The sequence below is a fragment of the Acinetobacter nosocomialis genome (assembly GCF_041021905.1).
Classification (GTDB): domain Bacteria; phylum Pseudomonadota; class Gammaproteobacteria; order Pseudomonadales; family Moraxellaceae; genus Acinetobacter; species Acinetobacter nosocomialis.
In genome coordinates this window covers 519,043-634,385 of record NZ_CP157432.1, presented here as the reverse complement: position 1 = coordinate 634,385, position 115,343 = coordinate 519,043, and the positions used below count along the sequence as shown (strand labels likewise).

The 115,343-nt window shown below is 39.6% G+C and carries 107 protein-coding genes and 1 pseudogene (2 of these 108 only partly in view); 45 read left to right on the top strand and 63 right to left on the bottom strand.

The annotated features are described in order from the left end of the window. Positions 1–453, top strand: the 3' portion of a protein-coding gene (locus tag ABLC00_RS02985) for a hypothetical protein (RefSeq protein WP_002045463.1). Its footprint begins 204 nt before the window's first position; 453 of the gene's 657 nt are visible here — the last part of the coding sequence; its start codon lies beyond the left edge, outside the window; the stop codon is at positions 451–453. Between the two features lie 63 nt (positions 454–516). Here the strand turns inward: ABLC00_RS02985 and ABLC00_RS02980 are convergent, their stop codons facing one another. Both ABLC00_RS02980 and ABLC00_RS02975 read right to left on the bottom strand, forming a co-directional pair. Further along, the gene (locus tag ABLC00_RS02980; protein ID WP_002045352.1) at positions 517–1,476 is read right to left on the bottom strand and encodes an inovirus-type Gp2 protein; all 960 of its coding nucleotides are present in this window, start codon (positions 1,474–1,476) and stop codon (positions 517–519) included. 397 nt (positions 1,477–1,873) lie between these two features. Further along, positions 1,874–3,511, bottom strand: a complete 1,638-nt coding sequence (locus ABLC00_RS02975) for a helix-turn-helix domain-containing protein (protein ID WP_002045570.1) — start codon at positions 3,509–3,511, stop codon at positions 1,874–1,876. A 164-nt stretch (positions 3,512–3,675) separates the two neighbouring features. Here ABLC00_RS02975 and ABLC00_RS02970 point away from each other — a divergent pair, with 164 nt between their 5' ends. Then, positions 3,676–4,602, top strand: coding sequence for a hypothetical protein (locus tag ABLC00_RS02970; RefSeq protein WP_002061696.1), 927 nt, complete (start codon positions 3,676–3,678; stop codon positions 4,600–4,602). A gap of 2 nt (positions 4,603–4,604) precedes the next feature. Here ABLC00_RS02970 and ABLC00_RS02965 read toward each other — a convergent pair whose 3' ends face one another. Continuing rightward, entirely contained in the window at positions 4,605–5,501 is an 897-nt protein-coding gene (locus ABLC00_RS02965) for a hypothetical protein (RefSeq protein ID WP_002045528.1), read from the bottom strand. A gap of 221 nt (positions 5,502–5,722) precedes the next feature. On the opposite strand from ABLC00_RS02965, the gene ABLC00_RS02960 reads away from it, so the two are divergent. Beyond that, entirely contained in the window at positions 5,723–5,944 is a 222-nt protein-coding gene (locus ABLC00_RS02960; RefSeq protein WP_002045477.1) for a hypothetical protein, read from the top strand. On the opposite strand, the gene ABLC00_RS02955 is transcribed toward ABLC00_RS02960, so the two are convergent. After that, positions 5,937–7,136 (bottom strand): integrase arm-type DNA-binding domain-containing protein, encoded by a 1,200-nt coding sequence (locus tag ABLC00_RS02955; RefSeq protein WP_002045389.1) that lies wholly within the window; start codon positions 7,134–7,136, stop codon positions 5,937–5,939. The two genes, ABLC00_RS02960 and ABLC00_RS02955, sit on opposite strands and share 8 nt — an antisense overlap. Positions 7,137–7,654: 518 nt before the next feature. Further along, the gene (locus tag ABLC00_RS02950) at positions 7,655–8,518 is read right to left on the bottom strand and encodes a hypothetical protein (protein ID WP_004710645.1); all 864 of its coding nucleotides are present in this window, start codon (positions 8,516–8,518) and stop codon (positions 7,655–7,657) included. 330 nt (positions 8,519–8,848) lie between these two features. Between ABLC00_RS02950 and ABLC00_RS02945 the strand changes: the two genes are divergently transcribed. Continuing rightward, complete coding sequence (locus ABLC00_RS02945) at positions 8,849–9,421, top strand: TetR/AcrR family transcriptional regulator (RefSeq protein WP_016803720.1); 573 nt, start codon at positions 8,849–8,851, stop codon at positions 9,419–9,421. A gap of 235 nt (positions 9,422–9,656) precedes the next feature. On the opposite strand, the gene ABLC00_RS02940 is transcribed toward ABLC00_RS02945, so the two are convergent. From ABLC00_RS02940 to ABLC00_RS02920, 5 genes are all read right to left on the bottom strand, one after another. Continuing rightward, on the bottom strand, positions 9,657–10,220 hold the full coding sequence (locus ABLC00_RS02940) for a TetR/AcrR family transcriptional regulator (protein WP_002053434.1): 564 nt from the start codon (positions 10,218–10,220) through the stop codon (positions 9,657–9,659). Between the two features lie 603 nt (positions 10,221–10,823). Continuing rightward, positions 10,824–12,878, bottom strand: a complete 2,055-nt coding sequence (locus tag ABLC00_RS02935) for an EAL domain-containing protein (RefSeq protein WP_006582193.1) — start codon at positions 12,876–12,878, stop codon at positions 10,824–10,826. 327 nt (positions 12,879–13,205) lie between these two features. Next, positions 13,206–14,222, bottom strand: coding sequence for a ketol-acid reductoisomerase (ilvC, locus tag ABLC00_RS02930; RefSeq protein ID WP_002053209.1), 1,017 nt, complete (start codon positions 14,220–14,222; stop codon positions 13,206–13,208). 32 nt (positions 14,223–14,254) lie between these two features. Further along, positions 14,255–14,746 (bottom strand): acetolactate synthase small subunit, encoded by a 492-nt coding sequence (gene ilvN, locus ABLC00_RS02925; RefSeq protein ID WP_001215920.1) that lies wholly within the window; start codon positions 14,744–14,746, stop codon positions 14,255–14,257. Continuing rightward, positions 14,746–16,470: an acetolactate synthase 3 large subunit gene (locus ABLC00_RS02920; protein ID WP_002053493.1), complete on the bottom strand. Its 1,725-nt coding sequence runs from the start codon at positions 16,468–16,470 to the stop codon at positions 14,746–14,748. The genes ilvN and ABLC00_RS02920 overlap by 1 nt, the downstream gene beginning before the upstream one ends. A 503-nt stretch (positions 16,471–16,973) precedes the next feature. On the opposite strand from ABLC00_RS02920, the gene ABLC00_RS02915 reads away from it, so the two are divergent. The 7 genes from ABLC00_RS02915 (at position 16,974) to ABLC00_RS02885 (ending at position 26,548) form a co-directional block, all read left to right on the top strand. After that, entirely contained in the window at positions 16,974–17,327 is a 354-nt protein-coding gene (locus tag ABLC00_RS02915) for a DUF4124 domain-containing protein (RefSeq protein WP_033846467.1), read from the top strand. Positions 17,328–17,514: 187 nt separating this feature from the next. Beyond that, the gene (gene leuS, locus ABLC00_RS02910; protein WP_004883283.1) at positions 17,515–20,139 is read left to right on the top strand and encodes a leucine--tRNA ligase; all 2,625 of its coding nucleotides are present in this window, start codon (positions 17,515–17,517) and stop codon (positions 20,137–20,139) included. A 27-nt stretch (positions 20,140–20,166) separates the two neighbouring features. After that, the gene (gene lptE / locus ABLC00_RS02905) at positions 20,167–20,676 is read left to right on the top strand and encodes an LPS assembly lipoprotein LptE (RefSeq protein ID WP_002053498.1); all 510 of its coding nucleotides are present in this window, start codon (positions 20,167–20,169) and stop codon (positions 20,674–20,676) included. A gap of 20 nt (positions 20,677–20,696) precedes the next feature. Then, on the top strand, positions 20,697–21,686 hold the full coding sequence (holA, locus tag ABLC00_RS02900) for a DNA polymerase III subunit delta (RefSeq protein WP_002053357.1): 990 nt from the start codon (positions 20,697–20,699) through the stop codon (positions 21,684–21,686). Positions 21,687–21,793: 107 nt separating this feature from the next. Then, entirely contained in the window at positions 21,794–23,134 is a 1,341-nt protein-coding gene (locus ABLC00_RS02895) for a MacA family efflux pump subunit (protein WP_004710651.1), read from the top strand. A gap of 2 nt (positions 23,135–23,136) precedes the next feature. Then, positions 23,137–25,131, top strand: a complete 1,995-nt coding sequence (locus ABLC00_RS02890) for a MacB family efflux pump subunit (protein WP_004710652.1) — start codon at positions 23,137–23,139, stop codon at positions 25,129–25,131. A gap of 22 nt (positions 25,132–25,153) precedes the next feature. Then, positions 25,154–26,548, top strand: a complete 1,395-nt coding sequence (locus tag ABLC00_RS02885) for an efflux transporter outer membrane subunit (protein WP_080775583.1) — start codon at positions 25,154–25,156, stop codon at positions 26,546–26,548. A gap of 69 nt (positions 26,549–26,617) precedes the next feature. On the opposite strand, the gene ABLC00_RS02880 is transcribed toward ABLC00_RS02885, so the two are convergent. The 3 genes from ABLC00_RS02880 to orn all read right to left on the bottom strand — a co-directional run bounded on the left by ABLC00_RS02880 (position 26,618) and on the right by orn (position 29,010). Beyond that, the gene (locus ABLC00_RS02880; RefSeq protein WP_002027450.1) at positions 26,618–27,421 is read right to left on the bottom strand and encodes an enoyl-ACP reductase; all 804 of its coding nucleotides are present in this window, start codon (positions 27,419–27,421) and stop codon (positions 26,618–26,620) included. 136 nt (positions 27,422–27,557) lie between these two features. Beyond that, a complete protein-coding gene (locus tag ABLC00_RS02875; RefSeq protein WP_002053496.1) occupies positions 27,558–28,289 on the bottom strand; it encodes a Bax inhibitor-1/YccA family protein in 732 nt (243 codons plus the stop codon). 154 nt (positions 28,290–28,443) lie between these two features. Then, a complete protein-coding gene (orn, locus tag ABLC00_RS02870; protein ID WP_002053300.1) occupies positions 28,444–29,010 on the bottom strand; it encodes an oligoribonuclease in 567 nt (188 codons plus the stop codon). Positions 29,011–29,135: 125 nt separating this feature from the next. On the opposite strand from orn, the gene rsgA reads away from it, so the two are divergent. From rsgA to secB, 4 genes are all read left to right on the top strand, one after another. Continuing rightward, positions 29,136–30,194: a ribosome small subunit-dependent GTPase A gene (gene rsgA / locus ABLC00_RS02865; RefSeq protein WP_002053397.1), complete on the top strand. Its 1,059-nt coding sequence runs from the start codon at positions 29,136–29,138 to the stop codon at positions 30,192–30,194. Positions 30,195–30,291: 97 nt separating this feature from the next. Further along, positions 30,292–30,708 (top strand): rhodanese-like domain-containing protein, encoded by a 417-nt coding sequence (locus tag ABLC00_RS02860; RefSeq protein WP_000443006.1) that lies wholly within the window; start codon positions 30,292–30,294, stop codon positions 30,706–30,708. Between the two features lie 11 nt (positions 30,709–30,719). Continuing rightward, positions 30,720–30,977, top strand: coding sequence for a glutaredoxin 3 (grxC, locus tag ABLC00_RS02855; protein WP_000729828.1), 258 nt, complete (start codon positions 30,720–30,722; stop codon positions 30,975–30,977). A gap of 27 nt (positions 30,978–31,004) precedes the next feature. Then, complete coding sequence (gene secB, locus ABLC00_RS02850) at positions 31,005–31,463, top strand: protein-export chaperone SecB (RefSeq protein WP_002053511.1); 459 nt, start codon at positions 31,005–31,007, stop codon at positions 31,461–31,463. 71 nt (positions 31,464–31,534) lie between these two features. On the opposite strand, the gene ABLC00_RS02845 is transcribed toward secB, so the two are convergent. From ABLC00_RS02845 to ABLC00_RS02685, 33 genes and pseudogenes are all read right to left on the bottom strand, one after another. Then, the gene (locus tag ABLC00_RS02845; protein WP_033846463.1) at positions 31,535–32,191 is read right to left on the bottom strand and encodes a 4'-phosphopantetheinyl transferase superfamily protein; all 657 of its coding nucleotides are present in this window, start codon (positions 32,189–32,191) and stop codon (positions 31,535–31,537) included. A 26-nt stretch (positions 32,192–32,217) separates the two neighbouring features. Next, complete coding sequence (locus ABLC00_RS02840) at positions 32,218–32,652, bottom strand: hypothetical protein (protein ID WP_033846462.1); 435 nt, start codon at positions 32,650–32,652, stop codon at positions 32,218–32,220. A gap of 11 nt (positions 32,653–32,663) precedes the next feature. Further along, complete coding sequence (locus ABLC00_RS02835; protein WP_033846461.1) at positions 32,664–33,890, bottom strand: beta-ketoacyl-ACP synthase; 1,227 nt, start codon at positions 33,888–33,890, stop codon at positions 32,664–32,666. Further along, complete coding sequence (locus ABLC00_RS02830; RefSeq protein ID WP_080775579.1) at positions 33,890–34,615, bottom strand: 3-ketoacyl-ACP reductase FabG2; 726 nt, start codon at positions 34,613–34,615, stop codon at positions 33,890–33,892. Before ABLC00_RS02830 ends, ABLC00_RS02835 begins: the two co-directional genes overlap by 1 nt. 23 nt (positions 34,616–34,638) lie before the next feature. Next, on the bottom strand, positions 34,639–35,064 hold the full coding sequence (locus ABLC00_RS02825; protein WP_033846460.1) for a 3-hydroxylacyl-ACP dehydratase: 426 nt from the start codon (positions 35,062–35,064) through the stop codon (positions 34,639–34,641). Beyond that, the gene (locus ABLC00_RS02820; RefSeq protein WP_033846459.1) at positions 35,064–36,266 is read right to left on the bottom strand and encodes a beta-ketoacyl-[acyl-carrier-protein] synthase family protein; all 1,203 of its coding nucleotides are present in this window, start codon (positions 36,264–36,266) and stop codon (positions 35,064–35,066) included. Before ABLC00_RS02820 ends, ABLC00_RS02825 begins: the two co-directional genes overlap by 1 nt. After that, positions 36,263–36,808, bottom strand: a complete 546-nt coding sequence (locus tag ABLC00_RS02815; protein ID WP_033846458.1) for a DUF3261 domain-containing protein — start codon at positions 36,806–36,808, stop codon at positions 36,263–36,265. Before ABLC00_RS02815 ends, ABLC00_RS02820 begins: the two co-directional genes overlap by 4 nt. Positions 36,809–36,810: 2 nt before the next feature. Next, on the bottom strand, positions 36,811–38,106 hold the full coding sequence (locus ABLC00_RS02810) for an NAD(P)/FAD-dependent oxidoreductase (protein ID WP_033846457.1): 1,296 nt from the start codon (positions 38,104–38,106) through the stop codon (positions 36,811–36,813). A gap of 30 nt (positions 38,107–38,136) precedes the next feature. After that, the gene (locus ABLC00_RS02805; RefSeq protein WP_033846456.1) at positions 38,137–40,452 is read right to left on the bottom strand and encodes an MMPL family transporter; all 2,316 of its coding nucleotides are present in this window, start codon (positions 40,450–40,452) and stop codon (positions 38,137–38,139) included. After that, positions 40,427–41,056, bottom strand: coding sequence for an outer membrane lipoprotein carrier protein LolA (locus tag ABLC00_RS02800; RefSeq protein WP_033846455.1), 630 nt, complete (start codon positions 41,054–41,056; stop codon positions 40,427–40,429). Before ABLC00_RS02800 ends, ABLC00_RS02805 begins: the two co-directional genes overlap by 26 nt. Beyond that, a complete protein-coding gene (locus ABLC00_RS02795; protein WP_033846454.1) occupies positions 41,056–41,484 on the bottom strand; it encodes a thioesterase family protein in 429 nt (142 codons plus the stop codon). Before ABLC00_RS02795 ends, ABLC00_RS02800 begins: the two co-directional genes overlap by 1 nt. A gap of 9 nt (positions 41,485–41,493) precedes the next feature. Then, entirely contained in the window at positions 41,494–43,029 is a 1,536-nt protein-coding gene (gene hutH / locus ABLC00_RS02790) for a histidine ammonia-lyase (protein WP_033846453.1), read from the bottom strand. A 1-nt stretch (position 43,030) separates the two neighbouring features. After that, the gene (locus ABLC00_RS02785) at positions 43,031–43,957 is read right to left on the bottom strand and encodes an acyltransferase (RefSeq protein ID WP_033846452.1); all 927 of its coding nucleotides are present in this window, start codon (positions 43,955–43,957) and stop codon (positions 43,031–43,033) included. A gap of 2 nt (positions 43,958–43,959) precedes the next feature. Then, complete coding sequence (locus tag ABLC00_RS02780; RefSeq protein ID WP_033846451.1) at positions 43,960–44,700, bottom strand: glycosyltransferase family 2 protein; 741 nt, start codon at positions 44,698–44,700, stop codon at positions 43,960–43,962. Positions 44,701–44,702: 2 nt separating this feature from the next. Further along, positions 44,703–46,361, bottom strand: coding sequence for an AMP-binding protein (locus tag ABLC00_RS02775; protein ID WP_033846450.1), 1,659 nt, complete (start codon positions 46,359–46,361; stop codon positions 44,703–44,705). Positions 46,362–46,370: 9 nt separating this feature from the next. After that, positions 46,371–46,925 carry a septation protein IspZ gene (locus ABLC00_RS02770; protein WP_033846449.1) on the bottom strand — a complete coding sequence of 185 codons (555 nt, stop codon included), beginning with the start codon at positions 46,923–46,925 and terminating at the stop codon, positions 46,371–46,373. Then, on the bottom strand, positions 46,922–47,176 hold the full coding sequence (locus ABLC00_RS02765; RefSeq protein ID WP_170318151.1) for an acyl carrier protein: 255 nt from the start codon (positions 47,174–47,176) through the stop codon (positions 46,922–46,924). Before ABLC00_RS02765 ends, ABLC00_RS02770 begins: the two co-directional genes overlap by 4 nt. 5 nt (positions 47,177–47,181) lie before the next feature. Further along, positions 47,182–47,442 carry a phosphopantetheine-binding protein gene (locus ABLC00_RS02760; RefSeq protein WP_033846447.1) on the bottom strand — a complete coding sequence of 87 codons (261 nt, stop codon included), beginning with the start codon at positions 47,440–47,442 and terminating at the stop codon, positions 47,182–47,184. Between the two features lies 1 nt (position 47,443). After that, positions 47,444–48,247 carry a 1-acyl-sn-glycerol-3-phosphate acyltransferase gene (locus ABLC00_RS02755; RefSeq protein WP_080775580.1) on the bottom strand — a complete coding sequence of 268 codons (804 nt, stop codon included), beginning with the start codon at positions 48,245–48,247 and terminating at the stop codon, positions 47,444–47,446. After that, positions 48,232–48,846: a beta-ketoacyl synthase chain length factor gene (locus tag ABLC00_RS02750; RefSeq protein WP_348941097.1), complete on the bottom strand. Its 615-nt coding sequence runs from the start codon at positions 48,844–48,846 to the stop codon at positions 48,232–48,234. Before ABLC00_RS02750 ends, ABLC00_RS02755 begins: the two co-directional genes overlap by 16 nt. Before the next feature lie 196 nt (positions 48,847–49,042). After that, positions 49,043–50,452, bottom strand: coding sequence for a ribosome biogenesis GTPase Der (gene der, locus ABLC00_RS02745; RefSeq protein WP_002053398.1), 1,410 nt, complete (start codon positions 50,450–50,452; stop codon positions 49,043–49,045). Between the two features lie 188 nt (positions 50,453–50,640). Next, the gene (gene bamB, locus ABLC00_RS02740; protein ID WP_004883298.1) at positions 50,641–51,786 is read right to left on the bottom strand and encodes an outer membrane protein assembly factor BamB; all 1,146 of its coding nucleotides are present in this window, start codon (positions 51,784–51,786) and stop codon (positions 50,641–50,643) included. Then, entirely contained in the window at positions 51,786–52,484 is a 699-nt protein-coding gene (locus tag ABLC00_RS02735; RefSeq protein WP_002053293.1) for a tetratricopeptide repeat protein, read from the bottom strand. The genes bamB and ABLC00_RS02735 overlap by 1 nt, the downstream gene beginning before the upstream one ends. Positions 52,485–52,512: 28 nt before the next feature. Beyond that, the gene (hisS, locus tag ABLC00_RS02730; RefSeq protein WP_017393917.1) at positions 52,513–53,805 is read right to left on the bottom strand and encodes a histidine--tRNA ligase; all 1,293 of its coding nucleotides are present in this window, start codon (positions 53,803–53,805) and stop codon (positions 52,513–52,515) included. Beyond that, a complete protein-coding gene (gene ispG, locus ABLC00_RS02725; protein WP_000572095.1) occupies positions 53,802–54,917 on the bottom strand; it encodes a flavodoxin-dependent (E)-4-hydroxy-3-methylbut-2-enyl-diphosphate synthase in 1,116 nt (371 codons plus the stop codon). The genes hisS and ispG overlap by 4 nt, the downstream gene beginning before the upstream one ends. Positions 54,918–54,938: 21 nt before the next feature. Next, positions 54,939–55,730: a RodZ domain-containing protein gene (locus ABLC00_RS02720; protein WP_002053491.1), complete on the bottom strand. Its 792-nt coding sequence runs from the start codon at positions 55,728–55,730 to the stop codon at positions 54,939–54,941. Beyond that, positions 55,721–56,455 (bottom strand): annotated as a pseudogene (gene pilW, locus ABLC00_RS02715) (type IV pilus biogenesis/stability protein PilW); the annotation flags it as partial. The pseudogene pilW and the gene ABLC00_RS02720, both read right to left, overlap by 10 nt. An 81-nt stretch (positions 56,456–56,536) precedes the next feature. Continuing rightward, on the bottom strand, positions 56,537–57,769 hold the full coding sequence (rlmN, locus tag ABLC00_RS02710; RefSeq protein WP_002053401.1) for a 23S rRNA (adenine(2503)-C(2))-methyltransferase RlmN: 1,233 nt from the start codon (positions 57,767–57,769) through the stop codon (positions 56,537–56,539). 122 nt (positions 57,770–57,891) lie between these two features. After that, on the bottom strand, positions 57,892–58,323 hold the full coding sequence (ndk, locus tag ABLC00_RS02705) for a nucleoside-diphosphate kinase (RefSeq protein WP_000963851.1): 432 nt from the start codon (positions 58,321–58,323) through the stop codon (positions 57,892–57,894). A gap of 113 nt (positions 58,324–58,436) precedes the next feature. Next, positions 58,437–58,637, bottom strand: a complete 201-nt coding sequence (gene iscX, locus ABLC00_RS02700) for a Fe-S cluster assembly protein IscX (protein ID WP_000524329.1) — start codon at positions 58,635–58,637, stop codon at positions 58,437–58,439. Positions 58,638–58,736: 99 nt separating this feature from the next. Then, entirely contained in the window at positions 58,737–59,288 is a 552-nt protein-coding gene (locus ABLC00_RS02695; RefSeq protein WP_004710660.1) for a phosphatase PAP2 family protein, read from the bottom strand. 24 nt (positions 59,289–59,312) lie between these two features. Beyond that, positions 59,313–60,611, bottom strand: coding sequence for a glycosyltransferase family 1 protein (locus ABLC00_RS02690; RefSeq protein ID WP_080775581.1), 1,299 nt, complete (start codon positions 60,609–60,611; stop codon positions 59,313–59,315). A gap of 137 nt (positions 60,612–60,748) precedes the next feature. After that, positions 60,749–62,932, bottom strand: coding sequence for a carboxy terminal-processing peptidase (locus ABLC00_RS02685; RefSeq protein ID WP_004710662.1), 2,184 nt, complete (start codon positions 62,930–62,932; stop codon positions 60,749–60,751). 192 nt (positions 62,933–63,124) lie between these two features. On the opposite strand from ABLC00_RS02685, the gene nagZ reads away from it, so the two are divergent. Both nagZ and ABLC00_RS02675 read left to right on the top strand, forming a co-directional pair. After that, a complete protein-coding gene (gene nagZ, locus ABLC00_RS02680; protein ID WP_033846440.1) occupies positions 63,125–64,144 on the top strand; it encodes a beta-N-acetylhexosaminidase in 1,020 nt (339 codons plus the stop codon). 325 nt (positions 64,145–64,469) lie between these two features. After that, positions 64,470–65,312, top strand: a complete 843-nt coding sequence (locus tag ABLC00_RS02675) for a class I SAM-dependent methyltransferase (protein ID WP_033846439.1) — start codon at positions 64,470–64,472, stop codon at positions 65,310–65,312. A gap of 51 nt (positions 65,313–65,363) precedes the next feature. Here ABLC00_RS02675 and ABLC00_RS02670 read toward each other — a convergent pair whose 3' ends face one another. Continuing rightward, the gene (locus ABLC00_RS02670) at positions 65,364–66,677 is read right to left on the bottom strand and encodes an alpha/beta fold hydrolase (RefSeq protein ID WP_033846438.1); all 1,314 of its coding nucleotides are present in this window, start codon (positions 66,675–66,677) and stop codon (positions 65,364–65,366) included. 299 nt (positions 66,678–66,976) lie between these two features. On the opposite strand from ABLC00_RS02670, the gene ABLC00_RS02665 reads away from it, so the two are divergent. Continuing rightward, on the top strand, positions 66,977–68,242 hold the full coding sequence (locus ABLC00_RS02665; RefSeq protein ID WP_002053346.1) for a glutamate-5-semialdehyde dehydrogenase: 1,266 nt from the start codon (positions 66,977–66,979) through the stop codon (positions 68,240–68,242). A gap of 105 nt (positions 68,243–68,347) precedes the next feature. On the opposite strand, the gene ABLC00_RS02660 is transcribed toward ABLC00_RS02665, so the two are convergent. From ABLC00_RS02660 to edd, 5 genes are all read right to left on the bottom strand, one after another. After that, the gene (locus ABLC00_RS02660; protein ID WP_002053334.1) at positions 68,348–69,976 is read right to left on the bottom strand and encodes an NADP-dependent glyceraldehyde-3-phosphate dehydrogenase; all 1,629 of its coding nucleotides are present in this window, start codon (positions 69,974–69,976) and stop codon (positions 68,348–68,350) included. A 172-nt stretch (positions 69,977–70,148) separates the two neighbouring features. Continuing rightward, positions 70,149–70,661 (bottom strand): gluconokinase, encoded by a 513-nt coding sequence (locus ABLC00_RS02655; RefSeq protein ID WP_033846437.1) that lies wholly within the window; start codon positions 70,659–70,661, stop codon positions 70,149–70,151. A 17-nt stretch (positions 70,662–70,678) separates the two neighbouring features. After that, a complete protein-coding gene (locus ABLC00_RS02650; protein ID WP_002053229.1) occupies positions 70,679–72,037 on the bottom strand; it encodes a gluconate:H+ symporter in 1,359 nt (452 codons plus the stop codon). Between the two features lie 197 nt (positions 72,038–72,234). Further along, positions 72,235–72,855 carry a bifunctional 4-hydroxy-2-oxoglutarate aldolase/2-dehydro-3-deoxy-phosphogluconate aldolase gene (gene eda, locus ABLC00_RS02645; protein ID WP_002053427.1) on the bottom strand — a complete coding sequence of 207 codons (621 nt, stop codon included), beginning with the start codon at positions 72,853–72,855 and terminating at the stop codon, positions 72,235–72,237. 20 nt (positions 72,856–72,875) lie between these two features. Continuing rightward, positions 72,876–74,729 (bottom strand): phosphogluconate dehydratase, encoded by a 1,854-nt coding sequence (gene edd, locus ABLC00_RS02640; protein WP_006582211.1) that lies wholly within the window; start codon positions 74,727–74,729, stop codon positions 72,876–72,878. Positions 74,730–75,490: 761 nt separating this feature from the next. Between edd and ABLC00_RS02635 the strand changes: the two genes are divergently transcribed. The 4 genes from ABLC00_RS02635 (at position 75,491) to ABLC00_RS02620 (ending at position 81,329) form a co-directional block, all read left to right on the top strand. Next, entirely contained in the window at positions 75,491–76,693 is a 1,203-nt protein-coding gene (locus ABLC00_RS02635; protein ID WP_022575785.1) for an acetate/propionate family kinase, read from the top strand. A 42-nt stretch (positions 76,694–76,735) separates the two neighbouring features. Then, positions 76,736–78,880: a phosphate acetyltransferase gene (gene pta / locus ABLC00_RS02630; protein WP_033846436.1), complete on the top strand. Its 2,145-nt coding sequence runs from the start codon at positions 76,736–76,738 to the stop codon at positions 78,878–78,880. A 226-nt stretch (positions 78,881–79,106) separates the two neighbouring features. Beyond that, positions 79,107–80,633 carry a fumarate hydratase gene (locus tag ABLC00_RS02625; protein ID WP_002053445.1) on the top strand — a complete coding sequence of 509 codons (1,527 nt, stop codon included), beginning with the start codon at positions 79,107–79,109 and terminating at the stop codon, positions 80,631–80,633. A 141-nt stretch (positions 80,634–80,774) separates the two neighbouring features. Further along, complete coding sequence (locus tag ABLC00_RS02620) at positions 80,775–81,329, top strand: DUF2059 domain-containing protein (protein WP_033846434.1); 555 nt, start codon at positions 80,775–80,777, stop codon at positions 81,327–81,329. Between the two features lie 24 nt (positions 81,330–81,353). Here the strand turns inward: ABLC00_RS02620 and ABLC00_RS02615 are convergent, their stop codons facing one another. The 4 genes from ABLC00_RS02615 to tig all read right to left on the bottom strand — a co-directional run bounded on the left by ABLC00_RS02615 (position 81,354) and on the right by tig (position 85,767). After that, the gene (locus ABLC00_RS02615) at positions 81,354–82,070 is read right to left on the bottom strand and encodes a DUF2846 domain-containing protein (RefSeq protein ID WP_002053277.1); all 717 of its coding nucleotides are present in this window, start codon (positions 82,068–82,070) and stop codon (positions 81,354–81,356) included. Positions 82,071–82,217: 147 nt separating this feature from the next. Further along, positions 82,218–83,531, bottom strand: a complete 1,314-nt coding sequence (gene clpX / locus ABLC00_RS02610) for an ATP-dependent Clp protease ATP-binding subunit ClpX (protein ID WP_033846432.1) — start codon at positions 83,529–83,531, stop codon at positions 82,218–82,220. 101 nt (positions 83,532–83,632) lie between these two features. Continuing rightward, positions 83,633–84,238 (bottom strand): ATP-dependent Clp endopeptidase proteolytic subunit ClpP, encoded by a 606-nt coding sequence (gene clpP / locus ABLC00_RS02605; RefSeq protein ID WP_000289452.1) that lies wholly within the window; start codon positions 84,236–84,238, stop codon positions 83,633–83,635. Positions 84,239–84,432: 194 nt separating this feature from the next. Beyond that, positions 84,433–85,767 carry a trigger factor gene (gene tig, locus ABLC00_RS02600; RefSeq protein ID WP_002053278.1) on the bottom strand — a complete coding sequence of 445 codons (1,335 nt, stop codon included), beginning with the start codon at positions 85,765–85,767 and terminating at the stop codon, positions 84,433–84,435. A gap of 415 nt (positions 85,768–86,182) precedes the next feature. Between tig and ABLC00_RS02595 the strand changes: the two genes are divergently transcribed. From ABLC00_RS02595 to ABLC00_RS02560, 8 genes are all read left to right on the top strand, one after another. Beyond that, positions 86,183–88,477, top strand: a complete 2,295-nt coding sequence (locus ABLC00_RS02595) for a TonB-dependent siderophore receptor (protein ID WP_033846431.1) — start codon at positions 86,183–86,185, stop codon at positions 88,475–88,477. A gap of 105 nt (positions 88,478–88,582) precedes the next feature. After that, positions 88,583–89,266 carry a Fe2+-dependent dioxygenase gene (locus ABLC00_RS02590; RefSeq protein ID WP_001984475.1) on the top strand — a complete coding sequence of 228 codons (684 nt, stop codon included), beginning with the start codon at positions 88,583–88,585 and terminating at the stop codon, positions 89,264–89,266. Between the two features lie 459 nt (positions 89,267–89,725). Then, the gene (leuA, locus tag ABLC00_RS02585; protein ID WP_004883345.1) at positions 89,726–91,423 is read left to right on the top strand and encodes a 2-isopropylmalate synthase; all 1,698 of its coding nucleotides are present in this window, start codon (positions 89,726–89,728) and stop codon (positions 91,421–91,423) included. A gap of 83 nt (positions 91,424–91,506) precedes the next feature. Next, on the top strand, positions 91,507–92,667 hold the full coding sequence (locus ABLC00_RS02580) for a homoserine O-acetyltransferase (RefSeq protein WP_033846430.1): 1,161 nt from the start codon (positions 91,507–91,509) through the stop codon (positions 92,665–92,667). Beyond that, the gene (gene metW / locus ABLC00_RS02575; protein WP_001217230.1) at positions 92,667–93,260 is read left to right on the top strand and encodes a methionine biosynthesis protein MetW; all 594 of its coding nucleotides are present in this window, start codon (positions 92,667–92,669) and stop codon (positions 93,258–93,260) included. Before ABLC00_RS02580 ends, metW begins: the two co-directional genes overlap by 1 nt. After that, positions 93,257–93,844, top strand: coding sequence for a tetratricopeptide repeat protein (locus tag ABLC00_RS02570; protein WP_000751694.1), 588 nt, complete (start codon positions 93,257–93,259; stop codon positions 93,842–93,844). The genes metW and ABLC00_RS02570 overlap by 4 nt, the downstream gene beginning before the upstream one ends. A 167-nt stretch (positions 93,845–94,011) precedes the next feature. Continuing rightward, entirely contained in the window at positions 94,012–94,638 is a 627-nt protein-coding gene (rdgB, locus tag ABLC00_RS02565; RefSeq protein WP_033846429.1) for an RdgB/HAM1 family non-canonical purine NTP pyrophosphatase, read from the top strand. Between the two features lie 263 nt (positions 94,639–94,901). Continuing rightward, positions 94,902–96,034 (top strand): IS3 family transposase gene (locus tag ABLC00_RS02560; RefSeq protein ID WP_223235881.1). Its coding sequence is split into 2 segments (ribosomal slippage): positions 94,902–95,154 and positions 95,154–96,034, totalling 1,134 coding nucleotides; the frame shifts between segments, so codons are not numbered across the junction. A gap of 103 nt (positions 96,035–96,137) precedes the next feature. On the opposite strand, the gene ABLC00_RS02555 is transcribed toward ABLC00_RS02560, so the two are convergent. Beyond that, complete coding sequence (locus ABLC00_RS02555) at positions 96,138–97,013, bottom strand: AEC family transporter (protein WP_031982300.1); 876 nt, start codon at positions 97,011–97,013, stop codon at positions 96,138–96,140. Between the two features lie 252 nt (positions 97,014–97,265). Between ABLC00_RS02555 and ABLC00_RS02550 the strand changes: the two genes are divergently transcribed. The 5 genes from ABLC00_RS02550 (at position 97,266) to ABLC00_RS02530 (ending at position 103,261) form a co-directional block, all read left to right on the top strand. Continuing rightward, complete coding sequence (locus ABLC00_RS02550) at positions 97,266–97,484, top strand: Sec-independent protein translocase subunit TatA (RefSeq protein ID WP_002053267.1); 219 nt, start codon at positions 97,266–97,268, stop codon at positions 97,482–97,484. Between the two features lie 11 nt (positions 97,485–97,495). After that, a complete protein-coding gene (gene tatB / locus ABLC00_RS02545; RefSeq protein WP_002053452.1) occupies positions 97,496–97,933 on the top strand; it encodes a Sec-independent protein translocase protein TatB in 438 nt (145 codons plus the stop codon). Next, positions 97,930–98,700, top strand: a complete 771-nt coding sequence (gene tatC, locus ABLC00_RS02540) for a twin-arginine translocase subunit TatC (protein ID WP_002053474.1) — start codon at positions 97,930–97,932, stop codon at positions 98,698–98,700. Before tatB ends, tatC begins: the two co-directional genes overlap by 4 nt. 177 nt (positions 98,701–98,877) lie before the next feature. Then, a complete protein-coding gene (locus ABLC00_RS02535; protein WP_002053376.1) occupies positions 98,878–100,863 on the top strand; it encodes a PhoX family phosphatase in 1,986 nt (661 codons plus the stop codon). A gap of 205 nt (positions 100,864–101,068) precedes the next feature. Next, complete coding sequence (locus tag ABLC00_RS02530) at positions 101,069–103,261, top strand: PhoX family phosphatase (protein WP_033846428.1); 2,193 nt, start codon at positions 101,069–101,071, stop codon at positions 103,259–103,261. Positions 103,262–103,305: 44 nt separating this feature from the next. Here the strand turns inward: ABLC00_RS02530 and ABLC00_RS02525 are convergent, their stop codons facing one another. Further along, positions 103,306–104,085 (bottom strand): NRDE family protein, encoded by a 780-nt coding sequence (locus ABLC00_RS02525; RefSeq protein ID WP_033846427.1) that lies wholly within the window; start codon positions 104,083–104,085, stop codon positions 103,306–103,308. A 93-nt stretch (positions 104,086–104,178) separates the two neighbouring features. Here ABLC00_RS02525 and lgt point away from each other — a divergent pair, with 93 nt between their 5' ends. From lgt to msrA, 8 genes are all read left to right on the top strand, one after another. Next, on the top strand, positions 104,179–104,997 hold the full coding sequence (gene lgt / locus ABLC00_RS02520) for a prolipoprotein diacylglyceryl transferase (RefSeq protein WP_002053387.1): 819 nt from the start codon (positions 104,179–104,181) through the stop codon (positions 104,995–104,997). Positions 104,998–105,070: 73 nt separating this feature from the next. Beyond that, positions 105,071–105,430, top strand: a complete 360-nt coding sequence (locus tag ABLC00_RS02515) for a hypothetical protein (protein WP_004710678.1) — start codon at positions 105,071–105,073, stop codon at positions 105,428–105,430. Between the two features lie 11 nt (positions 105,431–105,441). Beyond that, entirely contained in the window at positions 105,442–105,804 is a 363-nt protein-coding gene (locus ABLC00_RS02510) for a hypothetical protein (RefSeq protein ID WP_032009856.1), read from the top strand. Between the two features lie 117 nt (positions 105,805–105,921). Continuing rightward, positions 105,922–106,764, top strand: coding sequence for a thymidylate synthase (gene thyA, locus ABLC00_RS02505; protein ID WP_032009858.1), 843 nt, complete (start codon positions 105,922–105,924; stop codon positions 106,762–106,764). 44 nt (positions 106,765–106,808) lie between these two features. Further along, entirely contained in the window at positions 106,809–107,318 is a 510-nt protein-coding gene (locus tag ABLC00_RS02500; protein ID WP_000312548.1) for a dihydrofolate reductase, read from the top strand. 14 nt (positions 107,319–107,332) lie between these two features. Next, entirely contained in the window at positions 107,333–108,388 is a 1,056-nt protein-coding gene (locus ABLC00_RS02495) for a DUF4105 domain-containing protein (RefSeq protein ID WP_033846426.1), read from the top strand. A 148-nt stretch (positions 108,389–108,536) separates the two neighbouring features. Beyond that, positions 108,537–109,034: an SRPBCC domain-containing protein gene (locus ABLC00_RS02490; RefSeq protein ID WP_033846425.1), complete on the top strand. Its 498-nt coding sequence runs from the start codon at positions 108,537–108,539 to the stop codon at positions 109,032–109,034. Between the two features lie 135 nt (positions 109,035–109,169). Beyond that, positions 109,170–109,694: a peptide-methionine (S)-S-oxide reductase MsrA gene (msrA, locus tag ABLC00_RS02485; RefSeq protein ID WP_002053439.1), complete on the top strand. Its 525-nt coding sequence runs from the start codon at positions 109,170–109,172 to the stop codon at positions 109,692–109,694. A 57-nt stretch (positions 109,695–109,751) separates the two neighbouring features. On the opposite strand, the gene ABLC00_RS02480 is transcribed toward msrA, so the two are convergent. The 5 genes from ABLC00_RS02480 to ABLC00_RS02460 all read right to left on the bottom strand — a co-directional run bounded on the left by ABLC00_RS02480 (position 109,752) and on the right by ABLC00_RS02460 (position 113,592). Further along, positions 109,752–110,156 carry a biopolymer transporter ExbD gene (locus tag ABLC00_RS02480; protein WP_002053449.1) on the bottom strand — a complete coding sequence of 135 codons (405 nt, stop codon included), beginning with the start codon at positions 110,154–110,156 and terminating at the stop codon, positions 109,752–109,754. After that, positions 110,156–110,776, bottom strand: coding sequence for a MotA/TolQ/ExbB proton channel family protein (locus ABLC00_RS02475; RefSeq protein WP_002053291.1), 621 nt, complete (start codon positions 110,774–110,776; stop codon positions 110,156–110,158). The genes ABLC00_RS02480 and ABLC00_RS02475 overlap by 1 nt, the downstream gene beginning before the upstream one ends. Before the next feature lie 44 nt (positions 110,777–110,820). Beyond that, a complete protein-coding gene (locus tag ABLC00_RS02470) occupies positions 110,821–111,576 on the bottom strand; it encodes an energy transducer TonB (protein WP_002053518.1) in 756 nt (251 codons plus the stop codon). A gap of 385 nt (positions 111,577–111,961) precedes the next feature. After that, the gene (purU, locus tag ABLC00_RS02465) at positions 111,962–112,825 is read right to left on the bottom strand and encodes a formyltetrahydrofolate deformylase (RefSeq protein ID WP_033846424.1); all 864 of its coding nucleotides are present in this window, start codon (positions 112,823–112,825) and stop codon (positions 111,962–111,964) included. Positions 112,826–112,899: 74 nt separating this feature from the next. Then, complete coding sequence (locus ABLC00_RS02460; protein ID WP_002053350.1) at positions 112,900–113,592, bottom strand: TetR/AcrR family transcriptional regulator; 693 nt, start codon at positions 113,590–113,592, stop codon at positions 112,900–112,902. Positions 113,593–113,704: 112 nt separating this feature from the next. Here ABLC00_RS02460 and ABLC00_RS02455 point away from each other — a divergent pair, with 112 nt between their 5' ends. Together ABLC00_RS02455 and rpmB are read left to right on the top strand one after the other, a co-directional pair. After that, positions 113,705–115,153 carry a coniferyl aldehyde dehydrogenase gene (locus ABLC00_RS02455; protein WP_004710683.1) on the top strand — a complete coding sequence of 483 codons (1,449 nt, stop codon included), beginning with the start codon at positions 113,705–113,707 and terminating at the stop codon, positions 115,151–115,153. Positions 115,154–115,320: 167 nt separating this feature from the next. Next, on the top strand, positions 115,321–115,343 hold the 5' portion of the coding sequence (gene rpmB, locus ABLC00_RS02450) for a 50S ribosomal protein L28 (protein ID WP_000048256.1). It continues 214 nt past the right edge of the window; the window shows 23 of its 237 coding nt (coding positions 1–23); the start codon lies at positions 115,321–115,323; its stop codon lies beyond the right edge, outside the window.

Genomic DNA, 115,343 nt, shown 5'->3' with positions numbered 1-115,343 from the left:
AATGATACCGAATATCTCCCTGCTGCGGTCAAACAAGCCCAATCATTTCTTGAGAGTTGGGATAAATATCCTGAAGCACTCAAATCCATGATGGAGTCTGATCTTGATCCCAACAATCCTGAATATAGCAATAATATTCCGATGGAGATGGAGCAACCTGCGTTATCTGTTCGTGCCCAAATTTCCAGTCGTGAGTCTCAATCTGCTTTTAATGTACAAGGGGCGATTGAATATATTCTAGAGATTCAGTCCACCAATGATCAACCTTTTGTTTTACAAGGTATGAGTATTAACCGTGGTCGTTGTGGTTATTACACCGCTGACTTTCATAGCAAGATGCCTGTACAAATGAGCTATAGTTCTACGGTATCGTACTTGTTGAAATGCCGTGGTGATCAGGTACTTGAAGCTGAATTAATGACCGACCAAGGCAATGTGAGTTTGTCTTTTTGAGGTTAGTAAATATGGAATAGAGAACACGGTATTAGCAGTGTTCTCTATTGAAAAGTCAATAATTTATAAACCTCTTCGGTTTTTCGAATCGATCACACCTTTACCAAAACTACGCATGTTTGACTTATCTTTTCCTCTCGGATGCTGCTGCTCTTTTTCACAATTCACTAGATAAGGCGCAGCATAATTAAGAAAGTTAAAAACTTCATGCTCAACATCACGATGAATCATACCAATGCCTAATGTTCCCATCGCTTTATATATATCCATATAGTCGGGATGGTTACAGTTAAAAATATAACCACAGCCATGTGTAATCTGCTCCCAACACTCACCTACCCACTGCCCCATTTCAAAACCACTTCGATGTACATTCCCATCGTACATAAGCAGAAGATGGCAGTGATAGCCTTTGCTTACACCATGCTCTAATGCCCATGCATAACCATGTAAACCACTAAAGCAAGTATCCTGATCTGCGATACGCCGAAGCAAGACCTCTAAGGCTTGGTTAAATGCCTGAATGTTGTATAAGGCTTGATATTCTTTCTTGATAGATAGATCCACTCGAACAACTAATGTTCTCGCATAATGATGAATGAGTGTGGATGCATATTCAAAAAGGCTCTGTTGATTCTTTAATTCACGTTGTTGAAAATCGATCAGTTGCTGTTTTACACAGCCTGATAATGATTGGATGTAAGTCAGAATATGCCAGACGGTCATCTCATCCAAACAGACTATACAATCATAGTCTGCCTGTGGCATTTGGCTCAATGTGTGATCAACGATGTTCACCACTTCAATGAATATCTGCACTGTATTGCAATAGAAAAAATTAGCGTTATAGATTGGCTTAAATGACTGAACTAATTTTTGTAGGTCTATCATAAAGTTTTGATGATATAGATCATAACTACCCAAGCATACCTCTTGAATGAAATGGTCTACTGCTGCCAATACTTCTGCTTCATGGTAAAGCTGATCATATGGATTATTTTGAAATTGAACATTTTGGTACATTTAGGTTCTCACTGAAACATAAGGTTCATATCTAAGTGAGCGATGTAAAATTTTACTAGTCCTTATTCTGTAGCAGGATGTTGTGGTCATCCTGCTTAGCTGAATATGCTTAAAGACTTTGGAACATACTATAGGGTTAGTTCTGCATATTTTTAGTGATTTGATATGGATACGTTATCTATAGCCCATTTGAGTATGGGCTATACTAAACTAAGCAACTCATTGTACTTACTCAACCAGATAAGATATTGTTTATGTTATCATTATATTACTTATAGATAATAATATAAGATACCTGTTAAGCATTCTGAGCGGTTGGTTCGATAAGATCATTCATCCATATCAAACTTATCAGCAATACATCGGGATTTGCATAGGCTAAAGTTACGCTATATTTTTAAATATCTGCGAAGCCATCTATCGCTCTACATTCGGTAGGAAGTAAGCCAAAATTTTGTAATTGTGGCAAGCAAAGTGAATTAAATGAACTGAAATCTGAATCATTATTTTTGTGTTGTTGACTCATGATAGAGTCATCATCTGTATTATCTATTAAATAAAATTCATTTGCTCGTATAGTAGGATCAAGCATAAAAATGCAGCTATATGTTTGTTGATGATAGGAACGAGGCATAATACTAAATGGTTTCAACTGCTTAATATCACCTTGCTTAGTAAGGAACGGGTAAAGCTTATTGTTTGTAATCATTGTCAGTAAAAAACGAATTAAATGTGCAATACTTTGAATTTCTAGTACGAAAAATTTACTCAAGTCACGATCAGCCATCTGAAGCAACGAGCTTAGCTTAAATTTATTTTCAAGTCGCTTGAAATCATCCACATCTATAGCATCAAAATTCAGTAATAATTGTTTTAGTCTATTTGAGGAAGAATACAGCTCTAAATTCCACTGTTCCAAATAACACTGAAATAATGCGCAAGCCATCGAAGTGTTAGCAAAATTATTCGGCTTGGTGTCCAACTCATTATAACTTATGACTTCTCCCAACAACTTCTTAGCTAAAGGGAACTTCTTTAATTCAAAATAACCACTCAATAAATTAAGAACTAGTTCTTTTTGTAAATCATCCTGAACTAGTCTAGATGAATTTTCAAAATTAAATACTGTTCGCTGGCATAAGCGATCACTCAATATTCTAGGCTCATGCTGCTTCAAACAAACCCATGCTGCATGTGGCTCTTGTTTATAATTTAAATGGTAGTCTAATTCTTTATCATAGGTTTCAAAAAACTTAAGAAAGCGACTTACGCTTTGCACTTCAAAAAGCTGAGTAGGTTTATTTTTCTCAATATAAAATCGACCATATCGAGCTTTATCACCCCAAAGTTCATGCGATAAGTTGAGTGCGTAAAATGGATTTATTTGGCTGATAATTTTACTTGATTGAGTACCATCGACTCGTGTACGTATGAGTCCCTGTTGCTTTAATTTTTTAACACATCGAAAAATCGCATCTTTAGACAGTCCAGTTTTATGCTTTAACTTATGAATTCCACATTTATTGGTGATACCAAATTGATTACTATGTCTAATCAATACCATTAACACTAATGCTGTTTTGAAATCGATTTTTCCAGATAATATCGGTTTAACATGTTGTAAGTGATGTACATAAAAGTCATGTAGTCTTGTATCAACAAGATGAAAAAATAATGCCTTAAGCGGAAGGTCATGATTCATCAACTTAGTAAACCATCGCTCAATATCAAAATGACTTGTGGTCTTTAAACTTCCCCTAACACTAAACATTTCAATATCTAATTTTACAAATGCTTTGCCAGATTTATCATCAGTTCTTTGAATGATAGTTTGATGCTCTTGTAATTCATTCAGCGTAGTCTGCAATTTTTTTTCATGAAATACAAATTCCTTTGCACTCATTGCAGTCGTTAAACAAAATTCTTGCTCTCCATACCTCTTAATTATTTGGAGTAACAACCATCGTGCTGTTGGGGTCAAAGTAATAGGAGAAAATTCATGAGCAAGCAAATAAAGTAAAAATTTATTTTCCATGAAGTTCTACAACTCATACAGCTTATAATTGGACAAATATGAATGATAATAATCAAATACGCAACTATTAAAATTTAGTAAATATTAATTTAATATTATGGTTAACATTTATTTATTAATAAGTTAATATTAACCATGTTATCTATTTAATAAAAATGAACACCATGTCAAGACCATACGAAAATTTTGAAAATTGGATGAAGAAAGACAATAAAACGAAGGAAGATTTCATTCAAAAAAATAAAGATACATGGAGCAAATCAATCCCCCAAAAGTTTAACGTATCTATATCCCAACCCCTTATCCTATTCGGTTATGATCAAGAACAAGCCACACTTTCAACAAAAGAAATTGTCACCGTATCTAAAGAGTTTTATGAAACTATTCGTAAGAAGTTTAGAGAGTACAAGTACCAACTCTCTAAACAACATAAAAGTCGTATTCAAGCGAGAATAAGTAAAAGCACTACATCTAAACTTGAACAAATCAAAAAAAAGCTTGAACATAGCAGTGCTTCAGGGACACTTGAACATGTCATTAATAGTTTTGACGAAGACAAATTAAAGCAACAAATTCAAATTAATAAATTACAGGAACAAATTCAAAAACTGAGGGATTATGAAGAATATATAAAGAGTAAGCACAAATTAGAGCTTGAGACAGCACATGCACTCAATCAGAAAATTCAGGATTACTTATTCAGCCAATGGGTTTCAACCCAGCAAAAATTGGAAGTCCTAGAAAACCAATTTCCGAATGAAGATGACCTTGACCAAATTTATGCTTCTCAAAGTGACGAAGGAAAGGAGAACTCTCGCAGGATAATAAAATCAAATTTACAATCTGATTTTAATAACAACCTTCTCCGCATAACAGCGACACTGGAACTCAAATCAGAAACCACAAATCCCCTTCATACAACTATTGCGCCTATTTCTGAAAACGATTACCCACCTATTTATCCACGACCTTCAGGATTTATTAAACAAGGGGAAATTAGTCATAATGACATAGAAGAAAAAATTAATAATAAACAAGAAGCTATGCCAAAGTATCTTACAAACCAAGTAAAACTATTTACCAACAAATAAGCTTAAATTGGATTTAATATTTCCTCCAATATTTCAGGCTGTCCCCTCAACCAATGGATGATCGTTTCATCTAAATAAGCAGTGTTGTTATATGGCATTTTATAATTCAAATCCTTCAGCTTAAGTGAAGGATTTTTAGAATGAAGAATACTTTCTAGTTTTTTAATTTCAACTTGGATTTTATTGATTTTTTTAGCTTTTACAGCAGATGATACTTTTTTACGTTTTACTGAGTTATCTGAGCGTGGTTCAGACATGAACTCATCACCTTTTTCAAGTTTTTGAAGCTCAGCATGCATGTGCGTAATTTCAGACTTGATCCAAATGACATCATATTTTTCAAATTCTTTGAGTAATATAGGTATGATTGAAGTGACGGCCTGATTCAGGTTATCCCATTTACGACCACGTTGAGCTAATTGCTCACGTAAAATTCTGTATATTATTTCTTGTCTTGGGTATAAATTTTTGGTATGGCTTGCCACCGCTGCTTGTGTTGCTTTAGCTTGCCTTTCAAGCTTCGTATCGCAGATTAAATAAAACCTTCCACTTAATGCATCTACATACGCCATTAAAATATTTGAGTAACGATTTTTTTGGAGCGTCTTTTTTAACTGCTCCATATCTTGTCTTAAGCTATTGATCTGCACTAGAAGTTCAAAAATTTGGACAGGCTTAAAAGGAATTGATTTAATGTCACTACTCACCTCTATCAGACTTAAGGCTTGCTCACTGAGTGAAAAATCATTATCTTTCATTCGAAGCATAATTTTTTCTTTCATAGCTGCATATAATGGATTCCCAAACTCTGCCACCAAATCACACTGATAGTAGTAACAGAAATTTTCAACAATGTTCTGTTCAAGTAATGCTAAATCTGAAGTTATTTTTGATTCCATAATTTTTTAATCCATTATTTAACAAAACATTATAACCTGATAATGCTAAAATTTTTTTATACATGAGTACTGATCTACTTTAATCCTTTTCTAAATTTTATAGTGACCTCATCAACAAACAGAACTAATGACTTAAAAATACGCGTTGCTCTCTGACCTGTATTTAAAGCTAGAAATTAGTTCTTTCATCTAATTGTTATGACTACAAAAGGATCAAAGGTATGGGCTACTTAACATCTAAAGAAATTCGCCACAAACTTAAAAATTGCTCTCCTTCAACATTATGGCGTTACCAACAACCCAATCAAAAAATGTTCGAACAACCGATGCCACAACCTATTAAGAAATGCGTTGGCTCTACTAGCCTTTGGGATGAAGAAACGTTTAACGAATGGCTAATCAAATATTTCAATAACAACCAAATGAGTAATCTGTCTAGCTAGACAGATTACTTAATTTTTTCCACCATTTTTTATAAGCCTTCGACATCTCTTTTTGATAATCATAATAGTCATATGTCCCCTGTTCCCCAGGCATCACATGACCAACCATCAGTTCCGCAACATCCCTACTTGTAAACGCACTGAAATTTGTCCTTGCTGTACGCCGTAAATCATGCATAGACCAATGATCCATTTCAATTTTATAATTCTTCCTTGCAAATTGCATGAAGTTATAAGGGGTATCTGTTGGCCCACTACGCCCCATTGGCTCTTTGCCATTTTCATGTGGGAAAATGTATTCAGAATTACTCAAATCAATTGCAGACTGAAGCCACGGTTTAATTTCATCAATAATAGGTCGGACAATGTCCCCTTTACTTTCTCCTGTCTTATGATTTTCATACGGTACTGTCCATGTATTTTTACTAAAATCAAAATCTGATTTCCGTGCAAGCCTCAACTCACTATATCGATTACCATAAAACAAACATAACTTGAGAAATAAAACATTCCTTAGGGATGTTCTCGATTCTTCACAAATTTTAAAAATTAAAGATAACTCATCATCTCTTAACACTCGATTCGTTTTATTCTTCTTAATATTTAAGTCACGCTTTCCAGTGATGTGTCGTATAGGGTTTTGCTCAATTAACTTTCGATTAACGCCCCAGTCCAAGCACTGCTTAGTATTTGTAAGAATACGATCAGTTATCGATGGTGACTGTTTAAATTGCTCTTCTAGTAAATCTAACCACATATGTAATGTGATTTGCTCAGCAGGTATGCTACCTAACTTTGGGAAAACATAAAGTTCAAATGATCTCAAATATTGATCTGCATTCTTTTTATTAGGAATACTATATTTCGCATGCCACTCACGAAATAACGCTTCAAAAGTTATAGCCTCTGTGATCTTGTGAAGTTCTACTTTTTTATGAATACGTGGGTCATGTCCCTTTTCTAAAATTGCTTTCATTTTCTGCAATTCAATACGAGCTTCTTTAAGGCTCATATTTGGATAGGTTCCCAAGTCTAAACGAGCTTGCTTATCGTTATATCGAAAACGCATCTGAAAAGTGAGCTTTCCTTTTTGTGATACACGAACGCTCAATCCATCTTGATCAGGCTCTGTATGTATAGCTGAACGTTCACGATCTAGATTCTTCTTAAGCCAAGTATCTGTTAAAGGCATTTTACTCCACCTGTGTACATATTTTTTTCAAGTAGCTAATTCTAGAAAATATGTACACACATATGTACACAAACATACTGACTAGACTTGAAATTCATTGAACGGGGTTGAAAGATATATCAGATAAAGAATAGCAATATTTTTATATTTTTACAGTACTTACAATGATTTTATTATTATATTTGAAATAGGTTGAATGGGCTTGAATAGATATCAAATATTTGGGTGGGAAATAATAGCAAATGTGCGTCGTTGAGCGACCTGTGCCGCTAACTCATCTTTAAAACTCATGAAATACACCTACTGCGGAGACTGCAGTGCCAAAGATCTAAAGTCGATCAAAATAAAAATTGGCGTAATTGTAGCAGATTTATAGGTACTGTTTAGAGATTGTTGAGTTGTTGGCCCGTGTTTTCATATTTGAAATAACTTTGGTGAAAATATAAAAATTCGGGTCCTCACACCAATAAAAAAGCCTGTCCAATATAAACAGGCTTTTACAAGTGAACTTAAAAAACTTATGCCAATTTCTTTTCTTCAATAAAATGAACATCGGCAATTTGTGCATCCCAAAACTCAGTCCACAATGCACAATAATCAAGACATAGTTTGGTCAAGCTTTCATAATCATCTTTGGTAATCGCTTGTGCTAATGCAAACCACAAGTCGTCTTGATGATCATCATCAGCAGCTTCTGCTGTTTCATCTGTTGAGACGCCGTGGACGTGATAATAACCACCACCCTCAACATCAATATTAACGAACTTGGTGGCTTGTCTTAATGGCGGGCTAAAAAGAATAACCTCTTCTTCTGCTACAGCCAATAAAGCCACTACATTCATATAGCTATCATAAGAAGCTTCTAAAAATGTTCTCACCTGATCTGCAATTTTTGAAGGTTTATAATTACGGCGGTCGTCCTCAGACAAACCGTAGTCATTTAATAAATCTTCATATAATGGATAATGTGCGTATTCAGGGTTTCCTAAATAATAATTATCTTTACCCAAACCCGGTCTAAAACCAAATTCATCTAATATATTTAGGCTTAATAACACACGTGGAAACATTTTGGCGCCAGAGTGAAGCTTTGGTTCCAATTGCTTTGTTAAAAACTGTGCCTGTAATAAAGCATCAGTAAAAATTTGTACGATGGCATGACGATATTCTAAATGAATACGTGTCAAGGTTTGTTTATCAAGATAACCGTTATTTAATATTTCAATGGCTGGATGATGACTTACTGGTAAATGTGCAATTCTATTCCTTAACTGTTTGAGAAATTGTAAGTTTTCTTCCCACTGTTGGGCAGAAATACTATTTTTCATACCTTGTAATGCTTTTTGTCTTGGATTATCAAAGTCTTCAAATTTTTTTGACATAATCATTCTCAATAAAAAGTTTTTCTTATAGTTAAGCTAAGGCTTATCCCCCTATTTCCATTTCGCACTCAATTGCTAAAAGGATAAATTCCATATACCCATACTTAACGAGTCGATATTATGTTTATTATCTCAACAAATCAATGGATTAATTAATATTATTTAAAAAAGTAAACTATTGCCAATAAAAAATATATATTATTGTTTTTTAAAATAAACCAAACTATTGAATAAATATAATTTTTTAAATATCATAAAATAAGTTTTATTTAAGCTTTCATACTTTACAATAGCAAAGTTAATCAAAAAATATCTATGACGGGGCAACCAATGTCAAAAAGAGAAACGATTATAACAACAGCAATGACCCTTTTTAATCAGAAAAGTTATACCTCAATTGGGGTAGACAAAATTATTGCTGAGTCCAATGTTGCAAAAATGACTTTCTATAAGTACTTCTCTTCTAAAGAAGTTTTAATTGAAGAATGCCTTCAGCGAAGAATTTTGGAAGTGCAGGCTTCTTTATTAGAAAAGGTAAACCGCGCACATGATCCGTTAAATAAACTTAAAAATGTTTTTAACTGGTATATAGACTGGATTAACACTGAAGATTTTTATGGTTGTTTATTTAAAAAAGCGACTATAGAAGTTTTACAAATGTATCCATCCATTAAAAGCCAAGTGAACCAATATAGACAATGGATTTACGACTTAGTAGTCTCTATGTTTTTAGAGCTAGACATTGAAGATCCAACAGTTCTAAGCAGCCTTTTTCTAAATATTATTGATGGGCTTATTATCGATGGCACCATTAATAAACCAGAAATTAATGCTGAAAGAACATGGTCTTATATAAATAAACTCATTGAGCTTGAAACAACGCAGAGCTGTGCGGCTGCGTAAATAGATTTAATTATTTATGATGCTATCTCATAAATAAACCTTGTTTTAACCCATACGAAAGCTTGAATACATACTCTTTTACATGAACAGACTTGTTTCATCTTCTTAGCTATATATAGATTAGGCCGTTATGTTTTAAATGCATAGCGGCCTTATTTTATATAAGCTCAAGCTTTTCTTAAAAAAAATTTATTAATAAAACTCTAATGTTAGTTAAGCTCATCTATTTAATTAATTAATCACTAAGAAAAATACTTTTTAAAATATATTGCAATAACAGTTCTCTATTATCAGCCTTCGTTTCATCTAGCAGTTGAATAATGGCACCATCAATTACAAATAAAAACATATGAGCATCTTTTTTAGTAGCATCGTTCTTCGCTGTTAAAAGCAATTTATAAACTTCATCAATTAACCATTGACGGTACTGTATAACCACTTGATAGGCTGTAGGGTAAATTTTTTCAATTTCAAAAATAGCTCTAAATGGCAAATAATAATGCCCTTCCAGATTGACATGTAAAAAGAATATTTCCTTTAACTTTTCACGCACCACTAAATCTTTTTGTGTGTAAATAATTGAGAAGACTTTTTCTTTTAAAGCATCTTTTTGAAAGTTTAAACTCATTTCAATAAGCCGCTCTTTAGACTGAAAATATTTATAAAACGTGGTTTTGGTCACTTCCGCTTCTTCTACAATGCGGTCTACACCAACGTTGTGAAAACCATGGTCATTAAAAAGATAACGAGATGTATGAAGCACACTTAACGCGCGAAATGAGAGATCTGAATATGGCATATATGTACCGTTATAAAATAATTTGTTGTTGTGTCTAAATGAGATAAAACAGCCGCAACTTTTGCTCTAGGCAAAAAAAGCATGCAAAGGCCCCAAAGATGGCCCTAGGGCATCTCAAGTTTATTGTTGATATGATTTTTTAGTTGTGACGAACTAAAGCCTGAAAACTCGAAAGTGATCAAACTGTGTTAAAGACTAACTGGGAGGTGTAAAAAAAGTATGCACAGCCAACTCCTTATATGGGGAGTTCTGCCAAAGCATTAATAAAGAATTATGGTGGCAGAACGAGCAAGGGTTCGCAGACTGATAGTAAAGAATCAGCACACCCGAAGGTGTCCCTCACTCGTCCTACCGCAACGAGCGAGGGACGATTTACACACAAGACTACTCCTCAGAGGGAATAATCTGATGCCTTTACTAATCGGTCTGCGACAACCGGCTGGCAATGTAGGCCAGCAGGCAAAGGATAATCTGAGAGTTTAGAAGTGTCAATGTGGAATTTATGACAAGTTTTTAAAATTCTTATTATTTTTCATTAGATTAACTAAATTATTATTTTAGATATTATATAAAGTTGTAATTTTAAAATTTATCACAAGTTCGTTAAACAAAATGAGCGCCTTGTGACTGAATCAGTTGCCCTACATTTACAGGCATTCCTAACAAGTAACCTTGGAACTGCTGACAGCCTAAACGCGTTAAAATTTCGACTTGCTGCTGAGTTTCCACCCCTTCGGCTGTTACGGTTAAACCTAACTTTTTCGCCAAATGAATAATACTTTCTAAAATGACTTCTTCTTTTGAGCCCGGTTTTAAATCGACAATAAAACCACGGTCAATTTTAAGCTCATCGACTGGTAAGTCTTTTAAATATAAGAAGCTTGAGTGCCCTGTTCCAAAGTCATCAATTGCGACACGAATGCCCATATCACGCAGCCGCTCACAAGCACGAATGCTTAAGTCGATATGCCGCATTGCAGTTGATTCAGTAATTTCAATAATGAGGTGATGAGGCTTAATTTGGTATTTTTTTAACAAACCTTCGAGGGTACTAAAGAGCTTTTTATTTTCAAACTGCAAAGCCGATAAATTGACTGCGATTGGATAAAACTGGGTATTGCTACGTTCCCATTCCTGAATTTGCTGGCAAGCTTGCTCAAGTGCCCAATATCCCATTGGAATAATTAAACCTGTCTTTTCCGCGCCACCAATAAACATGTGTGGTGTCAGCATACCTAAAGTTGGGTGGTTCCAGCGAATGAGTGCCTCTACCCCGCAAATCTCAAGGTTGGTATTAAATTTAGGTTGGTAATAGAGAACAAATTGTTTTTCTTCGACTGCTTTATATAAATCATTGATCAGTTTTGACTGACTTCTGGTTTCTTGTTGGTGGGTTGAATAACTAAAGACGGTGTAAGTATTGCGGCCCTGCTCTTTAGACATCAGCATGGCAGCATCGGCATTCATTAGCAGGTCTTGAACATTCTGCCCATGTTCAGGGAACAATGCGATGCCAAGGCTTGCCGAAATATTAATTTCTTTACCGGAAATCTGGTAACTGTCTTGAATAAGCTGCAATACTTTTTCAGCAAGTTGCATTGCCTCTTCAGTATCGGTATTTTCAGCTATTAATAAAAACTCATCTCCGCCAATTCTAAGCAACTTACACTTTTCATTGAGTTGCCAATGTAAGCGATTGGCCATTTGTATAAGCAGTTGATCACCAATGTGGTGACCAAAGGCATCATTTACCGATTTAAAACGGTCTAAATCAATATAAAGAAAAGCAATTTTCTGGTCTTTATAACGATGGTCTGACAGAAGAACTTCTGCGTAATCAACTAAATAAAGTCGGTTTGGTAATTTAGTTAAGTTATCTTGAATGGAGAGATTGGCGAGTTCTTTATTGGCTTTACGGAGTTCTAAATTTCGTTGATTCAGTCGTTGTTCCAGCACGGCGACAATAAAACTCGCGACCAGTACCAGACATGTAACCAGAATAATAGTAAACAACAACAGGTCATGTTCAGCCTGATATTGGCTCACAAATTTATCGGTAATATTAGTCGCAATGAGTGCCGTATAGTGCATGCCCATAATGCTTAAAGTCATCATGACTGCAAAAGCGAGTTTTAAACTTACTCGATTACGCTCGCTCTCTTTTAATTTATAGGCCAACAAAAAAGCTAGACCTGAACCACTCATGGCAATTAAGACAGAAAATAAAATGAGAAATGAGGTGTAATCTTTCTTATAAATATCAATATTCCAGCCCAGCATACTCACATAATATGAAGCTGAAATACCAATGCCCATAATGACTGAGCTTAAAACCAACCTAAATAATGGTAGTGTAAAACGGGAAGTGAGCCAAATTGCCACACAAGAAAGTACAGCACTAATACCAAAAGAAAGCGTAATTAAAGAAAGATTAGCGTTGGCAGTTTCAAATAAATGATAAGCATGCATGCCAACAATATGGACAATACTAATCGCTGCTGCGAGTAATAATCCATTAAATAATAAAATAAGCGGTTCAATCTTTTGATAGGCTTGCTTAAATATTAATTGCTCCATGGAAATCACAATATAGCAAATAGCGCCAGCCGCAATAAAAGAGCCGACGATCAATGTGCTATCGTAATCAACATGACCCATATTGGACTTCCATGATTATTCAATACTTTTTTTTATTTTGTTCAATTCATTGCACAAAATACAATTAAACACGTTAAAGAAAAATAGTAAATTCGACTTTTTTGGTCAGTTATAAACAATAACATTATCTAACATTTGGTCAAGTATTTTTTACTTTAGAAATCAATAAAGTAAACAAAAATTAAGCATCCAATTATATGAAAAATATAGGATTTCTTAAATCTAGGTCAATTGACCTTAATGATGTTTTTTTAAGCTTATTTTAGCTGCTCTAAAATAAAAAAACCCTGCATGAAGCAGGGTCTTTTTAAACAATAGAAAAGAGTATTAGTTTTTCTCTTTGTCTACGATTTTGTTCGCTTGAATCCAAGGCATCATCGCACGTAATTTAGCACCAGTTTGTTCAATACCGTGTGCAGCATTTTGACGACGACGAGCTGTCATAGACGGGTAGTTCAACGCACCTTCTTGGATGAACATCTTCGCGTATTCACCAGATTGAATACGTTTTAATGCATTACGCATAGCTTCACGAGACTGTTCGTTAATTACTTCAGGACCAGTTACGTATTCACCGTACTCAGCGTTGTTAGAAACTGAGTAGTTCATGTCAGCGATACCGCCTTCGAACATCAAGTCAACGATTAACTTAAGTTCGTGTAAGCATTCGAAGTAAGCCATTTCTGGTGCATAACCAGCTTCAACCAAAGTTTCGAAGCCCATTTTAACAAGTTCAACTGCACCACCACAAAGAACTGCTTGCTCACCGAATAAGTCAGTTTCAGTTTCTTCACGGAATGAAGTTTCGATAATACCTGTACGACCACCACCTACGCCAGAAGCGTAAGAAAGCGCAACGTTACGTGCATTACCAGAAGCGTCTTGGTGAATCGCGATTAGGTCAGGAACACCTGAACCACGTTGGAATTCAGAACGTACAGTGTGACCAGGAGCTTTAGGCGCAACCATGATTACGTCTAAGTCTTTACGTGGAACAACTTGGTTATATAGAACAGAGAAACCATGAGCAAATGCTAAAGTCGCGCCTTCTTTGATGTTTGGCTCAATCACGTCACGGTAAAGTTGTGATTGGAATTCATCTGGAGTCAAAATCATTACGAGGTCAGCTTGCTTAACTGCTGCTGGGACTTCAGCAACTTTAAGACCAGCGTTTTCAGCTTTCTTCCAAGAAGCTGAACCTGCACGTAAACCTACAGTTACGTCTACGCCTGAGTCTTTAAGGTTAAGTGCATGAGCATGACCTTGAGAACCGTAACCAATAATCGCAACTTTCTTGCCTTGGATGATTGATAAGTCACAGTCTTTATCGTAAAAAATTTGCATTTGTGTTCTCCGCTAAAATACTTTTTAAAAAATTAAATGGCTAAAACTTTTTCGCCACGGGCGATACCTGATACACCTGAGCGAACGACTTCAAGAATGGTGTTTTCTGCAAGCGCATCGATAAAACCATCTAATTTTTCAGTTGTCCCTGCTATTTGAATGGTATAGGTCGTTGGTGTCACGTCTACAATTTGCGCACGGAAAATATCCGCAGTGCGCTTAATTTCGGCACGTGAAGCACCTAATGCTTTTACTTTGATTAGCATAAGTTCACGTTCAATGTGTGAACCTTCTGATAAATCAACTACTTTTACCACCTCAACAAGTTTGTTGAGCTGTTTCGTAATTTGTTCGATCTTATGGTCATCGCCATAAGTCGTTAACGTCAAACGCGATAATGTCGGATCTTCGGTTGGTGCAACATTCAAAGTTTCAATGTTGTAGTTACGTTGGCTGAATAAGCCCACCAAACGAGAAAGCGCACCAGCTTCGTTTTCAACGAGTACAGAAATAATATGTCTCATTAAATGCGCTCCCCTTTAGAAATCCACATGTCACGCATAGATTGACCTGCAACCTGCATTGGATAAACGTGTTCGCTACGGTCAACCATAACGTTGATAAATACGCATTTATCATTGATGGCCATTGCCTCTGCAAGCTTAGATTCAAGTTCATCGGCATGATTAATTTGAATGCCTACATGACCATAAGCTTCCATTAACTTGGCAAAGTCAGGTAATGACTCAACATAAGAACTTGAATGACGACCTTCATAGTTCATATCTTGCCATTGTTTTACCATACCTAAAGCACGGTTATTCAAGCACAAGATTTTTACGTTCAAGCCATATTGTTTACAGGTTGAAAGTTCCTGAATACACATCTGAATTGAAGCTTCACCCGTAATACAAACAACTTGTTGGTCAGGGAAAGCAAGCTTCGCAGCCATTGCATAAGGTAAGCCAACACCCATGGTGCCAAGACCACCTGAGTTGATCCATTGGCGAGGACGTTTGTACTTATAATAAAGTGCACCAAACATCTGATGTTGACCAACGTCAGAAGTAATGATGGCATCACCATTGGTTACTTTATATAAAGTTTCAACAACCTGCTGTGGCTTCATGGTGCCATCAGATGGGTTTTCATATTTCAAACCATGAACTTTGCGCCATTCATTAATTTGAGACCACCAAGCCGCAATTGCTTCAGGATTTGGTTTAGACACATTTAACTGTTTTAACTGTGCCAACATTTCTTGAAGAACAGGCTCTACTGCACCAACGATCGGAATATGCGCCATAATCGTTTTTGAAATGGTCGCAGGATCGATATCGACATGAATCACTTTTGAGTTCGGGCAGAATTTGGCTGGGTTATTTGTTACGCGGTCATCAAAACGCGCACCAATCGCCAAAATTACGTCTGCATGGTGCATTGCCATATTGGCTTCGTATGTACCGTGCATGCCCAACATGCCAATAAACTGTGGATCGTCGCCCGGGAATCCGCCTAACCCCATAAGTGTGTTAGTTACCGGATAACCAAGTAAATGTGCAAGTTCGGTTAATAACGCAGAAGCATTACCTTGTACGACACCACCGCCTGTATAAATAACAGGACGTTTTGCAGTAAGTAATTCATCAATTGCTTTACGAATTTGACCAGAGTGGCCACGTGAAGGCGGTTGATATGAACGCATCTTCACTTTTTCAGGGTATTCGTAGGCAAACTTTTCTGCAGGGTTCGTCGCATCTTTAGGAATATCAACTACAACTGGACCAGGGCGCCCACTTGACGCGATATAGAATGCTTTTTTAATAATTGCAGGGATTTCACTCGCGTGACGGACCTGAAAGCTGTGTTTCACGATAGGACGTGAAATACCAACCATGTCAGTTTCCTGGAAAGCGTCTTCACCAATCAGATGTGATGCAACCTGGCCAGACAAAATCACCATTGGGATTGAGTCCATATAAGCTGTTGCAATTGGAGTTACTGTATTGGTTGCGCCTGGACCAGAAGTGACCAGTACTACGCCAGTCTTACCTGTAGCACGCGAGTAGGCATCTGCCATATGACCAGCAGCTTGCTCATGGCGCACGAGGTAATGATTGATTTTGTCTTGTTGAAATAGCGCATCATAAATATGTAATACAGCGCCGCCTGGATAACCAAAAACATGTTCAACGCCTTCGTCCGCAAGAGCACGAACGAGCATTTCACCACCAGATAAAAGTTCCAACGTGATTCACCCTAAAATTTTTATCACTATTTATGGAAGGCACAAATAGTGTTTCATTCATTGAATTGTCTGCACTGTTATAGCACACATATTGTCTAGTTTTCGTTGCAATAGAAAAATTTCTGTTTTTCAGCCGTATAAGCTGTTTTAACATTAATAAAGCATGTCTGGATATACATACTTTAGTAAAATCAATCTCTCGGCTAGAGAGAATGTCTATTACAAAACATGATATTTATTCGAAGGGTGATCGAGTAAATACATATAAAACTAGAGAAAGCATTTTTGTTGTTTCTATATACAAAGTCAAGAATAAAGAAATGGTTTTTCCATAAAAAGTTTTAGCTGTTGTTTTTTTAATCTAATATTAAGCCGTAAATTTGTTCATTCCCTCTCCATTTTTATTAAAAAAACACTCTTTTTTATATAAAACCCAGCATTCTAAATTGCTTATTTATGAACTTTATTTAAATATAGTCAGTATTTTTTGGGGAACATCTAATATGAATTTATCTTATTTAAAAACAAGCTTATATACAGCAATCACCACAGCAATTTTTGTTTGCTCAACTCAAAGTCAAGCCGAGCAATATTATAAATGGGTAGATAAAAACGGCTCGACACATTACACCACGACGCCACCACCTAAGGGTGCGAAACATTTGAACAAAGTTTCAACTTACGGTACCCAGCCTTCTGTAAAGAATCCGACATCAAACCCAGAACAACCAGCTCAGACTAAAACAGATAAAGCCGTACCAGAAGCAGCTAACGCCATGCAGGAAAAAACTGCACCTGCAGTAGCAGCTTCACCTGCTGCACCCGCACCTGCTCCATCAGCTTCAGCACCACGATAAGTAAAATGAGAGTGGTGAATACTTTCACCACTCTTCTCGGATTTAAAATAAAGAAGAATAAGTTGGGAAATTTTTATAGCGCATATTAAAAGATAAAATCGTGATCTAAAAACTGACATTTTCCTCTATTTTGCGCTATGCTGTGCAGCAATCTTTCATTTCAATTTTCGTTGTATAGCTTACGTCTATGACTATTTCTCACATTGACCCAGAATATCAAGCAAACACGATTGAACCATCCGTCCAACAAGATTGGGAAAATCGTAAAGTCTTTAAAGTTGCCGACACTGTCGAAGGTAAACATCGTTACATCCTGTCAATGTTCCCTTACCCAAGTGGCAAACTGCACATGGGTCATGTGCGTAACTATACAATTGGCGACGTAATTAGCCGTTTCTATCGTTTAAAAGGCGAAACCGTACTACAACCTATGGGTTGGGACGCTTTTGGTTTGCCTGCGGAAAACGCTGCAATTGCCCATAAAGTTGCTCCGGCAAAATGGACATTTGAAAACATCGCTTATATGCGTGACCAATTAAAAAAATTAGGTTTATCTGTTGATTGGGACCGTGAATTTGCAACGTGTACACCAGAGTACTACCACTGGGAACAATGGTTGTTTGTTCAGCTTTATAAAAAAGGTTTGATCTACCGTAAACTTTCAACAGTAAACTGGGATCCGGTTGACCAAACAGTTTTGGCAAATGAACAAGTTGAAAATGGTCGTGGATGGCGTTCTGGTGCATTGGTTGAAAAACGCGATATTCCAATGTACTACTTCCGTATTACGGACTATGCACAAGAACTATTAGATGACCTAGATACCTTACAAGACGGCTGGCCTCAACAAGTGTTGACCATGCAACGTAACTGGATTGGTCGCTCTACAGGTATGGAAATTACTTTCCCATCTGCTAATACCGAAATTTATGCTGACGGCTTAACTGTTTATACAACACGTGCTGATACGCTTATGGGCGTAACATACGTTGCTGTTGCAGCAGAACACCCTCTTGCGCTTAAAGCTGCTGAAAACAACCCTGAATTAGCTGCATTTATTGAAGAATGCCGCATGGGTTCAGTTGCAGAAGCTGACTTGGCAACAGCCGAGAAAAAAGGCATGGCAACAGGCTTGTTTGTAAAACATCCTGTCACTGGTGAAGAGCTTCCTGTCTGGATCGCAAACTACGTATTAATGTCTTACGGTTCTGGCGCAGTAATGGCTGTACCAGCACATGACGAACGTGATTTTGAATTTGCGAACAAGTTCAACTTGCCAATTAAGCAAGTAATTGATGCCAAAGGCGCTGACGATGCAGACTACTCTGCAACTGAGTGGCAAGAATGGTACGGTTCTAAAGAAGGTAAACTTGTTAACTCTGGCGAGTTTGACGGTTTAGAATTCCAAGCTGCGTTTGACGCATTCCTTGCGAAATTAGAACCACAAGGTTTAGCAAATTCTAAGGTTCAATTCCGTTTACGTGACTGGGGTGTTTCTCGTCAACGTTACTGGGGTTGTCCAATTCCAATGATTAACTGTGATACTTGTGGTCAAGTCACAGTTCCAGAAGACCAACTTCCGGTTGTATTACCAACTGATGTTGTTCCAGATGGTTCAGGTAACCCGCTTAATAAAATGCCTGAATTCTATGAAACAAAATGTCCTTGCTGTGGTGGCGATGCTCGTCGTGAAACAGATACATTGGATACTTTCGTAGAGTCATCTTGGTACTACGCACGCTATGCGTCTCCAGACTTCACTGGCGGTATGGTTAAACCTGAAGCAGCTCAAAACTGGCTTCCTGTAAACCAATATATTGGTGGTGTTGAACACGCGATTCTTCACTTACTTTATGCACGTTTCTTCCACAAATTAATGCGTGATGAAGGCGTTGTACAAGGTAATGAACCATTTACCAACCTGTTAACTCAAGGCATGGTGCTTGCAGATACATTCTATCGTGAAGCCGAAAATGGTAAGAAAACTTGGTTCAACCCTGCTGACATCGAATTAGAACGTGATGAGAAAGGTCGCATCATTTCTGCAAAATATTCAGGTGACGGTCAAGAAGTGATTATCGGCGGACAAGAAAAAATGTCTAAGTCGAAAAATAACGGTATTGACCCACAAGCAATTATCGATCAATACGGCGCAGATACAGCACGTGTATTCATGATGTTTGCTGCTCCACCAGATCAATCTTTAGAGTGGTCTGATGCAGGTGTTGAAGGCGCAAACCGTTTCTTGAAACGTGTATGGCGTCTGGTAGCAAGCTTCCTTGAAAAAGGAAACGCTGCAACTGCAATCGATACGGCAAACTTGTCTAAAGATGCTCAAGATTTACGTCGTAAGACTCACGAAACGATTCAAAAAGTAAGTGATGATATTGAACGTCGTCATGCATTCAATACTGCAATTGCCGCGTTAATGGAATTATTAAATGCAAGCAATAAGTTTGAAGCAAAAGATGATAACGACGTTGCTGTAGAACGTGAAGCAATCACAACATTGTTAACGTTACTTGCTCCATTTGCTCCGCATTTAAGCCAGACTTTATTGGCTCAGTTTGGTACGGACTTAACAGAAGCAACTTTCCCTGAAGTTGATGCTTCTGCGTTAACACGCAATACCCAAACGATTGTTGTACAAGTAAATGGTAAACTTCGCGGTAAACTTGAAGTTTCTGTTGATATTTCTAAAGATGAATTATTAGCTCAAGCTAAAGCGTTACCAGAAGTTCAACAGTTCTTAACAGGACCAACCAAAAAAGAAATTGTGGTTCCAAACAAATTGGTTAACCTCGTGGTTTAATTACAGGTATTAATGAGAGGATCAAGCATGCACTTAGCCCAACGTTTAGCCGCTGTTGTTTTAACCTTAGGCCTTAGTGCAGGCTTAGTCGGGTGTGGTTTCCATTTAAAAGGAACTAACCCGACTGCGACTCCACTTGTTTATAAAAAGTTGAGCCTTGAGTTACCGGCAAAAACCGATGACTTAGAAACACAATTAAAAGTGTACTTAACAGCAAATGGCGTTCAGCTCACCAATGACAACGACGCCTATGTTCTTCATGTTTTAGAGTACACGCCTCGTCGCCAACTTCTAAATGGTAAGCTTACAGAAGTTTTATTACGTCTGACTGTGACTTTCCAAATTGAAGACCGTCAAGGGAATAAAATTACCGAGCCACGTACTTTAACCGCAGCTCGTAGTTATCAATACGACTTGGCAACTGTCAACACTGAAAACCAGCAAGAAGGTTACTTGCAACGTATTGTGATTGATGACATTGCTCAGCAAATTACTCGTCAAATTTCAGCTAATCGCTTACCAAAAGCTCAACCATAAGATTTATCTATTCTTTAGTAATGAAACTTGACTACTTACAAGCCCTTAAACGCATTCCGGAAGCTCGGGGTGCGTGGATCCTGCATGGTCAGGAACCATTACTTGAACAAAACTTACTAGATACTTTCCGTAAAAGCTGGCAGCAACAAGACATTGAAAGACAGCGCTATGATATTAGTAGTGTGAGTGACTGGAAAAATGTGTTTAATGCCCTGAACAGCTTGTCTTTATTTTCACAGCAACTTGCTATTGAAGTTCACGGCAATATCAAGCCCGATGCAAATGGTTTAAAACAGCTTAAAAGTTATATTCAGCATAATGAAACCAACCTGCTGTTAATTGTTTTACCCAAACAAGATAGCAGTAGCTTAAAGTCTGCTTTTTTCCAAGTTGTTGAAGCAAACGGCGTTGTTGTTGCTCTTACTGCAAACTATCCGCAAGACCGCCAAAGAATTTTAGCTGCTGAAGCAGAAAAGCTCGAAATTCAACTCGACAATGACGCTTGGCAGTGGCTCATGCAACATCATGAGCACAATTTACTCGCTGCTAAAAATAGTTTGATGCGCGTAAGAGATACTTTCCCAGACCAGAAACTGATTCAAATTGAACAGTTATATGCTTGTTTGCAAGATCAGTCTCGTTACACCACTTATGATTTAAGCGATGCTTTATTAGAAGGCAATCTTGCTCAGTCTATTAAGATTTTCCAATATTTAATTGGTTCGGGTGAACCAGAAAGTCTGATCTTATGGACATTAAGTAAAGAAATGCGTTTATTAATGCAGTTGTTTGAACAGCCACACAATGCATTGCAACTCGGTATTTGGAAAACCAAAGTTAGCTTATACCAACAAGCTTTAAGAAGACTCAATCCACAGCAATTTTTGGGATGGTCTGCTCTACTCTTGCAAATCGATGCGGCAATTAAAGGCATGTCGAATGAAAATGCCGAACATTTAATGCAACAAGCGATTGCCGAGTTGTGTGGGAAAACATTATTTATACAATAGAGCGGTCAAATCCTTTGTCTGCTTTGTTGAAATATCATAAAAATTCACGTTTTATCCTCAATTGACTCTTATACTAATTAAAATTTTAGACTTTTCGACCTCTCGCCATGCCAAAAATAAAGCCCATTAAACTCGTTATTATTGTCGTCTGTATAGCCGTTATTGCTGCATTAGCTTGGAAGTTTTTTAAACCTAAACAGCAGCAGCCTCAATATATTACAGCTGAGGTAACTCGCGGAGATATTGAGAATAATGTACTTGCAACCGGTACGCTTGATGCAACCAAGCTCATTAGTGTCGGTGCTCAGGTATCCGGTCAGGTTAAAAAGATGTATGTGCAGCTTGGTGATCAAGTGAAACAAGGTCAACTTATTGCACAAATTGACTCAACCACCCAAGAAAACAGTTTAAAAACATCTGATGCCAATATTAAAAACTTAGAGGCACAGCGCCTTCAACAAGTGGCATCTTTAAATGAAAAGCAACTCGAATATCGTCGTCAGCAACAAATGTATGCTCAAGATGCGACACCTCGTGCAGATTTAGAGTCAGCTGAAGCTGCTTATAAAACAGCCCAAGCACAAGTCAAAGCATTAGATGCACAAATCGAGTCTGCGAAAGTTACTCGTTCAACAGCACAAACAAATATTGGCTATACCCGTATTGTTGCGCCAACTGATGGTACCGTTGTTGCGATTGTGACTGAAGAAGGCCAAACCGTAAACGCGAACCAAAGTGCTCCAACGATCGTTAAGATTGCAAAACTGCAAAATATGACGATTAAAGCACAGGTAAGTGAAGCAGATATCATGCGAGTAGAAAAAGGTCAAAAAGTCTACTTCACTACTTTAGGCGATGACAGTAAACGTTATGCGACATTACGTCAGATTGAGCCAGCACCAGATTCAATTTCTAGTGAGTCAAACAGTACTACAAGTTCAACCAGTAGCTCAGCTGTCTACTACAACGCTTTATTTGACGTTCCAAATACAGATGGCAAATTGCGTATTGATATGACTGCTCAAGTTTATATCGTATTAGATTCAGCAAAAAATGCCTTACTGGTTCCATCTTCTGCCTTAAGTAGCAAACAATTTTCTGGTCAGAAAAAACCTGGTCAGTCAGCAGATAAAGCAGCTTCAACTCCAAATGCCGAAAGAAAACATTCAGGTAATGGTGCCCGTTTAGAACGCTTAAACTTAACTCCTGAACAAAAACAACTTATTGAACAAGGTAAAGCAACCTTGAGCGTAGTTCGTGTTTTACAAGCAGATGGTACAGCTAAACCAACACAAATTTTGGTAGGTATTAATAACCGTGTAAATGCACAAGTACTTGCCGGATTAAAACAAGGTGATCAAGTTGTAATTGCGGATAGTTCAGAAAACTCTGCTGCCTCTGCAAATAGTGGTAATAACCGTCGCCGTAATGGTCCAATGGGAATGTAAGCATGACAAAACAAGCTTTGCTTGAAGTCAGCAATCTGGTCCGGGAATTCCCTGCTGGCGAAAGCACGATTCAAATTTTAAAAGGCATTGACCTGACCATTTATGAAGGTGAACTGGTTGCGATTGTCGGCCAGTCCGGTTCTGGTAAATCAACGCTCATGAATATTTTGGGCTGTCTGGATCGCCCAACAAGTGGTAGTTACAAGGTTAATGGTCAAGAAACCGGTAAGCTAGAACCTGACCAGTTAGCCCAATTACGCCGTGAATATTTTGGCTTTATTTTCCAGCGCTATCACTTACTTGGTGACTTGTCAGCCGAAGGTAACGTTGAAGTTCCAGCCGTTTATGCAGGTGTTACACCTTCAGATCGTAAACAGCGTGCAACCGCCTTACTTACCGAGTTAGGTTTAGGCACAAAAACACAAAACCGACCAAGCCAACTTTCAGGTGGTCAACAGCAACGTGTTTCAATTGCCCGTGCTTTAATGAATGGCGGTGATGTGATTTTAGCCGATGAGCCAACAGGTGCACTCGACTCACATAGTGGTATTGAGGTAATGCGAATTTTGCGTGAACTCAATGCGGCTGGTCACACCATTATTTTGGTCACGCACGATATGCAAGTTGCGAAAAATGCAACGCGTATTATCGAAATTAGTGACGGAGAAATTATTAGTGACCGTCCTAATGTTCCAGACCAATCTACAGAAGAAGTTAAATCTGACCCCGATGCTGCCCCTGCTCTACAAAATAAGCAGAAAAAAGGTAAAAGCATTTCAGCTTGGCGTTCAACTTTAGACCGCTTATCTGAGGCGTTCCAAATGGCTTTGCTGTCTATGAATGCCCACCGTATGCGTACCTTTTTAACCATGCTCGGGATTATTATTGGTATTGCATCTGTCGTAACGGTAGTCGCACTGGGTAATGGTTCACAAAAGCAGATTTTGGAAAATATTAGCGGCCTCGGTACTAACACAATTACGGTATTCCAAGGGCGTGGTTTTGGTGATAACTCCAAGACGGCCAATTTTAAAACATTGGTACCTGCCGATGCCGATGCATTAATGACGCAGCCTTATGTGAGTGCTGTCAGTCCAATGGTCAGCACATCCAAAACTATGCGTTATCAACAAAATGAAGCGAACGCGACCATTAATGGCGTAAGTAACGATTTTTTTGATGTAAAAGGTCTGGTTTTTAAAGATGGTCAAACTTTTGATCAACGTAGTGTACGTGACCGTTCACAAGATGTAGTGATTGACACGAATACGCAAAAACAATTCTTTAGCGATGGCACCAACCCAATCGGGCAAGTGGTCTTACTAGGTAGTGTGCCGGCTCGTATTATCGGCATTGTTGAACCTCAGACCAGTAGTATGGGCTCAGATGATACGCTTAATGTGTATATGCCATATACCACGGTCATGAGCCGTATGTTAGGTCAGGCACATGTCCGCAATATTGTTGTACGTATTAATGATAAATACTCGACCAGCGCTGCTGAAAACGCCATCGTTAATTTATTAACGCAGCGACATGGTGCCCAAGATATTTTCACTATGAACAGTGACAGTATCCGTCAAACCATTGAAAAAACAACCAGCACCATGACCCTTCTGGTCTCAGCAATTGCCGTCATTTCTCTGGTAGTTGGTGGTATTGGTGTAATGAACATTATGTTGGTTTCGGTAACTGAACGTACGCAAGAAATTGGTGTACGTATGGCTGTCGGTGCTCGACAAAGTGATATTTTGCAACAGTTCCTAATTGAAGCAATTTTAGTGTGTTTAATTGGTGGTGTTCTCGGCGTATTACTTTCGCTAGGGTTAGGACAGCTTATTAACAAAGTAGCCGCAGGTAATTTTGCAGTGGCATATTCAACGACTTCGATTGTGGCAGCATTTGTTTGCTCAACACTGATTGGTGTCGTATTCGGTTTCTTGCCTGCCAAAAATGCCGCAAAACTTGACCCTGTTGCAGCACTATCACGAGAATAAGGAAAATTGCATGTCTTTTTCAATGACTAAACTTAGCGCAGCACTTCTCCTCAGCAGTTCTCTTGTGGGATGTGCGGCAATGGTTAAAACGCCTTACCAAGCACCGTCTGTACAAGTTCCGGGTAGTTTTCAGTACGATACGACTAAAACTAAAACAGCATCAGTTGAACAATACTCTGACCGTTGGTGGACACTGTTTGGAGATGCACAGCTCAATCAGCTTGTAAACAACGTATTAGAGCGTAATAGCGATTTAGCTGTAGCGGGAATTACCTTAAAGCAAGCTCGCTTAAAAGCTGATTTAACGGCAAATCAACAAGGCCTACGTACCAGTTCAAATGTTTCTACAGGCCATACTTTCGACTTAAATTCAGGCGATGATAGTGCTAAAGGACTATCCTTAAGTGCAGGCGTAAGTTATGAACTTGATTTGTTTGGCAAGCTTGCTCGCCAAACCGAAGCGAGCAAATGGGAAGCTTTAGCGACTGAACAAGACTTACAGTCTACAGGTCAAAGTCTGATTGCCACTACAGCGAAACTCTACTGGCAACTGGGCTACTTAAATGAACGTTATGCAACTGCACAGCAGAGCTTAGCCACTTCACAAAAGCTTTATGAGTTAGTTCAAACTCAGTATAAAGCAGGTGCAGTTTCAGGCTTAGACCTTACGCAAGCCGAGCAATCTGTTCAAAGTCAAAAAGCAAGTTTAAGCCAAATTGAACAACAGCTTGTAGAAACACGTACAGCCATTGCAGTGTTATTGCATGAGCCAGTACAGCAACTCAACATTCAAGAACCACAGCGTTTACCACGTACAGCGCTTCCTGCTATTGGTGCAGGTTTACCGGCGGATATTTTGTCACGCCGCCCTGACTTGCAAGCAGCCGAGCTTCGTTTAAGAAAGGCTCTGGCAACCAAAGATGCGACCAAAGCAAGTTACTATCCGTCTATTAGCTTAACCAGTAGTTTAGGTTCAAGCAGCACATCGTTAACCGAGTTATTACGCAACCCTGCTCTCACGCTTGGGGCGAGTTTGAGCTTACCGTTTTTGCAATATAACGATATGAAGAAAGATATTGCGATTAGTAATCTTGATTATGAAAAAGCGATTATTCAATATCGCCAAACGCTTTATCAGGCTTTTGCTGATGTAGAAAACGCGTTATCAAACCGCACAGAACTCGACAAACAAGTAGAACTGCAACAACGTAATGTTGAACTTGCAGAAAAAACCGAACGTTTAACCGAAGTACGTTACCGTTATGGCGCTGTTGCGTTAAAAACACTTCTCGATGCCCAGCAAACAACACGTACTGCGCGCTTGAGTCTTGTTGAAACCAAACAAAGCCAATACAACGCTTATGTCACCCTCATGCAGGCATTAGGTGGTTCACCTGTAAAAGAATTGCCACAATAACTTGCGCCCAGTAAAAAAGCCGTAGTCCTTCAACTACGGCTTTTTTTATGTCTGAATAAATCTTAAGACTTATTCATCATCCATCATAGATTGGCTCATACCGACAGTATTGAAACCAGCGTCTACATATAGAATTTCACCAGTAATACCTGAAGCCCAAGGTGAGCATAGGAATAACGCTGCGTTACCCACTTCTTCAATCGTTACGTTACGCTTTAACGGTGCAACTTTTTCGTTAGCATCTAACATTTTACGGAAAGATTTAATACCAGAAGCAGCTAAAGTACGGATTGGACCCGCAGAAATCGCGTTTACACGGATACCATCAACACCTAAGCTTGATGCTAAGTAACGAACACCAGCTTCTAAAGAAGCTTTTGCCATACCCATTACATTGTAGTTAGGCATAACGCGCTCAGAACCTTGGTAAGTCAAAGTTAATAAACAACCTTGGCGAGCTTGTAATAAAGGTTTTGCAGCACGTGCCATTGCAACAAAGCTGTATGCGCTAATGTCATGAGCAATTTTAAAACCATCACGGTCAGTCACGTCAGTAAAGTCACCGTCAAGCGTGTGTGCAGGTGCAAAACCGATTGAATGTACAACACCATCTACGCCGTCCCAATGTTTTGCAAGTTCCGCAAATGCATTATCAATTTCAGCATCAACGGCAACATCACATGGAAACACAAGTTTAGAACCGAATTGCTCAGCAAACTCATCTACACGTTTTTTTAATTTTTCGTTTGGATAAGTAAATGCAAGCTCAGCACCTTCACGGTGTAATGCTTGTGCAATACCATAAGCAATTGATAATTTACTAGCAACGCCTGCAATCAAAAAGCGTTTACCTGCTAAAAGTCCTTGTGTCATGCCGATCTCACTCAAAACAATTTCCAGCATAATGCCAATATTCAACATTTTTCGAAATTGCATAATGCATCTTTTTTCAAAAATCGCACGAAAAAAAATCGCCCCTACGTAGGAGCGACTTTTTATCATCTCATTTTTAGTCATCAGACAATAAGCCAAGTAGACGTAAGAACGAGATATACATCCAAACTAAAGTTGCAAGTAAGGCAATACCACACAACCATTCCATGAATTTTGGAGCACGGTATGCTGCATTGGTTTCGATCAAGTCAAAATCTAAAATCAGGTTAAGTGAAGCAATGACTGCAACAAATGCAGCAAAACCAATACCCAACCAGTTGCTTTCAAAAATATAAGGAATGCTTGAACCAAACGCTAAACGCATCACCATCTGTACAATAAATACAATAAAGATTGCTAGAGATGCCGAAATTACAACTGATTTGAACTTTTCGGTTGCGCGTATAATTTGGAACTTATAGAGACCAAACATCACTAAAGTGGTAACGAAAGTTGCTAATAAGGCTTGAAGCGGAACGCCCGGATATTTCAACTGGAAAGTAAAAGAAATACCACCAATAAATGCCCCTTCGAATAAAGCATAAGGAATTGCTAAAGTTGGCGCAGTCGTTGGTTTAAACGTTGTGATTAAAGCTAAAACCAAGCCACCAATTGCACCCACAATTGAAGCTGCGTAAGCAATACCAACATTTGCAGTAAAGGCTGCATAGAAAAATAAAGCGACACCCACTGCAGCAGCAATGATAGTCAACATCACAGATTTTTGAATCGCACCTTGCACGGTCATTGGTTGACTGTAGTCACTGACCGTTTCAACGCGAGTCAGTATCGGGTTATTACTTTGCATAAATGCTCTCTTTTTATAATAAATAAACTTAAAACATCATTTTAAGCAAAATGAATATGAAAGCCAAATTACCCCTTGGTATTATTGTAACGATGTCTTATAAGCAATAAAAAAGGAGGCTACTGCCCCCTTTCATATGACTTGAACAACGTAATCAATCTTTACCATCAGTGTTCATAATGAAGAAATATTCGCGGTAGTATTTCAACTCTGAAATTGAATCGCGAATATCATCCATAGCTAAATGTGATGCATTCTTTTTCAGACCGCTCATAATTTCAGGGCGCCAGCGTTTTGAGAGTTCTTTGATCGTAGACACATCGAGATTACGATAGTGGAAATACTGCTCTAGCTCAGGCATAAGACGATGCAAGAAACGGCGATCCTGACAAATCGAGTTACCACACATTGGTGAAACTTTTGGATTGACCCATTTTTTTAAGAATTCTAAAGTCTGTAACTCAGCGTCACGAGCTGTCAATTTACTACGGCGAACTCGCTCAATTAAACCTGACTGGCCATGCTGGCGAGTATTCCACTCATCCATTGCATTTAAAATACGATCAGGTTGATGAATAGCCAAAACCGGACCTTCGGCAAGTACATTTAAATGATCATCTGTAATAATTGTTGCGATTTCAATAATCTGGTCGTTGTCGGTATCCAAACCGGTCATTTCCAGATCAATCCAAATTAATCGTGTATTTAAAGTACTGCTCATGTATGTACGTTCTAAAATGCCGTAAAAACATCAATAGTAGCAAATTTCTTGCTTCTGCGCTGTAATTCCATACCAGCTTCGTGCTATTTTTGCGGTCTTCAAACAATGGTTTTTTTGGGATATGAATGGCTCTAATTCGTAAGCGTCGTTTAACTGAGCAACAGCAACGTCGTATTGAAAAACAGCATAAAACTCGCCAAGAAGAAGTCGATACTTCACAAGATCTAGATGGGCTGGTGGTACAGCACTATGGCCGTCAACTTGAAGTACAGGCACTTTCTGTACCCGAGCATCACCCAGAAAAACCTCAAGTTGCCGAAGGCGAACCAGAACCATTTTGGAAACCGATTGAACTAAAAAGTATTTGGCGTTGCCACACTCGTACAAATCTTGAACTACTAGTCACGGGTGACAGAGTGAAGTGGCAAGCAGACCCTAATACAGGTTTAGGGATTATTACCGCAATTCATCCACGTACTTCATTACTTACACGCCCAGATCGCTATCATAAAGTAAAGCCTGTAGCAGCCAATATTAGTTTAATCGTTATTGTTTTTGCTCCGCTTCCAGAACCGGCACCCACTTTAATTGACCGCTATTTAGTAGCATGTGCAGATGCAAATATTCCTGCTCTTCTAGTACTAAATAAATCGGATTTACTCACTGAAAATGACCCGATTCTCGACATGCTCAAAGAGTATGAAAATTTAGGTTATGAAGTCATGATTTGTCATTCTAAAGGTGATATTTCAGCATTATCTCAACGACTTGATGGTGAGACAGTAGCTTTTGTAGGCCAGTCAGGTGTTGGTAAAAGCTCACTTATTAATGTGCTCATTCCAGATGCCGAGCAGAAAACCAATATCATCTCTGAAAACTCGGCACTTGGACAACACACCACGACTTCTACGCGCTTAATCAACTTTGGTAAAAATGGCGCCTTAATTGATTCGCCGGGAATTCGCGAGTTTGGGCTTTGGCATCTCGATTTAGATAAAATTCGTATGGGTTTTCCTGAAATTGAAGCGCATTTAGGTTCATGTCAGTTCCGTAACTGCACGCATACTCATGAAAAGAACTGTGGCTTAAAACAGGCTGTTGAAGCAGGTGAAATTTTGCCGCGACGCTTAGATAGCTTCTTACGTTTAATCGACGAGATTCAAGAAGCGCAGCAAAAAAACTAATTTTCTACCCCTTTTGCCCTTGAAGTGGTGATTTTGATCACCATCTATATACGCTATACTCTAGGTCAATTTTGTTTTTAATTTTTTTAGGTGACTTGTGGAACGCTGGTTAGAGTTTATGGGGAATCACCCCATTTTGTTTGGTACACTCGGAGTCTTGATCGTATTGTTCTTCATTTTTGAAGGTCAACGTAACGGTCGTAAAATTTCTCCACAGTCGCTTGGTATTTTAGTGAAAGCGAAAAATGCTCTTTTGATTGACTTACGCGATAGCAAAGACTTCCGCGAAGGTCACATTAGTGGTAGCCGCAATATTCCTTATAGCCAAATTGCAAGTCATGCTGATGAATTAAAAGCAAGTGACCGTCCATTGGTATTTATTTGCAACCTAGGGCAAGTTGCTGGTAGCGCTTTACAGAAAGTTGCTCACCATGACAGCTATCGCCTTGATGGTGGTATCAGTAACTGGAAAGCTCAAGGCTTACCTCTCGTTAAAAGCAAACCAAAAGCTTAAGGAGAATTGTTATGGCAGCAAATGTCATTGTTTACTCAACTTCTGTATGCCCGTACTGCGTTCGCGCGAAACAATTACTTGAGCGTAAAGGTGTTGCTTACAAAGAAGTAAATCTTTCTGTTGAGGCACCAGAAGTACGTGCTGAATTAATGCAACGTACAAATCATCGTACTGTTCCACAAATTTTTATTAATGATCAGTTTATCGGTGGTTTTGACCAACTTTATGCTTTAGAGCGTGAAGGTAAACTCGACGAATTATTGGCTTAACATCGCATCCATATTAAGGAAAAAACAATGAGCGAAGAACAACAAGTTCAACCACAATTAGCTTTAGAGCGTATTTATACAAAAGATATTTCTTTTGAGGTTCCAGGGGCACAAGTTTTTACTAAACAATGGCAACCTGAACTTAACATCAATCTTTCTTCTGCTGCTGAAAAGATTGACCCAACTCACTTTGAAGTATCTTTAAAAGTTGTGGTTCAAGCCAATAACGACAATGAAACAGCATTCATCGTAGATGTAACTCAATCTGGTATTTTCTTAATCGATAATATCGAAGAAGACCGCTTACCTTACATTTTGGGTGCATACTGCCCGAACATTTTGTTCCCGTTCCTACGTGAAGCTGTAAACGACTTAGTTACTAAGGGTAGCTTCCCACAATTACTTCTTACTCCAATCAACTTTGATGCAGAGTTCGAAGCAAATATGGAACGTGCTCAAGCTGCTGCTGTTGAAGGTCAAGCTTAATTTTATAGCTTGCTCTCAACTAAAAAAACCGCGTAATTCGCGGTTTTTTTATATGTGCTATTTGGCTCACTCTATCCTTCAAGTGAATGAAGCTGAATAGAAGGTAACTGAAACCCACGGCAAGACTGCTCTGAACGCCATGCCACTGTTAAAATCATGTTACCTGAAACAAAATTTTGATAAGCAAACGTTCCAATAAGTTCATGCGAACATAATCCGCCATGATTTGCAGGGTGTGCTTGAGTGTTTAAAGTATTTAAATCTAAACGTATACCAAGGCCCGATGCTTTTAGAACAGCTTCTTTAGTGGTCCAGACTTTAAACCAATACTCTCTATCTTGTTCTAGATTTTGCCAAGTCGCATATTCATCAGGATGAAAAGCATGTTGTGCCAAACTATCTAAACGTACTTTACGGTCAAGTTCTTCAACATCTATACCAATATCTTTAACTCGCTCACTTAGCGCTAAAGCATAATATTGTTGGCTATGTGAATGGTTAAAATGCAACGTATGATTTAACAAATAAGGTTTGCCATACTCATGTTTAGCAAATAACAAATCTTCTGGATTTACATTTAGCTTTTGAGCTAATAAATTATTTTTAATGTGCTGTATTTGCTGCTTTTTATAATTATTAAATGTACGAAAGTCTGGAAAGTCTTGTTTCGACTTTAAAAGAAGTTGAGATAATGCCTTTGTATAAACTTCTATAATATGCTCAGACATTATCTCTATCCCATTTACCAAATAAATTAAAATTTAACGATGTCGCCTTTAAGCGTTACGCCAGCCATCATTGTGCCTTTATAACAGTCATAAGTCGTCGTACTACGCGTTTCATTTGACTTAAAATAACTCACAATATTGGTCACTGCATTTGCACCTTGTGCTTTAGCATTGTTTTGCATTTGAATAAGCGCTGAACGTAAAACCCAATCACATGAAGCTTCTGCTGATTTAGCAAAACCATTAGTCTTTTTATTGGTTACCACATCTTTTTGAATGACTTTACCACCCGACTTTGTACCACTTAAATAAAATTTTACAGAGCCATCCAAAGTTCCATCTGCTACGGCACGGTCTACAGCTTCTTTAAAGTTTAAATGATGTACTTCATCAGCAGCCTGAACGGTAGCAGTAAAACCAGCACTCAGCATTGCTACCAATAAAAGTTTCTTATTTAACATTGTTGTGTTCCTTATTGTTTAACACGTTTAAAAATAAGTGAAGTATTAATCCCACCAAAAGCAAAATTGTTGCTCATAATAATGTCTGCATCGAGTGCTTTAGGTTGCTGAACGATATAATCTAGATCTCCACAAAGCGGGTCAATTTCATCTAGATTTAATGTTGGAATAAAGCAATTACGGTTCATCATTTCAATACTGAGCCAAGCTTCAATGGCACCACAAGCCCCCAAAGTATGTCCAAAATAACTTTTTAATGAACTAATTGGCTTACGTCCTAAAACTTTTGCCGTCGCCTGACTTTCTGCTACATCCCCCTGATCGGTCGATGTGCCATGTGCGTTTACATAACCAATATCACTAGCCTGCAAAGATGCATCTTTAAGCGCCAGCTCCATACAACGCCCCATCATTTCAGCGTCAGGTTTAGTTACATGCTGGCCATCAGTATTGCTTCCATATCCAATAAGTTCAGCATAGATATGTGCACCACGAGCTTTAGCATGTTCGTATTCTTCTAAAATTAAACAGCCTGCGCCTTCCCCAATCACTAAACCATCTCGTTTTGCATCAAATGGACGTGGTGTTTTTTCTGGCTGATCATTCATATTACTTGTGGCAAATAGAACATCAAAAACAGCCGCGCCCGCAGCACTGAGCTCTTCTGCACCACCGGCAATCATGACCAGTTGTTTGCCATACTTAATTGCTTCATAAGCTTGACCAATAGCCATAGAACCAGAAGTACAAGCACTAGACGTTGGTAAAGTTAAGCCTTTTAGACCAAAATACACGGTCATGTTGACAGCACTTGTATGGGCCATCATACGTATATAAGTGGTTGCATTAATCTTAGTCATGCTCTGATGAAGCAACATGCTTGCAAACTCACCTACAGCCTCTACGCTCCCAGCAGAAGAACCAAATGCAACGCCTGTTTCACCACTGGACAAAATTTCGTGCCCAAGTAAACCAGCATTTTGCAAAGCTGTTTCAGCACATACCACAGACATGAGCGCAACACGCCCCATACCACGGGTCACTTTACGATTAAAATGCTTAGGAACATGAAATGTTTCGACTGGACCACCTAGCTTAGTCCGAAGGTCAACATACTGTTCCCATTCTGGCATATAGCGGATACCACTTTTCGCTGCATTAAATTGAGAAAAAATCTCGTCAGAAGTTTCACCTAAAGAGGTAATCCCTGCCATTCCTGTTACAACAACGCGCTTCATCAGATGAGTCCCCCATTTACAGAGATCACCTGTCGGGTTACATAAGAGGCTTCATCTGAACATAAAAATTTCACTACGCTTGCCACTTCATCGGCCTGTCCCATGCGTTGTAAGGGAATCATTTTAAGTGCATGTTCTTTAACTTCATCGGTGACCATTTCGGTTTCAATCAACCCCGGTGCAACACAATTCACGGTAATTTTTCGCTTCGCCAGCTCGAGTGCCAAGGCTTTGGTCGCACCAATTAAACCTGCTTTTGCAGCGCTATAGTTCACCTGACCACGGTTACCCATAATTCCAGAAACAGAAGATAAAGTGACAATACGCCCGCCCTTACGTAGATGAATCATTGGCATAATGAGCGGTTTTAAAACATTATAGAAACCATCTAATGAGGTCGAAATCACTTCGTCCCAGTCTTGCTCGGTGAGTGCAGGAAAAGCACCGTCATGGGTAAGCCCAGCATTGAGAACCACGCCATAAAAAGCGCCATGCTGCTCTACATCTTGTTCTAAAATTTGCTGAACCGTACTGCGTTCATTTACATCAAACATTAAATAATGGCTATTTTGTCCTAATGCCTGGATCTCTTGTACGACTTGCTCGGCCTCTGCCTGACGCGAACGTGCATGTACCGTTACATCAAAACCAGCCTTTGCCAGTTGTAATGCAATCGCCTTCCCAATTCCTCGACTTGAACCCGTTACTAAAATTCGTCTTGTCACAATGTATTCCTAATTCTTTGTGGTTATTCAAATGGTGATTCTGTTGGCTCAAATACACTTAACGTTGCTTGAACGCAGTGTTCAGCATATTGAATTTCACAGGAAAATTGCCCAAGTCCTTCATGAAAATATTGTTGCTCTATTTGAATGATCAATCGAGAACCCAAGGCGAAATAAGGAATAGGTAAATGTAATTTACGTGTTCCCAATAAAAATCCGACTTTTGGTGCTTGTTTTGACTGTTGGCCTTGCCAGCCTGAGTATGCACTAATGGTTTGTGCCATAATTTCAATGCTAGCCCATGTCGGTAAACCTTCTGCTTCACAAAACATAAGCTCAGGTGTAATGGTTAGCTCAGCTTGTGCTCGCCCTTCTGCAACCTCAGTTAAATGGTCTATAAATACCATTGGCTGCTCATGAGGAATATATTGAATTGCCTCTAGTTTCATTAGGGCTTCACTCCAAAAACAAGACTAATATTACTTCCCCCAAAAGCGAAAGAATTACTCATCACATAACGGATGGGCTGTTTTAGTTCGGTATTTTGCACATAGTTTTGATCAACCAAATCCGGATCAATCTCAATATTTCGATGCAATGGTAGCCAGCTTTGATCTTTTAAAATCTGCTCACAAATAAACGCTTCTATAGCACCAGCCGCCCCAAGACAATGTCCCGTTTTATGCTTGGTACTACTTAAGGCAACTTGATAACCGCCAAAGACTTGTCGTACAGCTTTTATTTCCATGGCATCGTTTTGTGGAGTTGCAGTTCCATGAAGATTTAAATATCCAATATCTTGTGCAGATATATTTGCCATCTCCAATGCGCGCTCCATAGCGATCGCAGCACCTTTACCTTCCGGATGCGGAGCAGAAATATGCCATGCATCCATTGATTCTCCTGCACCCATTAACATGACAGGTGTTTGTTCTTTAGTGAGCAAAAAGAAGGCTGCGGCTTCACCAATATTAATACCATCACGTCCAGCCCCACATGGCTGACAAATATCGCTAGATAAACTCTCTAGGCTATTAAATCCATTGAGTGTGAGTTGGCACAAAGTATCGACACCACCTACTAGTACTGCATCAGCTAAATCGGCTTGTAGCAAACGCTGCCCAGCAGCCAATGCTTTAGCACTTGAGGAACAAGCGGTAGAGATAGTATATGCAGGCCCTTCCCAATTTAAATACTGTTGTAAGGCCTTTGCCAAACAACTCATTTCCTGACGTCGGTGAGAAATGAGTTGTTGAGTTTGTCCTTCAAAATATTGCTTAAGCAATAATTCACTATCGGAAATACCAGAAGTAGAGGTTCCAACCACAATCGCTAAACGTTTTGATGGAAACTTCTCTGTATAACTTTTTAGTTCGGTTTCAATTTTTGCTAAAGCAGTCAGAGCAAATCTTAAATTACGAGAATCGACAGACTGTAAGGCATCCGGCACACTCGAACACAATAGGTGCGTATATTGTCCCACCCAAACATTACGATCAACGATTAAATCATCACGCAAAGTTAAAGTTTGCTGTGGCTTTTGTAATGCTTGTTTGATTTGATCAGGTTCACAACCTAATGCAGATAAACCCACGCTGAACTGTATGCCGACTGCCATTTGAGCAGAATTATTTATAGATGAAACGCTCATGGTGTACTGCTTTTTTGAGGCTGCAAGGTATTTTCAATCGAACTTAGCGTCATGCTATAAGGAACTTGCTGATTAAGTAGTTCGATACTTCCCTGATCTTTTTTGATGTGTAATACAGGCTGTTTATCAATATAAATCACCTGATTATTAGCCTGTTGCTTCATTTCTACAGCTTGTTGTCCCAAGCTCGAAAATTTTGGATAGGTCGCAAATAAAAGATCACGTACTACAAATTCAAAAGGTAATAAGCGCATTTGGTCAATACGCTGCTCTACATGAACTCGTTGCCCATCAAACTGTAATTTAAACAACTGTTGACCAGTCAAGCTCAAAGCGACCATATCCAGTACAGTTCCTTGCTGTTGCTGATAAAGCAAAAAACTAAAACTTTGCTTTTTCCACTGAACTTCAACCTGATCTTGTCTTTGATAAGCTTGAGTTTGCCATAAGGGACTTTGTAAACCTTTCGCATGTGGCATCACTTGGCAGCCCGTAAAACATAGGTAACTACCAAGTAATATCATCATCCATTTGCGCTGCATACTTATACCTCTAATACCTGTTCTTGCATTAAGCCTTCACGACAGTATTCTGCTAGGGTGCTAAGTCTACGTTTGGCATTTTTATGAATTGGGTTTTTTTCGTCCCATGCATAACCCGCCAGTAATGAAGAAATCATAAGGCGAATGCCATCATTCTGATTTTGTGAAAAAACGACGTCCTGAAATTCACCTTCATACCATGACTCAACATAGGCACGAAACACCTGAATACCACGGCGCAGCGGTTTTTCATATTCTTGCAACCAGTCTACCTGTTCACCTTGCAAAACACGCTCAACAAAAGGAACCGCCAAGCTGGAAGATTTTAACGCGATAGTCACACCTGATGAAAACACTGGATCAAGAAACTCACCTGCATTTCCTAAAAGTGCATAGTTGCGGTCTGCCAAATGCTTAACATTGGCAGAGTAGCCCACCAAAGTACGTACTGGTGTATCAAACTTAGCTTGACGTAGTACCTCTGACAAGCTTGGTTCATCAGCTAAAATGCGTTTGAACATTGCCTCTGGCTCATTATCGGCAGCATTTTCAACTGTGTATTTGTCAAAGAAATCTTGTTCAGCCACTACACCAAAAGAAGCTCGGCCATCAGCAAATGGAATTAGCCAATACCATGCACGGTGGTCTTTTTCATGTACAGTAATTAAAATTTTATTACGGTCAAACTCAGGGTCATCCGTAATTCCATCTTCAATATGAGTAAACAATGCACGACGTACCGGAAAGTTTGATGGACTCTCTAAATCTAACAATTTTGGCAAAATTCGACCAAACCCACTTGCATCAAGTAGGAACTTGGTTTGAATTTGATAGCTTTGCTGCTTTTCATCTAATACCGTAAGAATAGGCTGTTCTGGTGCTACGTCTACATCTAAAACTTCATGTCCAAAACGAAGATCTGCCCCATAAGCCTGAGCTTGTTTAGCAAGTAAATTGTCAAAATCGGCACGGCGAACCTGCCAAGTCGTCCCCGGCCCATCCGTAAATTTTTCAGTAAAGTCATAAAAACTGCGTTGTTTACCACGTAAAAAGGCCGCACCATTTTTAAATTGAAACGCATATTGCTCGACATGCTCGCGAACAGTTTCTAGTAAACCAGCTTCTTCTAAAAACGCCATAGATTGCGGTAGTAATGACTCACCAATTGAAAACCGTGGGAAATACTGCTTTTCCAAAACTGCGACTTTATAGCCTTTTTTGCGCAGAAGTGCCGCAGCAGAACTTCCTGATGGACCCGCCCCAATAATCACTACATCAATTTTTTCTAAAGTGCTCATAGCACAACTTTCCTTTTTAATTTATTCAAATTATGAATGGTCTTGTAAATTCACGATATGTTTTTCATCTGCTGGGGTGAATAAAGTCGCATAGATGAATGAGAAAATAACCCCAAATAAAACCGTCAAACCAAAACAGTGAATTGCATACGTATGGCTAAATGAAAGTAAACCAAAGCCAAGTAAGGTCGACATCATACATAAAAATAATGCCATTCCAACTACTTGTGGATGATCATGTCCATGTCGATAAAAAATTGCATAGTCGACACCAATCCCAATAATCAGGAAAGTTGCCATAATACTAAACAAATTAATTTCTACACCTAACCATGCCTGAACAGCAAAAGTACTCAATAACGCCAAACTTACAGGTAGAACTAAAGGCACAATTGAACTTAGTCCATAAATAACGGCTAAGCCTAGTGTTAAACCAATTAACGCATAAATCAGAAGATGCTGAGCCTGTACCCTATGCTCGGCAAACATTTGCGACATTGTTGCAATCGGTTGCTGAAAATGCACATATTGAGACTGTAGCCCTTTTAAAACCTCTGGATGTTTTATTCCTGTCACCATAACCAAGCGCTCATTCGCTTGGAGCTGTAAAAAAGCTAAAGGATGATCTTTAAATACGGCGAAATCCAATAAGGGTTGTTTCGCTAGCTGCTGTTGCCATTGCAAAACATCAGCCACATTTAGCCCCATACTTTGTGCATATTCTTCTAAAGTCGAGCGTGGTATACTTTGTAATAGCTGCACATTATGTTGCTGTTGAACCAACGGTGGAATCCACTGTCCCAAAGCTTGAAACGCAGAAATTTCCCCTTTTGCCTGTAACTGCTGCAACTGTCCAATGAGTTGTTGTTCCTGTTGCTGCATTTCATTTGCAGAGGTGGCTTTTACCACAAAATAATCACTGCCTTGTTGTTGTCCAAATTGTTCACGTACAGTTTGATCTTGCTGCTTTAAGCTCGCATCCATACCTTGCAAATTACGAATATCATCGTTTGTTTTAAGGTAGAAAAGACTAACTGTCCCCGCAACTAAGATAGTCGCGATTAAGCTATAACGTATTTTTGCACGTTGCTGAAACCACAGTCGTGTTTGTCCAATCCATGACAAAGCATGTATTGCTGGCTGGGCATTAAGTGCAGGTAGTCTTGGTAATAAAAGCACACTACTAATCCAAGCCGCAGTTAATCCGACAATTGAAAATACCGCAATCTGTTTAAACCCGGGAAATGGTGTAAAACTCAAAAAGACATAAGCCACCAAGGTGGTCATTAAGCCCATAAATAAGCTAGGCAATAAAGGTAATAAAATCTGGAAACCACCTAGCTTGCGATGCTGAGATTGCATTGCCATAAAGTAAAAAGAAAAATCGACACACACCCCGATTAGACTCGCGCCAAATACTAAAGTGATGAGATGGATTTCCCCAAATATCCAGTGAGTCGCTGCAAATGCAACAAAGCTTCCGGTCGAAACAGCAATAAATTCTGTCGCCATAGGACGTAATGAGCGAAAACCAAACCACACCAGAAAAATAAGACCTAATGTCGAACCAACACCAATGGTCGAAATTTCCTCTTTAGCTGATTGAGTTCCAAAATTCGTAAATAAGATCGTTCCCGTCCAATGGGAATTTAGCCCGATTGCAGCTAATTTTTGTTTGGTCTGATCAATCCAGTTCGATACTTGTTCTTGATAATCAATATTGTATGGGCTTTGGGTTAACTGTAATACAAATAACCGTGAAAGCCCCTGATCATGATGAATAGTCGCAAAGCCTTGTTCTATTTCAATATCTTGCTGCGATGGCTTGGCCAATTGCATGGCATAACGAGTAAACAAGAGTAATGGATCTTGCTTAAGTGATTCTGCTGTCACAGGTAGGCCCGGACTCATCATTTGCATTAAGCTTTGTTCGCTAAGTGCCGAATAATCTTGTTTTTGTAGTAACTGCTGGTCTTGCTCGCTTAACAAACCTACCCGATGTTGATAGAGCTGCTTTGCAAATTGATCAAAATTAAGCTGTGGTTTTAAAGGTTGCCATAATGCACTGCTTTTGGCTTGTACCGTTAAAAGCTCCGTCGCGCGTTGTATTTCAGACTCATCTTTAGCATCCACTACAACAAATACTTTGTTATTGAGTTGCTCATTCATATACTGCTGAGTACGTGCAAGCTGTGGGTCCTGCTGCATTTTCGGCAATAACGCAAAAATATCCGTCTGAATATGGATATCTTTTTTAAGCCACGTTATACCCAACCCCACAGCCATGAGTAAGAGCGCGATTAGCCACAGTACAGTAAATTTATTTTGCCAATTGGAAAAGCGCATACTCGGCAGCCATTAAAGTCGTCGGTTTAGAAGTCTGGTGACTAAAGCGAATTGTGGTCAAATTATTGGCTTTTTCAGTAATCACAATTTGGTTTACATACTGTTGACCTTGAGCATCTACACGCACAAACAGTTTTTTAAATAAGCTACTTTTTGGCGTTAAACTAATATTCCAGCCCGCTGGACTATAGTTTGCACTCACTACATTAAAATTCTTTGCCAAAGCTTGTTCATTGCCTGACATTAACTGCAAAAAGAGTGTTGCAACAGAACTATAAGGCGATTGATCAATTTGAATCTGGCTAAATGTTCGCTGAGTTTTTTGTACCAGTTTGGTTGGAGTAACAATGAGATCCGCCTGTACCGGACGTTTAATTTGCCATGCCACACCATAAGATTTCGCAAATAATAAAGAACCGTTGGATACAAAAGTTTTATTCAAAGACGGTAATTTCTTTTGCTGCTCGAAATCAGCACGGACAATCGGCGTTTGTGCCAACTGCTGAAAAATCTGTGTCACTTCTGTCGAGGCCGCATAAACGGCACTCAAGCTACCCATCCATACTGCGAGACCTATCCCTAAAGTTTTAACAAATTTAGACATCATGCTCCCCTCGTTGGTTGGAACTCAGACCACGCATTTAAACGTTCAAATAAAACCTGAGGTGACTGAAGGCACATTTCACGGTTTGCAATATTTACAGCAACCTGTGTGGTATAGCCTTTGGTTAAACGCTTTCCAGACTTGGCATCAAAAATTAAATAGTCTATTTTTAAACGATTTTCCCATTCTTTTAAAATAGCCCGAACCCGAATCTTTTGTTCAAACTCAATACCATATGCATAACGGACGTGACTTTCTATCACAGGCCATGCATAACCAGATTCTTTCATTTGCATATAGTTGTAATGAAATTGATCAAGCAATTTACAGCGTGCAATTTCAAAATACTTTAAATAGTGTCCATGCCAAACCACATTCATGGTATCAACATCATGAAATGGAATCTCAATGATTACATCCGCATGCATTCGCTCACCTTATCCCATACATTCTGGTTGATTAAACAATTCAAGTTGGTCTAAACGATCAACAATCTGTTGTAATTCGGTTTGTAATGGTCGATCTTCTTCGACAAATGCAAAGCTTTGTAAGGTCCATTGCATAAAGGCTTGTAATGTTGGGCTTAATTGTTCCGTTAAACCTTTCAAATGAATCGCCTGTACACTTGCACAGCACAGCGCTGCAATTACTTGCTGTGTCAGGGTAATCACACGGCTCGCATCACGTGCAGCGATAGTTCCCATGCTAACTTTGTCTTGGTTATGACATTCGGTTGAACGTGAAAAAATTGAAGCTGCTAAAGTATTTTTCAAAGCTTCCGCCGTCCACGCCGATACCCCGATTTGTACCGCTTTAAAACCATGATTCAATGGTAAACGTTCAGCCGTTGCACCAGTTAAATTACGTGGTAAACCATGATTCATTTTATGATCGACTAGCTGTGCAATTTGTCTGTCCATCAAGTCGGCAATATTGGCAATCATAATTTTTAAGCTGTCCATTGCTTGTGCAATGTGCCCACCGTAAAAATGACCGCCATGCAATACACGCATCCCGACTGGATCAATCAATGGATTGTCGTTACTTGAATTCAATTCATTTTCAATAAACTGACGTAACCATACTTTTGAGTCTTCAAAAATACCAATAATATGCGGCGCACAGCGTAATGAATAACGATCTTGTAGGCGTGGGCTCTGGTGTGCTGTTTGTACTTCACTGTTCAGCCAATCACGTAATTGCTTGGCAATCTGTTGCTGCCCTGGATGCGGCTTTTGTGCAAACAGAACTTCATCGAAATGACTTGGATTACCTTCTAATGCCAATACGTTCAGCGCAGTAATCAAAGTACTTGCAAGAGCAATCTGCTCAGCTTTTTTATAATTTAAACATGCAATTGCCGTCATCACCGCAGTACCATTCATAAGGGCCAAGCCCTCTTTCGGTCTAAGTGTTAAAGGCTGTAACTCTTTTTCGGCATATACTTGAGCAACCGGAACAATTCGTCCATCGACATAAACATCACGCTCACCAACTAAAGTTCCCGCAATATAAGATAATGGTGTTAAATCACCGCTTGCCCCCACCGAACCTTCAGAGGGAATAACCGGAATCACATTTTCATTAAGTAACCAAACCAAGCGTTCCAGCAAAGCAATCGACACACCTGAATAACCACGTGCCAATGAACATAAACGAGTAACAACGACTGCACGTGCGGTGATTACATCAAGGTTTTCACCTAAACCACAGCCATGAAAACGAGAAAGATGCAGCGGTAATTCATTGACCTGATGCAATGGAACTTCAACTAAACATGAGTCACCGTAACCCGTCGTTACTCCATAGATTACCCCTTCTTCTTCAAGCAACTGATCGAGAAAATCAGCTCCTTTTTGAATCAGTTCACGCCATTCAGAAGACGCAGGTAAAGCAACCTGACATTCGCCTCTGGCTACAGCAACAACATCTTCAATGCAAAGTGGTTGTTCCCCTACGGTTAACACACGCATGTTATTTCGTCCAAAAATTATAAAAATTAAACCATTGATAAGGAGCTCGCATGCAATGCTGCTCTAATACATTTACATAGGTTCGGGTCACACTTTGCATACTTTCAATACGATGAGCACGCGGTAAATCTACCTGCTCTGAAATGAGATGGATATGCACTTGAAATTGTTGCTGCATGCGATAACAAAATACGGCTATGACTGGCATTTTAAGCAAATTTGCCAAAATCCATGCGCCTTGTGGAAATGCAGCAGTTTCACCTAAAAACTCTAGCTGTTGTACTCGGTCTGACTGCACAGGCACTCGGTCTGCCGCGACAATGACCCACTCACCTTGTTGCATTTTATCTTGTAGCAACATAGCCGTTTCAATACCGAGCTCATCGACCGATAAAAGACAAACATCTGCTTTATCATTTATTTTTTTGAGAAAATCATTAAATTTCGTTGCATGTTTTTGATAAACCAACACATTAATTTTCTGTGGATGGTCTGATTTTATTGCGCGAAGCAACTCAATATTACCAAAATGCGAGACAACAATTAGAGCGCCCTTTTGGTAGTGCTGATGAAAATACTCATGTCCAAAGATTTCTAGTTTTTGCTCTGGAATATTGCCTAACCAGCCTTCAATTTTATCTAAAATACATTCGCCGAACTGCATAAAGTGAGTGTAGCTATTTCCCAAAGTTGGCTCATGTGTAAATGGAGATTTGGCTCCCGCAAAACGATGTAATTTTCGTAAGTAAAGTAATGAAGCTTGTCTTGCTGCAACTGCAAATAACCAATACCACATAATCACAAAGTACAGCACCAATTTACATAACCAGCGTCCACCAAAACGATAAAACCAAAGCATTAACATTAATGGCAACATGCCACCACGCTCTTTAATATCATTCCATTTTGGAGAAGCTGACTGTGTCATGGTTAACCTTGCAGCTTATGTTTTAACAGTTTTGGCAAACGAATCAGCATCCCCATAAATAGAGTTGCATGTGCCTTACTTAGACCTAAGTTGTCTCGCCAAGCATGAAAATGGGAAATCCCCTGCTCTGGATAAACCACTGGCGTCGGGACATTAATAAAAGGGGTATTTTCCCATTTTAAACGCACTAAAATTTCACTATCAAAACCCATACGTGGTTGGAATTTAGCGCTATTCAATACATTAATAGTGCTCTCAAGTGGATACACTCGGAACCCACACATACTGTCTTTAATCTCAAACGATAAACTATTTAACCACACCCAAAAGTGGGTAATGTAACGACCATATAGGCGCTTTTTGGGAATAGAGGCATCGAAATACGGTTGACCAATCACCATCGCATCTGGATGCTGCCCAGACTGTTCCAGAAATTTTGGAATGTCATCCCAGCAGTGCTGACCATCGGCATCGAGTTGTAAGGCATGACTTAAACCAAGCTCACGTGCTGCGCGTAATCCAGTTATTACAGCTTGGCCTTTCCCTTTATTTACCTCATGCTCAATTAAATGAATTTGAGGATATTGCTCTGCCAAGTCTCTTAAAATTTGGCTACACGCATCATCACTTCCGTCATTTACCAACACAATCGGCAGATGAAAACCATCCAAACTAGCAATCAAGTCTGCTAAGAAATGTGGATGATTATAGACTGGAATAACAAAGCCATAGTTGGTCTGCATTTTTAACCCTCTACTTCCGTTTGCAAAGCAAATAATAGTCGTCCTGAAGCTAGAATCTGTTCTGAATCACGTAATTCAAAACTCACCTTATGCTCTTTTCGAGAAAGCTTGAGTTGCTCAACAGCATAAGGACAAATGAGATTTTGGAATTTTAACTGCTCATACCCTTGGCACCAATTTAAATCGGACCAAATTGATTTAGCAAAATGTTGTAAAAAACCTATTTGCCCCACTCCTGGATAAATAGGCTGGTTTGGAAAGTGGCCTTTAAAACATGCTAACTCAGGTGGAAACTCAAGACTAAAAATATAGTCATCTGCACTTTGGCTCTGTGATAGCACAACAGGTTGCAACATCGGCTTGAATAGCGTTTTCAAATAAACTTTATCGAGTTTAGATTGTGTATTTTGCGGTAGCTGACTTAAAAAACGCCATTGACGTGGAATTGCTAAGGTTTCTAAATGATCTTTCAATTGTTGTTTTAAATGGCCAACAAAGACTGCTTTACTCTGCTTTTTCAACTGCTCACGAGCCTGCTCTGTCAAAACCACAATGCAACCCAGCATTTGACGATGCTCATGCTCAAACACCAGTACATGACACTGTTTGACTTCGTCTAAGGCTTGAATACTTTGTTCAATCGCATCTAGACTCAAACGCTTTTCTTCAAGCTTAATAATTCGGTCGGTGCGTCCTAAAAGCTGAAAGCTCTTACACATGTGATCTGCCCATTCAGCACGATCACCTGTGGTAATCCAATCATCTTCATAAGCATGATTACTTTTGACCATGAGCTGATGGTCTTCAATACGAATAGCCACATTGGCAAAAGGCGTCCATACGTCATCATCTTTAGCACGATGGGCAATGCCGCCCGTTTCCGAACTTCCCAAAACTTCAATAATTAAGCAATTGACTAAAGGACGAACGCCACTTTCTAGTTTGCCACCAGAACTAAACACCATCTGGCATTGTTCTAAAACCACATCAGTTGTCCAGCGTTTTAATAAAGCTGGGCTTGAAATCAAATAATTACTTAAACCCAGTGTTTTTAATTGTTTTTGAACTTGTACGACATCTTCTGGATAAGCAACTTGCGGTATATAAAAACAACGCCCTGTTGCAAGAGGTAAAAGTAGCTTAAACAGTAATCCATAAATATGTTGGTGACTCACCGTTGCAATAGCTATAGCATTATTTTCAAAAACAAAACTTTGGCTTAAGCCTTGTACCTCATTGAGTAATTGTTTTAGGGTTCTTGGGATTTTTTTAGGCTGCCCTGTTGAACCAGAGGTATAAAAATAGAGTTGTGTCTGCTCTAAAAAGTCATCATCCAACGTTAAAGATAAGGGAACAACTGTTTCAACACTTTGACGTTTTAAAAAATAAATATGCTGTGCTGCAAAGTCCTGTTCTAATTCACGTACTCGATTTGGCGGTAACAGCACCTGCTTTTTAGCCAATAATGCAGCAAATAATAAAACCAAAAATTCGTAACTATCTGTTTCCCATAAAGCCCAAGTTAAATTTTCTAATTGAGCAATTGCACCAGCTTGTAAAGCCACATCTTGCCAAAAATGATTAAAGCTAGTTGAATGCAGAGCACTGTCTAAGCAAAGTGGCTGAACCGAATCGATGAATTTCTGAAAATGACACTGCATAATTTTGAATTAGTGATTTGAAGAATGTAAACGCTGATGCCTTTTACGCAAAATAAATTCGCCAAGGAATAACATACCCATCAGCACATAAGAAATAAAGCCATTATAAATGACCCAAATTTGAGTCGAAGTAAAAAAAACCGTAATGAATGCAATTAATGCATTACATAAAAAGAAAACACACCAGACCTTAGTGACCTGCCTAGTCCAATGAACTCCTGATGGTGGTAAATCAGGTTCAACCAACCGAGCAAAACGCTCAATCATAGAAGGAGGTTTTAATAAGGTGAATGCAAAAATACCTAAAGCGCCTAAACTCATCCCAACCGGATACAGCTTTAACCATGCATGATCCTGTAGTAGTAAGCTTAAGCCACCACAAACAATAGCGAGGCTGGTTAAAGGCCATAAAAGGTGATTACCTTTACTAAATAAACGTAAAACACCCAGCCCTATAAGCAATGCACTTACCCAGACAAATTGTCCGTGCGATAAACTCCAGCCCACAATAAAGGGATACAGCACGAAAAGTGCTGTAATTATCCCTTTAATTAACATTTTCATTCAGCAGTCATGTTCTGAATAACAGTCACCACATCTAACACAGTTCTTACATTTTTAAAGTCTTCAGGTTTTACTTGTTTACCTGTTAGCTCTTTAATCTTCACTACCAAATCAACTGCATCAATACTGTCTACATCTAGATCTGAATATAAGTTTGAATCTAACTGTACAGACTCAGGTTCGATTTCAAATAAATCTTCCATCCATTCACGGAGCTTTGCCAGTACTTGTTCTTGAGATAACATCATCACACTCCTTATGCTTGCTGCTGCGCTTCGACCAACGCAACCAAACTTTGAACTGATTTAAAGTGCTGTTTGGTCTCATCCGATTCTGCACTTAAATGGATGTTGTAACGTTTTTTCAAAGCAAGTCCTAACTCAAGGGCATCAATCGAGTCTAATCCTAAACCTTCTCCAAATAATGGAGCTTCTGTATTAATATCGGCAATAGTAATATCTTCTAGTGCTAAAACATCAATAATCATTTGCTTTAGTTCATCAGCAAGATTGCTCATTTCAAGATAACTCTTCATCAAAAATTTTGTAAAAACTACGACTTAACTCACGAACTTGTTTAGGTCCTACCGTTAAATCTTCTAATAGATCTTTTACATACACTGCATCTAGTACCTTCACTTCTATATGAAACGGCCGAGATGGTACGTGATACCATTTTTCATTTTTGGTTAATGTAGATGGAGCACATGTAATCACTACTGGGCGAATTGGCACATTTGCACGAATGGCAATATTTGCGGCCCCTCGCTGAAACTCATTAAGGATCACTCCTTTTTCAGTCCGAGTACCTTCCGGAAAGATCAAAAGAGAAGCGGCATTATCCTCTTTTAGCCGAGAAACACAATCCTCGACAAATTGCTTAGAGCCTGCATTTAAAATATAACCTGCACTTTGTACTGGTCCTTTGGTAAATGGATTGCTCCAAAGAGACTCCTTCACCACACAATTAGCCTGCTGCATCATACCAATTAGTACTACAACATCAATCAAAGTCGGATGGTTGGCAATCACAAGTTCTTGGCGACTATTTTCTAATTTTTCCAAGCCTTCTACCGAATAAGTCATAATGCCAAGCTTAACCATCATTTCAGTAAAGCCTTTAAAGCTATGTTTAATTATACTTTGTGCATATTGTTGACGTTTTTCCGGATCGGATGTGGTCACTTTCAATGCAGGTGCAATGACTGCCGCGATTGCCATCCCCCCTACACCAAAACTCGCAAAGCTAAAACCTGTAGCAGCTACCCGCCAACAATAATTACTTTTTTGCTTTAACTTTTTAAGGTTTAGCATTTTTTCCACCCATATTCAGACATAGAAAGATCAGCACTTTGCCAAAAACGAGAAAATGTCAGACCGTCTAATTCATCTGTAGGTGACCATTCAGTAAATTGCAAATTAGGCTGATCCAGACTTACTAAAGCAGCCATTGCATAGGCAGGAAAATCAATAGTCTCGCTATAAATGTTTGGTAAGGGTTCATCGTAGGCTACGACTAAAACCCGCTGAATACGTGGTAAAGCTTTTAATGCAGCGTAAGCTTCTATTAATCCTTCAGTCCATGAACAACTTAGACTGGTAGATGGAGTGTCATCCTGACATAAAATAGAATACATACCAGAAATAGCATTGTGAACTGAGGTAGAGAACTGCGTAGGTGATGGTGTTTGGCCTTGCAGAACATCTTGTAATATTCCCAAAGTTTTGGCTTCATCACCATAACGTGATACCCAAACAATATAATCAACACCCTGTCCATCTAAAGTACTAATTGCACTATTGAGCGCTAATTTAGCCAAGGGTGACAGACGCCTTCTTTGCATGGCGGGAATACACTCAAGTGCCGCGTAAGAAGGTTGGGCATGTGTAAGCGTTAACTGAGCAAGATGTAATGTTACCATGCTAAAAAAGAACCTTAAGCAGCATTATTCTTTCGGAATATAGATTATTTTATAAAAAAATGGATTATAGCATTCGTTATGAAATTTACAAAAAATTACGTTTATCAATCACACTTTTTCATAAATCTTTGTTCTGTCTTAATTCTTTGTAAAAAAAGCCCAAAGAATACTTTGGGCTTTTTTACATTTATACAGATTAACGATTAAATTTCTTTTCCGCTTTTTTGAATTTCTGAATATAACGACGACGGCGCGCAGCTGTACGTTCATCAACTTGACTCTTACGACCTTCAAACGGGTTTTCAGAAGTTTTAAAGTCAATACGAACTGGCGTACCTTCAAGTTTATACACTTTACGGAACACGTTTTCTAAGTAACGACGGTAGTCCGCAGGTGTCTTATCAACCTTGTTACCATGAATCACAATAGTCGGTGGGTTTTGTCCACCCATATGCGCATAACGCATTTTGATACGGCGACCACTAATCATTGGCGGTTGGTGAGCTTCTGTCGCATCACTCAAAATTTGAGTTAATTTTGCTGGTGAAACTTTTAAATTTGCAGACTCATAAGCACGGTGGATAGAAGGATATAATTCGCCCACCCCTGTTCCATGCAGTGCAGAAATTAAATGAATTTTTGCCCAAGGAATGAAGTCAAAACGACGTTCAACGTCAAGCTTACATTGTTTACGGTCGTACTCGCTCATGTTGTCCCATTTGTTAATGGCGATCACCATGGCACGACCAGCTTCAAGCGCATAGCCAATTAAATGTAAGTCTTGCTCAACAATACCTTCACGAGCATCGACCACAACAACCACAACGTGAGCATCTTTCATTGCCTGTAAAGTTTTCACAATTGAGAACTTCTCAATCATTTCATCAACTTTACCTTTACGACGTACACCCGCTGTATCAATTAAAGTGTATTTACGGCCTTCACGTTCAAAAGGAATGTAAATAGAATCACGAGTTGTACCCGGTTGGTCAAATGCCACTACACGGTCTTCACCAAGTAAGCGGTTTACCAACGTTGATTTACCCACGTTTGGACGACCAATAATGGCTAAACGTAAGCCAGTATCTTTATCATGCTCTTCTGGGTTTTCATCTTCAGGAACATCTTGAAGTACATCTTCAAGCATTTGTTGAACGCCACGACCATGACTCGCTGCAACTTGTAATGGTTCACCCATACCAAGTTTATAGAACTCAACTAAAGCGGCTTCAGCATGTACACCGTCTACCTTGTTCGCAACAAGATAAATTTTCTTGCCTAACGTACGGAGTTCACGAGCAATTTGCTCATCAGAAGCTAACAATCCGGCACGCGCATCAACCACAAAAATAATAATATCTGCTTCGTTGATGGCTGTTTTTGACTGCTCGGCCATGTAGTTATCGATACCGCCTTCACTTTCACCGATACCACCCGTATCAACAACAATGAAAGACTTATTTTGATAAGTCGCATCACCATATTTACGGTCACGAGTCAGACCCGCGAAGTCGGCTACAAGTGCATCACGACTCTTGGTAATCTGGTTAAATAACGTTGATTTTCCGACATTCGGACGACCAATGAGCGCAATAACGGGTTTCATACAATAACCTTAATTCAAGACCAGCCATATCTCATGGCATGAGCATTAGAAACAGTACAGGAGATATATTTTAAGGTCAGATATGACCATAATAAAAGACGGGGCTTTGAACTGATTTAATTCAAACACCCCGATATTTTTTAACAGCGTAATTTGTTAAGCGGCTATTTTAGCACAAGCGAACAAAATTAACGATTCTGCCAAATACTTAAATCGCCTTTTCGGGTCGAAACGTAGAGTTGATTCTCAATAACACGTAAAGTATTAACCTCACCACTTGTTTTAGAACGACCTACCAATTTACCAGTTGCTGGGTCGATCAGGTGTAAAACACCATCCAAATCGCCAACAATAAGGTCCGATCCCAACACAACAGGGTTACTTAAATGACGATTCAACAAGCTATCATTTTCCCAAAGCTTTTCGCCTGTAGATAAATCATAAGCAGTCAACTTGCCATCAGTTGATGAAACAAATACTTTATTGTCATAAACTTCTGGACGCTTGGTGCTGCTTGAATCTTCACTCCAAACTACACGTTGAGAAGCCAAATCAGTCACTGTGACTTGACCTTGGAAGCTGGTTGTAACCATGAGTTGGCCTGCAACAACCGGATCACCATCAATATCAATTAGACGTTGAATATCAGAACGACCTTCACTTACCGCAACACGACGTTGGAAACGTGGGATACCACTAATCGTATCAATTGCATAAACATATGCATTTGCAGAAGCAATTAAAACAGTACGTGGGTCAAGACTTACCGGTGATGGTTGACCGCGTAAACTGAACTGAACGTTTGGCAATTTGTATGCCCAAACTTGTTGTCCTGATGACGCATCATGTGCAAATACGGTACCGTCGTTTGCAATCGTAATCACACGTCCAGATTGAACTAAAGAAGGACTTAATAATGCACCAGATAATTGTGCAGTCCATTTTTGTTCACCTGTCGCTTGATCTAAAGCAAATAATTGACCTTTGCTGTTACCTACAACAACAATACCTTCAGCAGCTTCAACACCAGAGCTTAAGCCCAATTTACTGACTTTTTTCTCCCAAAGACGTTGTTTGCCACGATATGCAGCAACTTCACCCTTAGGGTCAAGCGTAAAAACAACACCATCACTAGCGTCAAGTTGTAAACGTAATGGATCTGCCTTATTCGTAGAAGAAACACTGCGCGAAAACACCGGTACTAGAGCCTTTTTCGACTCAGTCAATTTCGGTAGTGGATTTGGTTTTGCTTCTTTTACTTTGTTGCTAGAACATCCCACCAGTACAGCTGATGCGATTGCAATTGCCAAAGGCAGTTTGAATTTCTGATTCATTAAGACTCTTCCACCTGTGTTTCCAAAATTGGGCGCTCAATCTGTGGATCTTCAACTAAAACGCCAACACTTTCGAGTTTAATTTGTAAAATTTGTCGCTCTTGTTTACGTTCCAGTAACGAATCCCATGCAGCTTGATATGCTTTTTTAGCAGAATCAATATCTTTCTTAGCAACAAAGATATCACCACGTAACTCTTCTACTGTTGCTTTAAATGCCGGATCGACATTACCAGACAGGGTTTTTAGAGCTTCATCATATTTGTTTTGCGCTAATTGTGCATCTGCTAAACGCAATTTTACAACCTGAATCAGTCCTTCATCTTTTACTTTTGAGTTTTCAACTTTTTTCAAAGCTTTTTCAGCAGCAGCATAATCTTGTTTTTCATATGCAAGCTTTGCTAATACAAATTGAGTTTGTATCGCCTGAACTGAATCAATATCGTCTTTTACAAGTTTATCTGCCGATGCTGTTATTGAAGCTAAAGCATTTGGATTATCGGCTGTTGCATTTGCTTCATCCATTAACTGCTGTACTTTTGCAGTTTCTGTCTGACTTGTTGCAAGGTTTCTTTTTTGCCAATATTCCCACCCGAAAAAGGCAATCAATGCAATGAGAATCCCGCTAATCATGGCAGAACCATATTTTTTGGCGAACGACTTTAAGCTGTCGAATTGTTCTTCATCACTTAAGCTCATGTGATTGTCCTTTTCCAGATGTTTCAGTTTATTTTGTAAATTTTTCAATTAAGAATGGTACGAGTTCAGCTAGTGCAACTTGTGTCTGCTCAGCTGTTGCCAACTCTTTGATAGCAAGCTGCTGTGCTTCCCATTCACGTTCACCCAAAATCATGGCGTAAACGGCCCCAGCCTGATCAGCCTTTTTCATCTGACTCTTCATGCTACCCTGTGAACCTGTTTTAATACGAATATTACTATTCGCAGCTTCTAACTGATCACGTAATTGTTCTGCCAAAACTAATGCTTTAGCTTGATAAGCTGGCTCTGCTACCAAGAAAACTTCACAATCACGTACAATTTCAGCTTTTTCAACTTGCTCAATCAGAAGCAATAAACGCTCCATCCCCATACCGAAGCCAACAGCGGGTACAGATTGGTCTGCCTTACCTTTTAGCTGACCAACCAAGCCATCATAGCGACCGCCACCACACACTGTACCTTGCGACCCAAGTGCTGTTGTTGTCCATTCAAAAACAGTTTTATTGTAGTAATCTAAACCACGAACCAGTTTTTGATTAATTACAAATTTAACGCCAGCAGCAGTCAAATAATCTTGTAATTGCTGGAAGTGGTTTAGACTGTCTTCTTTTAAAAAGTCATTTAATTTCGGCGCATTTTCCAAAATTTTCTGAGTCGATTCAATTTTAGAATCTAAAATACGTAATGGGTTTGTTGTTAAACGGCGCTGTGAATCTTCATCCAAAGCATCTTTATGTTCATTTAAGAAGGCAACCAAAGCATTACGATATTCTGTACGTTCATCTTTTTCACCTAAAGTATTCAGCTCAAGTTGAACCATATGCGCAACGCCCATACGCTTCCATAACCGAGCTGTCATTAAGATAACTTCAGCTTCAATATCAGGAGTTGCCACACCAAAAGTTTCCACACCAAACTGATGGAACTGGCGGTAACGGCCTTTTTGTGGTTTTTCATAACGGAACATAGGTCCCATATACCACACACGTGGCGTAGCACCACGCAACAAGTTATGTTCAACCAACGCGCGAACACAGCCCGCTGTTCCTTCCGGACGTAAAGTCAGTGACTCAGGTGGGTTTCCTTTATCGAAGAAGGTGTACATTTCTTTTTCTACGATATCGGTCGCATCACCAATAGCACGTTTAAACAGTCCCGTTTGTTCAACGATCGGCAAACGAATTTGTTGGTAACCATAAGCATCCATTAACGATGCTAAATGCTGCTCGAGACGTCTCCACGCTGCTGTTTGCGTTGGTAAAACGTCATTAAAACCTTTGATTGCGACAATTGAACTCATGATGAACTACGAATAATTTCTTTAGATTTAGCTTCTTCAAGCTCTTGAACACGTTGACGAACCATAGTTTCGATTTCATCAACCAATTGATTGGTATCAATTAAATGGCTTTTCTCACCATTACGATAAACCAGTGAACGAGGCGCAGCCCCAACAACCCCGATATCTGCTTCTTTTGCTTCACCTGGGCCATTTACCTTACAACCAATAACTGAAACATCCATTGGCGTACGTATATCTTCTAGGCGCTCTTCTAAGGCTTGCATCACCTGAATCACGTTAAATTCTTGGCGAGAACAACTTGGACAAGCAATAAAGTTAATACCGTTAGAACGTAGGCCAAGCGATTTCAAGATGTCAAAACCGATCTTGATTTCATCTTCTGGTTCAGCAGCAAGCGAAATACGCATGGTATCGCCAATACCTTCCATCAATAATCCACCAAGAGCAATCGCTGATTTCACAGTACCTGTACGGTAAATACCAGCTTCAGTCACACCAAGGTGCAATGGATTGTCGATTTGCTGAGAAAGCAAACGATAAGCATCCATGGTTAAAAACACATTTGATGCTTTTACGCTGACTTTAAACTCATGGAAATCTAGACGGTCTAAAATATCGATATGACGTAAAGCTGACTCAAGCAGTGCCTGCCCTGTTGGCTCACCATATTTTTTCTGTAAATCTTTTTCTAGAGAACCCGCATTCACACCAATACGCATAGAAATACCGTGATGGCGTGCAGCAGCAACAACTTCACGAACTTTTTGATCTGAACCGATGTTACCCGGGTTAATACGCAAACAGTCTGCACCATAGTCTGCAACTGCCAAGGCAATTCTATGGTCAAAGTGAATATCAGCCACTAATGGAACTGAAACACGTTTGCGGATCGCACCAAAGGCTTCAGCTGCTTCCATAGAAGGAACTGAAACACGCATAATATCTGCACCTGCGTCAACACAACGCTCAATCTGAGCAACAGTTGCATCGACATCGCAAGTTTCGGTATTTGTCATACTTTGCACGCTAATAGGTGCATCGCCACCGACATAGACCGAACCAACACGGATTTTACGTGTTGGTCGACGTTTAATTGGGTTCTCTATCATTGTATCGCTCAACTCATGGTATTAGCGGGATAAACGGAATTCAGCTTTACCGTTTACCGTATATGGAGACAATGAAATCTGTTCTTGGTTTAGACTTAATGACACAGCTGTTGCATCATCAAGACGAATCTGGAATGGAGACTCACCATTTAAGGTTAAAGTCGATGCCTGACGACCCGTCGCTAAAACCTTGCCTGTTGCATCTACAATATGAACAGAAGTTGGACGGTTAAAGTTTAACACCAATTGATCACCCGCTGTTGCAGAGGCACTTCCTTTCATAGGTAAAACTTCAACATTAGACTGATTGGCTTTTGGCACATCAGCTTCTTCTTTGTTTGAAGTCCATTTTTGGACACCCATCACAATCAATGACACGACAGCAATAATCAAAATCGCAAGTAACGCACGCTTTAACCATTTTTTGTTACGATCACTATTAGAACCCGGTAATTTACCCATGATTTTAATTGGTGAGTTGTTTAAAGCATGATTTGGCAAAAGACCTGTATCGTTCGCATAAATTTCATCAAAACGCTGAATAATTGCAGTTGCATCAGCATTTAAATATTTCGCATAAGAACGATAATAGCCTTTGATAAAAGTCGCTTCTGGCAAAGATTTATAATCGTCTTGCTCTAACGCACTTAGCGTTTTAAGCGGCATATTTAAATCTGAAGATACTTGCTCTAATTCTTTTTTCTGAGAAACGCGAATTTGACGTAAATACTCACCAGGACGTTGAATATTTCCTAAAGCAGAAGTCGGTAAGCTTGAGCCAGTTGGCTGCTGTGAATTAGGATTTATTTCCATACGGCCTCAGTACTATACTGTAATTGCAAATAACGTTGATATTCTGGACTTTCCGGGAATAAAGCACGTAACTGGTTTACTAAAACTTGCATTCCCATTTTATCCGCATTGGCTCGAGCCACTCTTAAACCAATCCAAAGTGCGCGAGCACCCTGATTTTTCTGCCCCACTGTACGAACGTATTGTTCATACATTTGTGTAGCAGCCGGAATCTGCTGCTGCAAATAAAAAATTTCTGCTAACTCTAACATTGAAATGTAAGAATCGCGGTTAGCAAGGAGTGCTTGTTTGAATGTTTTTTCAGCACTCGCAATATCACCTAATTTTAAATAAATCCGCCCTAGATTTTCTAAGGCTTGATAGCGTTGATCATAACCTAATGTTGCACCAGCAATACGGAATTGCTCAATGGCATCATTATAACGCTCCATTTGGTACAAATACGTACCATAATTATTACGCGCCTGAGCATTATCTGGCTCAGAAGAAATTGCACGTTTAAAATAATGTTCTGCTTTTTCTAAATTGGGTTTACTGCCTTCTTGTTGCAATAAAATGCCCATCATCATATTTGCCGTTGCATCACGGCTATCGACACTTAAAGCTTGGTCAAGGGAACGCTTTGCAGAGTCCAAGTCACCAGAACGAATGTATTCAGCGGCAAGCTGCGTACGCACCTTAACTGCTTTTTCCGGGTCCTTTTTAAGCGTTGGCGAAGACTGACAACCACTGGCCAGAAATGCAACAGCAACCCCCATACATAACATGATCTTTAACTTCGGAGTACTCAAAGTCTGCCCTCAACTTTATCCTTGTGTACGTAAAATCTCTTGTCGCTGCGCTACTTTCTTTTGCCACTGCTCAGCACGGCGCGTACGGTCAGCAACTTGACCCACTAACTGTCCACATGCAGCGTCAATATCATCACCACGTGTTTGACGAATCGTACACACAAATCCGGCATCAGACAAAGTTTTTTGGAACGAGATAATACGATTTCGACTTGAGCGACCATATGGCGCATGAGGGAATGGATTAAATGGAATTAAATTAATTTTACTTGGTAAGTTTTTAAGCAACTTAAGTAACTGCTGTGCATGTTCAGGCTGATCATTTACACCTTCTAACATCACATATTCGATAGTCACATGTTTACGCGCACTTTCATTACCATCTTTGGCAATATAACGCTGACACGCTGCAATCAACTGAGCCAATGGATATTTTTTATTAATAGGCACAAGTTCATTACGTAGTTCATCGTTTGGTGCATGTAAAGAAATTGCTAATGCAACATCAATATCTTGTGCAAGTTGGTCAATTTTCGGTACAACACCAGACGTTGACAAAGTCACGCGACGTTTTGACATGCCATAAGCAAAGTCATCAAGCATAATGTGCATTGAGCTTAATACAGCATCATAGTTGAGTAATGGCTCACCCATACCCATCATCACCACATTAGTTACTGAACGCTCGCGCTCGGCAACAGGCACTTCTTCCATATAAGAATAGTTTGCCATCCAAAGTTGCCCAATAATTTCATCTGGCGTTAAATCGCGCTGAAAACCTTGCTTACCTGTTGAACAAAATGAGCAGTCTAATGCGCAGCCCACTTGTGAAGAAATACATAAGGTTTTGCGTGAACCAGTTTTATCTTCGGCAGGAATTAATACAGTTTCTACTAAAGAGCCAGAACCTTCACCTACACGAAACACCCATTTACGCGTTCCGTCTTTTGAATAATGACGGTGAACCACTTCAGGGGCTTTAATTTCACAAATTTGTTCAAGCTTTGCGCGCAATTTGCCTGAAATATTGGTCATTTCAGCAAAATCAGTGACAAAATATTGATGAATCCATTTCATAACCTGCCCGGCACGAAACTTTTTCTCACCAATATCTTCAAAGAATTTTTCTAATTGAGCGCGTGACATGCCGAGTAAATTCACTTTTTCGGCAGCAGGCGATGCTGGCGTGGACGAAGATTGCTGCTGTCCATCAAGATTTTCAGATGAAACGACCACTGCAGAACTCATGTGTATTTACCTAAACCATGTCAAAAAAAGAATATATTGTTCAAGAATCAAACAATATGCTCTTGAGAGAATAAAAAAACCAGATAAGTAGTATACCACTTATCTGGTTTGAATGCTTTCGATTAACGAGTGCGTGGGCAGATCTCGTTGTCAGCAAAGAAGTAAGCAATTTCACGCTCTGCAGAAGCAACTGAGTCAGAACCGTGAGCAGCATTTTCGTCGATGCTTACAGCGAAATCAGCACGGATAGTACCAGGAGCCGCTTCTTTAGGGTTTGTAGCACCTAAGATTTCACGGTGAGCAAGAACTGCATTTTCACCTTCAAGAACAGATACTACAACTGGACCAGAAGTCATGAATGCAACTAAGTCACCAAAGAAACCGCGTTCTTTGTGCTCTGCATAGAAACCTTCAGCATCAGCTTGAGAAAGGTGTTTCATTTTAGTCGCAACAATTTTTAAACCCGCTTTTTCGAAACGAGCAAAAATTTCACCGATGTGGTTTTTAGACACAGCATCTGGCTTTACGATAGACAAAGTACGTTCAATTGCCATGAGTGGCTCCTTTATTTTAAGATTTAAACTTTAAAAAATTTGCCGCATTATACCGATGTCATAGGCAATAATCAGCTTTGAATGTGTAAAAGTTGCGATTTTTTCTACTGTTTTTAGCGAACTTCATCTAACCAAGCCATTTGGATGGCTTCTAGCAATCCTTCGGTTGATTTATTTGGGTCATCACTAAAGTCTGGTAACGCACATACCCATGCATGTAAATCGGTAAAACGAATCCATTGCGGATCAACTTCTGGATGTGCTTCTGACAATTCAATGGCAATATCAATCGTATCTGTCCAACGTAAGCCCATAGCGGCTCCTATCTGTTTAATCTGCTAAATCACGAACTGTGTACTTTAGCAAATCCACAAACGTAATCGATAGCTTAAGCTGATAAAAATTACTGTTCGTTATAAAGCAATGCCCAATAATGGCGCGACAAAAATAATCAGACTTGCTACTGCCGCACCAATAAGTGCGCCTACAATCACATCACTTGGGTAGTGAAGCCCAAGCACCATACGAGACAATGCCACAAGCACCATGAATGGCAACATGGCAGCCAGCAACACAGGCTGGATATAACCCAACACAATTGTCACCATCACTGCATGTAGCGTATGACCTGATGGAAAACTAAAGTGATCAAGTGGTCTTTCCCCAAGCACAATCACCTGATGTACTTGGTAAGGGCGTGGACGCGTGGTTTTATGTTTTAAGAATTTATAAATTGCTGTTCCGACCGAACCACCAAGTAGCAAATAGATAATTTGCAAACTATAGGTAATGCCATGCATTCCCCATACAATTGCCAGCATGAGGTACCAAAATGGCCCATCGCCCGCACGGCTAATAATTTTAAAAAATAAAGCTACACGCTGTGAATGGGAAAAGTGATTGAGGTATAAACAGCCTCGTAAATCTAGATCGAGTATTTTTATTTTTGCATTCTTTAATTTCATGGTTGTTCTCCTATTTTAGGATACTTAGGTGAAGTCCACCGAGGATTCCTTCACTACCTGATAAAATGCCTGTTCTAATTGCTGTACCGGAAGTTGCCAACCGCTTTGCTGTACTTTACGACAGGCTTGTATGCCCATTTCTCTAAGTTGTTGTACTGAAGGGAGTTGATAAATTTGTTGTATAAAATGGTTTTTCTGTCCAAGTGGACTTAAACAGCCACTTACGTTATGGACTAAATATTGATGTGCACATGCATAATCATACGCGATAACAGGCAAACCGCTTGCCATTGCCTCTAAAACTACGTTACCAAACGTTTCAACCTGACTCGCAAATACAAAGACATCAGCACTTGCATATGCTATTGCTAAATCTTGTCCACGCAAACTACCCGTAAAAATGACATTTGTCGCTTCAGGTAATGCTTTTAATCGAGCAAGATCTGGGCCATCTCCTACCACCACAAGTTTAGTTTTATGTTGCTGCATATTTTGCATAGCTGCATAGCTTTCAACTATCAATTGAACTTCTTTTTCTGGTGATAAACGCCCTACATACAGCATGACACGAGTATCGGCATCGGCACCCCATTGCTGGCGTAAGCTTTCCGAACGATGTTTTGGTGAAAAGCGTGTGGTATCGACCCCTCGTCCCACCACAACCAGTGGACAGGTAATACCAAAACCACGTAAAGCTTCTTCGGTATCTTTACTTGGCACACAAGTCACTTGAGTATTGTTATGAAACCAGCAAAGATATTTTTGAATTGGCTTAACTAAAAAAGCCAAATCAAAGAATCGGCTAAAATCTTGAAATGGTGAATGAAAGCCACTAGAGACCGGAATATCTTTTGCTTTTGCAGCTTGCATGGCAGTTAAGCCCAAAGGCCCTTCCGTCACGATGTGCACAACATCTGGCGCAAATTTTTCAAAAGCTTTTGAAACTTTTAAATATTGAGGCCAACCAAATTGCAGAGTTGGATATTTAGGAATAGCCTGCGACATGACGAGACATTCTTGCTCTGGTAGAAAATCATGACACTTGGCTTTTTGTTCTGGGCGAACCAGTAGAATTTTATGACCTTGTTTTTGCAAACCTTGACATAACTGTAATAAGGAAAGCGCTACACCATTAATTTCTGGTGGCCATGTCTCTGTCACAATCGCAATTTTTAAACGAGGACGAACCAACCCGTGGAGTTGGTGCAATTCCTGAGTATTAGACAACTGCTGTTTTTGTTTAAAATAGAAGTGGAAGCTTTCAGGGAGTTGCTGTTGTTTTAATAGTGCTGTCGCGTATGAGCCTTGCATAGCGCCATCCATCAATGTATTTATTTTCATGCTTAAAGATTAAGCAGCTTTCTTGACACTTTGATGATAAATGCATGACAGTTTACTGACATGAAAAATTAAAAAAGCACGCTGAGAACAGCGTGCTTTTTTATAAACAGACAAAAAACTTAACGGTTCTGCAATTTTGCATAATCCATAAGTACATTTGCTGCTTCATTCACAAATGTTTCTTCTTCTGGCAATGCAGGACGTTGGTTGGCTTTCATTTTGGCACGAGATTCAGCCAAGGCATCTAATGAAGCCTGATAGCTTTCCCAGTTAGCAAAAGGTTTTTGACCTGTCGCTACACGGCGTTCATTTTCAGCATCTAAAGTTTGCTTTTCTAAACTCAGAAGCTCTGCGCGGCGCTTATCAATATCAAGAACAACTTGTTTCTGATCGCTAGTCACCTTCGCAATTGCCGTACGTTTATTTAAATATTTAAACTGAGGATCCACTGCTACACGTTGCTCTGAAAGTTGAGACAACTTCGCCACATATGGCTGAACAGAACCTTCACGTTTAAATGGTGCAGTTGGAATCGTATCCCACTTTAACGCATTTTTCGATTTACGCTCACCAAACTCTTCGTTATAGATATCAACAAGCTTAATGTCTGGCACTACACCTTTGTTTTGCGTACTACCACCGGTAACACGGTAGAATTTACGCTGAGTTAAGGTTGCTTGACCATATGCCAAAGTATCAAGTTGAACTTGAGCTGTACCTTTACCTGTGGTTGTACTACCAATGATAATGCCACGCTCATAATCTTGAATTGCAGCAGAGTAAATTTCACTTGCAGATGCCGATGCTAAGTTCACCAATACAGCGAGTGGACCTGTATAGATTTGCTGACCACCATCGTTGTCTTCAAATACACTTACATTGCCATTGCCGTCACGAATTTGCACAACCGGACCTGACTTAATTACCTGTCCAAGCATACGTGCAACTTCTTCTAATGAACCACCTGGGTCATTACGCAAGTCAATAATAATACCTTCGACTTTCTTAGCTTTTAATGCCTCAAACGCATTTGCAGTGTCTTCAGAAACTGAACGATATTGCTGACCAGCACGACGTGAACGATAGTCGAAATAGAAAGATGGAATTTCAATGACACCTAATAGATGTTTTTTTCCATCACGTGTTACTTCAACTGTACGTGAACGGACGCCCGCATCTTCTTCTTGAATGACATCACGCACCAAGGTCACATTGCGTGCCTGACTCATTGACGCACCAGCACCAAGAAGTTTCAGCGTTACTTTTGTGCCACGCTTACCACGGATCAACCCAACAATTTCTGAACTCGACCAGCCGACCACATCAATCATTTTACCGCCCTCTTGAGCGACACCAACGATTCGGTCTCCTGATTTCACTTGACCAGACTTACTTGCCGGGCCACCTTCTACAATGGTTTCAATCTTGGTGTAATCTTCATTGCCACGCTCTGGACGAATCGATACCCCAATACCTTCAAGTTGTAAGGTCGTTTGGCGGTTCAGTTCTATCGCATCAATTGGCGGATAATAGTTACTATGTGGATCATAAGTCGCCAACATTGCATTTAATGTTTTATCTAAAACATCGTCGCTTTTCACACGGCTAATTCTTTCAAGCTGACGTGTATAACGCTTGGTCAAAGTCTGAGCCGGTGTTAAATCTTCTGGGCCTGTTAAGTCTTGACCATCAGCAAGTGATGGATTTTCTTTTAATGCCTTTTGTTTCGCCTGCTCTTCTTCACGGCTAATCGTTAAATTAATTAACTGCGAAACTAACATTTTACGCCAGTGATTTTGCTGCTCAGCCGATGTTTTAAAATACGGTGCTTTTTCGCGATCTACTTCAATAAAAGTATTTGGCTGTTTTAAATTTTGTGGTTTCTTTAACTCAGCAAGCATGAACTCATAAAATTGTTTTAAGCGTTCACGATATTGCTGGTGAATAGCAAACGGTCCAGTTAAATTCCCCGCTTTTAATGAAGCACCAAAATTTGAACCATAGAGCTTTTTATAATTTTGAACTTCAGCGTCTAAAAATAATGAATGGTCTGGATCAAGACTATCTAAATACATATCGAGAATACGGTTAGATGTATTCGCATCCAAACGCATATTTAAATAATGTTGGCGATCAACTAAAGTTGCCAGTTGACGAGCCACCAAGGCCTGCTCTTGCGTTGGCTGGATCGATTGAGAAACAGCAGCTGTATTGGTTGCTGCTCTTGCTTCGTTCATCGTATGAGAGAAGAATAAACCGCCAGTCGCGATTGCTACTGCACAAGCTATAGTTTGAAGTTTCATAAATTCTTAATACTTCCTTGGGTGTTCGTATCTTACACGCTCTGTTTTCGATATGAACTAAGCAGATTCAACATCTTAACCAACTAAATTGTTTATACCGTGTAGTTTTATCATATTCTGTACTGACAAAATGTAGCAAATCATTGCAAAATTCGCTTATTGTTTTTCAATCAAAATTCAAATGGAACCAATATGATTGGCGCGTTGATGCTGGACATTGCCGGCACAGAACTTACTAAAGAAGATATTGAACTATTACAAGCTCCGCAAGTCGGTGGCATGATTTTATTTGCACGAAATATTGAATCACCACAACAAGTCCGTGCTTTAACCGACCATATGCGCCAAGTTCGCCCAGATATTTTAATTGCTGTCGACCAAGAAGGCGGCCGTGTTCAACGTTTAAAATCTGGCTTTACGCTATTGCCAGCTATGGGCCGCTTTGGCGAACTCTATATCACTCAACCACAAAAGGCTCTAGAACTGGCTGAACAGTGTGGCTGGTTAATGGCAACTGAAGTCTTAGCTGTGGGGATCGATTTTAGTTTTGCACCAGTTTTAGACCTTAATGCTATTAGTGATGTCATTGGCGACCGTGGCTTCTCTAAAAATATTGAAGATATTGCTCCTTTGGCTGGTGCATTTATGCGCGGCATGAAAAAAGCCGGCATGGCAAATACTGGTAAGCACTTCCCGGGTCACGGTTCGGTCAAAGCCGATTCACATGTCGCAGCCGCAATTGACAGCCGTAGCTATGACGAAATTTACAACCATGATATGCAAAGCTTCATTAAGCTTATGCCTGAGCTCGATGCGCTCATGCCGGCACATGTAATTTACGACAAGGTTGACCCAAATCCGGCAGGTTTCTCACCTTTCTGGATTCAAGAAGTCCTTCGTAATCGCTTGAAGTTTAATGGCGTACTTTTCTCTGATGACTTAAGCATGCAAGCTGCATGTGTGGCTGGTGGTGCAGATGCGCGTATTCAAGCAGCTCTGGCAGCTGGTTGTGATATGGGACTAGTGTGTAATGACCGTAGTGCAGCATGTACAGCACTCGATGGTATTGCAAACTTAGAACTACCAAATCAAGAACGTTTAGAACGTATGCGTGGTCGAATTCCACAAATCCAAGTGGGTGAAACTTTATCGCTTGGAAATGAATGGCAAGCTGTCAAAACAGCCATTGAAGAGTTTAAGAATTCGATTTAAGTTAGTAAAAATTTTAATTGGCTACAAAAACCTATTCACTATCTGATACGCGGTTAAGTCATACGCAACCTGCTCATCTGCTGAAGGATATTGATTGCTTCAATATATTTGATAGATGCAGAAAGTGAACAGGTTTTGCGTATGACAATGGTTTTGGTTACTTTTCCCGAAAGAAAAGTAACTCCAACTGAAAGTTCATCCCAGAATGCCAACCTAATTGACAGGACTCCGTCATGCAGGTTCATTCACCATCAATGTATTAGAACCTCTTCATTGTTATTAATAATGAAGATCACACAAAAACAATAAATCGAGTTCAGGACGAATGACACAAGACCTTTCAAAACACCGCCACATTTCTTTTACAGCCCACTATACAGGCTATATCTGGTACCAAATGGGGATCTCACACGAAGCACTTGCTACGAGTAAAGGCAAATCTTTGGCATATTTAGTTCACCCATTAGAATCTTGGGCAGAGAAATATGTCGGTGGCAGTATGCGCACGACGCTTAAACAGCGCCATACCATGCTTGATCATGATTTAGAGAAGTTAATTCAAGAAAATCCTGATTTACAGGTGCTTGAAATCGCTTGTGGTTTATCACCACGTGGTTGGTGGTTTAGGCAGCATTATCCTTCTATTAGCTATCGAGAGCTTGATTTGCCCGATATGGCTCAAACAAAACAAAATGCACTAAAACAAATTGAAAAAAATGCACCTGAAATTTTATCGGTTGATTTATTTACTGAGGCTTTCGCACAAGCATTTGAAGTGTTTGACCCTAGCCGTCCACTAGTTGTAATCAGTGAAGGTTTAATTAACTATTTTGATAAAGACTTATTAAAGCAACTGATTCAATCCATTGCCCACTATGGTGCTTCTTTTAAAAAGCTTCATTATTTAACCGACCTGTATCCTGAACCCGTTAAGAACAAACTCGCAAGTATTATCTGGAACAGTAGTAAATTACTTAAACTTATGTCTCGAAGCTCATTTAGTTTTCATTTTAAGACTCCACTAGAAGTGAAAGACTTTTTTAAAGATGCAGGTTTTAGTCAAGTTAACGTTGAACAACCTCAAATATTCTTCGGACAAGTTTCTAAAGAGAACGATGAAGAGCATTTAGGTGACTTAGTATGGACTATCCATGCTCAATTGAAATAAAAAAAGAAGTCTCAATATTTTTGGGACTTCTTTTTTATAAAAAATTAAACTTTATGCTGCTTGCTTTTGGCGGGCAATAAAACGACTTAAACGGTCAGCAAGTTCGAAACTGCCATGTTTAAATAAAGCACGGATTCCTTGTTCAGTAGCTTCAAAGATTAAACATTCAATCGAAAAAGCACCCTCTTCATCTTCTAAATATAGTGCCAGATCCCGTGGATGTTCATTTACAAAGTCGAGCTGTTTCACATCATCTAACTTCAAATACATTCCAAAGAAAGTCACATCAACAATCGTCACTGGCACCTCTGTTTGACATTCACGGTGGCTCAGTTTCGTTTTAGGCTGGAGAACTGGTATACGCTCTTCACCTCGGCGTTCCATGTTTTGCATTTGCTCACGCGTCATTGGAATAATGCCATCCAGATTTTGGATAGATTCACCCTTCAAAAATGAAGTGAACAAACTCATAGTTTCTTTACGGCGCTGAAGCTGTGGCACATGATCTGCGTTAGCAATCAGAGCAAATTCCATATCCGGACATTGCAAAGCAAAATTGGCATTTTCATGAGGCAAAGTAAAACTATCGTACTGCCCTGCTGCGACCAGTGTTTTACACTGTGGAATCGGTACATCTGTTAAGCGTAAAAGTCGATTACAGTTAATGTCATAACGTTCACGCTCGGTCCCCGTAAACTCAGCCATTTGCCTAAAAAATAATTTTTTAGCTGTCGGTGACATACGTGTTTTATCTAATTTGGCATGATTCACCAAATATAGAATCACCGCTTGTCCAAACTCTTCCATACGGTTTTCTTGCATGAGTTTGAGTGATTCTTCCAAAATCATCCGCCAACTTTTACGGGTCTTTTGCATGACACCCATTAAAATCATACGGTCCATTAAATCTGGACGGTGATAAGCAAAACAAGAAGCAACAACTGAACCCAACGACATTCCCATTACAGAAACTTTTTGAATTCCCACAATATCTAACCAGCGACCTAACATTTCGGACAAATCAGGTAGTTCTAATGTTCCAGCAGAAATTCCGGTATCTCGATTGGTAATTTGTTGATTTGCGCCCATAGATGGCAAGTCGATTAAAATGACCGGGCCACTTTCAAACAGTTGCTCAACACAATATTTATAAGAGTTAAAATTTTGAAAAGCACCACCAACAATCACAATCGGTGTTTTGTGAATGGTTTTTGGGTCTGCAATCGCCATGTATTCAATTTTCCAACCGTCAATCCATGTCGTACGAGCTGGCTGTTTAAAACTATCTCTATGGTAGATATCGAAAAACCCAAAACCGGCATAAGCTTGGTTTATCTCCGAATCCATTTGAATAATGGAATTCATATCCTTGCTTCCTCCTTGCTGTAATTTTTTTATGCTGCAAGAGTTCCTTCTTGAACATGTAATCTTTTATGCACAAATCTTTAAAATTTGTATTAGTTTGTATTGCACAAGTCCATTCTAAACAATTGTCTGAAATATACGCAATCGCTGAAATGACCGCTCATCTTGTTTAAGCCGCGAATAGTTTGCAAAATATTTAAATGTTTTTTTATAGCGGTCACATTTTTCAAAAAAAGCCATTCATTGTTCCGCATTTGACTGCTACTATCGTAGTCATTGGTAAATGATTAAAAACTGCTATGCAAGATTCAATTGAACAATATATGCAAAAAGTCGGGCAACAAGCACGTGAGGCTTCACGTGTCTTAACAAGTGCTTCGACTTCGCTTAAAAATCATGCGCTCTCTGCTATTTACACTGCTTTAGAAAATAATCAGGCAGCGATTTTGGCGGCGAATCAACTCGACATGGAAAAAGGCCGTAGTAACCAACTTGACAGTGCCTTACTTGATCGTCTTGAACTTACGCCCGCACGTTTTAAAGGGATGTTGCAAGGTTTAAAAGATGTGATCGCTCTCGTCGATCCAATTGGGGAAATTACGGATCTTGCATATCGCCCCACAGGTATTCAAATTGGGAAAATGCGTGTGCCTTTGGGTGTAGTAGGTATGATTTATGAATCACGCCCAAACGTCACACTTGAAGCTGCATCTTTAGCGATTAAATCGGGCAATGCCATTATTTTACGTGGTGGTTCAGAAGCACTTGAGTCAAACAAAGCAATCGCAGAAGCAGTTAAACATGGTTTAAAAGTTGCTGGTTTACCTGAGCACTCAGTACAAGTGATTGAAACTTCTGACCGTGCGGCAGTTGGTCACCTCATTACCATGGCTGAGTATGTAGATGTCATTGTTCCACGCGGTGGTAAAAGCTTAATTGAGCGTGTGACCAACGAAGCCCGTATTCCTGTGATTAAGCATCTTGATGGTAACTGCCACGTGTTTGTAGAAGCACAAGCAGACTTGCAAAAAGCATTACCGATTACTTTAAATGCCAAAACTCATCGTTACGGTGTTTGTAATGCGATGGAAACACTGCTTGTTGATGAAAAAATTGCAGACGTTTTCTTACCACGCATTGCTGAACTTTATGCTGAAAAACAAGTTGAGTTACGTGGCTGTCCAGAAACACGTCGTATTTTGGGTACGACTGTCAAACCTGCAACAGAAGAAGACTGGTATACCGAATATTTAGGACCAATTCTTGCAATTAAAGTGGTTAGCGGGATTGATGAAGCAATTGACCATATCAATAAATATGGTTCGCATCATACCGATGCAATTGTGACTGAAAACTATACTTTAGCTCGTCAGTTCTTGGCTCGTGTAGATTCAAGTTCAGTCGTAGTTAATGCCTCAACTCGTTTTGCTGATGGCTTTGAATATGGTTTAGGTGCTGAGATTGGTATCTCAACTGATAAAATCCATGCACGCGGCCCTGTTGGCTTAGAAGGTTTAACTTCTCAAAAATGGATTGTGTTAGGTGACGGTCAAATTCGTCAATAAATCCCTTATTTAAATAAAAATGCCTGATCCATATCAGGCGTTTTTATTTTGTTATTTCCCATAAAAAAGCCAGCCCGAAGGCTGGTTTTTTTAATCGTATATTAATTAGAAAATAAAGTCGGTATTCACAAATTTCGAATAGTGCTCAGACACCATAGAAGCCAGCATACCTTTACTGTCATCAGTCTGTTTAGCCGCAATCATAGAGCGGATCGAGAATGCACGAAGCGCATCATGCACAGACAGTGTACCTTCTGCAGAATCTTTACGACCACCAAATGGGAATACATCAGGACCACGCTGACATTGACAGTTGATGTTTACACGACAAACTTGATGTACCAGTGTATCGACCAAATGACCAATTTGCGCTGGGTCACTACCAAAGATACTCACCTGCTGACCATGATCAGAAGTAGTGACATAGTCCAATACAGTTTCAATATCATCATAAACAGCAACTGGTACCACTGGCCCAAACTGTTCTTCGCGATATAGTCTCATCCCCTCAGTCACTGGATAAACGACAGCTGGATAGAACATGGTTTTGCAGAATTCACCACCTTCCGGATTAACCACTTTAGCCCCTTTTGCCACAGCATCTTCAATCACTTCAGTCATATAGGCGGTACGGTGCATACCCGGTAACGGCGTAATAGATACACCTTTTTCCCACGGCATACCTACTTTCAGTTTAGCCAGCTCAGTCGTTAAACGATTAACAAATTCATCGGCTATTGAGCGGTGTACCATCAGCATTTTCAAAGCAGTACAACGCTGACCATTGAATGACAATGCACCTAATAGACATTCTTTCACTGTCAGGTCTAAGTCAGCATCTGGCAGAATAATGGCTGCATTCTTCGCATCCAACCCCAGAATCGCACGCAGACGATGGGATTTTGGATGTTGCTTTTTCAAATGATCAGCCACTTTACTAGAACCAATCAGTGCCAATACATTAATTTGCCCTGACGCTAATAAGTGAGGCACTACCAGAGAACCGGGTGCATAAATAGTATTGATTACGCCTTTTGGAAATGAATCTCGGAATGCCTCTAGCAATGGTTCAAATAGTAAAGTTCCAAATTGAGGTGGTTTAAAAATAATGGTATTACCCATTAGCATAGCTGGGATGAGGGTTGCGAAGGTTTCATTCAGTGGGTAGTTGTATGGTCCCATACACAACACAACACCTAATGGAGTACGACGAATTTGACCAATAGTACCTTCAGCAATTACAAAGCGAGAGTTAGCATTATCCAGATCTTTTAAAGCATCAATGGTTTGACGCATATAGGTAATAGTACGATCAAACTCTTTCTCTGAGTCAGCCAAGCTCTTGCCAATTTCCCACATGATCAGCTTAATAATCAGATCTCGTTGCTCTACCATGCGCTGAATGAAATTCTGCATACAAGCAATACGCTCACCAACTTTCATCATTGGCCATTCGCCGCGACCATTGTTGTAAGCCCGTACTGCCGCTTCCAGAGCTTCATCACTTTCTTTTTCCCCCATGACTGGATAACTACCAAGTTCAACTTGCTGTAGGCTACCGTCAGACTGCTGAATCCAGATCGGAGATAATGTTTTCTTGGTTGGACCAGCCCATAGCTTCAACTCACCGTCCACCAGTGAGACACGTTGATGAATTTGAGATGGCAGACGGACACTTTCAGGAATACTGTCCACTACTGGAAATTTATGCTGTAAATTATTTAACTGATTCATTCTTCTTAATACCTTATTCTTTGTATATCTTTTTATATCTACCGAGCTTTCACTGTAATCAGGTCTTATTCGGGTCAATACTACTATTATTATCAGTACTCACCTTGCTTGAACCGTAGATGCAAGGTGAATATCTTAAGGCTGTGATAGTTTCGATATTTCCTAGATGAATTTACCCCCGACACACACTATCAGTCACCCCTAGCTTCTGGATGACTTGTTCAATGATCTGTTCTGGTGTGAAAGCAATATCAATTGCTATTGCCTCATTCACATCAGGTTCTTCTAATGTATCTAGTTGAGTTTGTAACAACGATGGGTCAAAAAAATGACCAGATCTTTCTGCAAGTCTTTGCTGTAATAGTTCAAAAGAACCTTTTAGATATACAAACTTAACATTCTGGTCCTGCCCTCTTAAAATATCGCGATACATCCGCTTTAAAGATGAGCATGTAAACACAGCTGTTTCACCATCTCTTTGTTTTGTTTCAATTGCCTGACGAATGGCTTGCAACCATGGCAAGCGATCTTCATCAGTTAAAGGAATACCTTGGCTCATCTTGCTTTTATTTGCAGCGGAATGAAGCGTATCGCCATCAAGAAACTCACAAGCCAAACGCTCTGACAACAACTCACCAATGAGGGTTTTCCCTGTTCCACAGACACCCATAGCTATCACAATCATGGATTACCTACCTCTAATTACAAAACAGCGCTAAGCAACAATGTGAAAGACAAACCAAGTACTGAAATAATTGTTTCCAGTACAGACCAAGTCTTCAGTGTCTGCCCAACTGTCATTCCAAAATATTCTTTGATTAGCCAGAAACCAGCATCGTTTACATGCGAGAAAATTAATGATCCTGAACCTGTTGCTAATACTAAAAGTTCAGGTCTAACAACTACACCTGCCGCCGCCGCAATAGGCGCAACAATGCTACAAGCCGTAGCCATCGCAACAGTAGCCGAACCTGTCGCCAAGCGTATAAGAGCTGCAACAAGCCATCCTAACAACAATGGTGAAAGGTTTGCTTTTAAGGCAGTAGATACAATTTCATTAGAAATTCCACTGTCTCTTAAAATACCGCCAAAACCGCCACCAGCACCAACAATCAACAAAATACCGGCAATTGAAGCCAAGCACCCACCACAGAACTTTTCAATTTGTTCACGGTTGAAACCCTGCATGGTGCCGAAAGTAATAAAGCTGACCAAAACAGCAATAAGCAATGCAATATCAGAAGTACCAATAAAGCGTAATAACTCATTTGGAAAAGTTTTTGGAGCAAAGAAAACATCTGCCCAACTACCAACTAGCATCAATGCAACTGGCAGCATGATCGTAAATAAGGTAATCCCAAAACTTGGTAATTCACGTGTCTTGTTAGCATCTGCTTCAACAAACTGCTTTGCTAAAGGATTATTTTCAGGCAATTTGACATATTTGTTGATCCATAATGCATACAATGGACCTGCAACAACCGCTGTCGGGACACCAACCAACAAACTGTACATAATGGTTTTACCGATGTCGGCGTGGTAAGCCTGCACCGCTAGCAAAGCTGCTGGATGTGGTGGAATCAACCCGTGTACGACCGATAAACCTGCAACCATAGGTAAACCTACAACCAACAATGATTTACCTGTGCGTTTAGCAATGTTGAAGGCAATTGGAATTAGAAGTACAAAACCGACTTCGAAAAATACGGGAAGCCCCACAATTAATGCAATGAACATCATGGCCCAGTGAATATGTTTTTCACCAAACCATTTAATTAAAGTAATTGCTATTCGTTCTGCACCACCTGACTCGGCCATCATCTTGCCAAGCATGGTTCCTAGCGCAATCACAATCGCAAGGTGACCTAATGTTTTACCGGTACCAGCCTCATATGATTTAACGATCCCATCCATTGGCATGCCAACTGCAAGAGCTAAACCGAGAGAAACAATAATAAGAACTAAAAAGGGGTAAATTCTAAACTTCGCGATCATAACAATCAAAGCAACAATCGCGATTAAAGTATAGATAAGCAACATGCCACCCTGAACGGTCTCCATGTGACACTTTCTCCTTGGAATAATGCTATCTAGGCATACTGCCCAAACGAAGCTCTTCAACCAGAGATATACTCATTGTTGAAGCACTCATTTTTTATATTTTGTATGACTGGCATCCGCCAGTCACCGCATCACAAAAAATCTAAAGCACCTAAAAGATACTTTAGATTTTCAAACCACAATTACTTTCGTAAAACTCACAACTGACTTGCAATTTGGGCTAAACGGGTAATTTCAGCCCAATCTTGTGCAGCGACAACAGGTTTAGGTGTTAACCATGACCCACCTACACACACGACATTAGGTTGCTTCAAGAAATCTGGAGCTGACTCCGCTGTAATTCCACCTGTAGGACAAAAACGTAAGTTTGGAAATGGCCCATAAAATGCTTTTAGCATCTCTACACCACCAGCCTGTTGAGCAGGGAAAAACTTCACAATGTCGTAACCCAATTCAATCGCTTGAATAAGATCACTCGGTGTCATTACCCCTGGTAAAAGAGGCAAGCCCGCATCTTGCGCAGCCAGATGCAAGTCTTTAGTCAAACCCGGAGATACCCCAAATTTAGCACCTGCTTTTTTAGCTTGAGCACAATGCTCAGGCTTAGTAATCGTTCCTACGCCCACCACAATGTCATCTGCTAACTGAGACGCTCGCTCAATAGCAGCCAAACCAGCAGCGGTACGTAAAGTAATTTCCAGTACTTTTACACCACCAGCATGCAACGCACGTGATACATGCTCACCTTGTTCAGCAGAATCAAAAGCCAACACTGGAATTACTGGACCTAATTTGACAACATCTTCAATCTTGCTCATTACTTTGTAATTCCTTCGTCTCAAATATGCGCTTGTGGCTCTTCGCCAACAAGTGCACCAAACACAGATGCACCATGCTCAGCAGGCGCTGCTGCTGCACGGAATACACCAAATAATTCACGTCCAAAACCGACTTCGTTTTCAGCCTGATGTTCTGGCTGTGCAACAGGGCGTGACTGCCAAGTTTGTTCATCTAACTCAATATCGAGTACGCCAGCTTCAGCATCAATGATTAACATATCTCCGGTTTGAACTTTTCCAATCGGACCGTTTAATAACGCTTCTGGAGACAAATGAATGACTGCCGGTACTTTGCCTGAAGCACCAGACATACGGCCATCAGTCACTAATGCAACATGGAAACCTTGATCCTGTAAAACACCCAACACAGGCGTTAAACGGTGTAATTCAGGCATACCATTCGCACGAGCACCTTGGAAACGAACCACCGCAATAAAGTCTCGGTGTAATTCACCACGATCAAACGCCGCTTGTACCGCTTCTTGCGAGTCAAATACGATTGCTGGTGCTTTCACTTTACGGTGCTCTGGCGCAACCGCAGAAATTTTAATAACACCACGGCCAAGGCGACCTTGCATTAAGCGCAAGCCACCATCTGGCTGAAACGGCGCATCAATACTACGGAGTACTTTGTCATCAAGGCTTTGAACCACACCGTCAACCCAAGTGAGCTGACCGTCAATCAATTTCGGTTCTTTAGTGTAGTGCTGTAAACCTTTACCAGCGACTGTCGTCACATCGTTATGTAGTAAACCAGCCTCAAGTAAGTTACGAATAAGGAATGCCACCCCACCCGCTGCTTGGAAATGGTTTACATCGGCTTTACCATTTGGATAGATTTTTGCGAGCAATGGAACAACAGCAGACAACTCATCAAAGTCATCCCAGTCAATTAAGATGCCAGCCGCACGTGCAATCGCAATAAGATGTAAGGTATGGTTGGTTGAACCGCCTGTAGCCAGTAAAGCTACAATGCCATTGATAATGGCTTTTTCATCAATAACATGACCAATTGGCGTGTAGTTGCCTCGCTCAGCAGTTAAGTCAAGTACACGTTTAGCAGCTTCGGCAGTAAGCGCGTCACGTAGTGGTGTGTGAGGATGAACAAATGCAGAACTTGGCAAATGTAAACCCATCACTTCCATCAACATTTGGTTACTATTGGCAGTACCATAGAATGTACATGTGCCCTGCCCATGATATGCAGCAGACTCAGCTTCAAGTAAGGCATCGCGACCTACTTGACCTGTAGCGAATTGCTGGCGGATTTTAGCTTTATCATCATTCGATAAACCGCTGCTCATTGGACCTGCGGGTACAAAAATAGTTGGTAGATAACCAAACTGTAAAGCACCAATCAGCAAGCCTGGCACAATCTTATCGCATACCCCGAGACACAATGCAGCGTCAAACATATTATGAGAAAGTGCAATCGCTGTACTCATTGCAATTGTTTCACGTGAAAACAATGACAATTCCATACCGGCATTACCTTGAGTAATACCATCACACATTGCCGGTACACCACCAGCAAACTGTGCAACGCCGCCATTTTCGCGAGCAGCTGTTTTTATAATGTCAGGGAATGTTTTATATGGGGCATGTGCTGAAAGCATTTCATTATAAGAAGACACAATACCAATATTTGGTTCACGCCCCACTTTAATAATTAATTTTTCATTATCTTCCATGCCAGCAAATCCATGAGCCAGATTGGCACATGAAAGTGCTCCACGAGCTGGAAATTTGCCTTGAGCATGTTCAATACGTTGTAAATATGCAGAACGAGTTTTTTGGCTACGCGCAATTACACGTTCGGTAACTTTTGCCAATATTGGATTCGGCAAGTCCATGCTGGACGCTCCTGTACAACCGGATAAGCCGGAACAATAAAAATAGACCAAATGATATATTTCATCATCATTTGATAAGGGGGAGGAACAATATTATTAAGGCAAAAAGCGACATGCAAGCCCTAGACAACTTTACGGTAATACCTGAGTATGAGTATTAAATACAAATTATGTTTAAGTTTTAAACAAGAAGCTGGTTTTATTTTTGACTATATTTACCGGTATATTAGCCTCTAATAACTATGAGAAAATTCTCATAATATCAAAGTAATAAAATATCTTTATAAATGTATTAACACAGTTTTTTTATACTAAATTTTATAATAAAAATGTTTATGATTTATTCATTTTAACCTATATATAAACGATTAAATCTTAATTCCATTTACGTATATTATTTGTAATATATTCATCGAGCTTGATTAAAATAACAGCACTTCTTTTTCTTAAAAAATTTATACCAAATAGTTGAAAATTACATTAAAAACAAATTTACTCTTCATAAATATATACAAAAAACTGTTTAATTCATCTACAAAAAATAAATGAATACAGTGGTTAAGCTTTATACTGAACAAATATTAGTTATAAAAAATTTAATGGTCGATAGTGCTTAAGTCTAATGGGCTAAAGTCTATCTTGGACAGAAAAACAACACATGTTAAAACATCACAACCTGCTCTTAGTGCATATTGCAATTAATGCCTTTTGATCAGGAAGTTAGGAAAACTATTTTTAAATCAGGACTTGGGTATTTCAACGTGGCTACATCAGTATTAGTTATTAATTGCGGTTCTTCATCTATCAAATACGCACTGGTTTCAGAGCGTCGTGAAGATCGTATTTATGGTTTAGCAGAAAACTTAGGGGCAGCCGATGCTCGTATTAAAGGAATTACAGTCGGTGGAGAACCGCTAGAGCTTTCAATTCCCTATGCTGACCACGCCAAAGCTTTAGAAACCTTACTTGCACGTCTTGCAAACTATAAACCTCAAGCAATCGGTCATCGTGTCGTACATGGTGGAAGTCTTACTAAAGCTGAATTACTCACCCCTGAAATTATAGAACGTATTCGTGCAGCCACGCCTCTTGCCCCGCTTCATAACCCTGCTCACTTAATTGGGATTGAAGCAACAATGCGCCTATTTCCTGAATTGCCTCAAGTTGCCGTATTTGACACCGCATTCCACCAAACCATGCCTGCGCATGCATACCGTTATGCAATTCCGAAATTTTTATATACAGACCATAACGTTCGCCGCTATGGCTTCCACGGCACAAGCCATGCTTATGTGTCTGACCGCGGCAGTGAACTGGCTGGAAATTTCCAAAAAGGTGGTTGGCTAACAGCACACTTGGGCAATGGTAGCTCGACTTGTGCAGTATGGAATGGACAAAGTGTTGATACTTCTATGGGCCTTACTCCGCTTGAAGGCGTTGTAATGGGAACCCGTAGTGGTGATGTCGACCCAAGCTTACACAGCTTCCTTGCAAAAAACCTTGGCTGGGACTTAGCGAAAATAGACAAAGTTTTAAATAACGAAAGTGGATTACTTGGCTTATCACAACTTTCTAATGATATGCGTACAGTGATTGAAGCTTCTGAAAACGGCAACGAGGACGCTCGCCTTGCAATAGAAGTATTTAGCTATCGCCTTGCAAAATCACTTGCTGCCTTAAGTTGTGGTTTACCAAGTATTGATGGTCTGATCTTCACAGGTGGTATCGGTGAAAACTCAGCTTATATTCGTGAAAAAACTCTAGCTTATTTACCTCACTTCGGTTTACAGCTCGATAAAGATCAAAATAACAACTTAAAACGTGGTACAGAAGGCCGTATCGATAGCGGTACAGGTCCACAAATTTGGGTGATTCCAACCGATGAAGAAGGCCGAATTGCTAAAGAAACTCGTCAGGTTGTAGACGTTTCACCAAATACATCTCCTGAAGTTAGCCTTGCTTAATTACAGAAGTCAAAAACGCTATTCATTTATTTATAGGTTTATATGAATACAATTTTATTAATTCCTACAGGTGAAGGGGTTGGTCTAACCTCTGCCTGTTTAGGTATGATTTATGCACTTGATTGTAATGGGATTAAAGCAGGCTTTTTAAAACCGTTCTCTCAGGTAGATCAAGAAAATTTAGACCGGACCACCTCTTTATTTGGCCACTTATTTCAAGGTAAAACTGTTCAATCCATTTCTCATGAAAAACTAACCCAACGCATTGCGTCAGGTGAAGTCGCTGAACTACTTGAAGAAGCGGTAAGTCTTCATCGTAGTATTGCAGCAGACAATAATGTGATTATTGTTGAAGGCTTATTGCCAAATGGGCAAGATCATTTTGCCAGTGAGCTGAATGCGAGCCTTGCTCAAGCCCTAGATGCTGAAGTGGTTTTAGTCAGTACAGCAGATATTCAAAACCCACGTAAAACAGCAGAGAAAGTTGAAGCACACTTACGTCAATTTGGTGGTCCAACCTCTAACCGAACAGCGGGTGTACTCTTTATGCGTACACGTGGGTTATCTGAGGAAACAGCGCAAATACCTGTCGCATTTGATCCGTCACTACGCCCAACCGAAGACATCGCAAAATTTACGACAGAACTGCAAAAATACAATCGCTACTTTGGATCAAACGATTTACCAATTATTGGTTTAGTCCCATTTAGTAATACCTTAAGTGTACCTAGAACTTTAGACATCGCGAACGTGATTGATGGTCAATGGGTACATCAAGGCGAAGCGAAAACACGTCGTATTTTGCACTCAAGTTTAATTGCCTCAAGTATTGAATATGAACTTAATAAATTCATTGCAGGTGAGCTGATTATTAGTGCATCTGAACGTACCGATGTATTACTTGCAAGTAGTTTAGCAACCAGTAATGGTATTCCACTGGCAGGCTTGGTGTTGACTGAACGTGAAGCCCCTGCTCCTGAGCTTTTAGAGTTCTGCCAAAGTGCCATCAAACAAGGGTTGCCAATTTTACATACCCGTTTAAACACACTGGAAACAGCACAGCGCCTATCCGATTTTGGTAATGAAATTCCAACCGATGACACTGAGCGTGCCGAGCAAGTGACTCGTTTTGTTTCAAGTCATATCGATGTCGAATGGCTTAAACAACACAGTAATAATGGAGCAGTACCACGTCTTTCTCCTTCTGCATTCCGTCACGAACTGGTACAAAAATCGATTGCAGCCAAAAAACGGATTGTTCTTCCAGAAGGCGATGAACCACGCACTATTGAAGCTGCTGCTATATGTCAGGCTCGTGGTATTGCGCATTGTATTTTGTTAGCAAAACCAGATGCGGTACAAGACGTTGCAAAAGCACGCGGTATTGAATTACCAGCAGACTTGGAAATTATTGATCCGGACAGCATTCGCAATCAATATGTTGCACCTATGGTTGAACTCCGCAAAGGCAAACTCAATGAGTTACAAGCCAAAGATCAATTACAAGACACCGTAGTTCTTGGCACCATGATGCTGGCGCTAGATCATGTAGATGGTTTGGTTTCAGGTGCAGTTCACACCACGGCTAACACCGTGCGCCCTGCTTTTCAGCTGATTAAAACCGCACCTTCTTACTCTTTAGTTTCATCCATATTCTTTATGCTTTTACCAGATGAAGTATATGTTTACGGTGACTGTGCAATTAACCCAGACCCTACAGCCGACCAACTTGCTGAAATTGCGATTCAGTCTGCTGACTCTGCAAAAGCGTTTGGAATTGACCCACGTATTGCCATGATCAGCTATTCAACTGGAACGTCTGGAACAGGTGCGGATGTTGAAAAAGTACAACAAGCGACTCAAATTGCACAGCAACGCCGTCCTGATTTACTAATTGACGGTCCACTCCAATATGATGCAGCTTCCGTTGAAAGTGTCGGACGCCAAAAGGCGCCGAATTCACCTGTAGCTGGCCGTGCGAATGTATTTATTTTCCCTGACTTAAATACAGGTAACACGACCTATAAAGCAGTACAACGTGCAGCAAATGTAGTCAGCGTTGGACCAATGCTGCAAGGTCTAAACAAGCCAGTCAATGACTTGTCTCGTGGTGCTTTAGTAGATGATATTGTCTTTACTATTGCCTTAACAGCAATTCAGGCTGAACAACAGGCTGCTGCGAAATAATTAATATCATTTAATCTTTTCTACCTCTCGCCATTTGATATCCGCTCAAATGGCTTTTTTTATTCTTAAATAACAACATTCCTTTTTGGTTATTCTTAGTTTTAAATCACTTAGCACTAGTCCTATTCGACTTTCGGTCAAAAGATCAACCAATCCCCCACAAGATTGTCTTTTTGTCATATAATTTAGCCCGCTAGCTAACAGCCCGCTCAAGAGATTTTCTGGTATGACAACGATTATCAAACAAGATGACTTGATTACATCAATCAAGGACGCCCTACAGTTTATTTCGTACTATCACCCGCAAGACTTTATCCAAGCGATGAGCCGTGCTTATGATCGCGAAGAAAACAAAGCTGCAAAGGATGCAATTGCACAGATTTTAATTAACTCTCGCATGTGTGCGGAAGGTCATCGCCCAATTTGCCAAGATACTGGTATTGTTAACGTTTTCCTTGAAGTGGGCTTAGATGTTAAATTTGATTTAACAATGAGCTTAGACGATGCAGTAAACGAAGGTGTTCGCCAAGGCTACCTTGAAAACAGTAACGTTCTTCGTGCATCTGTACTTGCTGACCCTGCATTTGGTCGTAAAAATACAAAAGACAATACCCCTGCCGTTATTCACTACAAACTCGTACCGGGTAACAAGGTAGATATTACTGTTGCTGCGAAAGGTGGTGGTTCAGAAAACAAATCTAAGCTTGCAATGCTTAACCCATCTGACTCGATTGTTGACTGGGTACTTAAAACTGTTCCGACTATGGGTGCAGGCTGGTGTCCTCCTGGTATGCTCGGTATCGGTATTGGTGGTACTGCTGAAAAAGCCATGATGCTTGCGAAAGAAGCGCTCATGGAAGAAATCAACATGGACGAATTACTTCGCCGTGGACCAGAGAACAAAATCGAAGAACTTCGTATCGAAATCTTTGAAAAAGTAAATGCTCTTGGTATTGGTGCACAAGGTCTTGGCGGTTTAACGACTGTTCTTGATATTAAAATCAAAGATTATCCATGTCACGCTGCAGGCAAACCAGTCGGTATGATTCCTAACTGTGCTGCGACTCGTCATGCTCACTTCCAGCTTGATGGTTCAGGTGTAGCTCATATTCAAGCACCAAAACTTGAAGACTACCCTTCAGTCACTTGGGACTCTTCACAATCTAAGCGTGTAAACCTTGATACCATTACTCAAGAAGAAATGGATTCTTGGAAACCAGGTGACACATTACTTCTTAGCGGTACAATGTACACAGGTCGTGACGCTGCGCACAAACGTATGGTTGAAATGATCGACAATGGTGAAGAATTACCAGTTGATCTTAAAGGTAAATTTATTTACTACGTTGGCCCTGTTGATCCAGTGGGTGATGAAGTCGTTGGTCCTGCTGGTCCTACAACTGCAACACGTATGGACAAATTCACACGTAAAGTACTCGAGCATACTGGTTTATTCGGTATGATTGGTAAAGCTGACCGTGGTCCAGCAGCAATTGAAGCAATCAAAGACAATAAAGCAACTTACCTCATGGCAGTTGGTGGTGCGGCTTACCTCGTATCTAAAGCTGTTCGCGAAGCTGAAGTTGTAGCATTTGCAGACTTAGGTATGGAAGCAATCTACAAATTCGTAGTTGAAGACATGCCTGTATCTGTAGCAGTTGATGTAAACGGTACTTCAATTCACGCAGTGGCTCCAAAAATCTGGCAAGCGAAAATTGGTAAAATTCCAGTAATCGATGCCGCAGCAGGCTAATCAAGAAAAGCACCGAATTCGGTGCTTTTTTTTATGCCTTATAATTTTTTTGGAAATTGAAAAGAATTGTAACAATTGATTCACCAATCTGTGTTATTAATAAATAAACCCACCCGCCATATATTGCATATAGGTCATTTCATGACTATCCGCCCTATTCTCAAAAATCTCTCAATCAGCCTCTGCCTAAGCTGTATTACGACAAGCTTATTTGCTTCTCCTGCCAAATTAAGTTCAGTCAAAGAACTCATGCAAATGAGCCAAATTGATTATTTACTGAAAGAATCAATTAATGAATTAACACCTTATTATGATCAACAAGCTGAACAGATCATTAGCAATATTACAGGCATCAAAACTTTAGGCCCGAAAGAAAAAGAGGCCGCAAAAAAGTTAGGCTTACTTTTAAAAGATTCGAGTAACCAGCTCATTAGTAGCCCAAAAACTACGCAAGCCCTACAAGATATTTATTTAAAGACATATACTGAAGAAGAAGTTCAGGCAAATTTAAAGTTTTTAAAAACCCCAGAAGGCCAATCGATTACGCGTAAAAACGTACAGATTATGGGGCAAATTTCAGAATATATGATGGAGCTGGGACAACAAACTTTTAATGACCCTAAAGCACGTGATCATATGCAAGAAGAGATGCTTAAAATTATTGCCCCACTCATGAAAGATAAAGAAAAGTCTTAACTTTTCTTTATCTTTTGCAACCCATTACCACGTTAAAGGATTCCATAATTTAAATGGTTTAATCAGATGAACATCTGACTTTTCGTCATATTTGGCTGGTTTTAGCTCTTGTGGTTTATGACGTATTTTTCCTGAAGCATCTTCAGCAACAAAATTATAGCTAGAAGATTTAAGCTCGGTAAATGCAATTTCTCTACGACCGATATTATCTTGCATTAACATAAACGGGCCAGTGTGTTCACCACGGTCCATTTTATTTTCTTCATCGTATTTTAAATAATAAGATGTTCCTGCATCGACCGTAATATCAATATATTTTGGCTCTTGGAAATGAATACCTAACAAAGGCCGACTTGCAGAAATACGATAACTTCCTGCTGGCAGTTCAATCCAGTAATAGTGGTTATGCAATAAACTTGGAATTCGCTTGCCATTTACAAACAAATTGATGGCTGCAATTTCCTGACGGTTCCATTTAGTATCTGGCCGATACAGATAGACAACTGCCGCATGTTCATTTTGCGGTTTAATCGGTACAAATGTCTGACCTAGTTTCTGATTTACCCACCCACCCATGCTAAAGCCACCGACATGGTATTGATCAAACACCCCAGGTGCTTTATCTACATCAACTTTCGGTAAAGTCGCAGTCAGCTCACCTGAATTTTTTGCTAAGTGTGATGAACTTTGGCAACCTGCAAGTAATGCGGTACAACTTAATGCAATAATTAAATAACGCATGACATCCCTCAAAGCGTTTTCTTTTGATTTTTCTATATCGCAAAACTATGCGTATTTTGTTTTTTTAGATTAACACCACCTACGTGAATTGAAAACAAAAAAAGCATGAATCACTTACGCGATTCATGCTTTTTAGATGAATGAAATCTAAGCAGACTTCGAATCAATTACTTTTAAATCTGCCTTAGCAACACTTTCATGAGTTGTTGTTTCTTTAGGCTGGCGTTCTGGCTTATAAACAGGTTCAGCTTCACCATTAATCACTGCTTCATTAATGAAAACTGTTCCTACATCTGTACGGCTTGGTAAGTCATACATTGTTTCAAGTAAAACGTTTTCCAGAATCGAACGTAGACCACGAGCTCCGGTATTACGCTCAAGCGCTCGCTTAGCAACTGCACGTAAAGCAGAGTCTTCAAATACGAGGTCAACATTTTCCATATTGAACAAGTATTGATACTGACGAGTTAATGCATTTTTCGGTTCAGTCAGAATTTGCATTAACGCTTCTTCATCAAGCTCTTCAAGCGTTGCAATTACTGGTAAACGGCCAATAAATTCTGGAATTAAACCAAATTTTACTAAGTCAGTTGGCTCAACTTGACGGAACAATTCAGCAATTTTCTTGCTTTCATCTTTTTTCTTCACGTCAGCTGTAAAGCCAATTCCGCCTTTCTCTTGACGCTGTTGTACAATTTTTTCCAGTCCAGCAAATGCACCACCACAAATAAATAAAATATTTGAGGTATCAATTTGAATGAACTCTTGCTGCGGATGTTTACGTCCACCTTGTGGTGGAATTGAAGCTACAGTACCCTCAATCATCTTAAGCAATGCTTGTTGTACACCTTCACCAGAAACGTCACGCGTAATCGAAGGATTTTCAGATTTACGTGTAATCTTGTCGATTTCATCGATATAGATAATGCCCTTTTGAGCTTTTTCTACATCGTAATCTGCTTTTTGCAAAAGCTTTTGTACAATATTTTCAACGTCTTCGCCGACATAACCCGCTTCAGTTAAAGTGGTCGCATCTGCCATCGCAAATGGAACATCTAACAAACGAGCCAATGTTTGAGCAAGTAATGTTTTACCTGAACCGGTAGGTCCAATCAGTAGAATGTTACTTTTAGCAATTTCCACATCTTTAGACACATGACCAGATTGCCCGACTTTCAAACGCTTATAATGGTTATAAACGGCAACAGATAATGTCTTTTTGGCAAGATCCTGACCAATCACATATTGATCAAGCGCAGCACGTATTTCATGTGGTTTTGGCAATGCCTTGCTCGCCCAGTCACCTGCTTCAACCTGTTGGCTGGTTTGTACAAGGTCTAAGCAGACATCTACACACTCATTACAAATATATGCGTCCTCGCCCGCAATCAGTTTCCCGACTTCAGACTGCGTTTTACCGCAAAATGAACAATGTTTTTGTCCTTGAGGATGTTCGGACATATTCTCTCCACAAATAGAATCTTAAATATGAGGGCAAGCGATAGGGTTAAATGACTATATGGAGGCGTTTTCTAACAACTCAAGCCACTTAAAAACTCCCCTTATGGACGCTTACTTAATACCTGATCGACTAAGCCATATTCTTTTGCTGCTTGTGCAGTCATAAAGTTATCACGATCAGTATCACGAGCAATCGTGTCATAGTCTTGACCACTGTGTTCTGCCATCAAACGATTCAAGCGTTCTTTAATAAATAGAATTTCACGTGCGTGAATTTCAATGTCTGATGCCTGACCACGGAATCCACCTAATGGTTGGTGAATCATTACACGTGCATTTTCAAGGCAATAGCGCTTACCTTTAGCACCAGCATTTAATAAGAATGCCCCCATAGATGCAGCCTGCCCCATACAGTATGTCACTACATCAGGTTTGATAAATTGCATCGTGTCATAAATCGCCATACCAGCAGTGACTGAACCACCAGGCGAGTTAATATAAAGATGGATATCTTTATCTGGGTTTTCAGCTTCTAAGAACAACATTTGAGCAACAATCAAATTTGCCATGTTGTCTTCAACTTCACCAGTTAGAAAAATGACGCGCTCACGTAAAAGTCGTGAATAAATATCAAAAGAACGTTCGCCGCGAGAAGATTGTTCAACCACAACAGGAACTAAAGCATTTTCAATTGTTGGAACATACATACGTTATTTATTCCTAAATTTTTTGTGACTTAACCTATGGCAACAATATGCGGGATAATTTCTCAAATTGCAAAAGGTTCGCACTGAAATATTATATTATTTATACCTAAGTACTTAATGACGTACTCAAATTAACCACATACCTAAAAAATGAAAAAGGCGCCTAAAGCGCCTTTTCCTGACTTCTCAAAAGATTAGCCCATACGGCGAGCTTGTTGTTCTTTCAATAAATCTTCGTAAGATACTGCTTTGTCAGTCACTTTAGCAGCAGCTAAGATGTGATCAACAACTTGATCTTCTAATACAACAGCTTCGATTTGAGCACGTTGTTGAGCATCATTTTTGAAGTATTCGATCACTTCAGTTGGATCTTCATAAGAAGAAGCCATGTCGTCGATGTAAGCATCAACACGTGATTGGTCAACTTCAAGTTTAGCATCAGCTAATACTTTGCTTACTAATACGCCAAGTTTAACAGAACGCTCTGCTTGTTCTTTGAACAATTCGTCAGGAAGCATGCTCTTGTCAAAAGATTGAGCACCAGCGCCACCAAATTGTTGAGTGAACTGTTGAACCATTTGTTGACGTTGACGGTCAATTTCTTGAGCAACCATTGCAGCTGGAACTTCAACTTCGTTGGCAGCAACAAGAGCATCAAATGCCGCTTGTTTAACTTGGTTACGTAAACCATTGCGAACTTCACGTTCCATGTTTTTACGAACGTCAGCTTTTAATTTTTCAATGCCTTCTTCTTCAGTAACACCGAAGATTTTTAAGAATTCAGCATCAATCTCTGGAAGTTTAGGTTTTTCAACTTGCTTCACAGTGATTTTGAATTGAGCTGCTTTACCAGCCAAGTTTTCAGCTTGGTAGTCTTCAGGGAAAGTCACATCAATTACTTTCTCTTCACCAGCTTTCATACCAATGATGCCGTCTTCGAAGCCAGGAATCATACGACCTGAACCTAACACAAGTTTAAAGTCTTCAGCAGAACCGCCTTCGAACTTCTCACCATCGATAGAACCTTCAAAGTCAAAAGTCACTTGCATATCTTTTTTCGCCATACCCTTGGTCACAGCCCAAGTTTGACGTTGTTTTTGCAAGTTTTCGATCATAGTGTCGACGTCAGCATCTTTAATTTCAGCTGTTTTACGTTCAACTTCTAAGCCGTCAAATGCTTTTACTTCAACTTCAGGATAAACTTCTACAGTCGCTTCAAAAACTAAAGCATCTTCTTTATGTTCAACTTTCTCAATGTTCGGCATACCTACCGCATTGATTTTTTCTTGTTGAATTGCTTCGAATACGCTGTCACGAATGATGTCATTCACAACTTCTTGATAAATACTTGCACCGTATTCGCGACGAACAACGTTTGCAGGTACTTTGCCCGGACGGAAGCCGTTGATCTTCACAGTTTTGGCAGTGCGCTTCAAACGAGCTTCAAATTGCTCGTTAATACGGCTCGTCGGTACAGAAACATTTAAACGACGGGCAACGCCCGAAACCGCTTCAGTCGTTACTTGCATGGCTTCCTCGATAAAAATTAGTTAGTAGGAACAGTTTTTAAAAAAGTGCTGTATTATATGACAACTTTCAAGATATACAAAATTAACCGATCAGATCAGTAAATTGAAGGTGGTTTTTCCAGGAAATTTCACAATAATTTTATGATTTTTTAATTTTTTTTAATTCAACCTTAAGCCAAAGTAATTTTTTAGTTATTCTTCATGAATCTAAAATTACAATTAAATTTCACATTATTATCGACTTTACAAACAGTTAAGAATAATCAATCAATTAGAGAATTTTAGACACAAAAACCTATTAAATCTTTCATATTTTCTTCATAATCCTATCGGCAAAACCAATTAACACAAACTGTACATATAAATAAGAATTATTATTATTCGCATAACGTTTTGTATTTAAGTCCTGAAAGTCATGTCATTGATTAGAACACGTAAAAAAATTGTTTCATCTGCAATCGCTTCATCCCTTTCTATGATTGCAACTACTGCAATGGCACAAGAAGCTGTTTCACAACTACCAACGATTCATACTCAAGCAACACAAGAAGAATCTTTAAAGGTAGATCAATCAGCAAATGCAAAATTCGTTGCTCCCCTTTTAGATACTCCGAAATCAGTTTCAGTGATTTCAAAACAACTTATTGAAGATACAAAAGTAACAACCTTATCAGATGCATTACGTACCGTCCCTGGTATCACGTTAGGTGCAGGTGAAGGTGGCAATCCAAATGGCGACCGACCTTTCATTCGTGGCTACAATTCAGAAAGTTCGATGTATGTAGACGGCGTTCGTAACGCAACTTCTCAAAACCGTGAAATGTTTGCTGTCGAGCAAGTAGAAGTGACCAAAGGTTCTTCATCTGCTTTAAGTGGTGCGGGTGGTTCAGGCGGTAGTATTAACCTGATTACGAAAGTTGCGAAAAAAGGTGACTCTCTTGAAGGTTCTGTTGCCGGGGGCACAGATAACTATGCACGTGTTACTTTGGATGGCAATAAAGACTTCGGCAATGGAGTGGCTGCCCGTGTGATTGTGATGGGACACCAAAATGACAAAGCCGGCCAAAGTAATGGCGCAGAATATAAACGCGCTGGTATCGCACCAAGTATTAGCTTCGGTTTAGATAGTGCTACTCGCGGAACACTGAGCTACTACTATTTAAAAACTGATGATACACCTGATTCTGGTGTGCCTTATCAATATGACGTCATAAAGAAAGCGACTGCTGGTAAACCGGTTGATGTTAAACAAGGTATTTATTACGGTTGGAAAGATCGCGATTTCCAAAAGCAAGAAAACCAGATTGGTACACTTAAACTTGAACATGACTTCAACGATAACCTAACTCTCAGCAATACCGCTGTTTATGGTAAGTCTAAAAATAATTATTTATGGACTCAGCCAGATGACAGCCAAGGTAACATTGTTAATGGTAAGGTTTGGCGCCGTGTAAATACCAATATTACTGATACAGACAGCTTTACTGATCAGCTATCATTAAAAGGTAAATTCAATACGGGTTCTCTTAAGCACAGCTTTAATATTGGTGCTGAATATAGCAAGCAAGATTCAGATCGTGGCACAAACATCGTAACTGATCCAAATACTGCACCAAATATTACAGGTAGTGGCTCAACCAATGCTTGTTCACTTGCTAACTCAAATGGCTGGTGTACTGACCTTAATAACCCTAATCCAAATGATGCATGGTTGGGTCGTATACAAGCAAACCCAAATGTTACCAACATTACATCTAAAACCCAGTCAATTTACGCATTAAACAACATTGAAATTACACCTCAATGGTTAATTGACTTAGGTGTACGCTGGGACAAATTTGATACTGATGTTAAATACAATAAGGACTCAGGCTCAGGTGCAACGCTCATTAAAGCTGGCACAAAATACAGCTCAAGCAATGACTTCTTTAACTATCAAGCAGGTATCACATTTAAGCCTGTTGAAAATGGTTCTATTTATTTGAGCTACGCAACGTCAGCTAACCCAGTAGGTGTAGATGCTGGTGACGGTTCAGAAGGAATTAGTGTTCCAAACCGTAATACAACCGATGAACAAGCAAGAGCTATTAATAACCTTAAGCCAGAAGAAGTTAAAACTTATGAGTTAGGTACAAAATGGGATGTGTTAAATAACCGTTTAAACTTAACTGCTGCAATCTTCCGTACTGAAAAAACCAATACACGTGCTTTAGGTACTGATGGTTTCACAAGAAATATTGGTGAAACACGTGTTGACGGTATTGAATTAGGTGCGAACGGTAACATTACTGAAAAGTGGGCAGTCTCTGCTGGTTACACCTATTTAGATAGCGAAATCGTTGATGGTGGATATGCTAAAGATAGTAACGGCAACTATGTTCCAAGCCCAACAAACGGTAATCAAGTACAAAACGTAGCGAAAAACTCAGCGACACTTTGGACAACTTATAAAGTATTACCACAAGTGACAGTAGGTGCTGGTGCAGTCGCTATGGATAAAGTATTTGGAGATGCTGCAAATACTAAATACGTTCCTGGTTATGTTCGTTACGATGCTATGGCTCGTTATGACGTAAATAAAAATGTTAATTTACAGCTTAACCTAAACAACTTATCTGATAAGCGTTACTTTACTAAAGCTTATGCTTCTCACTATGCAACAGAAGCAGAAGGCCGTAGCGCAGTACTCGCAATCAACTTTAAATACTAAGTTAGTCTAGAATCCCATAATCTTTTTATGGGTTCTGATATAAAATAGCCTCTATAGTTAGAGGCTATTTTTAATTTTCTACTACTATTACTCGCAGGTATCACCGTGATCCACCATATTCCCAATGTATTGAGTAAAGAACAGGTTCAATATTTTCGTAATGAAATGGACAAAATTGAATGGGTCAATGGCAAAGTAACAGCTGGTACACTCTCTGCAACTGTAAAACGCAATCAGCAATTACCCGAAGATCATCCGCTTACTCACCATCTGAGTAATATTATTCTTGAGGCACTAGGTACTCACCCATTATTTTTATCTGCTGCAATACCACTTGATATTATCCCTCCCCTGTTTAATCGTTATGAAAATCAGGAGTCTTTTGGTTTTCACGTAGACAATTCTATCCGCCGCATACGTGGTACCAATGAACGGCTTAGAACCGATTTATCATGCACTTTATTTTTAAGCGAACCTGAAGAATATGAAGGTGGTGATCTAGTCGTAGAAGACACTTATGGCTATCACGAAGTGAAACTTCCGGCAGGAGATATGATTTTATATCCATCTACCAGTTTACATGAAGTGACGGCGATTACTTCTGGCTGTCGTATTGCTTCTTTTTTCTGGGTGCAAAGTATGGTGCGTGATGATGCTGAGCGACATATGCTCTTTAATCTAGATCAAACAGTACAAAACTTAAGAATGCAGCTGGGTGACAATCATAGCGAAGTCATTAAACTGACTAACCTTTACCATAACTTAATGCGTAAATGGGCTGAACTGTAACTCTATTTATTTTTGCCTTATTTGGACTAATTAATTATTTTTATCTCAATAAGGCAAAAAAATGAAAATTATTTTCGACAAAACATTAAACAGCGCAAAATTAGAAAATTATTTTCTTAACACTAAAATTAAAATGGGTATAAGACTTTTGCACAACGTGTAATCATTGTTTAGATGTGGTATATCTAAACAATAAGCATATTTGCAAACCACCAAACTTACTATTACATGGTCTATAGATGAAAACGAATCACTTGTTTGCCCAGCCTACTCAAGCAAGACATCATCTCGAACTCCTGATGCTGCGCCTCGCGCGCGTATAAATTTTTGTCTGTATTTTAGAGCAGACCTTTTCAAATTCCCTTTAATTTTTCTGTATTAGATACCATATATAACTGTAGAACGTTGCCTTTTATACGATACCTAGAGCAACCGTGCTACGAGATAAGGAGTTTTCTCATGATGTTGGCTGACCCTAGCAAAAAATACCGCCGTATGTACCAGCGAGTCGATTTACCAGATCGCCAATGGCCAAATAATGAAATTACAAAAGCGCCAATCTGGATGAGCACGGATTTACGTGATGGCAACCAAGCAATTTTTGAACCGATGAACATGGAACAAAAGTTCAAAATGTTCAAAATGCTTGTAAAAATCGGTTTTAAACATATTGAAATCGGCTTCCCTTCTGCATCTCAAATTGACTTCGATTTTACTCGCATGTTGATCGAAGAAAATCATATTCCGGATGATGTATACATTGAAGTATTGGTTCAGGCACGTGACCACTTAATCGAGCGTACCTTCGAAGCTTTAGCAGGTGCTAAGCGCGCAATTGTGCATATTTATAACTCTAACTCTCCAACCTTCCGTCAAAAAGTGTTGAATGTAGATGTAAATGGCGCAAAACAGTTGGCAGTGAATGCAGCTCAGAAAGTGAAAGAATATGCTGCGCAATACCCTGAAACTGATTGGATTTTCCAGTACAGTCCAGAATGTTTCTCTGCAACTGAATTAGAAGTAGCGAAAGACGTCTGTGATGCGGTTACAGAAATTTGGGATGCACGTCCAGATCATAAAGTTATTTTGAACTTACCTGCGACTGTCGAAGTTTCTACGCCAAATGTTTATGCAGACCAAATCGAATGGATGCATCGTAATTTGGCACGTCGTGATGGCGTGATTATTTCTGTTCACTGTCACAATGACCGTGGTTGTGGTATTGCTGCATCAGAACTTGCCATTATGGCAGGTGCCGACCGTGTTGAAGGCTGCGTGTTTGGTAACGGCGAGCGTACCGGTAACGTTGACGTTGCAGCAATTGCATTGAACATGTACACCCAAGGCGTAGCGCCAGAGTTAGATTTCTCTAATATTAATGAAGTCATTGCAACGGTTGAAGAATGTACTGGTTTACCTGTACACCCTCGTCATCCATATGCAGGTGACTTGGTATTTACTGCATTCTCTGGTTCGCATCAGGACGCAATCAAAAAAGGCTTTGAATACCAGAAAAACGAAGAAATCTGGGATATGCCTTACTTACCAATCGACCCGAAAGATTTGGGCCGCGACTATGATGCTGTCATTCGTGTAAATAGTCAGTCTGGTAAAGGCGGTATCGCTTACTTATTAGAATCGAACTATAACGTTGTATTGCCTCGTCGCTTACAAATCGAATTTAGTCAAGTTGTTCAACAATATACTGATGAAAATGGTACAGAGATTAGCGCTAAACAAATCTGGACTTTATTTAAAGACACGTATGTTGAAGTGAAAAACCACCATTACACGGTCAAAAACTATAAGTTATCTGATATTAATGGTACTCAAATTATTGAACTTGAGATTGATGTTGAAGGTGAAACTCAACAATTACGTGGCGAAGGTAATGGTCCAATCTCTGCATTCTTAAATGCACTCCAATTACCAATTGACGTATTGAACTACGAAGAACGTAGTATTAGTTCAGGTGCAAATGCCAAAGCATTAACCTTAATTGAACTTCAAGTGAAAGGTACAGGTAGAGGCTCATTTGGTGCAGGGGTTCACGACAACACAGTCACTTCATCTATTGAAGCCATTATTGCATGTACCAACCGTTTGATTGATCAAGGTGTTTTAAGTACAGATCAGGTTGTTGCCGCCGCTGTTTAATTAAAAAAAAGACTTTGGAAAGGATACCTAGCTTGGTATCCTTTCTTTTTATTCCTGAAAGATTTAAAAGGCGAAATGTTCCCGTGTCTTTTCCAGCTGACTCAGTGGGGTTAGTCACTCCGCAAAAGTTCCAATTTGAACAACCCTTACATCTTGAATGTGGCCGTGTTTTACCGCGCTTTGAGTTAATGGTTGAAACTTACGGCACTTTAAATGCAGATAAATCAAATGCCATTTTAATCTGCCATGCCCTTTCCGGACATCATCATGCAGCGGGTTATCACCATGAAGATGATAAAAAAGCTGGATGGTGGGATAGCTGTATTGGCCCGGGTAAGGCAATCGACACAAATAAATTTTTTGTAGTTGCACTCAACAATATTGGTGGATGTAGCGGATCGACCGGTCCAACTTCACCAAACCCTGAAAATGACAATCGCCCTTATGGACCAGATTTCCCATTAGTAACGGTACGCGACTGGGTTAAAACTCAAGCCATGCTTTCTGATCGTTTAGGAGTAAGCGTTTGGTATGCAGTCGTTGGCGGTTCATTAGGGGGCATGCAAGCACTACAATGGTCGGTAGATTACCCTGACCGTTTACAAAAATGTGTCGTTATTGCCAGTGCGCCAAAGCTTTCAGCACAAAATATTGCGTTTAACGAAGTGGCACGTCAGTCAATTCTGTCTGACCCGGACTTCCATCATGGTCGTTATTTGGAAAATGATAGCTATCCAAAACGTGGTTTGATTTTGGCTCGTATGGTCGGCCATATTACCTATCTTTCTGAAGAAGCCATGAAACAAAAATTTGGTCGTGATTTAAAATCCGGCAAGTTTATGTATGGTTTTGATGTCGAGTTTCAGGTTGAAAGTTATCTGCGTTATCAAGGTGAACAGTTTAGCCGTAACTTTGATGCCAATACTTATCTGATTATGACCAAAGCTTTGGATTATTTTGATCCTTCGCGTGAGTACGGCCACTCGCTTACAGAAGCGATGAGTAAGACCAAATGTCAGTTCCTGATTGTCTCGTTCACCACTGACTGGCGTTTTGCACCAAGCCGTTCACAAGAAATTGTAGATGCACTCATTACCAATCATAAGCCGGTAAGTTACCTCGATATTGATGCTGAACAAGGTCATGACTCGTTTTTATTCCCGATTCCTCTGTATGTCAAAACACTGCGCGCTTTCTTAGGCGGTGAAGAACATTTAAAATCGACATCACTGGAGGCAAGCTAATGCGTATTGATCAACAACTGGCAGAAAAGTGGATTAAACCCGGCTCTAGCGTACTCGATTTAGGGTGTGGTGACGGTGAATTACTCGCTCATATGAGCCAAAAGCATCAAATTCGTGCTTATGGTTTAGAAATTGATCAAGAAAAGATTGCAATTGCCGTCAGTCGCGGGTTAAATATTATTCAACAAGATTTGAATCTCGGTTTGAGCCGTTTTGCCGACCAGTCTTTTGACTATGTGGTTATGGCACAGGCTTTGCAAGCCGTAGATGCACCCGATGTTTTATTAAGAGACATGGTGCGTGTGGGTAAACAGGCTATTATTACTTTTCCAAACTTTGCGCATTGGAAGACTCGCTCTTTTCTAGCATTAAAAGGAATGATGCCTGTATCGGATGCTCTACCATATATGTGGTATAACACCCCCAACATTCATTTATGTACGTTTAAAGATTTCGAAGCACTATGTGCGGAAAATCAAATACAAATTATTAATCGACTCGCCGTCAATGGAAACCAGCAGGGAAGCCTGTTAAGCAAACATGTTCCGAATTTGTTTGGTGAAGTCGCTATTTATCGAGTGAGTGCACTATGAAAAAGACATTATTTAGCACACTAATTGCAGGACTGCTAAGTATGCAGGCTCATGCAGATTATATCGCCCAGCCACAATCGGTTGCGAGCCAGGCTGCGCGCTTCTCCACAATGGGGATTCATGACCTTCAAAAAGCAGCTCAAGCGGGTCAAGCTGGCGCACAATTTTATCTTGGAACACGTTACCAATACGGTAAAGATGTAGCAAAAGACGATAAACAAGCTTTTACTTGGTTCAAAGCTGCTGCTGACCAAGGCCTTTCACCTGCGCAATTAAATGTTGGCCGTATGTACGCCGATGGTATTGGCGTTAAGAAAGATGAGTCTATGGCTCGTAAGTATTTCGAAAAAGCGGCAAGTAACGGCGATAACCGTGCAAGCTATAACCTCGCGATGATGGAAGAGCAAAAGAAAAACTACGTAGGTGCTTACCAGTGGTATGAGCTTTCAACTCGTGATGGCATGCTCGACAATAAAGTAATTAGCTTATCTGAAGGTAAAAAGACGGCTCTTGCTGCAAACTTAACTCAAGAGCAAATCCGTATGGCACGTGACCGCGCGGATAAATGGATTCAAGCACAATAATAATCCAGCTTATACTTACTCGACTAAAACCACCTTATATCACCTATAAGGTGGTTTTAGTTTTTAAGCTTCTAATTTTATATTCTATTTGTTTTGCTCTATATCCCCTTTCAAAAAACACGTAACATAGCTCACGTTCAATATTGGTTATAAAGTTTGGTTATCTTATGTCTACCCCACATTGGTTTGATCAGGGCTCTTTAGTCCTTGCAAGTAACAACAAAGGTAAAGTCGCAGAGTTTGAAAAACTTTTTGAACAGCTTAAGTTACCTGTAGAAATTATTCCTCAGGGTCGCTTTAATATTCCCGACGCCATTGAAGACGGCTTAAGCTTTATTGAAAACGCCATTATTAAAGCGCGTCATGCCTCTAAAATTTCAGGTAAACCTGCTATGGCTGATGACTCAGGTATTTGTGTTCCGGTTTTAGGTGGTGCACCTGGTATTTATTCAGCACGCTATGCTGGAGAACATGGTGACGATGCAGCGAATAATGCCAAGTTATTAAATGATCTTTTGCCATTTCGTAAAAATGGAGAAGTGATTGAAGGCATGTTCGTATGTGTGCTTGCTTTAGTGACTCATGCGGAAGATCCATTACCACAAATTTTCCAAGGCATTTGGCATGGTGAAATTTTAGAAGCGCCACGTGGTGAAAATGGTTTTGGTTATGATCCACTGTTCTGGTTGCCAGAGCTACAAGTTTCTAGCGCTGAGTTGTCTAAAGAAGAAAAAAATAAGATTAGTCATCGTGGACAAGCGATGCAGTTATTTAGAGAGAGCTTGCAGAAGTAAAACTTTATATAACATTTATGTATTTTAACGTTAAAGCCATTTGCTATCGTGCTAGGCGACATGGATGTCGCCCGTCGAACTGCGACATCAAGGATGTGTCGTCAGTTCGACAAATGGTTTTGTTACTTTTGACGAAACAAAAGTAAATATTGCCTATATACACAAAACAAGCATAAGAGGTGGATCAGGAAATTTGAACAACACTTATAAGTGATATTTTGCTCCCCAAATGATGTTATAAACATCAATATATGGAGTATTTTATGGCACGTAGACCAAGAAGAAATCATTCAAATGATTTTAAAGCTAAGGTAGCACTTGCTGCGATTAAAGCAGAAAAAACACTTGCTGAATTGAGTGCTGAATTTGATGTTCATCAAAACCAAATTATCGACTGGAAAAATCAACTGATTTCAGCTTCCTCGCAAGCTTTCGATCAATCAAAAGCTCCAACAGAACCACCCATCGATCTAAAAAAACTACATGCAAAAATCGGTGAGCAGGCATTAGAAATTGATTTTTTAGAAGGTGTGTTGAAGAAACTGGGCCGCTTCAACCACAAAAGTTAATCGATGACTCACTTCAGATTTCAGTATCTAAGCAAGCTCAGCTGCTGAAAGTCTCCCGTGGTTGTTATTACTATCGCCCAAAACCTGTGAGTGCATCAGATCTGAAGCTGATGCGCTGTATGGATGAGTTACATATGCAATACCCTTTTGCAGGTAGCCGTATGATGCGTGATTTGTTGAATCGTCAAGGACATCATATAGGACGACGTCATACACGTACTTTAATGAAGAAAATGGGCATTAATGCGTTATATTGCAAACCAAATTTAAGCCAGGCTAATCAAGCTCACCGCAAATATCCATATCTGCTCAAAGGATTGGCTATTCAGCGCAGTAATCAAGTGTGGTCTACGGATATAACGTATATCCCTATGGCAAAAGGCTTTGTTTATTTATGTGCTGTGATTGATTGGCATAGCCGCAAGGTACTTGCGCATAGAGTATCGATTAGTATGGAGGTTACATTTTGCATAGAAACATTAAATGAAGCTATTGAAAAATATGGTCGACCTGAAATATTTAATACAGACCAAGGCAGTCAGTTTACCAGTGATGCATTTATTGATGTATTGAAATCAAATGGCATTCAAATCAGTATGGATGGTAAAGGTCGATGGGTTGATAATGTGATGGTTGAACGATTATGGCGGAGCGTTAAATATGAAGAGGTGTATCTCAAAGCCTACAGCAATGTTTTGGATGCGAAGAAGCAATTAAACGCATATTTTGAATTTTATAATTTGAAACGACCTCATTCGAGTCTGGACAAAATGACTCCAGATGAGTTTTACTATGACCAGCTACCACAACAAAATAAGGTAGCTTAACTAGAGCAGAGTATCACTTATAAATAAGCTTTTAGTTGTTCAAACATGTGGGACCACCTCTATATAACCACTATTAAAAGGCAGTCTGATCTAAACATCTTACTTAGAAATAAAGATGTAAAAACACTGCATAAATCGCAATACACACACAACTCACAATCGTCCCTGAGGCGATATAAGCCGCAGATCTACCCGTCCCTTGATAATGTGTTTCTAAGGCTACAATATTAGCTGCTGGTGGCAAGCAAAACATTAAAAACATTACACCAATATGCTGATTTATATTTGGAATCGGTAAAAATCTATAACTTAATCCACAAAGTACAAATCCACAGGCTACTTTAAATGCTTGAGCTTTTGTACTGTAAATTAAATCTTTTGCATAAACTCTGGTACGGCGTAGCCACATTCCAAGCACACACATACCTGCAAAAGTCATCGCAAATTTAGCAACCTCATAAACCCAATGTATAGCAGGGCTTTCGATATGCTGGGCCCCTAAAAGTCTGAGCACAACAGCACAAAATATTGATATACAAGGTGGCGACGTTAAAACCTTTTTTAATATATTGAGCTTACTTTGCGGTGCTGTAGTAACAGCAGTCACAGCCCAAGCATTGCCAAAAAGCGACATCCCAATATATAAAGCAACAATCGGAGCAGTTGCTTCAGGGCCAAATAAAGCCATAGCGAAAGGAAAACCAAGCCATCCCATGTTGGTATAACTTACGCAAAGCGCCAATAAGCGGTCTTTAAATAAAGCCAAATAAGCAAAGAAAATAATGAATGCCGACCCAAAACTAAAGAGCATTAAGCTCAAACTTCCCGATTGATAAAAAACCATGTTGTAAATAATTACAACCGGAATCAGGAGTCGTGCAAGCCAAGCTGAAAGAATAGGTTTTACGGTTTCTGAAATGGAGGTTTGAGCAAGTAGAAGTCCTGTGATAAATGCCAATACAGGCAGTAGTAATGCCACGTTCTCTCCTCTCACTCGTCAAAATCAGCTTGTTATGCTACACCTTTTAATTTTGAAATGTATGGTCTATTTCAAGTAAATTCGTCTAAGAAAGAAGCTCAATAAAACTTAAAAATCCTTCCAAAAAATATCTTTTAAAAACTGATCATAAGTGTCTACTTATAAATATTGTCTTAAAAATGAAATATAAGTGTCACATTCTTGTCATGGCAACCTGTTGAGATAAAGCGAACTAAAAAGAGGTATAAAATTATGGCCGGTTTATCTATTTGGCATGTCGTCATTTTCGCAATTGTAGTTATTTTATTGTTCGGTACATCTAAATTAAAAAATATTGGTAAAGATGTTGGCGGTGCAGTAAGAGACTTTAAAAAATCAGTTCGTGAAGAAGACGAAGCTGCATCTTTAAATACTCCTCGTACAATCGATGCACAAGTTAAAACATCTGAAAGCACATCAGTGAAAAGCTAAAGGTTTGACCCATGCTTGATGTAGGAATGACAGAGCTACTCTGTTTTGCAATTATTGCAATTTTAGTTTTAGGTCCAGATAAGCTTCCCGAAGCTGCACGCTTTGCAGGCCGCTGGTATGTTCGACTAAAACGCTATATTACCAATCTGCAAAACGAGATTGATCAGGAGCTGCGTCTTTCTGAGTTCCGCAAAGAAATGCAAGAGGAACTTAACCGCATCGAAGCATTGGAACGAAAAGTACAGCAACAGCTTGAAGAAATACAAAAACAGCAGATTTCAGAACATTTAGAAGTTACTGAAACGCCTAAAACAACACCAAAGCCTATTCGGAAATGTATTCCTATATCAGACCATTACAAAGTACCGTATGTTGCTAAACCTACGCCTTTAGTGACTCAAACTGATATTGCAGAAACATCTCCTGTTGAATTGAAGATTGCCGTATGAACCAACTACCTTCAACCACTGTAAATAGTCAAGAAAACTTAGACCAAATGCCAATCATGAATCATTTGGTTGTTTTAAGACGCCATTTATTCAGGATTGTAGGGGTAACATTATTCTTATTCTTTTGTTTATTACCCTTTCGAAATAATACTTACCAATTATTATCTGAGCCTTTAAGGTTACAACTTCCTGCATCATCTTCAATGATTGCAACAGATGTAACAGCAACCTTTATGGCGCCATTTAAACTTAATTTATTTGTCGCACTTATGCTTGCAATGCCATTTATTCTTTATGAAATATGGTCTTTTGTTCGCCCTGCGCTTTATCAAAAAGAACGCCATTTAGCGCTACCGTTACTGATTGGTAGTATTGTCCTATTTTATGCAGGTGTCGCTTTTGCTTATTACATTACCTTGCCTGCAATATTACATTTCTTTATTAGCGTTTCACCTGAAACAGTAGCACCAATGACAGATATTAATAGTTATTTAAGCTTCTGTTTAAAGCTATTTTTGGTATTTGGTGTGACCTTTGAGATTCCTATCGCGACCTTGCTACTCATTTTGATTGGTGTAGTAAATACGCAAAGCCTTGCTGAAAAAAGACGTTTTATTATTGTGGGCTGTTTTTTTGTTGCAATGTTTATTACCCCACCAGATGCGATTTCAATGGTGATGTTAGCTATTCCAATGTGGTTACTTTTTGAAATAGGTCTACTGTTCGGTAAGATTCTTGAGAAGAGAAAAAGCCAGACTGCTGAATAATTTAAAACCTCTTTTTAAAAGCCCGAATATTAAAATTTGGGCTTTTTACTTTTAAATAGCCTTAATTAATCAAAACCATAAACTGTCTTCAAAGTGACTTAAAAATGTAAGAAAAGTGTCATTTCCAATCCATAGAATCGACTCAACAAATATACACACAAAAGTTACGGATTTATTATGACAACTGCTTCTAACCACCCAACACGTCGCGATATTTTAAAATGGTTTACGGGGATTCCTTTTCTTCCATTAGGTGCGATGGCTACGGCAGCAACGTTAGCAGGCTGTAATGACAGCAATAATGATTCAGATGTTGTTACTCCACCACCAACAGTAAACTTTAAAAACGCAACCTTTACATCAATGGCAGCGCCATCTTTAGCTAACCCAGCGGCGATGGCAACCACAACTGTTGCATCAAGCCTTTCAATTAATTGGGAAGATGGCTCAAAAACTGACTACACATTAGCGTATAAGCCTTTCTTTACCACAGGTGATTTGGTTGCAGACGGTAAAGGTGGAAAAATTCTGGCGGGTGGTTATGTTGATATTAATAATCAACCAATTATTGATAAGTCAAAACCAGGTCAAGAACGTCAATTCTTCTCTGACTGTCCGGACGGAAGCTCTTTAATTAGCTTTAAACAAGCAACAGGCCGTGACTTTACCGATGCAGACAAACAAGCTTTAGGTGTTACTGGCAACCCTGTATTTCACGTAGTTCAATTTGAATATACGACTCGTGACCAAAGCTTAGCGTCTATGTATGGTTTACTACCATCTCCAATTGCGATTTTAACTTTAGACCAAGACCCTAAAACTGGTCATTTAACCCTTGTTAAATACCACAATGTTGATACCTCTAAAGTAAACGGTTTATGGATCACGTGTGGTGCAAGTTTATCTCCATGGGGAACTCACCTGTCGAGTGAAGAATATGAACCAGATGCAAACAATGTTGCTGGAAGCTATTTACCAGTATTTAGCAAAAACTTATTTGGCGACAGTACAAAAGGTAATCCTTACCACTACGGTCACTTACCAGAAGTTACTGTAAATACGGATGGTACAGGTTCAATCAAAAAACATTACTGTTTAGGTCGTATCTCTCACGAACTTATTCAAGTTATGCCAGATAACCGCACTGCATTGATGGGTGATGATGCAACAAATGGCGGTTTATTCATGTTTGTTGCAGATAAAGAAAAAGACTTATCTGCGGGTACGCTCTATGTTGCTAAATGGAAGCAAACCTCAGGTGTAGGTGCTGGTGCCGGTGATATTTCTTGGATTAACCTTGGTCATGCAACAAGTGCTGAAGTAAAGAGCTGGGCTGATCAATATAAGATTACCGACCTGATGGATGTAAAAACGTCTGATCCAAAAGATGCAAGCTACACCAAAATCCGTTATAGCGGTAAAGACAACTGGGTAAAACTTGTACCTGGTAAAGAACGTGAAGCGGCTTTCTTAGAAACGCATCGTTATGCAGCCTTGGTTGGTGCAAGTATGGGCTTTACTAAGATGGAAGGCACAACTGTAAATATCAAAGATAAAATCGCTTACTCTGCGATGTCTTATGTACAGTCTTCTATGGTTGATAAAACTACTGATATTCAAGTACAAGGTCCAAAAGCTGGTGCAATTTACGCACATACGTTAAAAGGCAGCCAAGTTGATAACAAAGGTCAGCTTATTAACAGTGAATGGGTATCGACTCATATGGAACCACCTGCAGCTTTAGTGGGTGAAGACCTAACAACTGCTGATGCTTTAGGTAATACTGCAAATGCAGATAAAATTGCCAACCCAGACAACATTAAGTTCTCTGAAAATTTACGTACCCTCTTCATTGGTGAAGATAGTGGTATGCACGTAAATAACTTCTTATGGGCATATAATGTTGATACCAAACAATTAAGCCGTATCTTATCAACACCTGCTGGCGCAGAATCTACAGGTTTGCACGCAGTTGACTCTGTAAATGGTTGGACTTACATCATGAGTAACTTCCAGCACCCTGGTGACTGGGAATCTCCATTACACGATAAAGTAAAAGCAACGCTTGATCCTCTTGTTCGTGCAAACTACAAAGATCGTTTTGCAGCAGCAGTTGGCTATATTACAGCTGACCCTATCGCACCATCTGTTGTGAAGAAATAATTCTTAGCGCAACTCAAAAGAAGCCTGCTTTATGCAGGTTTCTTTTATTTAAAAGCATTCATAAAAATAAAAGGCCCTTTTCTTTTTTGACTAAACGATCAAATTTTTCATTAAGTTATCATTAAAACGTCAAGACCTCGTCATATTCAAAATTTAAGCTAATCAAGACTTTTAGAAAAAACTTATTTTGAATTAGGAATTTAATATGAACGATTTGACGCCATATCATGAAGATCAGGAATTAGACAACAACACTTCAGACAATATTCACTTTCGTGATGTTTTAGATCAATATGTGAGCCGTCGTAGCCTCATTACTAAAGCAGCAAGCGGTGCTGTGGCATTAACTTTAGCCTCTACTTTAACGGGCTGTAATGATAATAACGATGACTCTGGTTCTAATAACGGTGGAACTGCTCCAGTCGATCCAAACAAAAAGCCTGAAAAACTTACCTTTACGCCAGTTGCTAAAAATTTAAAAGATATTGTGACCGTACCAGAAGGTTACGAAGTAAATGTAATTTACGCTTTAGGTGATTCTCTTAATCCTTCTTTTGGTGATTGGGACGATAACAATATTCCATCTGGTCCAAGCTTCCAGTTTCGCTCAGGTGACTGCCATGATGGTATGCACTATTTTGGTTTAAACACATTAACAAACCGTTTTGATGACACTGTTTCAGCACAAGGTTTATTGGTGATGAACCACGAATATATCAACCAAACCTTTCTACACCCTAAAGGTCCGACCAAAGTTGATGGACGCCGCCCAGAAGACGAAGTCATTCGTGAAACCAATGCCCATGGGGTTTCTGTAGTTCATATCAAAAAAGACCCTGCTACTCAAAAAGTCGAAGTTGTAAAAAACTCTATTTTTAATAGACGCATTACAGGTTCTACAGTCATGGACTTCGCTGGTGCCGCGGCAGGATCTAACTTACTTTCGACGCGTTTTTCGCCTGCTGGTCGCCAGACTCGTGGTACACACAACAACTGTGGTAATGGCTATACACCTTGGGGAACATACTTAACCACGGAAGAAAACTTCATTGGTTATTTTGCGCGTAGTACAACTGATGATGCGCTACGTACTCCAGAAGAAATTATTGCTCTTAAACGCTATGGTCTTAAAGCAGGATCAAGCTCTCGCTACGGTTGGGAAACCGCAATTGGTCAAGTAGAGGCGCAAGACCTATATGACCGCTGGAATGCCGATGTAAAAGCAGCTCAAGCAACTCAAGATTACCGCAATGGACCAAACACATTTGGCTGGATGGTCGAAATTGACCCATTTGATAACCGCCAAAATCCGGTTAAACGCACATCATTAGGCCGTTTTGCCCATGAAGACAGTGCATGCCGTGCCGTAGCAGGTCAACCAATCGCATTTTATATGGGGGATGACTCTCGTGGCGAATATATCTATAAGTTTGTTTCAACCGCAGTGTGGGACACAAAAGATATAAACGGCGGTTATGCAGCCGGTGACAAATACATGAACTCAGGTAAGTTGTATGTTGCCAAGTTTAATAACGATGGTTCAGGTCAATGGATTGAACTTGCCTACGGTAAAAATGGTTTAAATGAAAGTAACACTACCTATCCATTTAAATCTCAGGCAGAGGTAGTCACTTTTGCACGCTTGGCAGCAGATTCAGTCGGAGCAACTAAAATGGATCGTCCAGAGTGGGCTACAGTTAACCCAATCAATGGCGAAATCTATGTCACACTTACAAACAACTCAAACCGTGGAAAAGATTACCCTACAGATGCGGCTAACCCTCGTAACTATACCGATCTGTATGCAGGCACAAAAGAACAAAAGGGAAATGTGAACGGTCATATCATCCGTTTTAGAGAAGCCGATGACAAAACCACTGCTGAAACCTTCAAATGGGATATTTATCTGTTCGGTGCAGAAGCTTCGATGGCTTCAAATATCAATTTGTCAGGCTTAACAGACAATAACGACTTTTCATCTCCAGATGGTATGTGGTTTGACCCACGCGGTGTTCTCTGGATTGAAACAGATGACGGCGCTTATACAGATGTCACCAACTGTATGATGCTTGCTGCCCTACCAGGACAAATTGGTGATGGTGGTGCGGCAACTACTTCAAATGGTCAGCAAACCATAACAGGTGCTAAAGTTACAGACGCAACATTACGCCGTTTCTTAGTTGGACCAAAGCAATGTGAAATTACTGGTATTGCCATGACACCTGACTACAAAGCTATTTTCATTAATGTTCAGCATCCTGGTGAAGACTCGGCAAGTTATGCAAAACCAGAAAGTAACTGGCCTGCCACACAAAAAGATCCAAGCAACAAAACTGCCCGCCCACGTTCGGCAACTGTAGTTATTACCCGTAAAGATGGCGGTGTTATTGCTGGTTAATTGATTTCTTCCTAGAAAATGCCGATCAAGTGATCGGCATTCTTTTAACGGTTTAGAGGCACCTGCTGCTGTACAATTTGGCCGCTATGTTCGCCTTGCTGGGTCTTTTCCAACCAAATCCATTCATTATTGGTCATTCTTAAAAAATTCGAACACCGGGTTCCATATACTGGACTTTGAATAAAAGTCGATGATAGCAACTCTTCCATTTCTGGTTGAATGCCTGTATTTGGCAACAATGCTGTGGTGACCTTGCGCTCATCTTCTAAAATATCCCACGCTGCATGTTGCAAGCTTAACTCTTTTGTTTTGTGCTGATGCATAGGCAAGAACTCTTGCGTAAAACGTGTGCGTAAATGTCTGGTTTTCTCCCAGTGATCGGACATTAAACCATTCGAAACCACATAAACACCGTTGGCTAATACTTGAGGAGCCTCACCACGATTGCTCATGTAGACCGCTTGATCGGCAGTCCCCATAAACAGGTTAAAACCAGCAAAGTTCTGTTGCCGTTGTTCTAATTGCTGAGCAAAGCGAATCGGTAATAAATCAGACTCTAAAAAAGCCTGAACCAAATGACCACGAGAAGTTTCATATTGTTTTTTATCACGTCCATCACGGAAATTAGTTAACACAGCCCATCGGCCCTGCGGCGTAACACCCATCCAAGTACCACCGGACTGTAAGTCTTGCCCTGCAATGATTGGCGTATGTTCCCATTGATGCAACAATGCTGTTGGTCGGTGATAAAACTCATCACGGTTTGAAATCAGACACAAGGGCATATCATCCAGAACATGCCATGCTAAAGCCACAATACACATTGATTCTTGTTCCCTATGTTTACACATTGAATGTACAACATTTTTCACATCATTCCGCTACAATCTGTCAAAACGTAAGATCAAGGAGCAGCAATGCTGACCTATCCTAATATCGATCCGGTCGCAATACATCTAGGACCTCTTCAAGTCCATTGGTATGGACTCATGTATTTATTGGCATTTTTATGTGCTTGGGGACTCGCTTCCTACCGTGCCAAACAGCGTGATGGCTGGACATCGGACATGGTTTCCGATCTGGTGTTTTACGGCGCCTTAGGGGTTGTACTCGGCGGACGTATCGGCTATGTGCTTTTCTATGAGTTTGATAAATTCCTTGAAAACCCGATCTGGCTCTTCCAAGTCTGGACAGGTGGTATGAGCTTCCACGGCGGCTTCTTAGGCGTCATGATTGCAATGCTATTCTGGTGTAAAAAATATCAAAAAACATGGTTCCAGACACTCGACTTTATTGCCCCTTGTGTACCGACAGGCTTAATGTTTGGACGCTTCGGTAACTTTATTGGTGGAGAATTATATGGTCGTGCGGTTACAGATCCGAATTATCCGTTCGGCATGATTTTCCCAACCGACCCATTACATTTAGTTCGTCACCCTTCTCAAATTTATCAAGCGCTTTGTGAAGGTCTAATTCTATTCATTGTTTTGTGGTGGTTTAGCTCAAAACCACGCCCACGTATGGCCGTATCTGCCCTATTTTTAATGGGTTATGGTGTTGCACGCTTTGTGATGGAATTCTTCCGTCAACCAGATGCTGACCAAGGTTTTATCTTGTTTGGTTGGATGACGAAAGGACAAATCCTCACCGTTCCAATGCTACTCATTGGCCTTTGGATGATGTGGTATGCCTACCAAAAGAAAATTTATGACTGGGGTCCTCAAAAGAACAGTTAACATCTAAATCAGAGGAGTTTCGGCTCCTCTTTTTTATGCTACAGTTTTTATCTCCCAAGAAAGAAGATTCGCCATGCTGGAATTCTGGTTTAACAAGCAAGTCCCGACTTTTAAAAAATTAATGATCTTAATTATTACCCTCTTAATCTGTATTGGGTTATATCAATATCAACCATTGCCTTTAGATACTATTTTAATGTTTACAGGAACTGGGGTTATTTTTTTAATCTGTCGTTACTTTAAATTGCATTTTGCTCAAAGTAACCCAACCGGTTTACTTTACCGCCTATTTACGTGGGTGCCTATTGCCCTCTTGTTTGCACTTATTTTTGTAAAAACCATGCCTAACTTACTGATCTGGGGCGTTCAAGGCATCGCATTTATGGCGCTTGCTGCTTTTATTTTTTCACCCCAATCGTTATTTAACAAATAGGCTCATTTTTTATGTTGGCTTATTGGTATAACGCACCGCGTCACATCAAACTCATCTTCATTATTGTCGTTTGTGCTGCAATTTATGCAGCCAATCAAGTTCAGCCTTTATCGTCGACTTACACTGTTCTTAGCCTCGTGTTAGGGTTCGGGCTTCATTTCGGGCAATATTTACAAACAAAAATTCCAGAGCACAGCTCATATAAATCTAAACTCCAGTTTCTGCTTAGAATTTACCCTCTCATTATTGTTGTTATTGTGATGTGGTTATTGCCCCCTCAACACAATTGGATCGCAACAATACAAGCTTTAGGCTTTGTACTGGTTGGATTTTTTCTTGTTTCAATTTATCAAAATCGTGCCAAGCGTTTTTAAGCATAAAGTTTAGCTCGTTTTTACTATTCCTAAAGCATGCTATTATCTTCCACGGTTTATTGATCCATGAACCGTCTCCCTTTTATTTTATGGAATTAATCCGAACTCGAGAGTGTTATGCGTGCATATTTAGACCTTCTACAACATATCCTTGATAATGGCGGTGACAAAGGCGACCGTACAGGCACAGGAACCCGTTCTGTATTTGGTCATCAAATGCGTTTTGATCTCTCTAAAGGTTTTCCTTTACTCACCACAAAAAAAGTTCACTTTCGTTCTATCGTGATTGAGTTACTTTGGTTCTTAAAAGGCGATACTAACGTTAAGTACTTACAAGACAATAAAGTCACTATTTGGGATGAATGGGCAACAGCAGAACAAACTGCCCGTTTCGGCCGCCCAGAACATGAGCTTGGCCCAGTTTATGGCCATCAATGGCGTAATTTCGGCGCAACCAAGAATGCCGATGGTACTTATAACCAAGATGGTTTTGACCAAATTAAATGGTTAATTAATGAAATTAAAACCAACCCAAATTCACGCCGTTTAATTGTCTCTGGCTGGAACCCAAATGAGGCCGGACAAGTTGCTTTACCGCCTTGCCACACACTCTTCCAATTTTTTGTACAAGACAACAAGTTGTCATGCCAGCTTTATCAACGTAGTGCTGACGTATTCTTAGGCGTGCCATTTAATATTGCCAGCTATGCCCTACTCACCCATATGATTGCTCAGGTGTGTGACTTAGGTGTTGGTGATTTTGTTTGGACAGGTGGCGATACGCATCTTTATGCCAACCATTTTGAGCAGGCAAAACTACAATTGACGCGTGAGCCATTAGCACTTTGCCAATTAAAACTTAATCCGGAAGTTAAAGATATTTTCGACTTCAAATTTGAAGATATCGAGATTGTAGGTTACGAGTCACATCCGGCAATTAAAGCACCAGTTGCAGTATAACGACGGCTTAAATTTCATTAGATTACGGTTTAGAGAATAAGATTATGGCATGGCAAAATGTAGAAGTTGTCCACGTTGTCGCAATGGACAAAAATCACTGTATTGGTAAAGGCAATGCGTTGCCATGGCATATCTCTGCCGACTTAAAACATTTTAAAGAAATCACACAAGGTGGTGTGGTGATCATGGGCCGCAAAACCCTTGAGTCTATGGGCCGTGCTCTACCGAACCGTGTGAACTGGGTAATTACCCGTGACATTAACTGGCATTTTGACGGCGTAAAAATTGCGTATTCAATTGAAGATGCTTTAAATGCTGCTTTAGAAGATGCCAAAAACACCGAAAAGCAAGCTTTATTCATTATTGGTGGCGGTGAAATCTTTAAGCAAACCTTGTCAATTGCAGACCGTCTTGAGCTCACTCATGTTGACTTAGATGTACAAGGTGATGCACATTATCCAACTATACCGAGTGAATTTCATAAAACTGCAAGCGAACAGCAAGTAGATGAAAAATCAGGAACTTCATTCGAATTTGCCACTTATAAAAAATAATTTTCTGGTCGCCTATGCACAATATTGGAACGCGTGAATTTATTATCGCCCTCGCTTTCGGCGCTTTACATAGTTTATTCACGTTGTTTATTGTGCTTTCCAGCATTTGGGTATGCTTAGCCTTATGGGTGCAACAACCTTTTGGCTGGTTAGGCAGCCGTATTATTATCGGCATATGGATTGCCTTTGCTCTAAGTATGGCAGGCTTATATTTTAATGGGCATATCATTAGCCGTCGTACAGACGTTTTAATCTACCTGTTAGCTTTTGCCTGCTCTTTGGTTTGGTACTTTTCGATTACTGCACGTCAAGACCGTGACTGGAACCCTGAAGTTGCCAATATGTTAAGTTACGAAAAACACGGCAGTGTTATTACTTTGCACAATGTCCGTAACTTCAACTGGCATCCAGATGGAACCTATGATGTCCGTTGGGAAACCCGTACTTTTGATCTAAACCAGTTAAATGGCATAAATATCATTACCTCTTATTGGATGGGGCCACAAATTGCCCATACACTGGTCAGTTTCGAATTTAAAAATCAACAACCTTTAGTTTTTTCCATCGAAATTCGAAAAGAAAAGACTGAAGAGTTTTCAGCAATTGGTGGCTTCTTTAGAAAATATGAACTGAGCTTAATTGCATCTGATGAAAAAGATATTGTCTACACACGTAGCAACATTCGTAAAGAGCAAGTTTATAATTTCCCGGTCAATATGCCTCGCTCTGAACAAAAAGCACTATTTTTAGAATATCTTAAAAAGTCAGATGAGCTACGTGCACAGCCAAAATGGTATAACACCCTCACAAGTAATTGCACAACCTTGATTTTTAATATGGTTCAAGCCATTAACCCATATCAACTCCCTAAAGATTATCGGTTAATTGCGTCTGGTTACTTACCTAATTATTTATACGATCTTAAAGCACTTAATCAAAATATTAGTTTAAAACAGTGGTATCAAATCGCACATATCAATCCACGTACTGAGCATTTTGAACAACTTTCAGATCAGAGTAGTGAACACTTCTCTCAAATTGTGCGACAAGGTTTACCCAAAGCTGACTAGAGTCTGCTTGATATTTTATAAACTCATTTTCGCCAAATATTAGAAGAACACTTTGAGAGCATTGAATATGATCTGCAAAAATTACAAAGTAATTCCAAAACTTATTCAATTTGTAAGTTAACCAGTTTTCTAATAAAGGAAAATAATCATGATAGAAAAAATTACACCATTTAGTATTTCTAAAGTATTTAATGCACCTCGTGATCTTGTATTCAAGGTACATACTGATATTAATCACTTACAAAATTGGATGAGTCCAAAAAATTTCAAAATCATTCATACCTCAATGGATTTTAGAGTTGGTGGCACTTATCACTATGGATTAGAAGGACCCGATGGAACACAAATGTGGGGTAAGCAAGTGTTTCGTGAGATTGTACCTAATGAGCGATTAATGTTTATTCAATCTTTTTCAGACAAAGACGGTAACAACACACGACACCCTATGTCACCGACATGGCCATTAGAAATGTTAGCAACCACAACTTTTGAAGATATTGATAATAAAACAAAAGTCACAATTACTTGGCAACCGTGGAACTCTGACGATATTGGTAACTCAACTTTTGATTCTGCACGCGATGGAATGACGCAAGGATTTAATGGAACATTCTCCAATTTAGAAGCTTATTTAAAAACCCTTTAAATATAGAGGATCTGTTGGTGGCTATCGAAAACTAAATAAGTTATTCTCTTTTTCTTTACTTTTTTATACACGCTTTACTTTGTAATCTAGATAGATAGACCCTATTGTAATAGGCAGGAAATAGAGGGAAAAACAATGCAACAGGCATTATTTGGCGGCGGCTGTTTTTGGTGCGTCGAAGCCGTATTTTTACAAATACGTGGTGTAGAAAAAGTAACAAGTGGTTATGCTGGTGGGCATACAACTCAGCCAACTTATGAGCAAGTATGTCAAGGTGACACTCAGCATGCTGAAGTAGTTCTCATCGACTTTGATGAACAACAAGTTACATATTCTCAGTTACTTGATGTGTTCTTTGCAACGCATGATCCAACGACCTTAAATCGCCAAGGTAATGATATTGGTACTCAGTACCGCTCTGTTATTTACTATTTTAATGAAGAGCAAAAACAGGCAGCAGAACATACGATTCAAACGTTAAAAGATGACGATCTTGATATTGTGACTGAGCTATCTCCTGCCCCTACATTCTATCCAGCCGAAGAATATCATCAGAATTACTATGCAAAGAATCCTTCACAAGGTTATTGCAACTTTGCGATTCCACCTAAGCTATTAAAGCTATATAGTAAATTCCAGCATCTAATGAAAGATCAATAAATTAGAGCAATAAAAAAGCAACCGACTTGGTTGCTTTTTTATTGAGTAAACTAAATTTTAGTTTTCACTTACAAAGGCAATATCGCTCAGTCCGGCTTCACTGGCGCGAGACATTACCTGAGCTACCGTATCGTACTTCGACTCTTTATCAGCACGAAGTTGAACGGTTGGTTTAACCGCGCCTTGACCTGCTTCTTGGAAACGTTTTTGAAGCTCATCAAGACTAATTACTTGAGTATCCCAAGCCACTTCACCATTTGCATTGATACTAATCGTAATTGCTTTTGGTGGTGGATCAATAATTTCAGCAGTTGTTTTAGGCAGTGTTAATGGAATCGATGGGTTGGCAACTGTTGCTGTGACCAAAAAGATGATCATTAACACCAACATAATGTCGATTAGCGGAATGAGGTTCATCTCATTTATGCCACTATCGTGGTCTTCACCCAATTGAAAAGCCATTAAGCTTGACCTCCAACATAACTTTGCTCTGCAGTTTTAACATCAGACTTTACAGTTGAGTCTTGCTGCAACATGGTGTCGATTAACAAACTGTGTGCTTGATCTTGTAAATCATGAGCAAGACCACGATTAGCACGTACACAAATGTTATAAGCCAATACCGCAGGAATCGCAACTGCAAGACCAAGACCAGTCATAATAAGTGCTTCACCTACTGGTGTAGCCACCTGAGCCAAACCTGCTTGTCCGCTCTTACCTACAGCAACCAGCGCGTGGAAAATACCCCATACCGTACCAAACAAACCAACAAATGGTGCAATTGAAGCAATTGTTCCTAAAACAGAAATACCTTTCTCAGCATTGACTTTTTCAGCAGAAATTTGGCGCAATAGTGCTTGCTCTGCAACTGCTTTACGCTGTTCAAAACTCAAAGGCTGTAACTTTGCTTTTAGCGAACTAATAGCTTTAGAGAGTTGAGCGTAAGCTTGTTGTTTTAATTGGCGAGTCCCCATCAAACGTAAGATGAAAACTGTCCAGGTAGCAATCGACATTGCCAATAAGATGAAATACAGAGTTTTACTCACTGCATCTGCATGTTGCCAATAGATTGAAAAGTTCATATTAGAACTCCTGATTAAGGTTAGCCGTTGGGACTCAAATTCATTTAAGGGGTTAAATCAAAGGGTTGCTCGGCTTTAATTGGATAAGCAACACCGTTTTCCATGTAAGGTTTAAATTTTGCACCACGTACAGCACGGACAACTTTGTCATCTAGACTTGAAATGCCACTGCTTCGTGTTACACGTACGTTGGTAATCTTACCTTTTTCATCGGCTTCAATCAGTACAACAACCGAACGCGCTTCGCCTTGTAAATCTTTTGGTGAAACAGTCAAACGTGGTGAACGGCTCCACTGCACACCTGAACCACCAATTGAAACATGTTTTGGTGATGGATCTGGCGCAGGTTGAGCTTTAGGTGCTTCTTGCACCACTGGCTTTGGCTTTTCAACGACTTTTTCAGTCACAGTAGTTGTTGGGGTCACTACTTTTGGTTCAACTTTAGGTTCTGTCTTTACTGCTTGTTTAGGAGTTTCAGCCTTTTTCACCTGCTGAATTTTTTCCACTGGTTTAGGCGGCGTCACAGGTTTCTCAACAACCTTAACTTCTTTCACTTCTTTTTTAGGTTCCGGCTTTTTAGGCGGTTCTTTCGGTTTCGGTGGTAAAGGTTTTGGTTGTTCTTGAATTTTTACAAAGCGGACTTGTAAAGGCTTCTTATCAATTGGCTTTAGTTCAGCAGGCTTAATGTGGCTAACTGCCCATAAGACCCCGATATGACCAATTGCAACCGCAATTAGTGCCGTGATGACTTTCTTTTTCATCGGATTGGGAGAGTTTAAGGCTGCGGAAGATTGACTCATAAGAATCTAATTACCTAATGGATGATGAAGTCGACTTCAATTTATAGAAACGATTTCAAACATCGGATAGAACAATAAAGTGCCACAATAATAAATGAGAAGTGTTTTCATTTGCAACTACTTTTTTGCGAAAACACTTTCCAGTATTGTGCGATCTAACTTCATAAAGTGATATCACTTTACTTTTCTCATGTTTAGACAATGCACTAAAACTTGTTGGTTTCAGATACTACTTATCAAATCGTGCTCAACTTAAAAAAACATTAAGCAGCTATATTGAATGTAATCAATGAAACCTCAAATCATAGTTATGTTATAACATTTTAATTTTATTTTAGCCATAAAAAAGCACACTCAAAAGTGTGCTTTTAAAAATATGAGGTAATTAGAAAACAACCGTCTTATTACCATCTACAATGATTCGATCTTCTAAATGCCATTTGACAGCACGAGCTAACACATTACGTTCCACATCTTCGCCAAGCTCACGTAACTGCTCAACATTATAATCGTGGCTCACACGTTCAACGTCTTGCTCAATAATTGGGCCTTGGTCTAGATCAGCAGTCACATAGTGAGCTGTTGCACCAATCAACTTCACACCTTTTTCATAGGCTTGCTTATATGGATTTGCCCCAACGAAAGCAGGTAAGAATGAGTGGTGAATATTGATGATTTTCATTTCCCATTTAGAAACGAAATCTTCACTTAAAATCTGCATGTAACGCGCTAGAACTAATAAGTCATTACCCTGCATCATTTCATGAATTTGAGCATAGGCTTCTGCTTTATTGTCTTTAGTTACCTTAATCACAGTAAACGGAATACCAAAGTTTTCAACTGCTTCACGTAAATCTTCATGGTTAGAAATAACGTGGGTAATTTCACAAGGTAAAGAACCACGAGCATGGCGCCACAATAACTCAAGCAAAGCATGGTCGACTTTAGAAACTAAAATACCAACCTTTTTAACGTCATTTACAAAAGCAAGACGCCATTGCATGCCATAACGTTCAGCAACATTTACAGCGAAAGTCTGAATTAAAGCATCCTTACGTGACTGTAAATGATCAAGTTCAAATTCAACACGCATGAAATAACGCCCGCCTTGAGCTTCCGTCGCATACTGATCAAGCGCGGTAATGTTTGCACCTTGGTGGTACAAAAAGCTCGATACAGCCTGTACGATCCCAGGCTTGTCTTCACAAGTAATCAGTAAACGGGCTGTATTGGCAGTGGTCATATTCATTTGGTTAATATCACTTAATTGAGACAAAATTTTGATAAGCCGAGTATTCTAGCGCTCTAAATAAACAAGCACAACTATTCATCTTTTAAGGATGACAAGCTTGCAAAAAGATCAGAGGGTCCAAGTGATTCTAACAATTGTTCATAAGTCGCACGGCTTTCACCCATCAAATAAGGCCCTTCTAAGAAAACCATTTGACGTAATGCTTGCCAGACCCATTTCTCTTCAAGGTGATTGTTGTCACTAATATGCCCAGACATATATAGAAAGTTGGTCCAGTTCGTTAAGACAATCCAAAGGTTAATAATTAAAGCTTCAATTTCAGAAGCTGTCATTTTCATAAGTCCTGCATCAACAAAGGCCTGATAAATTCGTTGTCCTTGTTGCATCACCTGCCCCGCAAATCGCGGATAGATCTTCTTAAAGTCTTCGTTACTTTCAACTAAGTGATAAACATCACGATGAATAAAACGATAGTTCCATAACTGACCGCTGAGCACTTGAAAATAGTTAATTTTGTCATTGGTCGTTAATGGTCTGTCTTCAGGTAAAGATAGCATTTCCAAAGTCTCGACCTGATATTGATACATTAATTCTTTAATAATTTCATGCTTGTTTCGAAAGTGATAATACAAGTTTCCAGGACTAATGCCCAACTCTGCAGCAATATGATTGGTAGTGACAGACCGTTCGCCACGCTCATTAAAAAGCTGCAAACTGATTTGTAAAATCCGGTCTTTTGTCTTCAAAGCTTTAGGTAGAGACATTTTAATAACCTTCGTTAATTCATATGGTTAAGACTTGCGCACAGAAACCAACTTGACTCTTTAGAGTATTTACTCTAAAAAATAAGTATATCAGTATATTTGGTAAGTACCGATGAACAGTCAAACAAAAACAAATCCAGAGACTCAGGTTCCTTATGATGTTAAGCATTTACAAGATTTGCTTGAGCAGCAAAAGATTGCCTACTTACGTCATCCGGTACCCACTGCTAAAGAGCGTATTGATCGTTTAGCTCGTCTTAAAAGAGTCTTGGTAAAATATCAAGATCAGATTGCCGAAGCAATTAACCTTGATTATGGCAATCGTGCCATTATGGAAACCAAAATTGGTGAGTTACTTACCTGTCTTGAACAAATCAAGTATTACAGTAAGAACCTGACCGGATGGATGAAACCATCAAAACGCCATATCAGTGTATTACATCAGCCAGCAAAAGGTTGGGTACAATATCAACCAATGGGCGTAATTGGCATTATTACACCATGGAACTACCCGTTACTACTGTCTGTTGGTCCACTTATTTGTGCGTTGGCTGCAGGTAACCATGCCATGATCAAAATTTCGAGTGCTTCTCCAAATTTTGGACAGGTTCTTGAAAATGCACTTTCTGAAGCCTTCCCACAAGAGCTGGTTGCAGTGGTAAATGGCGGCGGCGTAATTTCTGATGCGTTTAGTCATTTGCCTTTCGACAAAATGATTTTCACTGGCTCGACTTCTGTTGGTAAAACCGTCATGGCAGCCGCAGCTCAAAATCTGGTTCCGGTTATTCTTGAGTTGGGTGGTAAATCCCCTGCTTTGGTACATGCTTCCGTAGATATGAAAGATGTCGCACAGCGTATTGCTGTAGGTAAACTATGGAATGCAGGCCAAACTTGTGTTGCGCCAGATCATATTTTCTTGCCACGCGGAAAAACTGCCGAGTTCATTGAAAACTTTAAATTGATTGTGGCCGGAATGTACCCACATTTCCGTAACAACCAAGACTACACCTCTATTATTAATGATAAACAGTACAACCGTATTCAGGGCTATCTCGAAAATGCCCGTGATCAAGGTGCGCGTATTGTTGAAGTTAATCCGCAAAATGAAATTTTAGATGATGTCCGCAAAATTGCACCGACTCTAGTGACTGGTGTAACAACTGCAATGGATATTATGCAAAATGAAATTTTTGGTCCTGTTCTACCAATTTTAGAATATGACCAAATCGAAGAGGTCATTGAGTTTATTAATAGTCGCCCGCGTCCTTTAGCAATGTATTATTTTGATTATGATCAGGCACGCGCTGATTATATCTCTCAACATACTCATTCAGGGCATTTCGGAATTAACATGGTGATTACCCATGTTGCGCAAGATGACTTGCCATTTGGAGGAATCGGCGCATCAGGTATGGGTAAATACCACGGACCTGAAGGCTTTTTTGGGCTGTCACATGAACGTTCGGTCATGTCAAATCCAAAACTTTATAGCTTGAAATACATTCTTCCACCGTTCAATAAACCAATTCATCGCTTCATTTCGAAAACCTTGTTGCGTTAACTGATCAAGGCATGATCTGTTACACTAGATCATGCCTCGTTTTTACCAATTTCGCTTGTCTTTTAATCGTATTTTTGGTATAAAACGCCCCTTGAATGAATTCATCCGTTTACATTTAGTATGACTGGCCACAGATTTGCTGTTGGCTAAATCAATGGAGTTACACCATGTCTAAGGTTTGCCAAGTTAC

Coding starts and splice junctions, on each gene's coding strand:
- ABLC00_RS02980 (WP_002045352.1), bottom strand. CDS start 1,476: ATGTACCAAAATGTTCAATTTCAAAATAATCCATATGATCAGCTTTAC.
- ABLC00_RS02975 (WP_002045570.1), bottom strand. CDS start 3,511: ATGGAAAATAAATTTTTACTTTATTTGCTTGCTCATGAATTTTCTCCT.
- ABLC00_RS02970 (WP_002061696.1), top strand. CDS start 3,676: ATGTCAAGACCATACGAAAATTTTGAAAATTGGATGAAGAAAGACAAT.
- ABLC00_RS02965 (WP_002045528.1), bottom strand. CDS start 5,501: ATGGAATCAAAAATAACTTCAGATTTAGCATTACTTGAACAGAACATT.
- ABLC00_RS02960 (WP_002045477.1), top strand. CDS start 5,723: ATGGGCTACTTAACATCTAAAGAAATTCGCCACAAACTTAAAAATTGC.
- ABLC00_RS02955 (WP_002045389.1), bottom strand. CDS start 7,136: ATGCCTTTAACAGATACTTGGCTTAAGAAGAATCTAGATCGTGAACGT.
- ABLC00_RS02950 (WP_004710645.1), bottom strand. CDS start 8,518: ATGTCAAAAAAATTTGAAGACTTTGATAATCCAAGACAAAAAGCATTA.
- ABLC00_RS02945 (WP_016803720.1), top strand. CDS start 8,849: ATGTCAAAAAGAGAAACGATTATAACAACAGCAATGACCCTTTTTAAT.
- ABLC00_RS02940 (WP_002053434.1), bottom strand. CDS start 10,220: ATGCCATATTCAGATCTCTCATTTCGCGCGTTAAGTGTGCTTCATACA.
- ABLC00_RS02935 (WP_006582193.1), bottom strand. CDS start 12,878: ATGGGTCATGTTGATTACGATAGCACATTGATCGTCGGCTCTTTTATT.
- ilvC (WP_002053209.1), bottom strand. CDS start 14,222: ATGCAAATTTTTTACGATAAAGACTGTGACTTATCAATCATCCAAGGC.
- ilvN (WP_001215920.1), bottom strand. CDS start 14,746: ATGAGACATATTATTTCTGTACTCGTTGAAAACGAAGCTGGTGCGCTT.
- ABLC00_RS02915 (WP_033846467.1), top strand. CDS start 16,974: ATGAATTTATCTTATTTAAAAACAAGCTTATATACAGCAATCACCACA.
- leuS (WP_004883283.1), top strand. CDS start 17,515: ATGACTATTTCTCACATTGACCCAGAATATCAAGCAAACACGATTGAA.
- lptE (WP_002053498.1), top strand. CDS start 20,167: ATGCACTTAGCCCAACGTTTAGCCGCTGTTGTTTTAACCTTAGGCCTT.
- holA (WP_002053357.1), top strand. CDS start 20,697: ATGAAACTTGACTACTTACAAGCCCTTAAACGCATTCCGGAAGCTCGG.
- ABLC00_RS02895 (WP_004710651.1), top strand. CDS start 21,794: ATGCCAAAAATAAAGCCCATTAAACTCGTTATTATTGTCGTCTGTATA.
- ABLC00_RS02890 (WP_004710652.1), top strand. CDS start 23,137: ATGACAAAACAAGCTTTGCTTGAAGTCAGCAATCTGGTCCGGGAATTC.
- ABLC00_RS02885 (WP_080775583.1), top strand. CDS start 25,154: ATGACTAAACTTAGCGCAGCACTTCTCCTCAGCAGTTCTCTTGTGGGA.
- ABLC00_RS02880 (WP_002027450.1), bottom strand. CDS start 27,421: ATGACACAAGGACTTTTAGCAGGTAAACGCTTTTTGATTGCAGGCGTT.
- ABLC00_RS02875 (WP_002053496.1), bottom strand. CDS start 28,289: ATGCAAAGTAATAACCCGATACTGACTCGCGTTGAAACGGTCAGTGAC.
- orn (WP_002053300.1), bottom strand. CDS start 29,010: ATGAGCAGTACTTTAAATACACGATTAATTTGGATTGATCTGGAAATG.
- rsgA (WP_002053397.1), top strand. CDS start 29,136: ATGGCTCTAATTCGTAAGCGTCGTTTAACTGAGCAACAGCAACGTCGT.
- grxC (WP_000729828.1), top strand. CDS start 30,720: ATGGCAGCAAATGTCATTGTTTACTCAACTTCTGTATGCCCGTACTGC.
- secB (WP_002053511.1), top strand. CDS start 31,005: ATGAGCGAAGAACAACAAGTTCAACCACAATTAGCTTTAGAGCGTATT.
- ABLC00_RS02845 (WP_033846463.1), bottom strand. CDS start 32,191: ATGTCTGAGCATATTATAGAAGTTTATACAAAGGCATTATCTCAACTT.
- ABLC00_RS02840 (WP_033846462.1), bottom strand. CDS start 32,652: ATGTTAAATAAGAAACTTTTATTGGTAGCAATGCTGAGTGCTGGTTTT.
- ABLC00_RS02835 (WP_033846461.1), bottom strand. CDS start 33,890: ATGAAGCGCGTTGTTGTAACAGGAATGGCAGGGATTACCTCTTTAGGT.
- ABLC00_RS02825 (WP_033846460.1), bottom strand. CDS start 35,064: ATGAAACTAGAGGCAATTCAATATATTCCTCATGAGCAGCCAATGGTA.
- ABLC00_RS02820 (WP_033846459.1), bottom strand. CDS start 36,266: ATGAGCGTTTCATCTATAAATAATTCTGCTCAAATGGCAGTCGGCATA.
- ABLC00_RS02815 (WP_033846458.1), bottom strand. CDS start 36,808: ATGCAGCGCAAATGGATGATGATATTACTTGGTAGTTACCTATGTTTT.
- ABLC00_RS02810 (WP_033846457.1), bottom strand. CDS start 38,106: ATGAGCACTTTAGAAAAAATTGATGTAGTGATTATTGGGGCGGGTCCA.
- ABLC00_RS02805 (WP_033846456.1), bottom strand. CDS start 40,452: ATGCGCTTTTCCAATTGGCAAAATAAATTTACTGTACTGTGGCTAATC.
- ABLC00_RS02800 (WP_033846455.1), bottom strand. CDS start 41,056: ATGTCTAAATTTGTTAAAACTTTAGGGATAGGTCTCGCAGTATGGATG.
- ABLC00_RS02795 (WP_033846454.1), bottom strand. CDS start 41,484: ATGCATGCGGATGTAATCATTGAGATTCCATTTCATGATGTTGATACC.
- hutH (WP_033846453.1), bottom strand. CDS start 43,029: ATGCGTGTGTTAACCGTAGGGGAACAACCACTTTGCATTGAAGATGTT.
- ABLC00_RS02785 (WP_033846452.1), bottom strand. CDS start 43,957: ATGACACAGTCAGCTTCTCCAAAATGGAATGATATTAAAGAGCGTGGT.
- ABLC00_RS02780 (WP_033846451.1), bottom strand. CDS start 44,700: ATGCAGACCAACTATGGCTTTGTTATTCCAGTCTATAATCATCCACAT.
- ABLC00_RS02775 (WP_033846450.1), bottom strand. CDS start 46,361: ATGCAGTGTCATTTTCAGAAATTCATCGATTCGGTTCAGCCACTTTGC.
- ABLC00_RS02770 (WP_033846449.1), bottom strand. CDS start 46,925: ATGAAAATGTTAATTAAAGGGATAATTACAGCACTTTTCGTGCTGTAT.
- ABLC00_RS02760 (WP_033846447.1), bottom strand. CDS start 47,442: ATGAGCAATCTTGCTGATGAACTAAAGCAAATGATTATTGATGTTTTA.
- ABLC00_RS02750 (WP_348941097.1), bottom strand. CDS start 48,846: ATGGTAACATTACATCTTGCTCAGTTAACGCTTACACATGCCCAACCT.
- der (WP_002053398.1), bottom strand. CDS start 50,452: ATGAAACCCGTTATTGCGCTCATTGGTCGTCCGAATGTCGGAAAATCA.
- bamB (WP_004883298.1), bottom strand. CDS start 51,786: ATGAATCAGAAATTCAAACTGCCTTTGGCAATTGCAATCGCATCAGCT.
- ABLC00_RS02735 (WP_002053293.1), bottom strand. CDS start 52,484: ATGAGCTTAAGTGATGAAGAACAATTCGACAGCTTAAAGTCGTTCGCC.
- hisS (WP_017393917.1), bottom strand. CDS start 53,805: ATGAGTTCAATTGTCGCAATCAAAGGTTTTAATGACGTTTTACCAACG.
- ispG (WP_000572095.1), bottom strand. CDS start 54,917: ATGATAGAGAACCCAATTAAACGTCGACCAACACGTAAAATCCGTGTT.
- ABLC00_RS02720 (WP_002053491.1), bottom strand. CDS start 55,730: ATGGAAATAAATCCTAATTCACAGCAGCCAACTGGCTCAAGCTTACCG.
- rlmN (WP_002053401.1), bottom strand. CDS start 57,769: ATGAGTTCTGCAGTGGTCGTTTCATCTGAAAATCTTGATGGACAGCAG.
- ndk (WP_000963851.1), bottom strand. CDS start 58,323: ATGGCAATTGAACGTACTTTGTCTATCGTAAAGCCAGATGCTGTGTCT.
- iscX (WP_000524329.1), bottom strand. CDS start 58,637: ATGGGCTTACGTTGGACAGATACGATTGATATTGCCATTGAATTGTCA.
- ABLC00_RS02695 (WP_004710660.1), bottom strand. CDS start 59,288: ATGAAATTAAAGAATGCAAAAATAAAAATACTCGATCTAGATTTACGA.
- ABLC00_RS02690 (WP_080775581.1), bottom strand. CDS start 60,611: ATGGATGGCGCTATGCAAGGCTCATACGCGACAGCACTATTAAAACAA.
- ABLC00_RS02685 (WP_004710662.1), bottom strand. CDS start 62,932: ATGAAACTTCAAACTATAGCTTGTGCAGTAGCAATCGCGACTGGCGGT.
- nagZ (WP_033846440.1), top strand. CDS start 63,125: ATGATTGGCGCGTTGATGCTGGACATTGCCGGCACAGAACTTACTAAA.
- ABLC00_RS02675 (WP_033846439.1), top strand. CDS start 64,470: ATGACACAAGACCTTTCAAAACACCGCCACATTTCTTTTACAGCCCAC.
- ABLC00_RS02670 (WP_033846438.1), bottom strand. CDS start 66,677: ATGAATTCCATTATTCAAATGGATTCGGAGATAAACCAAGCTTATGCC.
- ABLC00_RS02665 (WP_002053346.1), top strand. CDS start 66,977: ATGCAAGATTCAATTGAACAATATATGCAAAAAGTCGGGCAACAAGCA.
- ABLC00_RS02660 (WP_002053334.1), bottom strand. CDS start 69,976: ATGAATCAGTTAAATAATTTACAGCATAAATTTCCAGTAGTGGACAGT.
- ABLC00_RS02655 (WP_033846437.1), bottom strand. CDS start 70,661: ATGATTGTGATAGCTATGGGTGTCTGTGGAACAGGGAAAACCCTCATT.
- ABLC00_RS02650 (WP_002053229.1), bottom strand. CDS start 72,037: ATGGAGACCGTTCAGGGTGGCATGTTGCTTATCTATACTTTAATCGCG.
- eda (WP_002053427.1), bottom strand. CDS start 72,855: ATGAGCAAGATTGAAGATGTTGTCAAATTAGGTCCAGTAATTCCAGTG.
- edd (WP_006582211.1), bottom strand. CDS start 74,729: ATGGACTTGCCGAATCCAATATTGGCAAAAGTTACCGAACGTGTAATT.
- pta (WP_033846436.1), top strand. CDS start 76,736: ATGAATACAATTTTATTAATTCCTACAGGTGAAGGGGTTGGTCTAACC.
- ABLC00_RS02625 (WP_002053445.1), top strand. CDS start 79,107: ATGACAACGATTATCAAACAAGATGACTTGATTACATCAATCAAGGAC.
- ABLC00_RS02620 (WP_033846434.1), top strand. CDS start 80,775: ATGACTATCCGCCCTATTCTCAAAAATCTCTCAATCAGCCTCTGCCTA.
- ABLC00_RS02615 (WP_002053277.1), bottom strand. CDS start 82,070: ATGCGTTATTTAATTATTGCATTAAGTTGTACCGCATTACTTGCAGGT.
- clpX (WP_033846432.1), bottom strand. CDS start 83,531: ATGTCCGAACATCCTCAAGGACAAAAACATTGTTCATTTTGCGGTAAA.
- clpP (WP_000289452.1), bottom strand. CDS start 84,238: ATGTATGTTCCAACAATTGAAAATGCTTTAGTTCCTGTTGTGGTTGAA.
- tig (WP_002053278.1), bottom strand. CDS start 85,767: ATGCAAGTAACGACTGAAGCGGTTTCGGGCGTTGCCCGTCGTTTAAAT.
- ABLC00_RS02595 (WP_033846431.1), top strand. CDS start 86,183: ATGTCATTGATTAGAACACGTAAAAAAATTGTTTCATCTGCAATCGCT.
- leuA (WP_004883345.1), top strand. CDS start 89,726: ATGATGTTGGCTGACCCTAGCAAAAAATACCGCCGTATGTACCAGCGA.
- metW (WP_001217230.1), top strand. CDS start 92,667: ATGCGTATTGATCAACAACTGGCAGAAAAGTGGATTAAACCCGGCTCT.
- ABLC00_RS02570 (WP_000751694.1), top strand. CDS start 93,257: ATGAAAAAGACATTATTTAGCACACTAATTGCAGGACTGCTAAGTATG.
- rdgB (WP_033846429.1), top strand. CDS start 94,012: ATGTCTACCCCACATTGGTTTGATCAGGGCTCTTTAGTCCTTGCAAGT.
- ABLC00_RS02550 (WP_002053267.1), top strand. CDS start 97,266: ATGGCCGGTTTATCTATTTGGCATGTCGTCATTTTCGCAATTGTAGTT.
- tatB (WP_002053452.1), top strand. CDS start 97,496: ATGCTTGATGTAGGAATGACAGAGCTACTCTGTTTTGCAATTATTGCA.
- tatC (WP_002053474.1), top strand. CDS start 97,930: ATGAACCAACTACCTTCAACCACTGTAAATAGTCAAGAAAACTTAGAC.
- ABLC00_RS02535 (WP_002053376.1), top strand. CDS start 98,878: ATGACAACTGCTTCTAACCACCCAACACGTCGCGATATTTTAAAATGG.
- ABLC00_RS02530 (WP_033846428.1), top strand. CDS start 101,069: ATGAACGATTTGACGCCATATCATGAAGATCAGGAATTAGACAACAAC.
- ABLC00_RS02525 (WP_033846427.1), bottom strand. CDS start 104,085: ATGTGTATTGTGGCTTTAGCATGGCATGTTCTGGATGATATGCCCTTG.
- lgt (WP_002053387.1), top strand. CDS start 104,179: ATGCTGACCTATCCTAATATCGATCCGGTCGCAATACATCTAGGACCT.
- ABLC00_RS02515 (WP_004710678.1), top strand. CDS start 105,071: ATGCTGGAATTCTGGTTTAACAAGCAAGTCCCGACTTTTAAAAAATTA.
- ABLC00_RS02510 (WP_032009856.1), top strand. CDS start 105,442: ATGTTGGCTTATTGGTATAACGCACCGCGTCACATCAAACTCATCTTC.
- thyA (WP_032009858.1), top strand. CDS start 105,922: ATGCGTGCATATTTAGACCTTCTACAACATATCCTTGATAATGGCGGT.
- ABLC00_RS02500 (WP_000312548.1), top strand. CDS start 106,809: ATGGCATGGCAAAATGTAGAAGTTGTCCACGTTGTCGCAATGGACAAA.
- ABLC00_RS02495 (WP_033846426.1), top strand. CDS start 107,333: ATGCACAATATTGGAACGCGTGAATTTATTATCGCCCTCGCTTTCGGC.
- ABLC00_RS02490 (WP_033846425.1), top strand. CDS start 108,537: ATGATAGAAAAAATTACACCATTTAGTATTTCTAAAGTATTTAATGCA.
- msrA (WP_002053439.1), top strand. CDS start 109,170: ATGCAACAGGCATTATTTGGCGGCGGCTGTTTTTGGTGCGTCGAAGCC.
- ABLC00_RS02480 (WP_002053449.1), bottom strand. CDS start 110,156: ATGGCTTTTCAATTGGGTGAAGACCACGATAGTGGCATAAATGAGATG.
- ABLC00_RS02475 (WP_002053291.1), bottom strand. CDS start 110,776: ATGAACTTTTCAATCTATTGGCAACATGCAGATGCAGTGAGTAAAACT.
- ABLC00_RS02470 (WP_002053518.1), bottom strand. CDS start 111,576: ATGAGTCAATCTTCCGCAGCCTTAAACTCTCCCAATCCGATGAAAAAG.
- purU (WP_033846424.1), bottom strand. CDS start 112,825: ATGAATATGACCACTGCCAATACAGCCCGTTTACTGATTACTTGTGAA.
- ABLC00_RS02460 (WP_002053350.1), bottom strand. CDS start 113,592: ATGTCTCTACCTAAAGCTTTGAAGACAAAAGACCGGATTTTACAAATC.
- ABLC00_RS02455 (WP_004710683.1), top strand. CDS start 113,705: ATGAACAGTCAAACAAAAACAAATCCAGAGACTCAGGTTCCTTATGAT.